Consider the following 92196-nt stretch of genomic DNA (forward strand, 5'->3'; position numbering starts at 1 on the left):
CACCCCACCCCGACCCCTCGGCAGGAACTGACCCATGCCCCATTCGATCGACGACGATCGCCCCCTGCTCACGCTCGAGAACGTCAGCAAGTCGTTCGGCCCCGTGCGGGTCATCGACGACGTCACCGTGCACGTCCGGCCCGGCCGGGTGCAGGTGCTGCTCGGTGAGAACGGCGCCGGCAAGTCCACCCTGATCAAGATGATGTCGGGCGTGTACCAGCCCGACGCCGGCCGCGTGTTGGTCGACGGCGAGGCCGTCCACCTGCCGAACACGCACGCCGCCGAGAAGCTCGGCATCGCGACGATCCACCAAGAGCTCAACCTCGTCGCGTCGCTCAGCGTCGCCGAGAACGTGATGATGGGGCGGTTCCCGACGCGGTTCGGCCTGGTCGACCGCAAGGAGCTCAAGAAGCGGGCCCGTGCGGCCCTCGACCTGATCGGGCTCGACGTCGACGTCGACCAGAAGGTCGGCGAGCTCGGCATCGCCCGTCAGCAGCTGGTCGAGATCGCGAAGGCGCTGAGCATCGACGCGCGCATCCTGATCCTCGACGAGCCGACCGCGGCGCTGACCCGGCACGAGACCGAGATCCTCTTCCGCGTCGTCGAGCAGCTGCGCGCCCGCGGCGTCGGCATGCTGTTCATCAGCCACCACCTGGACGAGATCGCCGAGATCGGCGACACCGTGGCCGTGCTGCGCGACGGTGCGTTCGTCGCCGAGGTGCCCGCGTCGACCGGCGAGGACGAACTCGTCCGCCTGATGGTCGGCCGCGACATCGAGCACCAGTACCCGCGCACGCCGGGCAGCGAGGGCGACTCCCCCGTCGTGCTCGAGGTGCGGGGTCTGACGGGGTCGGTCTTCCGCGACGTCTCGTTCGACGTGCGGGCGGGCGAGGTGCTCGGCATCGCCGGGCTCGTCGGCGCCGGTCGCACCGAGGTCGTCCGCGCGATCGCCGGGGTCGACAAGTACGACTCGGGCAGCGTGACCGTGCGCGGCAAGCGATTGAAGAAGGGCGACGTCGCCGGGGCCATCGCCGCGGGCGTCGGCCACGTTCCCGAGGACAGGAAGGCGCAGGGGCTCGTGCTGCGCGCCTCCGTCAACGACAACCTCGGCTACGCGACGCTCGCCAGCAGCGCGAAGGGCGGCCTGGTCGACTTCGCCGGCCAGCGTGCGAAGGCCGACGAGGTCGCCTCGACCCTGCGGATCCGCATGCGCGACATCGACCAGGAGATCGGCTCGCTGTCCGGCGGCAACCAGCAGAAGGCCGTGTTCGGCCGCTGGATCATCGCCGGCTCGACGGTGCTGCTGCTCGACGAGCCGACCCGCGGCGTCGACGTCGGCGCGAAGGTCGAGATCTACGAGCTGGTGAACCGCATCACCGACGCAGGAGGCGCGGTCGTGATGGTCAGCAGCGAACTGCCCGAGGTGATGGGCATGAGCGACCGCATCCTCGTGATGCGCGACGGAGTCGTCGCCGGCGAGGTCGCCGCGGCCGACGCCACCCAGGACACCTTGATGACGCTCGCGGCACGCGACGTCCCCCCGACGAACTGACCCGAGAAGCACGGACCCGAGGACGACACCCATGACCACCACCACCGTGAAGGCGCAGCGACGCTCCTTCGACATCAAGACCTTCCTGGCCGCCAACGGAGCCCTCGTCGGGCTCGTCGTGCTGTGCCTGGCCCTCTTCATCGCGACGCCGGACTTCCTGACCGGGCGCAACCTGCTCAACATCGGCATCCAGGTGTCGACCGTCGCCGTGCTGGCGTTCGGCATGACCTTCGTCATCGTCGCGGGCGGCATCGACCTCTCGGTCGGCTCGGTCGCCGCGCTGTCGGCGATGGTCTCGGGCTGGTTCTTCGCCACGGCGGGGCTGCCCGGCGGCCTGGCGCTCGCCCTCGGGCTCGGCACCGGGCTCGTGGCCGGCCTGGTCAACGGCTTCGCCAGCGCGTACGGCAAGCTGCCGTCGTTCATCGCGACGCTCGCCATGCTCAGCGTGGCGCGCGGCCTGACCCTCGTCGTGTCGGACGGTCGCCCGATCGCGACTCCCCCGGCCGTGTCGTTCCTCGGGGGCAACATCGGGCCGGTGCCCGTGCCGATCATCGTGCTCGTGCTGGCCGCGATCGTCGCGTCGTTCATCCTCAACCGCACCGTCATCGGCCGCTCGATGTACGCCGTCGGCGGCAACGCCGAGGCCGCGCGCCTCTCGGGCCTGCCGGTCAAGCGCATCGTCGTCACCGTCTTCGGCCTGGCCGGGCTGTTCGCGGCCCTCGCCGGCCTCCTGCTCGCCGGTCGCCTCGACTCGGCCCAGCCGCAGGCGGCCTCGGGCTACGAGCTCGACGCCATCGCCGCGGTCGTCATCGGCGGCGCCAGCCTGGCCGGCGGCGTCGGCCGCATCTCGGGCACCATCATCGGCGCCCTCGTGCTCGTCGTCATCCGCAACGGCCTGAACCTGCTGAACGTCACGTCGTTCTGGCAGCAGGTCGTCATCGGCCTCGTCATCGCCCTCGCCGTGGGCGTCGACGTGCTGCGGCGCAAGACGCGCAGCAGCTGAATCCCTCCACCCAACCCAACCCGAAGGACACACGATGAAGTTGACCTCGTTCCGCAAGGCCGCCACCGTCACGGCGATCGCCGCCCTGGTCGCGACCGGCACCGCCGGCTGCAACCGCACCCCCGCCGGAGAGGCGGACCGCCCCACGGTGGTCCTGTCGCTCAGCACCCTGAACAACCCGTTCTTCGTCGAGCTGCGCGACGGCGCCACCGCCGAGGCGAAGAAGCAGAACGTCGACCTCGAGATCGTCGACGCCCAGAACGACTCGGCCACCCAGGCCAACCAGCTGGCGACCGCGGCCTCGACCGCCGACGCCGTCATCCTGAACGCCGTCGACAGCGACGCCGCGGGCCCTGCCGCCAAAGCGCTCAACGAGGCCGACGTGCCCATCGTCGCCGTCGACCGCGCGGTGAACGGTGCCGACGTCGCCTCGTTCGTGGCGAGCGACAACGTCGCCGGTGGCGAGCAGGCCGCCAAGGCCCTCGCCGAGGCGATCGGCGAGAAGGGCGAGGTCATCGTGCTCCAGGGCGTCGCGGGCACCTCGGCCAGCCGCGACCGCGGTGAGGGCTTCACAAAGGGCATCGCCGCGTTCCCGAACATCACCGTCGTCGCGCAGCAGACCGCGAACTTCGACCGCGCCACCGCGCTCGACGTGACCACCAACCTGCTGCAGGCGCACCCGAACGCCGTGGGCGTCTTCGCCGAGAACGACGAGATGGGCCTCGGAGCGATCCAGGCGCTCGGCTCGCGCGCCGGCACCGACGTCCAGGTGGCAGCGTTCGACGGCACCGAGGACGGCCTCAAGGCCATCGAGGCCGGTACGCTCTCGAGCACGATCGCGCAGCAGCCCGCCGAGCTCGGCGCCCTCGCGGTCGACCAGGCCGTCAAGGCCGTCAACGGTGGCAGCGGCGACGAGGGCCCCTCGGACCAGGCCGTCGAGGTCATCACCGTCACGAAGGAGAACGTGGGTGACTTCACCGAATGAGTGGTCCTGATGTGAGCGGTCCAGGCGTCGTCGGGACTGCAGGAGGCGCGGGTGCGGTCGGCGCGGATGGTCCGGTTCCGGCCGGTTCGGCCGGCTCGGTCGTCGTGGTCGGGTCGATCAACGTCGACCAGGTCGTGACCGTCGACCGCCTGCCCCTGCCCGGCGAGACGCTGATCGGCTCGTCGATGACCCTCTCCCCCGGCGGCAAGGGCGCGAACCAGGCCGTGGCGGCCGCACGGCGCGGCGCCCGCACCGTGATGATCGGCGCGGTCGGCGACGACGGACGGGCCGACGACGCCCTGCCCCACCTCCGCTCGAGCGGTGTCGACGTCAGCGGCGTCGACACCGTCCCCGGGCCCACCGGCCTGGCGATCGTCAGCGTCGGAGGCGACAGCGAGAACACGATCGTCGTCGTCCCCGGGGCGAACGGTGCCGTCTCGGCGTCGTTCGTCGGCGGGCACGCGGGCGCGTTGGCCGAGGCCGCGGTGGTCGTCCTCCAGGGAGAGATCCCCGTGGACGGCATCGCCGCCGCCGTGCAGCACGCCGGAGGGCGCGTGGTGTTCAACCTCGCCCCGGTGATCGACGTGCCGGCGGACGTGGTGAAGGCCGCGGATCCGCTGGTCGTCAACGAGCACGAGGGTCGGCTGCTGCTGACTGCGTGGGGCGCTTCTGATTCTGCTGCGGCTTCTGAAGCCGAGGAGGCGCGGGTCGACGACGAGTCGGTCGTCGCCTCCCTGCGCGCCCAAGGAGTCACCTCGGTCGTCATGACCCGCGGTGCCGCCGGCGCGATCGTCTCCGACGCGTCGGGCACCGTGCTGGTGGCCTCGCCTCGCGTCGCGGCGGTCGACTCCTCCGGAGCCGGGGACGCCTTCGTCGGCGCCCTCGCCGCCGGGCTGGCCGCTGGTGCGTCGTTGCTCGAGTCCGCTCGGGAAGCCGTGCGCGTCGGGGCGTTCTCGGTGACGGGCGTCGGCACGCAGGCGTCGTACCCGACGCTCGAGGACGAGCTGCCTGCAGCGGCGCCTGCCGCCCAGACGGAGGGGTCGGCGGATGCCGACTCAGCGGACGGAGTGACCTCGTGAAGCGCGGAGGCCTGCTCAACGCCCAGCTGAACCACGCGGTGAGCGGACTCGGCCACGGCGACCTCGTGGTCGTCGCCGACTGCGGACTCCCCCTGCCTGCCGGAGTCCCCGTGGTCGACCTCGCCGTCGTCCACGGCCTGCCGGCCTTCGCCGACGTGCTGGACGCCCTCACCGCCGACGTGGTGTTCGAGGCCTGCACGGCCGCGGACGAGAGCCACGACTCCCCCGCCGGTGCGCAGATCACGTCCCGCTTCGACGACGTCGCCTACGTCTCGCACGACGAGCTCAAGCGGCTGTCGGGTGGGGCGCGCCTCCTCGTCCGGACGGGCGAGGCGACCCCGTACGCCAATGTCGTGCTGCGCTGCGGCGTCCCCTTCTGAGGCACCTCCTCCCCTCAAACCCCGTTTCCGAAGACGAACCCCGATCCCTGGTGGTTCTTCTTCGGAAACGGGGTTCTTCGGCTTCCGGGCCTACCCGCGCGTGGTGCGACCTCCCGGCCGCCCTCTCAGCGGCCGTGATCGAGCCGAGGAGGCGCGGTTCCGGTCCCCGATACCGTCCTGACCAGGCTCTTCGCAGGCCCCCCTTCGGGGGTTACGGGAAGCTGAACGCAGGCTGCGTCGCTATCGGTCGAATGGGCCGAAAGTCAAATCCCTTGTGCACAGGCAGAAGTCAAATCGGATGTCTCAACCCCCGGTTTAGACAATTTTCTCCACACGACTGTGGAATCGAGAAATCCCTGGTCAAAGGCAGGTAATCGAACTGAAGTATCTCGTTGTCCACAGCGTGATCCACAGTTCTCCCCAGGGTTGTCCGGCGTTGCTCACCTGTTCTCCCCAGAGTTATCCACAGGTGCATTTGCTGTGGAGAACTGGGTGTCCATAAGGTGTACCCGCGCTCGTCAGGGGTGGGTCACGGCGGTTCGGCAGGGGGATGTCGGGGGTCTGTCGTAGAACTGCCCCAAGCGTCTTCGGTGCTGCCCCGCACCCACCCGATTTCTCGCTGGAGGACCCATGTCGATCGCCCATCTCGGTCTCGCTCCCGATGCGTCGAACGCCCGCGATCGAGACCGTGGTGGCCCCGTCAACATGGACCGCGTCCCGCCTCACGACCTGCTCGCCGAGCAGAGCGCGCTCGGCGGCATGCTGCTCAGCAAGGACGCCGTGGCCGACGTCATCGAGACGGTCCGCGGCATGGACTTCTACGTGCCCAAGCACGAGGTCATCTACGACGCGATCCTGGGGCTGTACTCGCACGGCGAGCCCACCGACGTCATCACGGTCAGCGACGAGCTGATGAAGTCCGCCGACCTGTCGAGGGCCGGGGGAGCGGAGTACCTCCACACCCTCACCGGCGTCGTGCCCACTGCGGCGAACGCGGGGTACTACGCGTCGATCGTCGCCGAGAAGGCGGTGCTGCGCCGTCTGGTCGAGGCCGGCACGCGCATCGTGCAGATGGGGTACGCGAGCGAGGGCGAGGTCGTCGACCTGGTCAACAACGCGCAGGCCGAGGTCTACAACGTGGCCGGTGGCGTGCAGACCGAGGACTACGTGCCGTTGAACGAGGCGGTGACGGTCGCGATCGACGAGATCGAGGCGGCCAAGGGTCGCGACGGTCAGATGACGGGCGTGCCGACGGGGTTCGCGCAGCTCGACGCGCTGACGAACGGGTTCCACCCGGGTCAGCTGATCATCGTGGCGGCGCGACCGGCGCTGGGTAAGTCGACGTTGGCGCTCGACCTGGCGCGGGCGGCGTCGATCAAGCACGGGCAGGCGTCGGTGTTCTTCTCGCTCGAGATGGGGCGCAGCGAGATCGCCATGCGTCTCATGTCGGCCGAGTCGAGCGTGCCGCTGCAGAACATGCGCAAAGGAACGGTCGACGCGCGGGACTGGACGAACATCGCGCAGGTGCGCGGCCGGATCAACGACGCGCCGCTCTTCATCGACGACTCGCCCAACATGACGTTGGTCGAGATCCGGGCGAAGTGCCGTCGCCTTAAGCAGCAGCACAACCTCAAGCTCGTGGTGATCGACTACCTGCAGCTGATGACGTCGGGCAAGCGGGTCGAGAGCCGTCAGCAAGAGGTGTCGGAGTTCTCGCGTGCCCTGAAGTTGATGGCGAAAGAGCTGCAGGTGCCGGTGATCGCGCTGTCGCAGCTGAACCGTGGTCCCGAGCAGCGTGCCGACAAGAAGCCCGCGATCAGCGACCTGCGAGAGTCCGGTTCGCTCGAGCAGGACGCCGACATGGTCATCCTGCTGCACCGTGAGTCCGCCTACGAGAAAGACAACCCCCGCCAGGGCGAGGCCGACTTCATCGTCGCCAAGCACCGCAACGGCCCGACCGACACCATCACGGTGGCGTTCCACGGCATGTTCTCGCGGTTCGTCGACATGCCCAGCTAGCGAACCGCCTCGCGGACGTCGGGCTCGGGCACGCACATGGTCAGCTCTGCGCCAGGTTCGTCACCAGGTTCAGGGTGGTGGCGATCAGGACGGTGCCGAAGAAGTACGACAGCAGGGCGTGGGGGAGTGCGGTGCGACGGGTGCGGGTGTCGTCGGGTTCGACGTCCGGTGCCGAGTACGCCATGCCGATGGTGAAGGCCAGGTAGGCGAAGTCGCTGTAGGTGGGAGGCGCCTCCTGCTTGGCGTCGAAGCCGTCGCGGTCGTGGTCGACGTAGTAGATCCGGGCGTACTTCAACGCGTACATCGTGTTCACGAGGGCCCACGCGACCATCGTGGCGAGGATGCCCAGCACGACGGTGGCGACCGACACGGGGTCGCTGGCGTCGCGGGCCTGGACGAGCGCCAGCAGCATGGCCCCGACGCTCGCGAGGCACGCCACGACGAGGGCGTCGTCGGTGAGGCGCGAGCTGGACTCCTCGTTCGCCAGGCGCTCGGTGCCGGCCGCGTCCTGTGGCCAGCAGGCCCGCCAGACGTGCACCAGGGCGATGAGGCCGGCCGTGCACCAGGCCGCCAGGGGGCCCAGCGTCGGTGCACCGGCCAGCCCCACGCCCATGCCGACGGCGACCCCGATGGCGACGTAGAGGCCCGTCCGTCGGGGGGACAGGATGCGGTCGTCCATCGGTGCTCCTCGGTTCTCGGGCCGGTTCGGGTCCGGTCCGGGGTCGGGGTCGGGTTCGGTCGGATCAGCCGGCCGACGGCACGGCGTCGGGGTGCAGCACGACCTTCGTCCAGCCCTCGTCGCGGGCGTCGAAGTGCTCGTACGCCTGGGGCGCCTCCTCGAGGGGCAGCTCGTGGCTGACGATCCACTACGGCTTCGCCTTCCCGCCGGCGATCAGGTCGCGCAGGGCCCGGTTGTACTTCTTGACCGGGCACTGACCCGTGCCCATGGCCTGCCCACGGAACCAGAACTGGCCGTAGTCGAACGGGATGACGCCCTGCTTCGCCAGCTCGTCGGACGCACCCGGGTCCTGCGGCACGTAGACGCCGACGACGCCGAGGTCACCGGTGAACCGCACCGACTGCACGAGACGGTTCAGGGTCAGGTTGGGCTGCTCCGCGCCGTCGGGGTCGTGGGCCTGGTAGCAGACGCACTCGCAGCCGTTGTCGGCCCCGAGCCCCATCGTCAGGTCGAGGACGGCCTCGACCGGGTCGACGGACGAGTCGTCGATCGGGATCGCCCCGATCTCCTCGATCGCCGCGAGCCGGTCGGGGTGCCGGTCGACGACCATCACCTTGCTCGCCCCCTTGAGGATCGCCGAGTAGGCGGCCATCGCGCCGACCGGCCCCGCCCCGTAGACGACGGTCTGGTCGCCCGGCTTCACACGGGCCATCTCGGTCGCGTGGTACCCGGTGGGGAAGATGTCGGCGAGCATGACGTAGTCGGTCTGCCGTTCTTCGGCGTCCTCACCGAGGCGCAGGCAGTTGAAGTCGCCCCACGGCACGCGCAGCAGTTCGGCCTGCCCGCCGGGCCACGGGCCCATGTCGGCGAACCCGAAGGCGGCGCCGGCCCAGGCGAGTTCGGGCTGCGCGGTGAGGCAGTAGTTGGTCAGGCCGCGTTCGCAGTTCTTGCAGTGGCCACAGGCCACGTTGAACGGCAGCACGACCCAGTCGCCGACCTTCACCTTGTCGACGCCCGAGCCGACCTCGATCACCTGGCCCAGGTTCTCGTGGCCGAACCAGCGGCCCGTCTCGAAGTCGGTGCGGCCTTCGTACATGTGCAGGTCGGACCCGCAGATGTTGGTGCTGGTGATGCGGACGAGGACGTCGGTGGGCCGCTCGATGCGGGCGTCGGGGACGTCGCTCACCGACACCTTCCTCGGCCCTTCGTAGACGACTGCTCTCATGATCTCTTCCCTTTCTTCGGTGGTGGGGCGACGGAGGCGCGGTGTCGGGTGGTGGGGGAGGCGCGCGTCGGGTGCCGGGGAGGCGCGCCTCCTCGGGTGGGTGGGTCGCGCCTCCTCGGGGTGGCGGGCACGGTGTCAGGTGCCGGGGCGGAAGACGGCGCGGACGCAGCCGTCGTCCTTGTTCTTGAACATCTCGTAGCCCTCGGGCCCCTGCTCGAGCGGGAGGACGTGGGTGGCGAGGTGCTCGGTGTGGAGCTCGCCGGCCGCGATGCGGTCGAGGATCATCGGGATGTAGCGGTGGCCGTGCTGCTGGGCCCCGCGCAGGGTGAGGCCCTTGTTCATGAGGGCCCCGAGCGGGAACTTGTCCACGAGCCCGCCGAAGACGCCGAGGCTGAAGACGCTGCCGCCCTTGCGGCAGGCGTAGATCGCCTCGCGCAGCGCGGTGGGCCGGTCGGTCTGCAGCCGCAGCTGTTGTTTGACCTGGTCGTAGAGGTGTTGCGCGCCGGTGCCGTCGGCCTCCATGCCGACCGCCTCGATGCAGACGTCGGGGCCGCGGCCGCCGGTGCGCTCCTTGAGTTCGGCGAGGACGTCGTCCTGCGCGAAGTCGAGGATCTCGGCGCCGACGTGCTGCCGCACCTGGTCGAGCCGTTCGGGCAGCTGGTCGATGACGACGACCTGCTCGGCCCCGAGCAGCATGGCGGCGCGGGCGGCCATCTGGCCGACGCCGCCGGCACCCCAGACGGCGACGGTGTCGCCGGGCGTGATGCCGGCGAGGTCGGCGCCGGTCCAGCCGGTGGGGGCGGCGTCCGAGGCGAACAGTGCTGCTTCGTCCGAGACGCCGTCGGGGACGGGGAAGGCGCCGTGGTCGCCGTAGGGCACGCGGATGTACTCGGCGTGGCTGCCGGCGTAGCCGCCGAGGGCGTGGCTGTAGGCGAAGCATCCGCCGATGGGGGAGCCCCAGAGGGTCTCGGTGAGGGCGGGGTTGGGGTTGCCGTTGTCGCACAACGAGTACAGCTCGTGGGTGCAGTACCAGCACCGGCCGCAGGCGACGAACGAGCAGACCACGACGCGCTCGCCGACCTTGCGCTTGCGGACGGCCGACCCCACCTCGACGATCTCGCCCATGAACTCGTGGCCGAGGACGTCGCCCGACCGCATGGTGGGGATGTACCCGCCGAGCAGGTGCAGGTCGGACCCGCACGTCGTGCTGAGGTGGACCTTGACGATGACGTCCTGGTCGTTGAGGATCGTCGGGTCGTCGACGGTCTCGACCGAGGTCTCGTTGACGCCGGTCCAGGTGAGGGCCCTCACAGCAGTCCTTCCTCGTCGGCACGGTCGGTGGCTGCGTCGACGACGGCGCCGGTGGGGGTGGCCTTGCGCTCGCCGTGGGGAGTGGGGTCGACCCGCAGGACCTCGCCGGCCTCGATGACCTGCTTGGCCCGTCGGAGCGCCACGCGGATCTCCTTGGCCGCCTCGGCGGCGTCGTCCTCGGACGAGGCGGGTTCGCGGAGGCGGGCGCGCAGTTCGGTGCCCTTGTCGGCGGGGGCGGGCCGCGCCTCCACCTCGACGGTGTCCCGGAGGTCGTCGAAGAAGGGCGGGGTGTCGTCGGCACCGAGCACGTCCTGCGGCTGGGCGAGGATCGTGACGGCCTGCCATCGGGAGCGGGACTCCTGGGGGGAGCCGGCGCCCTCGTCGGGGCGGCGGCGGTGTCGTCGTCCGACGACGGCGGCTGCGGCGGTCGCCACGGCGGCGACGCCGACGCCGGCCCCGGCGCCGGCCAGGCGGCCGGCCATCAGGCGGCCCTCCTCGTCGGGGGAGCGGGGGTGTCCCGCTGCGGATCGGTGGTGTTCATCTCGACCTCCTCGGTTCGCGCGAGTGCGCAGTTCTCTGGACGGGTGAGCGGGCGACCGGTCCCTGGACCTGCCCCCCGGCCGCCCGTTCGACCCCAGTGTGCGCACCGCGCGGCCCGTGCTGCGAGAGGAATTTTTGACCCTTGACACCGCCCGGGCGTCAGTTGTTACGTGGATTGGATGGGGTCCGGGAGGAGGCGCGGGGTGGGTCGGCGGATCGGCCCGGCCAGCCGATGCTCACGAGTGCAGGAGGCGCGGTGAGGGTCGTCGTCGAGAGGTGCCGGGGTTCGCGCGCGGGCTGCGGGCGGTGGTGCCGGCGGTGTCGGTGTTGTGCATGTGGACGCACATGTGCCGGCGATCGCGCTGTCGTAGTTGAACCGTAGCCCCGAGCAGAGTGCCGACAAGAAGCCCGCTATCAGCGACCTGCGAGAGTCCGGTTCGCTCGGGTAGGACGCCGACATGGTCATCTTGCTGCACCGCGAGTCCGCCTACGAGAAAGACAACCCCCGCCAGGGCGAGGCCGACTTCATCGTCGCCAAGCACCGCAACGGCCCCACCGACACCATCACCGTGGCGTTCCACGTCACGTTCTCCCGCTTGGTCGACATGCCTAGCTAGCGAGGCCAGTACATGTATCAGTATATGAAAAGGCCTACTAACGCTTCACTGATGTATCAACGAACCAGCGTTGTACGTATCTGACTACCATAGGGGGCATGGAGAGTCCATGAATTCGTACATCAAAGACCGGCAGTCAGCATTTAGGTCACGATTCAATTGCCGCGACCAGTGGATGGCACGGAAATGTTGGAGCCCACGTCTTCTTGACACGCAGTATCTTGGCAAAATTGCCGCAGGATTGGCATAAGAACGCTGCCCATAGCTCCTGGACAATGGCGGCCCCCCCAAGAGCCTCCGCATGGGAAAGGCCGTCGCCCCAATCCGCGTGGTGTGCGCCGAGGCGGTTTCGCAGTGTCTGCGTTTCTTCTAGCCGTCCAAAGAGTGCTCGTAGATGAATGAGTTTGCAGCTCTCAAACTCATCTCGGAGTCCGGGTACAAGGTGGCTAATCTCGTATCTATCTCGCTCGCGACGGGGCACCTTGGCAGCTAGGGCTATAGACAACCAGTCAAGAATCGATTCCAGGGCTCGGCCGGCGATGCCTGCGATCGCGACATCACTTAGCCCTAAGGCGATGGCGGCATCTAGGTCCCGAAGCGGACCGGTAGAGGCCCCGACCGAAGTTGGCGTCCTCCCGAACCCCCCTCCTCGAAGTTCGACAAGCTCCGAACGAAAATGTTTCAGCTTAAATGCGCGATCGGCGAGCTCAAGCCAGAGGCGGTCGTGAAGAGTTACAACTATCTGCCAGCCAGTGAGGCGACCGGCGAGATGTTCGAGGGTGCGAATTCGTAACGCGGTATCGACTGATTGAAAGACGTCATCGAGAACGATGACTTGCGCTTGGCCGTGCTTAGCGCCAGCAATATGGATCTCGACAAGAATTAGAAGGGCTAGGAGGTCCAGGGAGGCCTCGCTGAGAACCTGCTCTGGTTCGAGTCGTTTGCCGCTATCCCTATGCAGCCATATCGAAACTTCGCCGTCTTGAGTCTCAAAGGTGATGTCGCGAATCCATTCGGCCCCGGTCGACACGAAAAACGCTTCCATGGCACCAGGAGCAGTCTCCCTGAGAAGATCTTCGAGTAACGCAGTATCACGTGGCTGCCGTTTGTTGGCCGATTCCGCTCGCGGGCGTAGCTGTTCCTCGTGCAGAAGGGCAGCGCGGAGTTGCTGGATCGCGTTATTCTCATCCCGGCTGAGTTTGCGTTCACCAAACCGCAATTCGGCGACGCCAATAGCAACAGCAGTGAGGGCTTTAGAAGCGTTGATTGAGTGGGTCGGAAAGGTGAACCGATCTGGCCAGAATTTCTTTGGAACCAACGATTCAAAGCGTCGCCTGCAAGCACGTGTAGTGGATCGGGCGGCTTTCATCTCCTCAAGGACCACTTCATCGGCGGCTGTTCGATAATCGGTGTTCGATGCGCGAATGTAATCCCAGAAGAAGTCAAGACGCTGCTCGCGAGGGATCCTCCAGAAGGATTCGACGGCATCCCGACGGATGACTATTGGGCTCAAGGCGAACTCTGGAACCGTTGCCTTTCCTGGAAGAATTTCGGCTTGTGGCCCCACATGCCACAAGGCGCTTTTTCGTCCACGCTGCAGCACCCTGCCGTCGCTTAATTTGACCTGCACACTCGGTGCAGCATCGCCGCTCAGGTTCCGAATCTCCCGCCGTTGCTTGGTTCCGCCTACAGAACGTCTACTAACGACTCCGCGGGCTGCAAACTCCAGCGCATCACAAATGGACGACTTGCCCGATCCGTTGTCTCCAAATAGATACAGGACGCTTCCGTTTTTGCCGGGTGTTGGGAGATCAACAGAGAACGGCCCTACGACACCTCGAAAATTTTGCAGCTCCACATTACTAATTGACACCTTTGCAGATTCCCCGTTCACCATGCCATCACTATACGAAGAACTGGCGGCAGCACCTTGCTGCTAGGTCATGAACGCCACCTTCGGGCATTGGAATGGCACTAGGGCGCTTCACTCGAGGCAAGAACTGCGGCTGCCGATCTTGACCTGGATCGAGCGGACCTACCACCGCCGCAGACGACATTGACGCCTCGGGCGGCCCACTCCGATCGAGCTCGAGACACTTAACTCACAAGCTGTTCACGCGGCCTCAAAACCCCAACGAGACGAGTCAACTCAATCGACACCAGTCCCTCTAGTCTGAGTCCGATCCTACGAAGTCCCCAACGGCCTTCGGTACTACCCACCCACGCTGCTCGAAGTACTTCGTGACGATTCGTAAATGCGGGAAACGATCAAGGTTACGGCGCGCCGTCCGCTCGCCCTCACCGGTGGCCAGCAGCCCGAACACCATGAGCCTGACCAGCAGTGGGTCATGACAGCTATCAATCCGTCGAAGCAACGCCATCCGGGTCGGCTGAGGCTCAGCGGCGCCTAGACGCTGAACGGCCACGGCAAGCTTCTGTACGTTCGTCGTTGATGACAACCACCCACGGAGCAGCCCCATGGCCTCGGGAGAGAGCGTCTCAGCAGAGATTGCGGTGGCGTGTTGGGCGGCAACCCAGTCGACGTGCGCCCAGCCGCTCGTGTGCTCACGGACAAACCAGCCATTGAGCTCCGCGGTTGAGATCCCGCCGGTTGTGCTTGCCTCCCGGAGAAAGCGACTGAGATGATCTGCCGCATGCGGGAGGTACCTCGTGTTTTGCATCCAAGCTTCGGCATTATTGAATTTGCCGGCCTTCCGGAGGCTCCGAAGTACAAGTCCAAGTTCAGGGCGTGACGTACCCGCGAGATTCTCGAGAGCCGCTTGTTCGGCGTCGAGGAGGTCGTCGGAGGAGATGATCATGTAGGAGGCATCTGGGTAGTCCTCATCGTCGATCTCGACCTCATGAATCTCGACGGGAATCAGACGTTGATGTTCTCGGTCAATATTGGCGGCACGGTCAGACCCAACTGCAATGAACGTCTTTGAGGCGTTAACCTCAAAACCAGCGTTCCGAGCGGCAGCCTGCACTTCCTGCAGCAGTCTGTACACCTGGGCGTAGTCACCCTCGAAACTGATGTCGTCCATCCACCGTCGAGCGGTGGAGATGCGGCCCTCGTCGAGGGCGACTCGAATGACATCATCGACGGCTTTTAGAGATACCTGCGCGAGGAGGGAAGAGGCGGTGCTCCGCTGAGGAATTCCGGACCTTAAGGCCATTCCGTCGTGCTGGGTTAATACTTTGGTCACAATGCCGAGAGGGACGCTGGAGAGCCCTAGCCGAGTGAGTTCCTCGAGAAGCCGCGACACTGTGACGCTTCCGAAGAACGAAGTTATATCGGTCTCGCCACTGAACGGCGCAAAGCGCACACGCTCGAGCGAACCTTGGTACTTAGTCCACTCGTCCGAGCTTCGGGCTGCGACTCCGTCCCTATACCGCCACCCATAGGACCAGCGCGGAACTTCTTGTTCAAGCTTGCCCGCAAAGGCACCGACCGCGGCGGAGAACACGAGACGGGACGTTGGGTCCAGCAGTACTGCCGGCCGGAGTCCAAAAAAGCTCTTCGGGATTTCAAAGAGATGAAAGCTTGGCTCGATTAACCAGCGTGGCCCACCCGGTGCGGCGCCAACGTGGACGTCGTCGAGGTCGAGCTGCTCAATCGCAGCTGGTCGAATTTCGGGCCAACCCCATGGGTCTCGGTACCAGTCGCCAAAGTTCTCTGATTCGACCATATGTGCCGCCTGGGCAAGGTCGAGGCCGTAAGCGTTCACTATTAGAGCTTATGGTCCAGCGGGCCCGTGTCGCCGTCGCCCACACCCACTCCTGCAGCGAGTGGGGCCGGCCGGTCTATGTATAGCTGGCTGGAACCGTGGCCAATTGTCTGGCCCTATGGCTGGCCGACTTCGCCCCCGAGTTTCTCGGGGCTCGGGGCTAGTCACGTATGCCTATCTAGCGGGGCGTCAATTGTCGACTTGTCGTCGGCTGGCTGCGCGTCGTTTGTCGACGCCTACCTGCGGGGCGGGGTCATGATCGTCAATTTTCAACAGGTTGGTGTGAGCCATTCCACGCTGCTGGAGGAAACAGGAAGGTCCACCAACTACGAGATTTCACATGCGGCCACTCAGGTCATAAGGAGGGTGCGCGGAGTGCACCCTCAGAGTCGGTTACGGTCACTCCCTGAACGACGAATGGCACGAGGCTTAGGCATATGGCGACCCCGTGTCACCCAGAAGTTGAGGCTGGGGTGCAGAGGGTGCCGGAGCCACCAGGTGGTCGCCAATCGCTCACTAAAGAGCTTTTCCGGAGGCCAGGTCTCCAGCGGAGGGGTGTTTGATCCGCCATGATTACGAGATGACGATCGTGCAAGGATTCAGCTTCAGGGGCTACCGCAGTGTTCCGTCCAATCAACCGGCAGTTCTACACCCCCTCGGAAAAGTGAACCTCATTGCGGGACAAAATAATGTTGGAAAATCGAACGTTCTTCGCATGATCGCATTGACGTTTGGGTCAGATCACTTGACAAAAACGCCATGGGACAGGCCGCTGTCGGATTCGGAACATAGTCTCCGGCGATTGCAGTTTTATGGGCTAGATGATTTGCTGGAATGGCCAATTATCGCGAGGCAAAGCGAGGAAAGGAAAGCGGACTTGCGTGCGTTTTTCTCGCACAGGGTCCTGAAGCCGCAAGGCGACGAAGGCGAGGGTGTGTGGTGGCCGGTCGGTGACTTGGGCGTGATCGATGCAGACGGTATGCAAGCCATGGCTTTGGCGTTCGGCAACCTAGACCTATCAAGGCAGTTGTCGCGCGATCTGACGGGTACCACGGGCGGCAGCGCTGGCGATGACGCACTTCGAGTTCTCCAGTGGATTGAACGAGCGCGCCCTAAGCCGCCGCAGGCCTTTACCGTCAGCGGTGTCAGGTCGATCTCAGAGGGCGATGAGCTGGCACCAAACTTGGACGGGCTGAGCATCAAACGGCGCCTGCAGCAGCTTCAGAACCCATCGAGCGACAGGCTCGACGACAAGAACCTATTTACTAAGGTGCAGGACTTCGTGCGGGCGGTGTTGGATGACACATCTGTATCGATCGACATTCCGCACGACCTTGCGACGATCCATGTCACGCAAGGCGGACGCACGTTGCCGATCGAAAACATGGGGACTGGCGTCCACGAAGTCGTCATAATCGCTGCCGCAGCCACGGTTACGCAAGGTCAGATCCTCTGCATCGAAGAGCCCGAAGTCCACCTGCATCCGGTTCTACAGAGAAAGCTGCTTCGTTATCTCTCCGAAAGTACTTCAAACCAATATTTTATTGCCACGCACTCCGCTCATATGCTGGACTCGGCGATTGGGAAGATATTCCATGTCGAGCGGCGAGATGGCGCATCAATTGTTAGGTTCGCCGGATCAGCTCGACAACGCGCTCAAATCTGCGCTGACTTGGGATATAGGCCGTCGGACCTCGTTCAAACCAATGCAGTTTTGTGGGTGGAAGGTCCGTCGGACCGCATCTATCTAAGGCGCTGGATTGAGCAAATCGCTCCCGCCAGATTTATCGAGGGAACTCACTACTCGGTGATGTTCTACGGCGGAGCCCTTCTTAATACGTTGTCTCCTCTCGATTCTGATGAGATCGACGAATTCATTTCACTACGCAATCTAAATCGGTTCATGGTAGTTGTAATCGACTCGGACAAAAAGACTAAAGGTGCAAGGCTTAACTCCAGTAAACAAAGGGTCATTGACGAGATTGCATCTGACCCAGAGACGGGCAAAGCGTGGGTAACGGCCGGGTACACGATCGAGAACTACATCCCCGAGCCGGTGCTTACCAAGTCCATCCAGGCTGCGCATCCGAGCATTAAGACGCGGTCCCTTGCAGCCCAAGAGCGCTGGGCGAATCCTCTCGACGCAGGAAGGCTAGGCATTAAGCAACCGAGCAAGGTGGCGATAGCCAGGAGCGCGGAGGACGTGCCGGTAAGCGAGTGGCCCATGGACCTTCGCAAGCGGGTCAAGGAGGTCGTCGCATTGATAGATGCCGCCAATAAGCACGCATAACTTGCGGCTGACCCCTTACACCAGTCCGGAGGGTGGGTCTACCGATTGCTCGAAACGTGGAGGCGTCATGCATCAACAGTGTTCCGAAAAGTAAACAGGCGGCCCCCGTCCAGCTGTTCTGCCTAGGAAGTTTGACTCATGCTGTCGCCCTGATGAAACGTAGTAACTTCAACACGTGATTTGCGGTTGCGGCAAGGCGGTGCACGACTACACGCTCGCGGGTTGAGGCGTCGAGCTTCGCGACCTCGGTCACCGATTGGGTCAGGGTGGAGGCGTCGGTCGCTCCGGCCGCGTCGGTCACGACGGAGGGCACCGATGTCGCCGTTCCCGTGAAGGCGAGCTCGGGCGTGAACGACACGGTGCCGGCGGTGCGGTCGAGCTCGTAACGTCCCTCACAGGGGACCACCACGACCGTGCCCTGGGAGTCCACCCTCGCACCGGCGGGAGCCTCGAGGCGGGTGGCCGCGGGGTCGAGCGGCACGAGCGGGTCACCCGCGGTGGCCACGACGGGCAGGATGCGTACGCCATGAGATGCGTGACATGTCGGCGTGATCTACGGTGGGCGTAGCTCGTGCTGGGCGGGCTCTGATCAGAGGAGAGATGCCGATGTTCGAGAACGAATTCCGCCGGGTCGGGTGAGCAGGCCCTGTCACGCTACGAACTGCAATGGGCGCTCGTCCTGAACTGCTCCGTCATTGCTCTCTTCGCCGGAGTCCACGCTGTCGACCCCGAGGGGTCGGTCTTCTGGGGGCTGCTCTTCGTCGGCCTCATGATCGGGCAGATCGTCCAGGCGACACGGCCAGAGCGTCCCGCGAAAGCCGCGCAGTCCGAGGTGGACGAGGCGCCGGCGAGCAGCAAGTGAGCGCTACGAGAACACAGGCCGTGCCCGCTCCCTAGGCTGAGCAACACCTGTCGCCCACATCTACCCTGGTGGGCATGACCGATCTGCCTGCCCGCACCCGTTTCGCCACCGTCGACGCCGAGCGCTCGGTCGCCTTCGCCGAGGTCGACCTCGAGGCTCCGGGGGGGTTCCAGGTCGTCGTGCGCATCCGGTACACGGGCGTGTGCGCGACCGACACCCACGGGTGGGCGTCCGGCGGGCTCATCCCCGCCGCCGTGTTCGGCCACGAGTGGACCGGCACCGTCGTCGCCGCCGGCAGCCGGGTCACGACCGTCGCCGTGGGGGACCGCGTCGTCGCCAGCGTCGGCCCGCCCTGCGGCACCTGCGCCATGTGCCGCGCCGGACACCCCGACCACTGCGACACCGCCTTCGCCGAGGCCAACGGCATCTCGCCCGACGCCCCCACCCACGGAGCCTTCGCCCAGCACGTCACCGTCCACGAACGCCGCGTCCAGCGTGCCCTCGACGGCCTCACCGACGAGCAGCTCGGCCTCGTCGAGCCCACCGCCGTCACCTTCCATGCCGTGCGCCGTGCCGGCCAGCGCCTCGGCGACGTCGTCGTGGTCCAGGGCGCCGGCCCCATCGGCCTGCTCACCGCCCAGCACGCCCGCCACGCCGGCGCCGGAGCCGTCGTCATCGTCGAGCCCATGAAGGCGCGGCGCGAGACCGCCCGCCGCCTCGGCTTCACCGACGTCCACGCTCCCGGCGAGGGTTTCACGGCGCGGGTGCTCGAGCTGACCGACGGACTCGGGGCGGACGTCCTCTACGAGTGCACTGGCGCCTCCTCGCTGTTCCAGCCGAGCGCCGAGCTGGTCCGCCGCGGCGGCACGCTCGCGCTGCTCGGCTACCCGATGACCACCTCGGAGGTCTCGTACGGCGACTGGCAGAGCCGCGAGCTGACCGTCGTCGGCAGCCTCGCCTACACGCACTCCGACTTCGTCGGCGCGATGCGCGCACTCGCCGACGGTTCGGTCGAGGCGGGGCCGCTCATCACGGGGACGGTCGGCCTCGACGAGCTGCCGGCCCTGCTCGCCGAGCTCGACAGCGGGGAGACCGAGCACGCGAAGGTGCTGGTGGCGCCGAACGGGTGAGCGGTGGCGGCTGAAGCGTCAAACCGATCGTGTCTCGAGGAGCCGACCCGCGCCTCCACAGTTCACTGCTGGTCGGGCACGCAGGCGTAGTCGTCGCCGAAGGCCTCGGTGACGCGGCGGATGGCTTCGGGGGTGCCCCACTGCTCGACGTCCTCGCAGGCGTGGTCAGCCCGGGACGCGTACATGCCGAACGCCCCGACGTCGACGTAGCCGTAGTCGTAGCGATCCGAGGGGCGTCCGCCGGCGCCGGGCTCGTCGGGCAGGTCGATGACGAAGCCGTCGGGGAAGCGCAGCTCGACCCCGTGCGGTGCACAGGCCGGGAGGGTCTCTGTCGTGAGGTCGGCCACGATCACCGGCTCGTAGGTCGTGCAGTACGGGAGGCGCGCGTCGGACCCCGACAGCACGAGCGGCACGTCCGGGTCGGCCCGCACCGCGAGCACCAGCAGCACCGACACCACGAGCAGCGCGGTCACGATGCCGGCCAGGACCTTCATGAGGTGAACCTACCGCCGGATCGACGTCGTGCGATCACGGGCGGAGCGGTGTTCCTGGGCATCACGTCAATCGACTGGCATCGACCGGCGCGAGCGTCCTAGCGTTTTCCCGACCGATCAGAACCGAGATGAAGGAGCAGTGCTTCTCATGACGAACTGGCTCCGCGCCCTCGCCCCGCTCGCCCTGACGGCGATCGCCCTGGTCGTCTTCTTCACGGCCGATCGCACCGTCGGGATGCTGGTGATCGTGGCCGCCCTCGCCTCGGCGTTCCTCGTCGGCACGGGCGCCGGCCAGCCGAACCGCGCCTCCCGCGCCTCCAGGCGTTACGCCTCGACGTCGAAGACGACGACCCGGGCGGACGCGTCGCCGAGGTAGCTCGCGACCGGCTGGTGCGAGGGGTGCGGCAGGTAGCCGTCGCGGGCCGCGGCGTCACGGAAGCGCACCACGAGCATCCAGTCGAAGCCGGCCTCGAGCTGCTCGGGGCTGACGCTCTCGCCACTCGACACCGACAGCACGCCGTCGATGCCGGTCAGGTGCTCGGTCGACAGCCGCGTCGCCTGATCGGCCACGTCGGCCGGGGCCCCCTCGGCCCACTCCACCAACACCACGTGCACGATCTCGTCCATGTCCGCCATCCGCGCATCCCCTCGTCGTCGCCGCTCGCCGCGGCAGGTCACCCGATCCTGACACGGGCGTCGCCCCGGCGGTCGGCCCGGGCGACCACCGCACCACGCGGGAACGCAGGAGGCGCGGGTCACGCGACCCGCGCCTCCTGCGTTCCCGTCGTCGCGGCCTAGCGGCGGACGGCGTCGATCTTCAGCATGCGCGCGATGACCGAGTCGAGCTGGCTGTCGTCGAAGATCTTCTTCCAGTCGTCACGGACGATCGACTCGCGGCCGTAGTCCATGGCGATGTGGCAGGCGTCGCTGAACGGGTTCGAGCCGCGCAGGCCGTTCGTCAGCGCGATCCAGGTGTGGCCGTAGAGCATGGCGCGGGCGGCCTCGTAGGGGACCCCGACACTCCCGGGTCGCGCCTCCCCCCCGAGCGGCAGCTCGCCGAACGCCTCGGCGTCGGGCGATCGACCGTCCGCGAGGCCCTGGCCGCCCTCGAGATCCTCGGCATCGTCACGGTGCGCCCGGGCTCGGGCACCTACCTGCGCGACCAGACCTCGGAGTTGCTGCCGACCACGCTCAGCTGGGGTCTCATGCTGAACGCGGCACGCACGCGCGAGCTCATCGAGGTCCGGGGCGGGCTCGAGATCCAGGCCGCCGCCTACGCCGCCGAGCGGGCCACCGACGCCGACGTCGACGCCCTGCGGGGGTACATCGAGGTGATGGCCGACTCGCTCGAGGACCTCGACGCGTTCCTCCAGGCCGACATCCGGTTCCACCTGCAGATCGCCGTCAGCGCCGACAACGTCGTGCTCAAGGACCTCCTGCAGAGCACCCGGTCGCTGCTGCGCCTCTGGGTCGAACGGGGGCTCACCGAGAAGGACCAGGCCGAGGCCGCGTACCGCGAACACCGGGCCGTCTTCCGCGCGATCGAGGCACGCGATCCCGACGCCGCGCTCGCCGCGATGCGCGACCACATGGCCACCGCCGCCGACCGGGTCCGGAGCGCCACGGTCGTCTAGGTCGTCGCCCCCGACGGGCGGGGCGTCGTCGTCGCCTCCGCTCGAGCGACGGTCGGCACCGGCGTCACCGCACGAGGACGCAGGAGGCGCGGGTCACGCGACCCGCGCCTCCTGCGTCCCCTGCCGCTCGGGTCGCCCGTCAGGCGCGACGGCGCAGGACGCGGTGGGCCAGGCCCGCCAGGGCGCCGCCGACCAGGGGCGCCACGAAGAAGACCCAGACCTGGCCCAGGGCGTCGGGGCCGCCGTAGAGGGCGGCCGCCAGCGAGCGGGCAGGGTTCACCGACGTGTTGCTCACGGGGATGCTGATCAGGTGGATCAGCGTCAGGGTCAGGCCGATCGCCAAGGGTGCCAGGGCCTTGTACTCACCCTTGGCGGTTACCGACAAGATCACGCCGACGAACACGGCCGTCAGCACGATCTCGGTGACGAGGACGGCTCCGAGGCCGAAACCGCCGGGCGACGACGCGCCGAAGCCGTTCGAGGCGAAGCCCGAGTCCCGGGCCGCGGCGAAGTAGCCGGCGGGGCCGTCGGCGGCGACGAGCGCCACGACGCTGGCTCCGGCGGCGGCCCCGACGAGCTGCGCCACGACGTAGCCGGGCACGCTCGCCCACGGGGTCCGACGGGCCAGGGCGAAGCCGACCGTCACGGCCGGGTTGAAGTGGCCACCCGAGATGTGACCGACGGCGTAGATGCCGGCCATCACGCTGAGCCCGAACGCCAGGGCCACGCCGAGGAAGCCGACTCCGAGCGCGTTGCCGTCGTCCGGGAACGACGACGCGAACACGGCCGTGCCCACGCCTCCGACGACGAGGAGGAAGGCCCCGAACGCCTCGGAGGCGTACCGCGCGAGGGGCGCGTAGGTCTCGGCGTGCTGCGTGCGCTGTTCTTTCGTGGACCGGCTGGCGGGTGTGGTGCGAGGCATGGGGGACTCCCTGGTGTCGGGTGGGGTCGGGTCCCCCGCACCGTCCCCCCACCTCCCGAAGGGAACCACCATGCGCACCTCCACCCTGCGGACAGCCGCCCTCGGCGTCGCGCTCGTCGCCGTCCTCGCCGGCTGCACCTCGAACGCCGACACGGAGGCCGAGGCCGGGACGACACCCCTCGCCGAGGTCACCCCCGAACCCGCCGTCACCGAGACCTGCATCGACGGCAACGCCGTCGTCGTCCTCGACGAGGACACGCCCGAGGTCACCTTCACCGAGCCCTGCGACAGCATCAACGTGGTGGGCAGCGACGGCACCGTCACCCTCGCCGACGTGAGCCACCTCGTGGTCGAGGGCCAGGGCGTCACCGTCACGGCCGGTGCCGTGGGCACGGTCGACTTCGCCGGCGACGGCAACGCCGTCAGCCACACCGGGGCCGCTCCGACCGTCAACGAGAACGGCACCACCGACAACACCGTCACCGCACGCTGATGGTCGGCCTCCTCCGCCGGCGCGGGCCGGCCTCCGCCGCCCTGGTCGCGACCACGATGATCCTCACGCTCGCAGCGTGCTCTTCCGCCGAGACCGACGCGACACCGAGCCCGACCGTGAGCAGCACCGCCTCCTTGGACGCCGCCCCCGTCGGCAGCTGCGACGACGGCTTCATGCTGGTCGACCTCGGGGCCACCGACGACGTCGCGCCCTCGCTCGACACGAGCAGCTGCGACCTCGTCTCGATCGTCGGCTCGACCGGGACCGTCGTGCTCGACGAAGTCAGCACGCTCGTCGTGGAGGGCTCCGACGTGACCGTCTCGGTGCAGGACGTCGGCACCGTGCAGCTCGCCGGTGACCGCAACACGGTCCACCACGCCGGCGAGGCCCCGGCCGTCGACGACCAGGGCCAGGCCAACTCCGTCTCCACCGCGGCCGAACCCGCCGCGGAGTGATCGAGAGGCGGGTCCAGCCCCTGGCTGGACCCGTCCTTTCGTGCTCTGACGCCCCCGAACCGCACCACCCACCCTCCATCCCCGCCCCGGAGCACCCCATGACGACGACCTCGACCCTGATCAGCCTCGTGACAGCTGTCGCCCTCGGCGCGGGCCTCGCCGGCTGCACGAGCGCCGCCTCGACGATCGACCCGGGCCCCTCCGCGACCACCACGTCGACGACCACCGCACCGGCACCGGGCGGCCCCTCCACCGCGGGCGGCGCCTCGACCGCGACCGATCCCGCCGACGACACGTGCGTCGACGGTTTCGCCTGGATGCAGTTCGGCGACGACGAGCCCCGCACCAAGACCTTGCCCGACGGCTGCGACACCGTCATCGTCAACGGCAGCGACGCCGAGTTGACCCTCGGTCCGACCCGGGTCGTGGTCGTCATGGGCGACCGCAACACCGTCGACGTGCCCCGCGTCGACCAGGTCGATGCGATGGGTGACGACAACACCATCCGGCTCGACGACGACCTCCAGCCCCTGCTCAACACCGACGGCACGGGCAACGTCGTCACCACTCGCTGACGCGGCGGACCGGACCGCCCCTCCCCCGCGCGCGCATCCGAGCCCGAGCCCGAGTCCGAGTCCGAGTCCGAGTCGACCCCGAGCCCGAGCAATCGGGCGCGAATCTCTGCGGGTCGGCACCCCGTCACTCCCTCCCACCTCGACGGTGCATCATGGGCCGATGCTCGATCACGCCCTCGCCCGCCGCCTGCGCGACGCCGGACTGCGCTGGCGGCCCCGCGCCGGAGACCGATTCGTCATCGAGACCCCGGGATTCGACGGCGACGTCTTCACGCTCAGCGACATGACCATCGAGGTCCACGAGTACCCCACGGGCACGGAGCTCGGCTTCAACGGCACCACCGAGTGGGCCCTCGACTCGGTCGCCGCCGATGACAGCCTGTGGCTGCCCCGCGAGGACCAGCTGCGCGAGCTGCTCGGCCCCGTGTTCCGCGGGCTCGCGCGACACGTCGACACCGGCTCCCGCCCCGACAGCGGCGGCGACAGCGACAGCACCACCAACCCAGGCGGCGACCCCGACATCAGCGGTGACGGAGACGGTGGCGGAACCGTCTACGAGGTGACCACCCGCCCGACGGGGGGCGACACGGACCTCCGGCACCGCGCCTCCGTCGCCGAGGACGCCTACGCGCACGCCCTGCTCGCCTACATCGACGCGTCGCTGCGCCTCGACGAGGTCGAGGTCGAGGTCGAGACCGAGGCCGAGGCCCGCTGACAGGACCCGACCCGGGCCCCGCCCCGGGTCAGCCCCGACGGACCGACCGCGTCACCGTGAAGCGCCGGTCACGGGCGACCTGGGTGGTCGGTCCCACGACGCGTTCGAGCACCGGCCGGTGGCCGAGGGGCGAGTTCCACACGCACCAGAGCTCACCGCCCGGGCGGAGCAGACGGGCGGCCGCCTCGAACAGCTTGTGGGCGATGGCCGTGTGCACCGTCGCCCCGACGTGGAACGGCGGGTTCAGCAGCACGACGTCGGCGGAGGCCTCGGGCAACGACGACCCGGCGTCGTCGCGCGACACGACGACCCGATCGGCCACGCCGGTCGCCGTCATGGTGGCCCGCGCCGACTCGACCGCCGCCCACGACTGGTCGGTGGCGACCACCCGGGCGTCCGGTCGGGCGAGGGCGAAGGAGGCGGCGAGCACTCCGGTGCCGCACCCCAGGTCGACGACGTCCCGGGCCTCGGGAGCCGCGCGGTCGAGGACGGCGAGCAGCGCTCGGGTGCCGACGTCGATCGAGGTGCCCGCGAACGCCGCACCGTGGGCGACGACGACCACGTCGCCGTGACGCGAGGTGCGCGGCCAGCCGAGCGCGCCTCCTGGGGTCGGGGTCGTCGCGGTCAGCACCCGGGACTTCTGGCGGGACAGCCCGGCGGTCACCTCGCCGAAGTGGCGCGCCAGGACGTCGTTCATCGCGAGGGTCATGTGCTTGACGCGTCCCCCGGCGAGGACGCGGACGTCGGGGTGGGCGTACCGGGCGATCGACCCCGCGATCTCGTCGAGCGCGTCGAGCCCTCGGGGCAGCTGCAGCAGCACCGTCCGCGCGCCCTCGAGGAGGGCCTCGTCGAGACCGTGGTGCGACCACGTCGTGGCGAGACCGAGGCGGCCGGCGTTGGCGTCGAGCGCGCGTTCGCCCGAGAGAGCGTCCTGGTGCACGCGGACGGGGGTGCCGGGCGACAGGGCCGCGACCCCGAGGCTCAGCGCGCCGTAGCGGTCGCCGATGACGGTCACGGCCTCGGGGTGGTCGGCGAGCGCCTCGTCGGCGGTGTCGAGCAGCAGCCGGTCGCTGGCGTCGTGCGCGACGAGTTCGGGGGCCTCGATGTCGGGCCACCGGCGCAGCTGCTCGAAGTCGATCACCCGCCAACGCTAGTCCGCGCGGCCGACCTGTCACGACCTGCCGCCCACCTCCCGGTGCGCGCTGCGGGTCGCGACCTCTCGGGGCCGCGCGTCAGCGCAGCGGCCGCCAGACGACGACCGAGGTCTGCCGTGACGGGCGGGTGCCGTGTCGCAGCGGCACGACGCCGCTCTCGCCCGCGGCGAAGACCCGGGCGCCGGGCCGGTTGACCATCTCGTCGGCCAGGGCCCGTTCGAGCTCGCGCACCCGGGACTGCAACGAGGTGACCTGGTTCTCGAGTTCGAGGATGCGCTTGATGCCCTCGAGCGAGATGCCCTCGCCGCCGAGTCGGGCGATCTCTCGCAACTGGACGACGTCCCGCATCGAGTAGCGCCTCGACTTGCCCGCGGTGCGCTGCGGGACGACCAGGCCGAGCCGGTCGTACTGCCGCAGGGTCTGCGCGTGCAGGCCCGAGAGCTCGGCGGCGGTCGCGATCGCGAAGAGGGGCGAGTGCTCGTCCATCGGCCACTGGGTGGGGTCCGGTCGGTCCATCTCGTCTCCTGTCTCGTCGCTCGTGGCCTGCCGCCGAGGAGGCGCGGGTCGGGTCGGTCTCGTCAGGCCCGGGCGCGGGCGATCAGGTCGTCGCGCGGGTTCTCGGCCGGCAGCGCGGCGGCCAGGGCCTCGACGGCCTCGCGCGCCTTGTCGTTGAGGTGCGCGGGCACCGCGACCTGGACGGTGGCGAGCAGGTCGCCGACGCCGTCCTTGGCGTGCACGCCGCGCCCCTTGACGCGCAGGACGCGACCCGAGGGCGTGCCCGGTGCGACGCGCAGACGCACGGGGTCGCCGCCCAGGGTGGGCACCTCGATGGTCGCACCGAGCGTCGCCTCGGCGAAGGTGACCGGTACGTCGAGACGCAGGTTCTTGCCGTCGAGCTCGAAGACGGGGTGCTTGCGAACGGCGACGGTCAGCACCATGTCGCCGGCCTCGCCGCCGTCGGGGCTCTGCTCGCCGCGACCGCGCAGCTTGATCTTCTGGCCGTCGTGCACGCCGGCCGGGATGCGGACCTTCATCGGCTTGCCGTTCGAGGCCTGCAGCGTGATGGTCTCGCCGACGATGGCGGTCTGGAAGTCGAGGGTCGTCGTGGCCGTCATGTCGCGGCCCTTCTGCGGGCCGCCGAAGCCGCGGTAGCCGCCGCTGGTCTGGCCGAATCCACCACCGCCGAACATGCCGCCGAAGATGTCGTCGAAGCCACCGCCACTGCCGCCCTGGCGGAACTGCGTGCGCTGTCCGCCCTGGTTGAACATGCCGCCGAAGACGTCCTCGAAGCCGCCGCCCGCGCCTCCGGGGCCGCCGCTGCCGGCCGCGAAGCGGGCACCGCCGCCCATGGCGCGCACCTGGTCGTACTCGCGACGCTGCTCGGGATCGGAGAGCACCGAGTGGGCCTCACTGATCTCTTTGAACTTCGCCTCGCTGGCCGCGTCGCCGGGGTTGGAGTCGGGGTGGTACTTGCGCGCGAGCTTGCGGTAGACCTTCTTGAGCTCGGCGGGCGTGACGTCTTTGGAGACACCGAGGACGGCGTAGAAGTCCTTGTCGAACCAGTCCTGACTCGCCATGCGGCACCTCCTTCCTTGACTGGAAGTCGCTGCCTGGCAGCGACCGGAAGAGAACGGGGGAGGCGGTGGGCACCTCGTCGAGGAGCCCACCGCCGATCGCGACTCGCGTCGCAGGGGGGTGGTGACGGGCAGCCCGGGGGCCGCCCGTCACCGGGGTGCTACTGGGGGGTGTGCACCGCGACCTTGGCGGCCCGGATGACCCGGTCGCCGATCGTGTAGCCCGGCTCGATCACGTCGGCCACGGTGTTGACCGTGACGTCGGCACTCGGCAGCTGGACGAGGGCGTCGTGCTTGCTGGGATCGAAGACGTCACCCTTCGCGCCGATCTGCGCCAGGCCGAACTTGTCGAGCCCCCCGCGGATCTTCTGCGCGATGACGGTCATCGGGCCCTCGGCCAGGTCGCCGTGCTGTTCGGCACGGGCCAGGTCGTCGAGCGCCGGCAGCAGCGAACGGACGACCTCGGCCACCACGGCCTCGCGGTTGGCCTCGCGGTCACGCTCGACGCGCCTCCGGAAGTTCACCAGCTCGGCCTGGGCCCGCAGCATGTCCTGTCGCATGTCGGCCACCAGGTCGGCACTGGCCGCGTCGAGGATCGCCTCGTCGTCGGCGCTCAGCGTCTCGGTGCCCTCGGGTGCCTCGGCCATCGACTCGGCGGCGGCCTTGGCCCCGGCCGGGGCCTCGGCGTCGGCCGGGGTCTCGACGTCGGGAGCCTCGGCGTCGACGAGCTCGTCGGGCTCGACCACGTCGGCCGTGCCGCCGTCTTCGGACGGGGTCGCGGGACGCGGCTCGTCGTCGGGCGTCTTGTTGTCGTCAGTCATGCCGACCGCCTCTACTTCTTGTCGTTGTCGTCGTCGTCCACGACCTCGGCGTCGACGATGTCCTCGTCGTCGCCCTGGGCCTGGCCGTCGGCGGGAGCACCCTCGGCACCGGCCGCACCGGCAGCGCCGGCCTGGTCGGCCTGGCTCTGCGAGTAGATCGCCTGGCCGAGCTTCTGCTGGCTCTCGTTGAGCTTGTCGAAGGCGGGCTTGATCGCGGACTCGTCGTCGCCGGCGAGGGCGGACTTGAGCGAGTCGACGTCGGCCTGGACCTCGGACTTGACGTCCGCGGGCAGCTTCTCGTCGTTCTCCTTGATCAGCTTCTCGATCGAGTAGACGAGCTGCTCGGCCGAGTTGCGGGTCTCGTTGGCCTCGCGACGCGCCTTGTCTTCGGCGGCGTTCTCCTCGGCCTCGCGCACCATGCGCTCGATGTCGTCCTTCGACAGCGACGAGCCGCCCGAGATGACCATCGACTGCTCCTTGCCGGTGCCCTTGTCCTTCGCGGACACGTGCACGATGCCGTTGGCGTCGATGTCGAAGGTGACCTCGATCTGCGGGACGCCGCGGGGGGCCGGGGCGATGCCGGTCAGCTCGAAGGTGCCGAGGTTCTTGTTGTCACGCGTGAACTCGCGCTCGCCCTGGAACACCTGGATCGCGACGGACGGCTGATTGTCGTCGGCCGTCGTGAAGGTCTCGCTACGCTTGGTCGGGATGGCGGTGTTGCGCTCGATGAGCTTCGTCATCGCGCCACCCTTGGTCTCGATGCCGAGGCTGAGCGGGGTGACGTCGATGAGCAGGACGTCCTTGCGCTCACCCTTCAGCACGCCGGCCTGGAGGGCGGCACCGACGGCCACGACCTCGTCGGGGTTGACGCCCTTGTTGGGCTCCTGACCACCGGTGAGCTGCTTGACGACCTCGGTGACCGCGGGCATGCGGGTCGAGCCACCGACGAGCACGACGTGGGCGATGTCGCCCACCTTCACGCCCGCCTCTTTGATGACGTCGTTGAACGGCTTCTTGGTGCGGTCGAGCAGGTCGCTCGTCCACTGCTCGAACTGCGAGCGCGAGATCGTCTCGTCGAGGTTGAGCGGGCCGTCGGCCGTCAGCGTGAGGTACGGCAGCTGGATGCTGGTCGAGGTGCTCGACGACAGCTCTTTCTTGGCCTGCTCGGCGGCCTCTTTGAGGCGCTGCTTGGCGATCTTGTCGGTCGACAGGTCGACGCCGTGGGCGTCCTTGAACTTCTTGATCAGGTGCTCGACGATCCGGTTGTCCCAGTCGTCGCCGCCGAGGCGGTTGTCACCCGAGGTGCTGCGCACCTGGATGGTGGAGAAGTCTTCGTCTTTACCGACTTCGAGCAGCGAGACGTCGAACGTTCCGCCACCGAGGTCGAAGACCAGGATGAGCTCGTCTTCCTTGCCCTTGTCGAGGCCGTAGGCGAGCGCCGCGGCGGTCGGCTCGTTGATGATGCGCAGGACGTTGAGGCCCGCGATCTCGCCGGCCTCTTTCGTGGCCTGGCGCTCGGAGTCGTTGAAGTACGCGGGGACGGTCACGACGGCGTCGGTGACCTCTTCGCCCAGGTACTGCTCGGCGTCGCGCTTGAGCTTGCCCAGGATGCGCGCGCTGATCTCTTGCGGGGTGTACTTCTTGTCGTCGATCTCGACCTTCCAGTCGGTGCCGACGTGGCGCTTGACCGACGCGATGGTGCGGTCGACGTTGGTGACGGCCTGGCGCTTCGCGGTCTCGCCGACCAGCACCTCGCCGTCCTTCGTGAAGGCGACGACCGAGGGGGTCGTGCGCAGACCCTCGGCGTTCGCGATGACGGTGGGCTCGCCACCCTCGAGGACGCTGACGACCGAGTTGGTGGTACCGAGGTCGATTCCTACTGCACGTGCCATGTGCTTTTCTCCTTCGTGGTGCGGTGTGACGAAAGCCTTGGGGGCCGGCCTTGAGTCGGCCTGGCTCAACTTTACTCACGCTGCGGCCGACGTCAAGCTGCGAACCTGAAAGTTGAGCCAGAAAGACTCAACTCTCGTGAGAGGGTCGCCGCGCCCACGCCGGACGAGGAGGCGCGACCCCCCTCGGCCACGGACGCCCACTAGGTTGACCCCCATGACCGCAGCGCAGACGCTCGCCGACGCCGACCCGATCCCCCGCCGCCGTGTGCTCTCGTGGGCCCTCTGGGACTGGGGCTCCGCCGCCTTCAACGCCGTGGTCACCTCGTTCGTCTTCAGCACCTACCTGGCGTCCGGCGCCTTCGTCGATCCGGCGATCGTGGCGGCGGCCGGCGACGACGCGCGCAACCCGGCCCTGGTGCTGGCCAAGGCCGAGAACGCGACGGTCATCTCGACCGCCCTGACGATCGCGGGGGTGCTGATCGCGCTGCTCGCGCCGGTGCTCGGCCAGCGCAGCGACGGCTCCGGGCGCCGCAAGCTCTGGCTGGCCATCAACACCGGTCTCGTGGTGCTGGCCATGGCCGCGATGGTGCTGGTCGCCCCGGCGCCCGGGTACCTCGTCTTCGGCGCGGCCCTGCTCGCCGTCGGCAACCTCTTCTTCGAGTTCGCGAGCGTCAACTACAACGCCATGCTCGTGCAGGTCTCGACACCGGGGACGATCGGCAAGGTGTCGGGGTTCGGCTGGGGCCTCGGATACGTCGGCGGCATCGTCCTGCTGCTGTTGCTGCTCGTCGCCTTCTTGCAGAGCTTCGGCGTCGAGGGACGCGGCGGCCTGTTCGGCGTCGCCACGGGAACGGAAGGAGGCGCGTGGGACGTCCGCCTGTCGATCGTCGTCGCCGCGGCGTGGTTCGCGGTCTTCGCGGTGCCGGTCCTGCTGTCGGTGCCCGAGCTGCCCGCCACCGCCGCACGGGCCCGGGTGGGCTTGTGGCGCTCGTACCGCCTCCTGGGGTCGACGATCGCCAAGCTCTGGCGCACCAACCGCCAGGTGCTGCTGTTCCTGCTGGCCAGCGCCGTCTTCCGAGACGGCCTCGCCGCCGTCTTCACCTTCGGGGCGATCATCGCCGCCCAGGTCTTCGGCTTCACGCCGAGCATGGTGATCTACTTCGCCGTCGGGGCGAACCTCGTCGCGGGCATCGGCACGTTCGTCGGGGGTTGGCTCGACGACCGGCTCGGGGCAAAGACGATCATCGTCGCGTCGTTGGTGGGGCTCGTGATCGCCGCCTTCGCGGTGCTCGCGATCGGGACCGCGACGAACCTCTTCTGGGTGTTCGGCCTCGCCCTGGCGCTCTTCGTCGGGCCGATCCAGTCGGCGAGCCGGTCGTTCCTCGCCCGGGTGACGCCGCCCGGGCGCGAGGGCGAGATCTTCGGGCTCTACGCGACGACCGGGCGAGCCGTGAGCTTCCTCGCCCCCGGGCTGTTCACCCTGTTCGTGAGCGCGACGGGCGACACCCGCTTCGGGATCGTCGGGATCGCGCTCGTCCTGCTCGCCGGACTCGTGTTGATGCTGCCGGTGAAGGGGGTGCAGCGCTCGATCGACTGAGGCGTGCTCGGAGTCGCCAAAACGAGAGGTGGAATGTAAAGTATCTCTCGGCCGCCCCGATCGGTCTTCCCTTTCCCCCATCCGGAAGAAGACATGAGCACGATCAGATCAGGCCTCACCGCCGTCGGCCTCGCGGCCCTCGCCGTGGGCACCCTCTCCCCCGCCGCAGCACACGCGGCCCCCACCATCACCGACCAGGCCTCGGCCGAGGCCCCGTCCGCGTCGACCACGGCCCCGTCCGCACCCCGAATCGCGTTCGTCCAACCGAGCGAGGGCGACAAGCTGTCCGTCGCCGGCATGGCGCCGGGCGCGCGACTCGCGGGAATCATCGTCGAGGGAGGGGGCAGCTACAGCGCCGCCGTCTGGAACGATCGCTTCGCCACGCTCGTCGACGTCGCCGACCGGGGCAAGAAGGCCACGCTGATCTCGTACACCCCGCAGGGTCGGGTCGAGGTCGACTTCGTCCTCGAGACCCAGTACGCCGAGGGCGAGGACGAGGCGCCCGGCACGCCCGTCATCCACGGGGTCAGCCAGTACGACGACGACCACCTCGTGATCGAGGGCACGGTGGCGCACCACCCCGATCTCTTCTCGAAGACCGAGGTGTGGGCCAACCGGTCGGGCATGTCGTGGGACTTCCCGTCCGAGAACGGGTCGTTCTCGCTCACCGTGCCCGCCTCGCGCGCCGGCGAGGTCATCGACGTGACGGCCTACTACCAGGGCCACGCCAGCGGGACGGCCCAGGTCGCGCTCGTCCCGACCGGGCGCAACACCGCCTCCGACGTCCACCCGCTCGACGTCGAGTCACCCACAGCGGGCGACGTGCTGGCGACTCCCGAAGCGACCTTCGCCGGAACCGGCATCCCGAACTCGCAGATCGTCGTGACGCGCGACGAGAAGACGAACCGCGCCTCCTCCACGCTCTGCGAGACCCGCGTCTCGTCGCTGGGCGACTGGAGCTGCACGTCGCCGACGCTGCCGGCCGGCAGCTACGACACCGTCGTGACCGAGACGCCCGCCTGGGCCGCGGCACCGAAACAGACCACCGGGACGGCGTTCTCCGTCGCCGACACCATGCCCGACCCCGGGACTCCGGGTCGCCCCTCGACCCCCCTCCTGTCGTCGGTGACCGAGGGCCCCGACGGCCGCCTGACCGTCCGAACGATCATCCACGGGGCCGGCCAGGCCCGCATCGACGTCGGCGACCACAGCGAGACCCGTCTCCGCGGGCAGCACGGCCGGTTCTCGTTCCTGCTCGACGGGTCGCTGGCCGGGCAGACCGCGACCATCACGGGGCTGTCCCACGACGGCGACGGCGACGGCGACTCCCTCGAGATCGACCTGACGCCGCTCGAGGCCCCGGCCGGCTCACCGCTCTCGGCCCCGTTGATGCACGGCATCTCCGAGGAGTCGAGCACCTTCTACGTCCAGGGCACCACCTCGTACTTCGCCGACGAGTACCTCGTGCCGACGGTGATCGCCCAGATCGACGGCGAGTTCGTCGCCGCGACCGAGTCCACCTGGAACGGCGCGTACATCCTCCGCATCCCGACCTCGTTCGCCGGGCAGGACGTCGACCTCTACACCGTCCGGAACGGCGAGCTGTCCGAGGCCACCACGATCACGGTCGCAGCGACCGAGAAGAACTCGGCTCCCGAGACGTTCCCCCTCGAAGTGACCTCGATCGCCGAGGGCGAGACCATCTCGACCGACATGACCTCGATCACCGGCGAGGGCATCCCCGGGTCCCGCATCGCGATCGCAACCGACCTGGCGCGTGCCGGCGAGGCCTGCGCCGCGTTCGTCGGGAGCGACGGGACCTGGACCTGCGAGCTGGAGGCGCCCCTGACGTCCGGCCCGCAGACCATGACGGTCACCGAGACGCCCTACTGGCGGACCCTCGCGCCGTTGACCTCGACGCGCTCGTTCACCGTGTCCGACGGCTCAGACGGCTCCGACGACGAGGACCTGACCGACCTCACCGTGACCAGCCACACCGACGGTGGCCGCTACACCACCGGCATCGCGACGTTCAGCGGCCGCGGCACGCCCGACGCCCGCCTGACCGCCGCCAACCAGTGGGGCACGCCCATGGGTTCGACCCGCGTGGACGAGGACGGCGACTGGAGCTTCAGCCGCAACCTCGGCCCGACCAGCGCCGGCTACGACATCACCTTCACGATGACGCCCACCACCGGTGCGCCCACACTGGTGACCCTGCACCTCGACTACGAGGCTCCCTCGCGGCCGCTGACCGTCACCAGCCACGTGGACGGCGACTCCTACCGCGAGGGCATCGCCCGCTTCACCGGCACGGGCACCGTCGGCGCCCAGCTCGTCTCGACCAACCAGTGGGGCACCCAGATGGGCAAGGCGACCATCGGCAGCGACGGCACCTGGGCGTTCTCGCGCAACCTCGGACCGACGAACCCCGGCTACGTCCTGACCTTCGTCGCGACCCACGGAACGGACGAGCAACGGGCGACCCTGACGTTGACGCACCAGAAGGACGACCTCGTCGACGTGCAGATCTCGTCCCCGGTCATCCGTGACGGCGGCATCAGCGAGGCCCACCGCACCGTGACGTTCCGGGGCACCGCCACGCCCTTCGCCACGGTCGTCGGCAAGAACCAGTGGGGCACGCCGTTCGGCAGCACCACCGCCTCGTCCACCGGCGCGTTCGCGTTCGACCGCTACGTCGGGCCCGCCGGCACGACCTACCAGCTGACCTTCGAGCAGAAGGCCACCGACGGCACGACGAAGACCACCACAGGGATCGACTTCGTCACCGGACGCTGACACCACCACCAGTACCGGCACCATCACCACCAGGGCCGGCTCCGCACCCGCGGGGCCGGCCCTCCCCCGTCCCCGACGCCGACGCGCCCGGCGGCCGCCGCTCCTCCTCGAGACCGACGACAACGTCGGCCGTCCTCCGTAGGCTGACCGGGTGAGCACCCTCGACGACGACTACGACCTCCGCACCTTCGCGGCCGCGCTCGACCCCGAGGCGAGCGACGACTCCCCGCGGGCCGACGTGGCGACCGCCGCCTGGGTCGACGCCGAGTCGATGGGCTTCCACGAACCGGCCGGCGACGACGACTCCCTCGGCCGTGCCGCGCGTCGCCTCGTCGCCGACGGGCGACGTCTCACGGGCGTCTACCGCCGCGAGGCCACCCCCGGCTCGCTCGACGCCGAGGGTCGCCCCGTCGCCACCTTCGCGTCGTTCGACAAGACCCTGCACGTCGGCGGCGGCCGTCTGATCGACGCCGACCTGGTCGCCGGCGTCACCGTGCAACCGACCCACCGCCGCAAGGGCATCCTGCGTCGGATGATCACCGACGACCTCGCCCGCGCCAAGGCGGCCGGCACCCCGGTCGCCGCCCTCACCGCGAGCGAGGCGTCGATCTACCGGCGCTTCGGCTTCGGCGTGGGCGTCCGCGAGCGCACCATCGAGGTCGACGTCCGTCGCGCGGGCGGCCTGCTCAGCGAGCCCGAGGGCAGCACCGAGCTCGTCACCACGGCCTCGCTCGCCGAGGTCGCCCCCGACGTCTTCGCCCGCTTCCACGTCCGCAGTCCCGGTTCGATCGACCGGCACGAAGGCGCCTGGAACCACGCCCTCGGCCGCGAGCGCGCCGACGGCACGCCCGACCCCGCGGTCCGGGCCGCGGTGCACCGCGACGCGACCGGCACCGTCGACGGCTACGTCACGTACCGGGTCGAGTCAGCCGGGGGCGGCCCCGGTTCCACCGGCGTGCAGACCCTCGTCGTCGTCGACCTCGTGGCCGCGACCGACGACGCCTACCTCGGCCTGTGGCAGCTGCTGCTCGCGGTCGACCTGGTCCGGGTCGTCCGGTACTCGAACGCCCCGCAGCACGACCCCTTGGCGCACGCGATCGTCGACGGTCGCGCCCTGACCATCAGCCACGACGAGGACCACGTGTGGTTCCGCGTCCTCGACCCGGTCGCGGCCCTGCAGGCTCGCCCGTGGGCGGCCGACGGCGTCGTCACGATCGCCATCGGTGACGCGCTGGGCCACGCGGCCGGCACGTACCGGGTCACGAGCGAGGCAGGCGAGGCGACGGTGAAGAAGGCGGCCGTCCGCCGGGCCGACCTCGAACTCGACGTCGCGACGCTGGGTTCGCTCTGGCTCGGCGGCTCCGACCCGGTCACGCTGGCCGCGGCCGGTCTGGTCCGCGAGCGACGCAAGGGCGCCGTCCAGAAGTTCCGCGCGATGCTGCTGCCCGAGCGACCCCTGCACGGCATCACCTACTTCTAGGCACGGCATCGGCCCCGGGGCCGAGACGCAGGAGGCGCGGGTCGGGTGACCCGCGCCTCCTGCGTCCTCGTGCGCCCCGCGCCGTACCGGTCCGGCAGGGCCGGAGGGCGCTACGCCCGCGCCAGCCCGTTCGCGCGCGCGACCTCGCCGTACCAGCGGGCGCTCGGCTTCGGCGTCCGCTCGAAGGTGTCGCGGTCCCACCCGATCAGGCCGAAGGTCGGGCGGAACCCGCTGGCCCACTCGTAGTTGTCGAGGGCGCTCCAGTGCTGGTAGCCGAGCACCTCGATGCCCTCGTCGATGGTGTCGTGGACGTGCTCGAGCGCGCCCTGCGTGTAGGCGATGCGCCGGGTGTCGTCGGCGGTCGCGATGCCGTTCTCGGTGACCATGACCGGCACGTGGCCGGACAGCTCCCACGCGCTGCGGATGCCCTCGGCGGCGGCCGGCGGGTAGAACTCCCACCCGGTCAGCGTCGTCTCGAGCCCCTCGGCGACCGGCCGCGGCCCCTCGGGCCCGACGAAGGTCTGCGTGTAGGCCTGCACGCCGACGAAGTCGTCACCCGCCGCCATCTCGCTGTACCAGTCGTCACGCACGTAGCCGTACTCGCGCGTCGCCTCGGCGGCACCCGGCTCGTCGACGGCCTTGAACGCCTGGGTGGCGACGGTCCAGCCCGACTTGATCCGAGGCAGCTGTGACAGCACCTCGCGGCTGCGCTTGTGCGAGGCGAGCAGGGCGTCGGCGACCTCGAGGTCGGGGTTCGGCAGCCCGTATGCGACGAGGTTCGACGCGTCCTCCCCGCCGGCGAGCATCGCGGCGATGTTCGGTTCGTTGATGGTGCAGACGTACTCGACGCCCTCGGCGACGACGGGCAGGGCGAGCTCGGTGTACCGGGCGAACAGGTCGGCGGCGTCGGGTGCGCGCCAGAAGCCGTCGCGCTCGAACCAGCGCGGCACGGTGAAGTGCATCAGCGTGACGATCGGCTCGATGCCGAACTCGTGGCAGGTCTCGACCATGCGGCGGTAGTGAGCGATCTGCGCCTTGCTGACGACGCCGCGCTCGGGCTCGATGCGGGCCCACTCGATGCTGAACCGGTAGCTGTTGAGCCCCAGCTCGGCGAGCAGGCGGATGTCGTCGCGGAACCGGTTGTAGCTGTCGGCCGCGTCACCGCTCGGTTCGACGATGGTCGTGCCCGGCGCGTGCTCGTGCACCCACCAGTTGCTGTTCACGTTGTTGCCCTCGATCTGGTGCGCCGCGGTCGCGGCACCCCACAGGAAGCCGTCGGGGAAGGTGAGCACAGGGGTCCTTTCGGAGGAGGTCGAGGAGTTCAGGAGGCGCGGTGCGTGCGGCGCGGGTTCGGCACCGCGTCGAGCAGCTTCACCGTGTACGGGTCGGTCGGTCGCTGCAGCACCTCGGCCGTGTGCCCCCGCTCGACCACGGCTCCCTGGTTGAGCACCATGATGTCGTCGGTGATCAGGCGGGCACTGAGCAGGTCGTGGGTGATGTAGAGCATCGAGACGCCCCACTGCTCGCGGAGGTCCTCGAGCAGGGCGAGCACCCCGGCCCGCAGCGAGACGTCGAGCATCGAGACGGGCTCGTCGGCGATGATCACCTGCGGGTCGCTCGCGAGTGCCCGGGCGATCACGACACGTTGGCGCTGGCCACCCGACAGCTGGTGCGGCAGCTTGGCCGCGAACTGCTCGACCGGCGTCAGACCGACCGTCTCGAGCAGCTCGAGCACCCGGCGCCGCGCCTCCTGACCGGTCAGGCCGGTGTAGTTCACGACGGGACGCGTGAGGGTGTACTCGACCGTGTGCAGCGGGTTCAGCGCCGCGTACGGGTCCTGGAAGACCATCTGCACGTCGCTGCGGAAGCTGCGCAGGGCGCGGCCGCGGAGCGCCGTGACGTCGGTGTCGCCGAACGTGACGCTGCCGCTCGTCGGCTTCTCGACGCCCGTGACGAGCTTGGCGATCGTGCTCTTGCCCGAGCCGCTCTGCCCGACGAGGGCGAGCGACTGGCCCGGTTCGAGCGTGAACGACACGTCGCGGACGGCCCGCACGGGGTCGTCGCCCCGACGAGGAGGCGCATAGGTCTTGGTCACGCCGCTCACGGTGATCGCGTGCTGCGCCGTGCGCTGGCCGCGCGTGGCGACGGTCGGCAGCGAGGTCGTCGTGTCGACGCGGCGGTCGCCCCGGGCCCGGCGGACCGAGCGGTCCTCGAACCCGGGCAGCGACACGACCTCGGCACGAGGGTCGGCGTAGTGCGACAGGAGCATCTTCGTGTAGTCGTCCTGCGGGTCGGCGAGCACGTCGGCCGAGCGACCGTCCTCGACGATGCGGCCCTCGTGCATCACGAGCACGCGCTGGGCCGACTCGAGCACGATCCCGAGGTCGTGGCTGATCAGGACGGCGGTGAAGCCCTCGCTCTGCTGCAGCGAGATGATCGTGTCCATCACGGCGTGCTGCACGAGCACGTCGAGCGCCGTGGTCGGCTCGTCGAAGACCATCAGCTGCGGCTCGAGCGACAGGGCGAGGGCGATCGAGACGCGCTGGCGCATGCCGCCCGACAGCTCGCCGGGGAACCGGGCGAGCACGCCCGCGTCGAGCTCGACCTTCGCGACCAGCTCGGCGGCGCGGCTGTGCCACCGGTCGCGCGGCACGTGGCCGTGGGCCTTGAACACGTCGACGAAGTGGTTGCGGATCGTGCGCACCGGGTTCAACGCGTTCATGCCCGACTGCAGCACCATCGCGAAGCCGCCCTGACGCTGCTGACGCAGGGCCTCGGTGTCGAGGTCACGGACGTCGGCGCCGTCGAACCAGATGCTGCCGCCGTTGGTACGCGCCGGCGGCTTCTGCAGCCGGGTCAGCGCGTAGCCGAGCGTCGACTTGCCCGAGCCGGACTCGCCGACCAGGCCGACGAACTCGCCCCGCTTGAGCCGGAACGACACGTGGTCGACGGCCTGCACGGGCTCGGCGCCGGCGCTCTCGTAGACGACGCTGAGGTCGCGGACGTCGAGCAGCACGTCGTCGGACGACGAGGAGGCGCGGTCGGCGGTGGTGAGGTCCGTGGCGGTCACTTGCGCGCCTCCTTCTTCTGCTTCGCGCCTTCGCGAAGTCGAGGGTTGCCGACGGCGTCGACGCCGAAGTTGATCAGGGTCAGGCTCATCGCCAGCAGGGCGATGCAGAGGCCGGGCGCGAAGAGCAGGATCCACTGGCCGGTGAGCAGGGCGTTCGAGTTCTGGGCCCAGTAGAGGATCGTGCCCCAGCTGACGATCGACGAGTCGCCGAGCCCCAGGAACTCGAGGCCGGCCTCGGCGAGGATCGCACTGGTCGCGGCGCCGAAGAAGGAGCCGGTGATCAGCGAGGTCATGTTGGGCAGGATCTCGCGGAACACGATGCGTCCCGCGCTCTCGCCCGAGAACCGTGCCGCCGTGACGAAGTCGCGCGAGCGCAGGGACTGCGTCTGGCTGCGCAGCACGCGGGCTCCCCACGCCCAGCCCGTGATGACGATCACCGCGAGGATCACGGTGATGCCGCCGTTCTGCAGGTAGGCCGCGATGACGATCATCAGGGGCAGACCGGGGATCACGAGGAACAGGTTCACGACGAAGCCGACGACGTCGCCGCCGAAGCCCTTCATGTAACCCCAGCTGAGCCCGATCGCCACGGCGACCAACGTCGACAGCACGCCCGCCACGACACCGACGAAGACGCTGATGCGGGCACCGTAGATCAGCTGGCTGAGGACGTCCTCGCCGGCCGCCGTCGTGCCCATCCAGTGGGCCCAGCTGGCGTCGGCGTTGCGCTCGAAGCCGTTCTCGCTGGCGCCGTAGGGGGCGAGCAGCGGGGCGAAGATCGCGACGAGCACGAAGACGCCGAAGATGACGACGCCGATCTTCGCCTTGGGGTTCGACCAGATGGTCGCGGCCATGCGGCCGATGGTGAGCCAGCGACTGGGCGCCTTCTGCTCGGCGGGCCCGGTGGGGGGCGCGCCTTCGGGCAGGTGGACGGACACGGTGGAGGTCATCGGCGGGTCCTTGGGTCGAGCACGCCGTACAAGATGTCGACGAGGAAGTTGGCGACGAGCACGCTGACCGTGATCATCAGGAAGAGGGCCTGCATCAGCGGGTAGTCCTGGCCGATGACGGCGTTGAACAGCAGGTAGCCGATGCCGGGGTAGCCGAACACCTGCTCGACGAGGATCGAGCCGCCGACCACGCCGCCCAGGGCGAGGCCGAAGCCGGTCAGGTTGGGCAGGATGGCGTTGCGGGCGGCGTAGCGCACGGCGACCGTGCGGCCCTTGAGCCCGTTGGCCTCGGCGAAGGTGACGTAGTCGTCGCCCAGCGTCGAGATCATCGCGTTGCGCATGCCGAGTATCCAGCCGCCGAGGCTCGTCAGCAGGATCGTGATCGCCGGGAGCACGGCGTGCTGCAGGGCGTCGCCGACGAAGGCCGGCGTGAACCCGGGCGTCGTCGTCGCGCCGTAGGCCCCCGTGGTGGGGAACCAGTGCAGCACGTAGCCCAGGAAGAACAGCAGCAGCAGAGCGGTCCAGAAGTACGGGAACGTGCTCATGAAGCTGCCCGACAGGGTGGGCAGCGAGTCGAGCCAGGTGCCGCGCTTCCAGGCCGCGGCGACCCCGATCAGGGTGCCGAGCACGAAGGCGATGATCGTGCAGACCCCGACGAGGATCAGCGTGAACGGCAGGGCCTGGCCGACCAGGTGGCCGACCGTCTCGGGGAAGAACGTGTAGCTCGTGCCGAAGTCCAGGCGCACGACCTGACCGAGGTAGCTGACGTACTGCTGGAGCACGTTGCCGCTCGGCACGCCGAGCTGGGCCTCGATGGCGGCGCGCGTCGCCGCGCTGACCGGGCCGTTCTGCGACAGCTTGGCGATCGCGGCGTCGGTCGGGCTGCCGGGCATCAACCGCGGCAGGATGAAGTTCAGCGTGACCGCGGCCCACAGGGTGAGCACGAACAGGCCGAGTTTCTGGGCTGCGTACTTCACTGGTCGCCCTCTTCCTGGTCGACGCGCTTGAGCTTCGTGAAGATCAGCAGCGGTGCCTGGTCGTAGTTCTGCGGTGCCATGTACGGGTTCTCGGCCGTGGGCCAGCCGGTGAACTTCGAGTCGTTGAACAGACCCCAGAGCCCGCCGTAGTAGAGGCCGATCACGGGCAGCTGGTCGTAGACGACGTTCTGCAACCGGTAGGCGTACTGCTTCTGCTGCTCGGGGTCGGTCGTGGCCTTCCAGTCGTCGAGCAGCTGGTCGACCGCCGGGTCGCTGAACCGCTCGAAGTTGGCCGCCGTGGTCTCGCCGACCGGGGTGGCGAACTGGCTGTTGAGCAGGTTGTTGTAGGCCTGGTAGACGTTGCCGTTGCCCATGCCGCCCATCGCCATGTCGAACTCGCCGTTCGCGATGGCCGACTGGTAGCCGGCCGGCTGGGGAGCCTGGATCTGCACGTCGATGCCGATCGCGCCCAACTGGCTCCGCACCTCCTGCACGGCCCGCAGCCAGTCGGTGTAGCCGTTGGCCGTCAGGATCGTGATCTCGAGCTGCTGGCCGTCGGGGCCGACCAGCTCGTCACCCTGCTGCGTGTAGCCCGACCGGGCGAACGCCGCGAGGGCGCCGTCGACGTCCTGCTCGAGGATGCCGGCGTTCGGGATCGACGGGTCGAGGTCGTCCTGCTGGTTGGGCAGGATGAGCCCGGTCTGACCGGCCGGCTCGAGGTAGCCCTCGGTGGCCGACTCGGCGATGGGGCCGCGGTCGAGCGCCAGGGCGATGCCACGACGCACGTTCACGTCGTCGAAGGGCGCCTTGGTGAGGTTCGGCACGAGCCCGATCACGCCGCCCGGCGGGAACCAGAACTGGTTGTCGGGGCTGGCGGCACCCCAGGTGCCCTCGACGTCGCTGATGAACGAGTACGACCAGTCATAACCGCGCGTGACGGTGTCGAGCTGGTTGTTCGTCGCGGGCAGGATCAGGTGACCGATCTCGATCTTGTCCGCCTGCCAGTAGGTCTCGTTCTTGTCCATCGAGTACTGCTGCGGCGAGTAGTTGCCGAGCGTGAACGGTCCGGTGCCCACCGGGTCGGGGTTGCGGAAGGTCGTGGGGTCGTCGACGTCCTTCCACAGGTGCTCGGGGACGATCGTCGTCTGACCGATGATCTCCATGGCCGGCACGTCGTCGGTCTGCAGGTGGAAGACCACGTGGTCGCCCTGCTGCTCGATCGTGTCGATGTGCTGCCACGCGCCCTTGAGGTCGAGCGTGGGGTTCGCCTTGATGAGGTCGAACGTGTAGACCACGTCGGCCGGGGTCATGGGCGTGCCGTCGGACCACTCGACGCCGTCGCGGATCGTCATGTCGATCGTGCGCGCGTCGGGCAGGACGGTCTCGCTCGCGAGCCAGGGCGTGATCTCGCCGTCGAGCGGGTTGATCTCGAGCAGGGGCTCGTAGATCCAGGTCGAGGCCGTGCGCTTGTTCGTGAGGAACGGGTTGAAGTTGCGCTCGAACTGCGGGTTGCCCTTGTCGGCGTTGATCAGCATCGTGTCGGCCCCGATGCTGGGGTCGGGCTGGCTGCGGATCTGGATGCTGCAGCCGGTGGCCACGAGCACGGCGGCCGTGGCCGCTGCCAGGGCCGCGAGCGTGCGGAAGCGTCGGCGTGGGTGTCGCCGAGGGGGTGTCGCGTGCGTCATCGCCACGTTCTCTCATTCGTCGTCGAGGTGAGCTGGGCCCACTGTAAGCGCATACATCGCAGGGGCGCAAGTGGTCGGCCCCGTCGAGAGGCCACGAGGAGGCGCGAGGTCGTTCGACGCCGAGCCAACCGTCAGGGGATGCCAGGGCCCGCACGCCAGAATCGGCGTCGGGTGCCGGTCACGGCACCCCGGCCGACCGGAGGGACCCGCATGGCCAGCACGACGCAGCTGCGAGCGCTCCGCGCCTCGCTGCCCGTGGTCGCCGAGCGGGCGCACGACATCGCCGACGACTTCTACCGCCGCCTGTTCGCGACGCGACCCGATCTGCTGCGGGACCAGTTCAACCGGGGGGACCTCGCCCAGGGGCGGCAGCAGCGCGAGCTCGCCCGCACGATCGTGGCGCTCGCCCAGGCCGTCCTCGACGCGGCCCCGGGGTCGACGCGTGCCGCCGGTGACGACCGGCACCGCGCCTCCTCGGGGGGTGGACCGTCCGGCGTCGACGGCGACGCCGACGCCGTCGGCCAGGCCGGGGCGCCGACCCTCGCACCGGCGACGCCCGGCGAGATCGTCTCGCGGTTGGCCCAGCGGCACGCGGCGCTCGGCGTCACCCGCGACGAGTACGACCTGTTCGAGCGGCACCTCGGCGACGCGTTCGCGGCCGCCCTCGGCCCCCGGCTCACGGCCGAGGTCGCCGACGCGTGGTCGGCCGTCTACCGGCAGGCCCGCGACGAGATGGTGACGACGGTCGAGGCGATCTACCGGCAGGCCGACCTCGAGCCGGGCGAGGAGTGGCGCGAGGCCCTCGTCACCGAACACCGCGTCGAGGCCGAGGACGTCGTCGCGCTCACCCTCGTCTCGGCCGACAGCGAGACGCTGCCGCGGTACCGTGCCGGCCAGTTCGCGTCGGTGCAGGTGCGGCTGCCCGACGGAGCCCGGCAGATCCGGCAGTACAGCCTGCGCGGCGGGCACGACGAGCAGTGGCGCATCAGCGCACGGCTGCTGGTCGGCGAACCGCCCGCCCCCGACGGCGAGGTCTCGTCGCACCTGATGCGCGAGCTGCGGGTGGGCGACGTGGTGAGCGTCTCGCCCCCGATCGGGTCGCTGACGATCGACGACCTCGACGACGCCCCGCTGCTGTTCGTCTCGGCGGGCATCGGCTGCACGCCCGTGCTCGGCATGCTCGACCACCTGGCCCGCACCGAGCCCGACCGCGTCGTGACGGTCCTGCACTTCGAGCGCACCCCCGAGCGGCACGCCCACCGCGTCGAGCTCGAGGCGCTGGTCGCGTCGATGCCGAACGCGACGCTGCGGGTCAGCTACACGCAGGGGTCGCTGTCGGCGCTCAGCGCGCTGGCCGAGGCGTCCATCGACGGGCCCGGGGTCTACCTCGACCCGATCGACCTGGCCCGGGTCGACCTCACCGCGTCGCACCGGGTGTTCCTGTGCGGGCCGGTGCCGTTCATGGCGATCGCCCGGGCGGCCCTGATCGGTCACGGCGTCGACGCCGACCGCGTGCACTACTTCGTCTTCGGGCCGGACGACGGTAGCGTCACGGGTGCCGACACCGGGCAGCGCGGACTGGGGTAGGACCGGGCGGAGGCGCCGGCCGACTCGCTGGCGGGGGCGCAGGCGGGCTCGCGGGCGGAGGCGCCGGCGGGCTCGCGAGCGGGCCACGCTCAGGGCGCGGGGCAGCTCTCGCGGAGCAGCACCTCGACCGGCAGGGTGACCCGCTGCGCGGGTGCTCCCGGGTCGGTCAGTCGCCGGACGACCGTCCGGACGGCGATGCGGCCGAGCTCGCCCATCGGCTGACGCACCGTGGTGAGCCGGGGCCGGGAGAACCGGCCGGCGTCGATGCCGTCGAACCCCGTCACGAGCACGCGACCGGGCACGTCGACGCCCTGCTCGCCGAAGACGTCGAGGACGCCGAGGGCCGACTGGTCGTTCGCGCAGAGGACGGCTCCGGGCAGGTCGCCGGCCTCGAGCAGGGCCGCCGCCGCACGACGACCGCCGGCACGGGAGAACTCGCCCGGCTCGACCCGGACCGTGACGCGCGCGCCGGACGCACGGTGCGCCTCGACGGCCCGGTCGAAACCGGCGTGACGGTCGAGTTCGTCGGGCGAGTCGGACGGTCCGGCGACGTAGGCGACGTCGCGAACCCCCCGCGACCCCAGCACGAAGTCGGTCAGGGCGTGCATGCCGGCGACGTTGTCGACGCCGACGTGGTCGAGGTCGTCGCCCGGTCGCGAGTCGGCGAGCACGACGACCGGGATGCGTCGTGCCACGTGCGCCAGCAGGTCGCCCGGCACCGTCTGGGCCAGCACCGCGAGCCCGTCGACCCGACCCGCGATGTCGTTGACCATCACCTCGCGGCTCGACCCCCGCCCGGCGGCGACCATGAGGGCGAAGCCCCGTCGCCAGGCCTCGACCTCGGCGCCGCGCAGCACCTCGTCGAAGTACAGGTTCGCCGGGTTCGACGCGTGGTCGCCCCGAGGAGGCGCGGTGAGGGTCGCCGCACCGCGGCCCGGGTCGACGACGGTCGGCGGGTCCGCCCGCTCGCGATCGTCGATCAGCGGGATGCGCGAGGCGTCCGACACCCGGGCCCAGTCGGGTTCGGGGCCGTCGATGCCGTCGTGGCCCGGCAGGAAGAGGCCGAGCACGCCCGTGCGTCGGCCGGCGAGGCCGCGGGCCGCGCCGCTCGGCACGTAGCCGAGGGCACGCACCGACTCGAGCACCCGGCTCCGGGTCTCGGGGCGCACGTCGTCGGGACGGCGCAGCACCCTCGACACCGTCGCGATCGACACGTCGGCGTGGGCGGCCACGTCGTAGACGGTCGGGGCCTTGGTCACGAGAGGTCCTCCAGGAGGGCGGCGGCGGGTCGCGGACCATCCTAGGTCGGTCGGTGCCCGGGGCCGACCCGCGCCTCCTGCCCCGGCCGGTGCGGGACGGCCGTCGGGTGCCGCCGGCGCGGACGTCGACGCGGGCGCCGTCGAGGGCGCCGTCGACGGACGTCGCGGGTGCCGTTTGTCGGAGTCGACGATGCGGGGCATACTCGGTATGCACGGGCGCCACGAGGCGACGCCGCGACTCGACCACAGGAGGCCACGTGACGGCACGACCGGACGGCGAGGCGGCCCCGTGACCGTGCGACTGGGCCTGCTGGCGATCCTCGACCAGGGCCCGGGGTACGGCTACCAGTTGCGCAGCGAGTTCGACCGACGCACCGGGTCCACCTGGCCGCTCAACGTCGGCCAGGTGTACTCCACCCTCGACCGGCTCGACCGCGACGGCCTCGTCGAGCGTGACGAGCCCTCGCCCCGCGACACGTCGCCCGAGGCCGACGGGTCGCCGGGGTCCGACGGATCGCCCGGGTCCGACGGGTCGCCCGCCGCCGAGGCCTCGGTGGCGGGCACCGGGCAGGCCGCCGGAGAACACCAGCGACTCTGGCGCATCACGGCCGCCGGACGGGCCGAGGTCGCCCACTGGCTCGGAACGGCCGTCGACACCCCCGACGCCACCCGTGACGAGCTGCCGCTCAAGTTCGCCCTCGCCGCGACCCTGCCGGGGGTGGACGTGGCGACGCTCGTGCAGACGCAGCGCCGCGCCTCCTTGGCGAAGCTGCAGCGACTCACCCGGACCAAGCACGCCGGGGGCGACCCGGAGGCGCCCGGCGAGTTCGCCTGGCGCCTCGTCGTCGACTCGATGATCTTCGCGGCCGAGGCCGAGGTGCGCTGGCTCGACCACGTCGAGTCGAGCCTGCGCCGGGCGTCGCTCGCCGAACGGCAGTGGGCGGTCGAGGCCGTGGCCCCGACGACGAGCGGGCCCGGGTCCCCTGCCCGGACGCCGGGGCCGGCGCGGGCCGCACGAGGTCGGTCGTGACCGAGCGCGCCGAGGTGCTGACCCTGCTCGCGGTGGGGCACGAACACGGAACCGGCGACCTCGCCCGCACTGCCCTCGACGGCGTGAGCCTGACCGTCCTCGAGGGCGAGCTGGTCGCCGTCATGGGCGCGTCCGGCTCGGGCAAGTCGACCTTGCTGGCGATCGCGGGCGGCCTGACGACGCCGACCGCAGGGCACGTGCAGGTCGACGGCACCTGGCTCGCCGACCTGAGCGCGGCCGAGGTCGCGCGGGTGCGACGACGGTCGGTCGGCTTCGTGTTCCAGCAGTTCAACCTCGTCTCGACGTTGACCGCGGCCGAGAACGTCGCCCTGCCGCTCGAACTCGACGGCATCGGCACCCGTGCCGCCCGGCGTGCCGCCGACGACGCGCTGGCCACCCTGGGCCTGGCCGCTCGAGGACGGGCCTTCCCTGCCGAGCTCTCGGGCGGCGAGCAGCAGCGCGTCGCGATCGCCCGCGCCCTGGTCGGCAGCCGTCGCCTGGTGCTCGCCGACGAGCCGACCGGCGCGCTCGACAGCAGCACGGGCGACGAGGTCATGGGCCTGTTGCGCGAACGGGTCGACGCGGGTGCCGCGGGCCTGCTCGTCACGCACGACGCCCGCCACGCCGCCTGGGCCGACCGGATCGTGTTCCTCCGCGACGGCCGCCTCGTCGACGAGTCCGCGCCGCGGGGGCCCGAGTCGCTGCTGACCCCGGAGGCGCGGTGACGGCCGGCGGCCTCGTCGCGCGTCGACAGGTGCTCAGGCGCCTGCGCGAGTACGTGATGGTCATGCTGCTGATCGCGCTGCCCGTGGCCGGCGCCTCGGGGGCGGCGGTGCTCGTCGCGAGCGCGATGCCCACGACCCGGCAGGAGATCACCTCGACGCTGGGCCAGACGGCCGCCCGGGTGCACTGGACCGGCTACGACACCCGGCAGTCCGTCCGGGGGCTGAACCAGTGGTCGGGCGACGAGGTGACCTACCGCGCGCCGGCCGACGTCGTGCCCGGGGTCGAGCGGACGCTCACCCTGCGCACCCTCTGGACCCGGGTCGGCACGTCCCCTGCCGGCGTCGTGATCGGACCGGTGACCGACCCGGCCTTCGAGGGCCGCTACGTGCTCGAGCGGGGGCGCGCCGCCGAGCGGGGCGATGAGGTGCTCGTCACGCCCGCCCTCGCCCGCGACGACGGGCTCGGGACGGGATCGACCACGACCGTGCACCGCGTCCCCGGCGCCGACGGCCCGCGCGACCTCGAGGTCACGGTCGTCGGCATCATGTCCGAGGTCGGCGGCGGCACGGACGACCGGCAGGTGTTCGCCCGCGACGACCTGGCGGCGGGCCTGCCCGATCCGTCGTCGACGGCCTCGGCGTCGTCGACGTCGTCCGAGCAGTACCTCGTGGGGGACGCCGTCGACTGGGGCGAGGTGCGCGAGTTGGGACGCGCGGGATTCGTCGTCTGGTCGGCGGCGGTCGTCGCCGACCCCCCGCCCGAGGGCACCCCCGGGCTCGAGAGCGAGGCGGGTTACGGCAGCACGGGCACCTACGCCGCCCTCGGCGTGGTCTTCGCCGTCTTCGCCGGCGCCGAGGTCGCCCTGCTCGCGGGGGCGGCCTTCGGGGTCGGGGCCCGTCGGCAACGCCGCACGCTGGCCGTGCTGGCCGCGGTCGGGGCCGACCAGCGCACGCTGACCCGGATCGTGACGCGGCAGGGGGTGTGGGTCGGCGTCGTCGCCGCGGTCACCGGTCTCGCCGTGGGAGTCGACCTCGGCATCGGCGTCGTGGCCCTCGCCCGTCGAGCCGGCGTCGACGTGGGCCCGTTCGCCTTCTGGGGCGTCCACGTCCCCGGCGTCGTGGTCGCGGGCATCGGACTCTTCGCCGTCGCCGTGTCGTGGATCGCGGCCGTGGTGCCCGCGCGCCGTGCCGCCCGGGTCGACGTGATGGACTCGCTGCGCGGCGGGACGGCCTCGGGGGCGGTGGACGCCGCGTCGGACCGCGGCCGCGGCCGACGATCCGCCGTGCTCGCCGGCGTCCTCGTCGTCGGCGGCGTCCTCGCCTGCTTCGGGGCGGGATGGGTCTCGTACGCCACCTCGGTCCCGGTCGGCTCACGCTGGTGGTGGGCGGCGTTCGTCGGCCTCGCGGTCTCCGCCGTGGCCGCCCTCGTCGGCGTCCTGCTGCTCGTGCCGGCACTCGTCCGTCGGCTCGGGCGCGCGTCCACGCTCGCACCCGTGCCGTTGCGGCTCGCCCTGCGCGACGCCTCCCACGGCGTCGCCCGCACGGCTCCCGCCGTGGCGGCCGTCACCACGGCGGTGTTCGTCGCGGTGTTCGGCGTCTCGATGTCGACCGCGGCCGCACGACAGTCCGAGGACTCCTTCTACCGCCCCTACCCGGCGGGCACCGTGGCGATCTCGTACGACCAGGCGTCCGACCTCCGCGTGCCGGGCGGCTCCCCCGAGGCGGCCTCGCTCGACTCCGCGGCCGTCGCCGCCGTCGCGCGCGGCCTCCCGGTGAGCGACCGTGCCGTGTGGCAGACCCCGGTCCCCAGCGGTTACGACTCGAACGGCGCCCCGGTCGCCGTCGACGCGGTCACGCCGTGGGCCGTGCTGACCGTCCCCGACCGTTGCGACTCGTCGACGGGGCGCCTCGAGGGCCTGTCGTCCCGTGAGGCGCAGCGGATCACCGATGCCGACCCGGCCTGCGACTACCCGCTCGGCTCGTTCACGTCACAGGACAACATCATCGTGACCGACGAGGACGGCCTCGCCGTGACCCTGGGGGCCGCTCCGTCCACGGCCGCCCGAGCCGCGTTCGAGTCGGGCGGCGTCATCGCCTTCGACCCGTCGCTCGTCGTCGAGGGCGAGGCCACCATCGGTCTCGCCACCCCGGCCGAGGTCGAGGACGGCTTCGACGCCTCGGCCACCCCCTCGACGTCCGTGTCGCTCCCGGCCGTCGTCCAGCGTCCGACGACGCTCAGCACCGGGGCCGTCCTGATGAGCCCCGGGACCGCCGAGCGGCTGGGCTTCGAGCTGACCCAGCGTGCCGTGGTGATGGCCACCGACCGGCAACCGACCGAGGACGAGGCCGCCGGCCTCCGGGCCGAGGTCACCACCGCCACCGACGGCCGGGCGACGGTCGAGACGAGTCCCGTCGATCGGGGCCTCGACCTGGCCCTCGTCCTGGCACTCCTCGCGACGACCCTCGTCTGCGCCGCGGCGGCAGCGGTCGCCCTGGGGCTGGCCCGCGCCGAGGGGCTGAGCGACCAGGTGACCATGCAGGCCGTCGGAGGCACGGACGCCCAGCGACGCGCCATGTCGTTCTGGCAGGGCGTGGTGGTCGTCGGCACGGGTGCCGTGCTGGGCACGATCCTGGGGCTGGTGCCGACGGGGGCCATGGTCTGGGCCTCGGACCTGCCGTTCGCCCCACCGTGGTGGGTGCTCGCCGTCGTGGCCGTCGGGCTTCCCCTCGTCGTCGCCGCCGGCAGTGCACTCACGAGCCGTCGACCGGCCTCCCTCGTGCGACGACCCGTGCTGGACTGACGAGCAGGCGGGCCGCCGCTAGCGGGTCTCGTCGACGCGACGACGCCGCCCGACGCCGACGCCGACCACGCCGACCGCGACGATCAACAGGGCGGCGAGGGCCACCGGACCCGGCTCCGAACCGGTCCACGCGAGAGCGGCCGAGGAGGCGCGGGCCGGGTCGGCGGCGAGCGGGTGCCCCGGGGCACCCGCCGGGACGACGGTCTCGCCCGGCGAGGCGCCCGGCGTGGGCGACGCCGACCCCGGACCGGCCGGTGCGGCCCCGGGCTCGGCCGGGACGCCGGCCTCGTCACCCGGCACGGGAGCCGGGACCGGGTCGACGGCGAAGAGGACGACGGGACCGGTCGCCGAGACGACGTCGTCCACGGTCCAGGTGACGGCCGAGACCTGCCAGGCACCCGCGGCGAGGCCGGCGAACGTCGCGCGGAACGTGCCGTCCTGCTCGGCACGGACCGTCGACGACTCGGCAGCGGCGGGAGCGGCCGCGGAGGCCCGGGCCGTCGCGGGCAGGTCCCCGGCGGGCAGGTCCCCGGCGGGCAGGTCTCCGGTGGGCAGATCCCCGGCGGGCGGGCTCCCGGCGGGCGGGCTCGCGGCGGGCTCGACGGTGACGGTGACGCGGGCGGAGTCGACCGAGGTGCCCTCGACGACCACGGCCTGCCCCGAGGGCAGACGGTCGCCGTCGGCCGGTGAGGTGACGACCGGGCCGGCCAGCGCCTCCTGCACCTCGACGTCGACGACCGCGCTCGAGCCCGACGACCCGACCACGGAGAACGACAGGGGCCCCGTCGGGGTGCCGGGCGAGAGCCGGACGGGCAGCTGGACGCGGCCGCGCTGATCGGCGACGGTCGACGTCGAGTCGTCGAACGCCTCGCCCCCGGCCCGGACCGTCTCACCGGGCACGAAGCCGGCGCCCCGCAGGATGGCCGCCGCGCCCGCCTGCAGCACGCCGTCGGGGGCGACGGCGACCGCCCCGCGTCCCAGGTCTTCGGTCACGGCCGCGAAGGCGTCGACCATGCCGGCCCCGAAGTATTCGGGGGGAGTCTCACCGCCGGCCTGCCGGGCGAGCAGGTCCCGCAGTTCGGCCGGGGTCGCGCCCGGGTGCACGCTTGCCAGCAGGGCCGCGACCCCGGCGACGTGCGGAGCCGCCATCGAGGTCCCGCTGAGGGCGGCGAACCCGCCACCGGGGACCGTGCTGAGCACGGCGGCCCCGGGGGCCGTCAGGTCCACGACGCCCGCACCGTAGTTCGAGAACCGGGACTTCTCGATCGAACCGCCTCCGCCCTGCTGGGCCGACGAGACGGTGACGACACCGTCGACCTCGGCGGGAAGCTGCGAGCACCCCTGCGAGACGTCGCGCCCCGGCTGCGGGGTCGAGTCGTTCGGGCTGAGCGAGTCGGCGGTCTTGTGGGCGAGGTCGACGGCGACGGCACCGACCGTGGCGTTGCCGGCGGCCGCCACGTCGAGGACGCCTTCGTGCTGGGACCAGGCGACCGCCCGCGCGACCGCGTCGAGGGCCGGGGCCTGGTCGGGGTCGGCCGAGCACCAGGCGGCCCACGGGTCGACGAAGAAGCTCGCGTTCGTCACGTCCATCTGCTGCTGCGCCGCCCACATGTAGCCGCAGATCGCGTACTCGGGGTAGATGAAGCCGTCCGCGTCGACGACCTTGACGCTGGCCAACCGCACGCCCGGGGCGACCCCGACGACACCCCGGCCGTCGTCGGCCGCGGCGATGATGCCCGCCACGTGCGTGCCGTGCTCGCGGGTGCTCGTCGCGGCGTCGGACGACGGCGCCCAGGCGGCGGGGTCGGGGTCGGCGACGCCGTCCACGCTGCAACCCACGGAGGCGGCCGGGTCGACCTGCGAGACGAGGTCGGGGTGCGTCGCGTCGACGCCGCTGTCGAGCACGCCGACCAGCACGTCGGGGCTCCCGGGCTGCACCGCACGCGCCTCGGCGGCGTGGACGGCCTGGTCGTTCCACCGCCGCTCCTCGCCGGGATCGGCGACGTCGGCGACCCGCTCGGCCAGACCGGTCGCCTGCACTCCCGTCGACGGGACGGCAGAGGACTCGGCGTCGCCACCCGCGTCGGCGTCGGGCGTCGCACGGACGGCGGCCGTCCGGGTCGGGCCGGCCGACTCGACGGACGAGGAGGCGCGGACCCGGTCGACGAAACCGGCGGCGGTCGACCGAGCGGTCACCACCCCGATCTCGTCCCACCGGGCGAGGACGGTACCGCCCGCGGCGACCACCGCGGCCGAGGCCGCCTCGGTCGTGACGGCGCCCGGCACCGCGTTGACGACGTAGTTCATCGCATCGACGGCAGCCGCGGCGGGGGCTGCGGCAGGCGTCGCGCTCGAGGCGGGCGCGGACAGCTCGGGCACGTCGGCCGCGGGGGCCGGTGACGCGGAGGCGATCGGGGCCGGTGACGAGGCGGCGGTCGCCGGGGCGTCCGCCGCGACGGCCGTGACCGGTGCGAACACGAGGACCGCGGCGAGCGCTGCCCCACCCACGCCACGGGTCGATCGACGAGCGGGACGGCGTCGAGGGCTGTGGGTCACCTGGCAACGATAGGCGGCGACCGGTCACGACGGGGTCACGATCCCGCCTCCCGTTCGAGGGACTCGCCGACCCGGCCGCACGTCGACCCGGCGGCCCGCCGGTCCGCCGGCCCGGCGGCCCGTGCTCGTCCGGGCGTCAGGCGGCCGGGCCGCCCTCGGCCTCGGCCTCGGCCTCGGCCTCGAAGACGAGTTCGCGCAGCACGGGGGCGAGCTTGGCGTCGAACGCCCCCGTGTAGTGGGTGAAGTCCCGCTTGACGGGCACGTCGTCGACGAAGGCGGGGCAGAGCCCGTCGACGCAGAGGAACCGCGACGTGTCGACGAGGGAACCGCCCAGGGCGCTCATCGTCTTCTGCGTCTCGGCGAGGTTGGCGGCGTGATCCGCCGACACGGACGAGATGCAGTCGACGGGCGAACCGCCCGGGCGGTAGCAGTCGTCGAGCGACCGGTGTGCCGGCGGGGGCGTGACGAACACGGTGCGCGTCGCCGCGCCGCCCACCGACTCGAGCTGGCGCTGCAGTGCCTCGGCGTACTCGCGCGGCGTGACGGGTGCGCCGGTGTCGGCGTGTTCGAACGGGACGAAGGAGTTCGTGACGACGAGCAGGTCGGGTGCCGTCTCCACGATCGTCCGGACGGCGTCGGCCTGGTGGGTGGTACAGCTCTCGGGATCGGAATTCTGGGCGACGGCGAGATCGACGAACGGGCAGCCGAACAGGGGCAGCGCGACCAGGCGCCACCCGCTGTCGTCCGGTTCGACGATCTCGACCACGGCGTCCAGCTCGGCGGCGGCCGTCGAGTCGCCCACGAGGACGACCGTCTTGTCGCCGGTGCCGAAGGTGCACTCGGCGCGCGGCAGGGGCAGATCGACGCGACCGCAGTCGTTGTTCGCCCCGAACGGCATGGTGTCGCCCGGGTCGGGGGTCAACGTCGGCCACGAGGTCGCCGCCAGCGCGGCCCGGACCGACTCGGCCATCGCCCCCTCGGCCGGACCGACCGGACCGGAGGAGCCGTCGCCGTCGGCACCGCCGTCGGACGCCCCGGCCTCGACGGAGGCCCCGAGGCCGGTGCCCCCTGCGACGGGCGGGAGCACGGGCGGCGCCGCCACGGGCCGGACCGAGACCACCGCGGCCACCACCATCACGACGGCCAGCATGCCGAGGCCCCCGAGGGCGGCTCGACCGGCGGACGGCGCCTGGTCGTCGGCCCAGCGACGCCACAGCCGACGACCGCCCTCGCCGCGTCGCGGGGCGAGCAGGGGCGACGAGATGAAGGGCTTCTCGACGAGGTGGTGACCCACCACGGCGAAGCCGAGCGACAGGGGGTAGGCCAGCAGCTCGCCCTCGGGCACGACCGCGCGGATCATGACGACGATCGGGAAGTGCCAGAGGTAGAGCGAGTAGCTGATCGCACCCAGGTAGTCGGTGACCCGGTTCGCCAGGGGCGCCGGTGCGACGGCCCCGGGCACGCCGCCGCCCACGACGACCGCCAGGGTGGCGACCACGGGAAGCGCTGCCCACGGGCCCGGGAACGCGGTCTGCCCGTCGACGACCACGACGCTCGCCAGGATGCCGACGAGACCGAGCCAGCCGAGCGTCGTGCCGATCGCCCGCGGCAACCGCCGGGTCAGCGGAACGGCCAGCGCCGCCAGGGCACCGAGCCCGAGTTCCCAGACCCGGGTCAGCGTCGAGAAGTAGGCGCCCGTCGGGTCGCCCGCCGTGTCGACCACGGCCCAGACGAACGACGCCGCGCAGAGGGCGGTGATCACCGCCGCGAGCACGAGCCGCCGGCCAGGCCCCGTGTCCGCCTCGCGTGAGACGGGTGCGGGCCGCCCGGGACGCCGGAGCCCGGCGCCCAGGACGACGATCACGAGGAGCGGCCAGAACGCGTAGAACTGCTCTTCGACCGAGAGGGACCAGAGGTGCTGGAACGCCGAGACGGGCCCGTCGGCGGTGAAGTAGTCGGTGCCCACGGCGGCGAAGTGCCAGTTGGCCACGAAGGCGAGGGAGTAGAGGGCGTCGACCCCGAGCCCGACCACGCGGCGGTCGGGCAGGAGGACCGTCGCGGCGAGCAGGGTCGCGGCGACGACGACGAGCGCCGCCGGCAGGAGGCGTCGGACCCGGCGACGGTAGAAGTCGGCCAGCGAGATGCGGCCCGTCCGGGCGTGCTCACGGAGCAACAACCCGGTGATCAGGAAGCCCGAGATCACGAAGAAGACGTCGACGCCCACGAAGCCGCCGTGCGGCCAGCCCGAGACGTGCTCGAGCACGACCGCGACGACGGCGACGGCGCGCAACCCCTGGACGTCGCGACGGAATCCTGCCGACCCGCCGCCCGTCGAGGAAGCACCGCCCCGACGCGACGACGAGGGAGCGGACGGAGGACGGTGGGGGGTCGAGTCGGACATGCTTCTCTCTCGGGTCGGAATCACATGACATACCAATATCTCACGTCGCATCCTGAACGACAAGAGCCGACGGTCTCAGCCGTCGCCGCCACGGTCCCCGCGCGTTACGCAGCGTTGCCCCGCGACGCCCACCACCGACGTGCCGCCCGTAGCGTGGGACGCATGGCCACCAGCGACACCATCTCGAACCTGCTCGACGAGCGACGGACCTTCGCCGCGCCTCCTGGGCTCGTCGAGGCGGCCAACGTCACCTCGGCCGAGCACGCCCGCGCGGCCGCCGACCCCGTCGCGTTCTGGGCCGAGGCGTCGCAGCGGCTCGACTGGCACACGCCGTGGACGGTCGCGCACACCTGGAAGCCCGTGACCGAGGGGCCCGACGGCACGCTCACCGTGCCCGAGGCGACCTGGTTCGCCGACGGAACGCTCAACGTCGCCGTCAACTGCGTCGACCGGCACGTCGACGCCGGCCTCGGCGACAAGGTCGCCCTGCACGTCGAGGGCGAGCCCGGCGACCGTCGTGACATCACCTACGCACAACTGCAGCGCGAGGTCGTGAAGGCCGCCAACGGCCTGCGATCGCTCGGCGTCGAGAAGGGCGACCGGGTGGTCGTCTACCTGCCGGTCATCGCCGAGACGATCGTCGTGACGCTCGCCATCGCCCGACTCGGCGCGATCCACTCGCTCGTCTTCGGCGGCTTCTCGGGCGAGGCGTTGAAGTTCCGCGTCGAGGACACACGGGCCAAGCTGCTGGTCACGACCGACGGGCAGTTCCGACGAGGGTCCGCGGTGCCGGTCAAGGCGAACGCCGACCACGCCGTCAGCGGCGACAACGAGATCGAGCACGTCCTCGTCGTGCGGCGCACCGGCGAGCAGACGCCCGACGTGCCGTGGACGGACGGCCGCGACCTCTGGTGGCACGACGTCGTCGACGCGCAACCCGACACCGACGAACCCGAGTACTTCGGCGCCGAGACGCCGCTGTTCATCATGTACACGAGCGGCACCACCGGCAAGCCCAAGGGACTCGTGCACACGAGCGGCGGCTACCTGACGCAGGCGAACTGGACCCACTGGGCCGTCTTCGACGCGAAGCCCGACGACGTGCACTGGTGCACGGCCGACCTCGCCTGGGTGACGGCGCACACCTACGAGATCTACGGCCCGCTGTCGAACGGCCTGACGCAGGTGATCTACGAGGGCACGCCCGACACCCCGCACCCCGCCCGCCACCTCGAGATCATCGAGCGCTACGGCGTCACCACCTACTACACGGCGCCGACGCTGGTGCGGACCCTGTCGTCGTGGTTCCCCGAGGGACTGCCCGACACCTACGACTTGTCGTCGCTGCGCCTGCTCGGCACGGTCGGCGAGGCCATCAACCCCGAGGCGTGGGTCTGGTTCCACGAGCAGTTCGGCCGGGGCCGGTGCCCGATCGTCGACACGTGGTGGCAGTCCGAGACGGGGGCCGCCGTCATGGCCCCGCTGCCCGGTGCCGACACCCTCAAGCCCGGCTCGTCGCTGCGGGCGCTGCCCGGGCTCTCGACCGCCGTGGTCGACGACGCCGGCGAGCGCGTGCCGAACGGCAGCGGCGGCTACCTCGTCGTGCAGCGGACCGGACCGGCGCTCGCCCGCACGGTCTGGGGCGACCCCGAGCGATACCGCGACAGCTACTGGGCGACCTACTGGCGGCAGGGCTGGTTCTTCTCGGGCGACGGCGCGAAGTACGACGCGGACGGCGACATCTGGGTGCTCGGCCGGGTCGACGACGTGATCAACGTGTCGGGGCACCGCCTGTCGACCATCGAGATCGAGTCGTCGCTCGTGTCGCACCCGGCCGTCGCCGAGGCCGCCGTCGTCGGCGTGGCCGACGACCGCACCGGCCAGGCGATCGCGGCGTTCGTGGTGCCGTCGACACGGCCGGAAGGAGGCGCGGTGCGGGACGCCGGCGACGTCGCCGAGCCGTCGGTGTGGGCTCCGCTCGCGGGGTCGCTGTCCCCCGTGCTGCGCGCCCACGTGGCCGACCAGATCGGGCCGATCGCCAAGCCCGCGACCGTGTTCGTCGTGCCCGACCTGCCCAAGACGCGCTCGGGCAAGATCATGCGGCGGCTGCTGGCCGACATCGTCGACGGCCGCCCGCTCGGCGACACGACGAGCCTGCAGGACGAGACCGTGCCCGGCCGGGTGGCGGCGATCCTCGCGGAGGCGACCCGCGCCTCCTGAGGTCGGGAATCACCGGCCCACACCGAGGGTTACCGTGGTCGGGGCCCGATGACGCGCCTCGCCTCCCCCGTCCCGTTCCGAGAAGAAAGCGTCGTCATGTCGATCTCCGAGACCACCGCCGCCCCGTCCACCCTCCGCACCGCCGAGACGAGCGTGCCGCTCGTGCCGCTGCTCGACGAGCGCTGGAGCCCCCGCTCGTTCGACCCGACCGCCGAGATCTCGGACCGTCAGCTGGACGCCCTGCTCGAGGCCGCCCGCTGGGCACCGTCGGCCGCGAACACGCAGCCGCGTCGCTTCGTCGTCGGCCGTCGCGGCACGGCCACGTTCGACACGATCGTGAAGGCGCTCATGGGCTTCAACGCCGCCTGGGCGGGCAACGCGTCGGCGCTCGTCGTCGCCGTCGCCGAGACCTCGACCGTCGAGGGCGAGGTGCGCCAGTGGGCCGAGTACGACCTCGGCCAGGCCGTCGCCCACCTCACGGTGCAGGCACACGCCGAGGGCTTCCACACGCACCAGATGGCCGGCGTCGAGTGGGACGAGATCGTCGCCGCGTTCGGCCTGACCGACAACCTCAAGCCCGTCACGGTCACGGCCGTCGGCGTCGTCGACGAGGCCGACAAGCTGATCGAGGCCCTCGCCGAGCGCGAGACCGCCCCTCGCGAGCGCCTGCCGCTCAGCGAGCTCGTCCTGCGGCGCGACTAGCAGCTCGGCGAGGCGAGCCCGGGCTGGTGCCTGCCAGCCCGGGCTGGTTGGCTGGGCGCATGTCGATCTCCAGCACGGCCGAGAAGGCCGAACTCCTCCGCTCCCTCCACGTCCCCGGCGACCCGCTGATCGTGACGAACGTCTGGGACAGCATCACCGCGCGCATCGTCGCGGGCGCACCGGGCGTGAAGGCCCTGGCCACCGCCTCCCACTCGATCAGCGAGGCGCACGGCGTCGAGGACGGCGAGGGCCTCGACGTCGACGACATGCTGGCCGCCGCCCGCATCGTGATCCGCTCGGTCGACCTGCCCGTCTCCGTCGACTTCGAGAAGGCGTACGCGACGGACGCCGCCGGCACGCTCGACAACGTCTTCCGCCTGATCGAGGAGGGCGCCGCCGGCCTCAACATCGAGGACAGCATCGGCCAGGCCAAGGCGCCCCTCTACGACATCGACACCCAGGTCTCGAAGATCGCCGCCGCCCGCCGTGCCGGCGACCGCGCCGGGGTGCCGATCGTGATCAACGCCCGGGTCGACGCCCTGGCCGGCGACCCCGACTCGTTCGACGACGCCGTCACCCGCGCCAACGCCTACCTCGACGCCGGCGCCGACTGCGCCTTCGTCCTCGGCCTGGGCACCGAAGACCTCGTGAAGGCCGCCCTCGACCGGATCGACGGCAAGGTCAGCGTCATCTCGAACCCGTCGTCCGTGCCGCTCGCCCGCCTGGCCGAGCTCGGCGTCTCGCGCGTCAGCTTCGGGCCCACCACGATGGGCCTGACGCTCTCGCATCTGCGCGACGCCGCCACCACCCTCACCGCGCGGGGCGACTACCCCGCCGAGCTCGGCTTCTCGTTCTGACCGACGGCCGGTGCGGGCGGGGCTCGCCCACCGGCTGACGAACGACGCGACCCGCGCCTCCCGAGCTCGTGAGAGCCGAGGAGGCGCGGGTCGCGTCGTCAGGGGACGTCACCTAGTCGTCGCGGTCGCCTTTCGAACGGTCGCCCTTCGAGTGCCCGTCCCCGGCGCGCTCGTCCTTCTTCCGGTCGGACTCGGACGCCTCGGAGCCGCCCTCGCCGTCCGGCTCGGGCACCTCGTCGCCGTTCCGCTCGATGGTCGCGGCGGCGGCCTGACGCAGTCGCATGCCGGCAAGTTCGTCCTTGGCGAGGGCCGCGGCCTTCTTCTCGCTCTGGGCCGTGTCACGGGGTGGCAGCAGGATGTCGCGCTCGGCCCGGAGGCCGGCCTGCAGCTCGCGACCACGTTCGAGTTCGGCGTCGAACTCGGCTCCGAAGAGCAGGGCGTTGTTCGTGATCCAGAGCCACAGCAGGAACACGATGACCGCACCGAGCGAACCGTACGTCTTGTTGTAGTTCGAGAAGTTCGCGATGTAGAACGCGAACCCCACGGACGCGACCAACCAGATGACCAGGGCCACGAGCGACCCGAGGCTCATCCACTTGAACTTGGGCTGCTTGACGTTCGGGGCCCAGTAGTAGAGCACCGCCACGATCACGACGGCGATGATCGCGAGGATCGGCAGCTTCGCGATGTCCCAGACGAACACCGCGGTGCTGCCCAGTCCCACGAGGTCGCCGACCGTCTCGGCCACGGGGCCGCTGATCACCAGGATGAGGGCGGCGACCACGATGAGCACCACCGTGAACGCCGTGACGCCGAGCATGGTCGGGCGGAGCTTCCAGATCGGACGCCCCTCGTCGATGCCGTAGACGCGGTTCATGGCCCGCCCGAAGGCGCCCACATAGCCGGAGGCCGACCAGAGGGCACCGAGCACACCGACGATAAGGGCGACACCGGCGGCCGACGACTCGGTCAGCTGCTCGACGGGACCCCGCAGGAGAGCAGCGACGTCCTCCGACCCGAACTGTGAGACCAGGTCGAGCAGCGTTTTGGCCGTCGAGTCCGCCTGCCCCACGACGCCGAGCAGCGACACGATCGCCAGCAGCGCCGGGAAGATCGCCAGAACCGCGTAGTACGTGAGTGCGGCGGCGAGGTCGGTGCACTGGTCACGGGTGAACTCGCGCAGGGTCTTGCCCAGCACGTACCCCCAGGAGGGCTTGGAGACGTCCGACAGGTCTTGCGGCTTGCGCGAGTCGTCGGCGTCGGGTGACTGCTGCTCGCGCTCGGTGCTCTTCTGCGCCATCGGTCAGCGCCTGATCGTCTTGACGATGCCGGCGACGAGCGCGACGACGCCGACGGTGCCGGCCGCTGCGGCCGCCACGACGGGCTTCGGGTCGCGGTCGAGGCGCCGTGAGACGCTCGCCTTCAGCCGACGGGCGTGGGCAGGGACGCTCAGCTTGTCCTCGATGGCGTCGAGCGTCGCCGCGAACTCTTCACGGGTACGGGCGAGGTCGAGCTCGATCTCGGGGATGCTCGCGCCGGCGCGTGGCCCGGCCGCGTTCTCGGCGTCCTTGTCGGGAGACGTGCTGCCGTGGGCGTCGTCGCGCTCTTCGGCCGCACGCGCCTCGGCGAGCTCGGCACGGGGGTCGGGCTGGTCGCCCTTCCCGTGCTTCGACCCGCCGTGCTTCTCGTGGTCTCCTGCGTCAGTGCTTCTCGGAGTCATAGCTGCCCTGCCCCTTCAACGCGCTGACGTCGGCCTTCACGCTGGCGACGGCCTTCTCGGGGGTCGGCGGCACGCCCTTCTTGAGGGCCTTGATGCCGAGCAGGACCAGGACGGCCGTGATCACGAGCAGGACGGCGGCGACGATGAGCGCCGCGAGCCAGGGGGCGACGACCGTCGCCAGCCCCAGGAGGCCGGCCGTGATGAGCACGGCGAGCAGGAAGAAGCCGAACAGTGCGGCTCCGACCAACAAGCCGACACCCACCCCGGCCTCTTTGGCCTTCGTGGCGAGCTCGGTCTTGGCCAGCGCGATCTCGCCGCGGATGAGGCGCGAGATCAACTCGGGCAGGCTGCCGATCAACGAGCCGAGCGAACGTTTGGTGCTCTGTTCGGGTGCCTTCAGGTCACTCACCGACCGTCACCCCCGGCAGCTTGTCGTCGTCGGGGCTGGTGCCCGAGGTCTGCTTCTTGACGTCGTCGGCCTTCTCGTCCACCTTGTCGGCGGCCTTGTGGGCTGCCTCGGTGGCCTTGGCGGCGACCTTGTCGGTGGCGCCCGAGCCCTTGCCCGAGACGGACTTGGCCTTGGAGCCGACCGCGTGGGCGGCGTCGTTCGCGACGTCCTGCGCCTTTTTGGCGACGACCGGAGCGTTCTCCTTCACGAAGCCCTCGGCCTGCTGGACGCCCTTCTGGACGGTCGGGTTCTCCCACAGGCTCTCGGCCTGGTCTTTGATCTTGACGTACGCGCCGCGACCTGCGCGGGCTCCGAGGACGTATCCGACAGCCGCTCCTGCGACGAAGAGGATCTTGCCTTTCATGAGTGCTCCTTGGCTCGTGGTGGCAGGTAGGCCTTCCACGCTGGCACGACCCGGCGTGGACGGCTCAGATTGACCGGGCGACCGGGGACGACGCCGCCCGGCGCCGGCCTGGGGACGAGCCGCCCCCGACACCGCGGTCAGGAGGCGCGGGCCGCCACGAGCGGGACGCCCACCTCGAGCGCGTCGCTGCGCACCGTGGCGACCGCCAGTCGCACGAGGCGCACCGCGCACCAGCAGAACAGCACCACGAGAAGGCCGTTGCGGGCACCCAGGACGAGCACGGCGACCGGGTTGAGCTCGATCAGCGGCCGGTAGAGGATCGGGAACACGAGCGTCGTGAGCCCAGAGGCCCAGGCGGTCAACACGGCGGGCGTCCGGAACGCCTCGGGACGCGAGGCGTAGCCCACGGCCACGATCGGCACGATCCAGAGCAGGTACTGCGGCGACCCCACCTTGTTGAAGACCACGAACGCGAGCGTGAGGGTGAGGGCGCCGAGCAGCACCGTGCCGAACTCGTCGCCGCGATCGCGAGCCGGGACGACGGCCGCGGTGCGCGCCGAGCCCGCCGACCCGCGCCTCCCGGGCTCGGCCCACCGGGGCAGCCCGAAGGTCGCCACGGCCAGCACGCCGGCCAGCAGCACGAGGACGGCGAGCATGACCTGCGTGCTGTCGTTGATCATCCAGGTGTCGCCCGGGCCCATGACCTCGCGCGTGGCGAGGGCGACGTTCTGGTAGACCGAGGCGCCGGGGACGCGCAGCATGGCCATCCAGAGCCAGGGCGTCGAGAGGGTCGCCTCGAGCTGCATCGCCCGTCCCGACTGCATCGTCACGAAGCTCGTGATGTCGTCGGCCCCGCGGCCGAGCAACACGCACGACACGACGACCATGGTGACGAGCACGCCCCCGCGCAGCACGACCGCCCGGTGACGCGACCCGACGACGACCGCCGCGATGACGGCGGCGGGCCAGACCTTGATCCAGGTCGCCGCGGCGAGCAGCAGCCCGGCCACCCGCGGACGCGTGGACAGCAGCATGAGGGCGGCGACGACCAGCGGCGCGCTGAACCCCTCGAGCCGGAGGAAGGCCACGGGGCTGAGCACGAGCGTCACGAGCAGCCACCACCAGGCTGCCCGGTTGTCGACCGTACGACGACCGCGGTCGGTCAGCAGCCAGAGCGCGACGGCGTTGAGGGCGGTCAGCAGGGCCAGCCAGACGAACTGGTAGTGCTGTTCGCCGAAGACGTTCGGCAACACGATCGGGACGATCGCCCCGGCCGGGTAGACCCACGAGAAGTCGAGGACCGGCCAGACGCCCTCGCTCAGGGCCCCCGTCGCCCACAAGCGGTAGAGCGGCAGGTCGCCGCTCACCCCGCCGCCGATCATCAGCGGCGTGAGCGCCAGGAACACGGCGGCGTGCACGGCGACGAAGCCGTAGAGCAGCCCGCGCGGATGCGCCTGCACGCGCGACCAGGTCCGGCGGAGGCGCGTGGGGAGGGGCGCAGGCGCGACGGCGCTCGAGGTGGTCACGCCTCGAATGTACGGCCGCGTCCTTGCCGTTGTCTTTCCGGCAGGTGAATCCATCGGAAGATCACTCTCGAGACGGAGGTCCGACCGGTGTACGGTGCCGACCATGGACCGACGACGTTCCGCAGACGCAGGCGAGGTCACCCCGCCGACCGACGACACGCACGCACCCGACGAGCTCGGAAGCGTCGACGACGACCTGGCCGTCGACCGGGGGCGCCCGATCGGCTTCTGGTTGAGGCTCGTCGACGGGCTGATCGACCGGCGCTTCGAGGAGGTCCTCGACGAACACGGGGTCACCCGCCGGCAGTGGCAGCTGCTCAACCTGCTGGAGCGCGGCCCGGCGACCCGCGCAGCACTCGACGGAGCCGTCGCGCCCTTCCTCGACCCGGCCACGGGCGAGTCCAGCTCGGACCACCTCGCCGAGCTGGTCGAGAGCGGCTGGGTGAGCCTCGCGACCGACGGGGTCGGTGACGATCGCTACGCCCTCACCGAGCGCGGGAGCCTCGCGCACCGCAAGCTCGTCGACGTGGTCGAGGGCATCCGCGACGAGACGGTCCGGGGGGCCGAGCCGGGAGCCCACGCGACCACGGTGCGCTTCCTGCGCAGGGCTGCACTCAACCTCGGCTGGCGCCCCTGAGCGCCCGGCCTGCCCGCGGGCCGAGGGCCGAGGGCCGAGGGGCTAGGGGCTAGGGGCGAGGGCCGACGACCGCAGGAGGCGCGGCGTCAGCCCCGCAGGAACACCCACCAGATCATGAGCATCGTCACGACGAACCCGCTGACGAAGTTGAGCGCCAGGAAGCGTCGCCACCCGCGGTTGACCTCTTCGGCCCGGTCGTCGGTCACGTTCCACCAGGGGGCGCAGCTGATCGCGTAGGGCAGGGTGAGCAGGGCCGCCAGCGGGCCGGGCCACTCGGTGAAGGTCAGCAGCACGCCGGCCAGCAGGTAGGCCACCACCGAGAGGCGGACGGTCGCCCGGGCGCCGATCTCGGTCGCGATCGACGAGATGCCGCCCTCGCGGTCGGCGAGAACGTCCTGCACGGCTCCGAACGCGTGGCTCGCGACGCCCCAGAGGAAGAACGCGCCGAGCAACGCCCACAGCTGGGGCGTGAACGTCGCCCCGGCCAGCACGAGACCGTAGACGGCCGGGCTGATGAAGTGCGTGCTCGAGGTGACCGAGTCGACGAAGGGGCGCTCCTTGAAGCGCAGGCCGGGAGCCGAGTAGGCGATCACGGCGAAGACGCTGACGGCGAGCACGAGCCAGCTGAGCGGGTCGCCGACCGCCACGAGGAACACCAGGAAGGGCACGTTCGTGATCACTGCGGCGCGCAACGTCGTGCGGTGCAGGCTGCGGTCGAGCAGTGCACCCTCGACGCCGCCCTTGCGCGGGTTGTGCAGGTCGCTCTCGTAGTCGAAGACGTCGTTGATGCCGTACATCGCGAGGTTGTAGGGGATCAGGAAGTACAGGGCGCCGACGATCAGCACGAGCCAGTTCACCGGGCCGAGGGCGTTCTCCGCCGCGAAGAAGAGGACGGCCTCCGTGCCGGTCGGCGTCACGTCGACCTGGGACAACGGCTGGTACGACCCCAGGTAGCCCGTCGTCACCGGTGCGAGCAACGAGGTCAGCACGTACGCCGCCGCGAACGGGAACGCCGTGTTGATCCAGCTCAGGGGCCGGGACGAGACGAACAGGGCCTTGATCGTGTTCACGAGCGCGCCTCCTCGACGGTCGTCGACCCGCCGGCCGCCGGCGCCGCGGGGGCGCGGGGCGTCTTCGGGCCGCCGAGCAGCACCCACACCGACGGCAGCAGGACGAGTGCCGCGACCGCGTAGGCGAAGTCCTCGAGCGGGGCGATGCCGACGAAGACCCCGCTGATCCGGGCGGCGTCGTAGCCGACCAGCCCGATCCCGATCATGACGTTGTCGAACACGGCGGTCATCACGAGCAGCACGCCGGTCGCCAGGCCCGCCCCCAGCAGTTGCTCGCGCCGCCGCCGCGACCTCTCGGCCGGGGACGAGGAGGCGCGCGCGGCTCGGCCACGCACGCCTGCGGTCACCAGCGCCAGCACCCCGAGCACCGCGACGATCGACAGGAACACCGCGTTGACGGCCCAGTAGGTCACGACGCCACGCCGTCCACCGGTCGACCGGCCTGCGTGGAGCTCGCGTCACGTCGGTCGAGCACAACCGCCGCAGCCATCCGGGCCGCGGCCAGCAGGTTCATCGTCAGGTAGCAGAGCAGCGTCAGGAAGAAGACCTCTTCGAGCGGCAGCTCGGTCGCCACCAGCACGCCGGTCATGAACGAGGTCTCGCCGCGGAAGAAGATGCCGAGGTCGATGCCGACGACGTCCCAGACCAGGAAGAACACGACGCCGACCAGCAGCGTCACCGCCGCCCGGGGCACGTCGCGCCAGAAGAACAGGCGGAACCTGCGGTCGAGCATCACCATGCCGAACAACGAGACGAGCAACGCCGCGAGGTAGACGAACCCCATCAGCCGACGGCGGGCTCGGGGAGCGGCTCGGTGCTGGTGTCGCCGCGCAGGTTCTTGAGCAGCACCTCGGCGCTGATCAGGCACATCGGCAGGCCGATGCCCGGACGGACCGACCCGCCGGCGTAGAACAGCGAGTCGACGTGGGTCGAGACGTTGCCGGTTCGGAACAGGGCGCTCTGGGCGAGCGTGTGCGCGGGGCCGAGCATGCTGCCGCTCCAGGCGTTGACGTCGTCGACGAAGTCGCGCGGACCACGGGTGCGCCGCACCACGATCCGCTCGGCGAGGTCGGGCACGTGCGCCCACTCGGCGATCTGGGCGATGACGCCGTCTGCGAGACGCTCGATCATCGGGTCGCCGTCACCGTCGACGTCGCCCGAACCGAGGGCCGGGTCGGCGGGCAGTGGCACCAGGACGAAGAGGTTCGTGTGCCCGGCGGGCGCGGTCGACGGGTCGACGGTGCTCGGCTTGCAGACGTACAGCGACGGGGGGTCGGGGATGCGCTTGTCGGCGCCGAAGATGCGCTCGAAGTTCTCGTGCCAGTCGCGGGCGAAGAGCAGCGTGTGGTGCTCGAGCTCGGGGATCTCGCCCTCGACGCCCAGGTAGAGCAGCAGGGCGCTCGGCCCGGGGTTCTTCTTCGCCCAGTACGACGAGTCGTAGGTGCGCAGCTCGCGGGGCAGGAGCCGTGTCTCGGTGTGGTGCAGGTCGGCCGCGCTCACGACGAGGCCGGCGTCGACGCGGTGCGTCGCTCCCTCGGCGTCGGTCCAGTCGACCCCGGTCGCCTCGGCGGTCGCCTTCGAGCCGCGCGGCAGCGCTGCGCCCTCGGCCCCGAGGGGCTGCGTCACGATCCGGGTCACGGTCGCGCCGGTCACGACGGTCACCCCGGCCTCGACGGCCACGTCGCGGATCGCCTCGATCACCGAGATGAGGCCGCCCTGCGGGTACAGCACGCCGTCGTCGAGGTCGAGCGTGCTCATGAGGTGGTACATGCTCGGCGTGTCGAACGGCGACGAGCCGAGGAAGACCGCGGGGTACCCCAGGATCTGACGGAGGCGCGGGTCGGTCACCGTGCGGGACGCGTACGAGTCGAGGCTCGTCAGCAGCAGCCGGGCCAGCTTCGGCAGGCGGACCAGCACGTCTCCGCGCAGCAGCGGCGTGAGGCTGCCGAAGCTCGTGTAGAGGAACCGCCGTTTGGCGATCTCGTAGGTGTCGCGGGCGGACCGGAGGTACCGGCGCATGCGCTCACCACTGCCGGGTTCGACGCGCTCGAACAGCTCGACGTTCTCTTCCAGGCCGCGCGGGACGTCGATCGGCGCACTCGCCGCGGGGTCGTCGGGCGTCGGCTCGAACAGCACGCGGTAGCCCGGGTCGAGTTCGACGAGGTCGAGGCGCTCGGCGGCCGACGTGCCCATCAGGCGGAAGAAGTGGTCGAAGACCTCGGGCATGAGGTACCAGCTCGGGCCGAGGTCGAAGCGGAAGCCCTCGTGGCTCCACGACCCGGCACGGCCACCGACCTCGTCGTTCTTCTCGAGCAGGGTGACCTCGTGGCCCTCGCGGGCGAGCAGCGCAGCCGAGGCCAGGCCGCTGATGCCGCCGCCGATCACGACGACGCGGCGGCCGTGGCGGGTGACGCTCAGGCCGTGCGACTCGTCGGACGCCCCGGTGCCCGCACCCGTCGCCCCGCGGTCGACCGTGTCGCGGCTCATGCGCGGGCCTCGGGCAGCCGGGTGACGCGACCGGCGGCGGCGCCCGCGGCGATGCGCACCTTGACCGGGTTCGGAACGCGCACGCGCGCCCGGACCAGCGAGGAGGCGGGGGTCGCCTCGAGACGCCGGTTCAGCTCGGCGAACAGGCCGTGGGCCAGTGCCACCGCCCGACGCGAGGACGTCGGCAGCACGGGGATGATCTCGCCGCTCACGCGGAGGTCGTCGTCGATGTCTCGCACCAGTCTCGTCTTGGTCTGCTCGTCGAACGTGGTCACGTCGACTCCGGGGAAGTAGCTGCGGCCGAGCTGCTCGAAGTCGGCCGCGAGGTCACGCAGGAAGTTGACCTTCTGGAAGGCCGCACCGAGGCGCCGGGCGCCCTCTTCGAGTTCGGCGACCGTGCTCGGGGGGAAGGGGTGCCCGTGGAGGAACGCCTTGAGGCACATCAGGCCGACGACCTCGGCCGACCCGTACACGTAGGCGTCGAACGACGCCTGGTCGTGCTCGCGGGCACTGAGGTCGGCCCGCATCGACGCGAAGAACGGTGCGGTGAGCTCGGCACCGAACCCGGTGGCGCGGGCGGTGCGGGCGAAGGCGTGCACGACCAGGTTGGGGCTGAAGCCCTCGACCAGGGCCCGCTCGGTCTCGGCCTCGAAGCCGTCGAGCAACCGGCCCGCCGCGTCGGCGCCCAGACCGGCCTCGGTCGCGGGGCCGTCGACGATCTCGTCCGCCACGCGCACGAGCGCGTACACGTTCTCAACGTGCTGCCGCACCTCGCCGCCCAGCAGGCGCGAGGCCAGTCCGAACGACGTCGAGTAACGGCGGATCACGCCTCCCGCGGTCGCGTCGGCCACGGAGTCGTACAACGACAAGCCCGTCATCGCACCCTCTCGAGGACGTCCTGGACGACCGGCGTCAACGCCTCGCGCAACGACTCGGGCACCTCGGCCCGGTCGAGCACGTCGAGCGCACGGCGGGCGTGCTGCTCGACGAGTCCCTCGGCGAAGGAGCGGGCGCCGCAGACCTCGAGGCGACCACGGACGTGTTCGGCCTCGGCCTCGCTGAGGTCGGCCTTGCCGATGAACGGCTGGATCGTGAACCACTCGTCGGTGGTCGCGGCGTGGGCGACGAGCACCGTGCGCTTGCCCTCGCGGAGGTCGCCGCGGGTGGTCTTGCCGGTGGCCTCTTCGGTGCCGAAGACCCCGAGCAGATCGTCGACCACCTGGTACGCGACCCCGACCTCGCGGCCGAAGTCGCCGACCGCCGTGACGACGGCCTCGCCCGCGCCCGCCAGCACGGCACCCGCCTGCAGCGGTGCCTCGAACGAGTAGACGGCCGTCTTGGCGCGCTCCATGTCGAGGATCTCGTCGACGGTCGGCAGTTCGGCGGCCAGGGAGAACTCGACGTCGACCATCTCTCCGCCCGCGCTGACGAAGATCGCCTCGTCGAGCAGGTCGAGCAAGCGCGTGCGGACGTGGTCCTGGCAGCCGATGCCGAGCAGCATGCGACTGGCCCCGGTCAGGGCGAGGTCGCCGGCGATGACGGCGGCCGACATGCCCCGGTGTTCGGCCGCGGGGGTCGGGATGCCCGCCGTCGTCGCGGTGTCGCGGTAGCTGCCCGAGACGTTGGGGATGCCGCGTCGCGAGAAGTCGCGGTCGATGACGTCGTCGTGGACGATCAGGGCCGTGTGCAGCAGCTCGAAGGCCGCGCCGACCCGGGCCACGGCCTCGTCGTCGGTGCCCCCGAGGGCGTCGTAGGCCGTGAAGACCATGCGGGGCCGGAAGCGCTTGCCCCCGGCGCTGTTGCGCTCGAGCACCGACCAGAGATCGACGTAACGCCAGCCCACGGACTCGGCGCGGCGCTTGGCCAACGCGAAGAAGTCGTCGAGGACGGCGTCGACACGATCGTGTCTCGCCCGCGTGCCTGCGTGCAGGTGATCACCGTCCACCAGGGCAGACTACCTCTCATGACCCGTGAGATCTCGACGCATCCCCAGCCGACGTCCGGTGACCGCCCGGGCGCGCACGACGAGCTCGTGGTGCTCCTCGACGACGAGGGCACGCCCATCGGCACGACCGCGAAGGCGACCGTGCACACCGCCACGACGCCATTGCACCTGGCGTTCAGCTGTCACGTCACCGATGACCTCGGCCGCGTCCTGGTCACCCGTCGAGCCCTGTCGAAGAAGACCTGGCCCGGCGTCTGGACCAACTCGTTCTGCGGCCACCCCGCCCCCGGCGAGACGCCCGCCGAGGCGTTGATGCGGCGCGCCCACCAAGAGCTCGGCATGGAGGTCCGCGACGTCGAGGTGATCCTGCCCGAGTTCCGGTACCTCGCCACGGACGCCTCGGGCGTGGTCGAGAACGAGATCTGCCCGGTCTTCACGGCCCGCGCCGTCGGCCTGCCCGATCCCTCGCCCGACGAGGTCGCCGAGTGGGCGTGGGTCGAGCCCGGAGAGCTGCGCGACGCGGTCGCGGCGGCACCCTTCGCCTTCTCGCCCTGGTTGGGCTGGCAGCTGGCCGCCTGGCCCACCTGAGCGAGACGGACGACGAGGGCTCCTCCGGGGACGACGAGGGCTCCTCGGGGGACGACGAAGGCGCGAGCCGGATCGCCTGACCCGGCCCGCGCCTCCTGCGGTCCTGTTGTTCGACGCCGCCTAGCGCGGACGCATCGCGTACGCCGCGGGGCAGTCGAACGGGTCGCGGGCCGAGAGGCCGACGCGGTTGAGGTACCGGATGACGATCGCGTACGACTTGCCGATCGTCGTCTCGGTGTAGGGGATGCCGTGCTCGGCGCAGTGCGCCTTCACCAGGGCGCTGGCCGCGCGCAGGTTCGGACGCGCCATGCTCGGGAACAGGTGGTGCTCGATCTGGTAGTTCAGCCCGCCCATGAAGGCCGTCGAGTGCCGACCCGTGATGTTGCGCGAGGTGAGCACCTGCTTGCTCAGGAAGTCGACCTTCGCACCCTCGGGGATGATCGGCATGCCCTTGTGGTTCGGGGCGAAGGACGACCCCATGTAGAGGCCGAAGACGGCCATCTGCACGCCGATGAAGGCGAAGGCCATGCCGAGCGGCAGGAACCAGAAGACGACGCCGAAGTAGGCGACGAGGCGCACGGCGATGAGCGTGATCTCGAGCGCGCGGCCCTCGACCTTGTCACGGCCGAGCAGCGTGCGGAACGAGGTCACATGCAGGTTGACGCCCTCGCCGAGCAGCAGGGGGAAGAAGAAGTAGCCCTGACGGCGGGTGATGAAGCCGAGCACGCCGCGCTGCTTCGCCGCGTCCTCTTCGAGGAACGAGATCGTGTCGAACGCGATGTCGGGGTCTTTGCCCTTGGTGTTCGGGTTGGCGTGGTGGCGGCTGTGCTTGGTCATCCACCACGCGTAGCTGATGCCCACGACGCCGGCCGCGAGGACGCGACCGACCTTGTCGTTGCGCGTGCCCGACTCGAACACCTGGCGGTGCGCGGCCTCGTGCGTGAGGAACGCGAACTGCGTGAGGATGACGCCGAGGGCCGCGGCGATCAACAGCTGGAACCAGCTCGAGCCCAACAGGACGAACCCGGTGGCCGCGCCGCCGAGGCACGCGACGAGGACGACGAAGACCGTCACGTAGAAGCCGGTGCGGCGTTGCAGCAGGCCCGCCTCGCGCACGGACTTGAGCAGGCTCGAGTACGTGCTGGTCGGCTTGCCGACCTGTCCGGCGACGGTGGGGCGGAACCCGGCGGGTGCCGCACCTGCCGGTGCGTGGACGATCCGCGGGTACGCGGTTCGGGGGGTCGTGGGGACGGTGGCGGTCATCGGGCTCCCGCGGCTGGTCGACTTCTCAGCCGGGTGGATGGGCCGGAGGCGGCCCGAAGATGGTGCGAACGTAACGGCGTGGGCTGGGAAGGTGTCGGGAGGTCGCCGTGCAGGAGGGTTGCAGCTTTCCGTATGTCACACGTAACCTATCGTCGATGACAGCGAGTTTCGTCGAGCGGCTCAGCGGGGTGGTGCACGACCTCGAGCAGGTGCCCTACAGGACGGGCGAACGCGACGCCCATCAGGGCCACGGCCTGCGGGACTCCGCCCTCGGGGCGGCGGCGTCGGACGCACCGGCCCACGAGATAGAGATCTCCGGGCTTGAGGTGCTCGTCGGGCTCTGGCCCGACGCGAAGGACGGCCACGGTTCATGGCTCGGGGGCGGCACCGTGGTCGGCATCGGGCCACGGCCCGCCACGGTCGTGGCGGGCTACGCCGACCTGCTCTTCGTGAGCACCGAGGGCGTCCGACGCACCTACTACCGACTGCTCACCGTCGACCATCCCGACCCCGACGTCGCGACGGTGCGCCTCCTCGAGTGCGTGAAGGAGGTCCGGCCCGGCTGGCGGTCCACGTGGGCCGACACCACCACCGCCTACACCCGGGTCAGCCGGTTGCCGACCGGCGTGCGGATCGCGATGGGGTTGGACACGGCCGAGGGGCTGGCCTCCACCCGACGTTCGCTGGACGGTGTGCTCGCGGGGTTGTCGCTCGAGGCCGAGGGGGTGCTGCGGGTGACGCCTGCCCACATGGCACGTCAGCTCGGGACGCTCAGGGGCCGCGGCTGGCCGTTGACGCTCGGCACCGTCCGCCGCCTGGCGTTCAGGAGCGCGCGGTAAACTCGGTGGGTCCCCCACCCGTGAAAGAGGTCTCGTGACGCCTGCGCACCACGACTCCGGCGCGACCGCCCCCGTGGCGTCGCCCGACCCCTCGGGCAGGGGCGTCGACCCGTCGCTCTCCGCGTACTGGCCCGTCCCCGTGCTGCGTGCCGTCCCGGCCCTCGCGGCCGCGGCGGCCATCACCTTCAACCCCGACCACTCGCCCCAGGTCGGCCTGCTGACCTTCGGGGCGGCGGCGGTCGCCGGCGGTGTCGTGCTCGCCGTCGGATCGGCCCTGCGCCTCCACGACCGCTCGAGCCGCACCATCGCCGTCCTGCAGGGCGTCGTCGGTGCCGTGATCGGCGCCCTCTGCCTCGTCTTCTCGCACGGCCAACTGCCCGTGCTGGTCGCCTTCGTCACGGCCTGGGCCGTGCTGACCGGCGGCCTCGAACTGCTCACCGGCCTGCGACGTCGTCGTCGCTCGCCGCTCGCCCGTGACTGGACGACCGTCGGCGTGCTCACCCTGGTGCTGGCCCTGGTCTTCCTGGTCGTCCCGCCGGACTACAGCCAGCAGCTCGGCGGCATCGAGCAGATCGAGGGCGAACTGACCTCCTCGACCGTGCTCGTCGGCATCCTGGGCGCCTACGGCGCCCTGGTCGGCGTGTTCCTCGTGATCGCCGGCCTCTCGCTCAAATGGCAGACCGGGCACCCGGCCCCTGCCGACACCCCTGACGACAAGGGACGAACGTCATGACCCACCCCACCTGGCGCGACCGGTTCCGCCCCGCCGAGTTCCTCGGACTGTCGGGCGTCTTCGCCGCCTTCGTCGGCCTCGTCGTCCTCATGACGACGCGCGACCTCCAGCTGGCGCTGATCTTCCTCTGCATCGGCTTCATCGTCGCGCTCGTCACGATCGCCATGCTCGCGCTCGCGGCCAAGCCCAACGACGACGAGCGACACGAGATCGACGACGCCGACAAGCCGCGGGGCCACTGACGCGACGCGGATGCACTGCCGCGGCCTTCCGGCCGCTGCCCGTCGCTGCCCGTCGGCCGCCGCTCCGCCGCGGCCCGTCGGCCGCTGCTCCGTCGCACGGCGCCCTCGGGTGCGCGGGCCGTCCTGACGGGCCGACCGGCGCCTCCTGGGGTCAGGCCAAGCGGTCGACGAGCTGCGCCGCGATGCCCGTGTAGGTCGCCGGGGTCAGGGCCACGAGGCGCTGCTTGGCCTCGTCGGACACGTCCAGGCCCTCGACGAACGCGACCAGTTCGGCCTGGCCGACGCGCTTGCCGCGGGTCAGCTCCTTGAGCATGGCGTAGGGGTCGTCGATCGAGGATCGTCCGGCGACGACCTCGGCGCGGATGACGGTCTGGATGGCCTCGGCGAGGACCTCCCAGTTGGAGTCGAGGTCGGACTCGAGGGTCACGGTGCCGACGGCGATCTCGCCGAGGCCGCGCCGCAGGTTGTCGAGCGCGAGCATCGAGTGGCCGAACGCGACCCCGATGTTGCGCTGGGCCGACGAGTCGGTGAGGTCGCGCTGCTGACGGCTGGTGACCAGGGTCGAGGCCAACGAGTCGAAGAGCGCCGACGAGATCTCGAGGTTGGCCTCGGCGTTCTCGAAGCGGATCGGGTTGATCTTGTGGGGCATGGTCGACGAGCCGGTCGCCCCCGCCTGCGGGATCTGCGTGAAGTAGCCCATCGAGATGTACGACCACACGTCGGTGGCGAGGTTGTGCAGCACCCGGTTGGCGTGGGCGACGCGCGAGTAGAGCTCGGCCTGCCAGTCGTGCGACTCGATCTGCGTCGTCAGCGGGTTGAAGGTCAGCCCCAGGGCGTCCTCGACGAAGGAGCGGGCCGTCTCGGGCCAGTCCAGCCCGGGGTCGGCGACGACGTGGGCCGAGAACGTGCCGGTCGCCCCGCTGAACTTGCCGAGGAACTCGGTGCCGACGATCTGCGAGCGCAGACGCTGCAGGCGGTGCGCGAACACGGCGAACTCCTTCCCGACCGTGGTCGGCGTCGCCGGCTGCCCGTGGGTGTGCGCGAGCATCGGCACGTCGCGGGCGTCGGTGGCCCAGGTGGTGAGGGCGGCGAGCACGGCGTCGAAGGCCGGGAGCCAGACGTCGAACAGGGCCGCCTTGACGGTGACCGCGTACGACAGGTTGTTGATGTCCTCGCTGGTGCAGGCGAAGTGGGTGAGTTCGGCGATCCCGTCCAGCCCGAGCTCGGCCAGCCGTGTCCGCACGAAGTACTCGACGGCCTTGACGTCGTGACGGGTCGTCGCCTCGAGGCCGGCGAGCTCGTCGATCGCCGCCTGGCCGAAGTCGGTGACGACGGCCCGCAGCGCCCGCTTCTGCTCGTCGTCGAGCGGCGTCGAGCCGAACGCACGGCGGTCGGTCTGGGCGATCAGCCATTCGACCTCGACGTGCACGCGGGCCCGGTTCAGCCCCGCCTCGCTGAGGTGGTCACCCAACGTGCCGACCGACGAGCGGTAGCGGCCGTCGAGCGGGCTGAGGGGCTGAGGAGGCAACGTCATGACTGTCCCTTGCGGAGTGCGGGTTCGATCTGGCGGAAGAGGGCCGAGCAGGCGCGCTCGACCATGTCGAGCACCTCGTCGAAGAGTGCTGCGTCGGAGTAGTACGGGTCGGGGACGTCGAGACCGCCACCCGCCGGCGCCGCGTCGGGAGCGAAGGTGAGTAGCAGCTGCACCTTCGAGCGGTCGGCGTCGTCGCCTGCCCAGGCCCGGAGGATGCGTTCTTGGCCGCGATCGAACGCCACCACGAGGTCGTAGCGTGCGAAGTCGTCGGCCTCGAACTGCTTCGCCCGGTGCCGGGAACCATCGTAGCCGCGGCGCTCCAGGGCCTCGACGGTGCGGGGATCGGCCCCCTCGCCGACGTGCCAGTCGCCGGTGCCCGCGCTCGTGACCTCGACCCGGTCGCCGAGGCCCGCGTCGTCGGCGAGCGAGCGCAGCACGGTCTCGGCCATGGGCGAGCGACAGATGTTGCCCGTGCAGACGAAGCAGATGCGGAACCGGTTCACCGCTTCCGGTCACCCCGCCCGACCACGGGGCGGACGACGACGCCGATGGCCCAGGCGAAGACCGCGAGCACGACGGCACCGATCACGCCCCACCAGAAACCGTCGATCGTCAACCCGAAGCCGAAGAGATCCGAGATCCACGCCACGATCAGCAGCAGCAGCCCGTTCACGATCAATGCGATCAGGCCGAGCGTCAGGATGTAGAGGGGGAAGGCCACCACCCTGATCGCCGTGCCGACCACGCCGTTGACGATGCCGAAGACCAGGGCGAGCAGCAGGAAGGTCACGATCGTCTCGAGGGTGCCCCCTGCTCCGTAGGGCGTCACCGTCACCCCCGACACGAGCAGCGTGGTGAGCCACAGGGCCACCGCGTTGATGAGCAGCCTCACGACGAATCGGGTCATCCCCCCATCATGCCGACCTCTCCTCCACGGGCGGTAGTGCCCGACCGGATCCCCCGAGGAGGCGCGGTGCCCTGCCGCGACGCGGCCCCCGCCCCATAGGCTGGCCGCGTGACCACTCCCGTCCGACTCCGTCCCGAGATCGCCGCCCTCCCGCCCTACCGCCAGGGCAAGCAGGCGTCCCCCGACGCCTTCAAACTGTCGTCGAACGAGAACCCGTTCGAGCCCCTCCCCTCGGTCGTCGAGGCCGTCCGTGGCGCCGTCTCGCTGAACCGCTACCCCGACGCCTCGGCGACGGCCCTGCGGACCGCCCTCGCCACCCGGTTCGCCGTCACCGTCGACGAGGTGCACGTCGGTGCGGGGTCGGTCTCGTTGCTGGCCCAGTTCGTGCTCGCCGCGGCCTCGGTCGGCGACGAGGTCGTCTACGCCTGGCGTTCGTTCGAGGCCTACCCGGGGCTCGTCACGGTGGCCGGTGCGACGAGCGTCCAGGTGCCGCTGCGGGCCGACGGGGGCCACGACCTCGAGGCCATGGCCGCGGCCGTCACCGACCGCACCCGCGTCGTCATCGTCTGCTCCCCCAACAACCCGACGGGCACCACGGTGTCGACGGGCGAGTTCGAGTCGTTCATGGCCGCGGTGCCCGACGACGTGCTCGTGCTGCTCGACGAGGCGTACGCCGAGTTCGTCACCGACAGCACGGCCGTCGACGGCGAGACGCTCACCGAGCTGCACCCGAACCTCGTCCTGCTGCGCACCTTCTCGAAGGCGTACGGGCTGGCCGCACTCCGCGTCGGGTACGCGATCGGTGCCTCCTACCTGCTCGACGCCGCGCGGGCCACGGCCATCCCCCTCGCCGTCACCGAGCAGGGCGCGGCCGCGGCCCTCGCCTCGCTCGACCACGCCGACGAGCTGCTCGGGCGGGTCGACCGCATCGTCCTGCTGCGCGACCAGGTGCGACGCGCCCTGATCGACCAGGGGTGGACGGTGCCCGAGGCGCAGGGCAACTTCGTCTGGCTCGCCACGGGCGAGCACACGGCGGCCGCGGCCCAGGTGTTCGCCGACCACGGGGTCGTCGTCCGGCCGTTCGCGGGCGAGGGCGTGCGCGTCACGATCGGCGAGCCGTCGTCGGTCGACAAGCTGCTGCACGCCGCCCAGCAGATCGTCGACCTCACATCCCGGTGACGGCATATGCCGCGGAATAGATTGGACGCCATGTCTTCCTCCGAAGCGACCGACGCGCCGCCGCCCGTCCAGCTCCTGTCGCCGTCGGGCGAGGTGGTCGAGTCGGCTGCGGCCGACGAGTTCCGCCCCTACGTCGACGCCCTGGGCGACGACGGACTCCGCGCCCTGCACCGCGACATGGTGCTGACGCGTCGATTCGACCGCGAGGCCGCGGCCCTGGCGCGCCAGGGGCAGCTCGCCCTCTGGGTGCCGAGCCACGGCCAAGAGGGGGCCCAGGTCGGCCTGGCCCACGCCACCCGCCCGCAGGACCACCTCTTCCCGTCCTACCGCGAGCACGCCGTCGCGCTGTCCCGCGGCATCGACCCGGTCGACATCCTGCGCCTGCTGCGCGGTCACACGCACGGCGGCTGGAACCCCGCCGAGCACCAGAACTTCCACGTCTACACGCTGGTGATCGGCTCGCAGACGCTGCACGCGACCGGCTTCGCCATGGGGCTCGGCCTCGACGGCAAGAGCGGCACGGGCGATCCCGAGGTCGACCAGGCCGTGGTCACGTTCTTCGGCGACGGGGCGACCAGCCAGGGCGACGTCAGCGAGGCCCTGGTCTTCGCCGCGAGCTTCCAGACCCCCGAGCTGTTCTTCCTCCAGAACAACCAGTGGGCGATCAGCGTGCCGGTCGCGCGTCAGTCGCGCACGCCCCTCGTCGCCCGGGCCGGCGGCTTCGGCATCCCCGGCACGCAGGTCGACGGCAACGACGTGCTCGCGAGCTACGCCGTCAGCCGCCGCGACCTCGAGGCCGCCCGCGGCGGTGGCGGGCCCCGCTTCATCGAGGCGCTCACCTACCGCGTCGGCGCGCACACCTCGTCCGACGACCCCACCAAGTACCGCACCGACGACGAGCTGCAGTCCTGGATCGCCCGCGACCCGATCACGCGCTTCGAGGCCTTCCTGCGGAACCGAGGCGAGGGGGACGCGTTCTTCGCCGACCTCGAGACCGAGGGCGACGACCTCGGAGCCGACGTCCGTCGGCGCACGGTCTCGCTGCCGAACCCCGACCGCGGCCTCATCTTCGACCACGTGTACTCCGAGCCGCACCCGCTCATGACCGAGCAGAAGCAGTGGCTGGCGACCTACGAGCAGAGCTTCGGCGGCGCGGGCGAGACCGCGACCACCGACGAGGGGGCAGCATGACCGACACCGTCGAGAACCCGACCGGCACGACCGAGTCGACCCGCGCCTCCGTGCAGCCCATGCCGCTCGGCAAGGCGATCAACGCCGGCCTCCGCAAGGCCATGGCCGACGACCCCCGCGTCCTGCTGATGGGAGAAGACATCGGCACGCTCGGCGGCGTCTTCCGCGTGACCGAAGGGCTGCAGGCCGAGTTCGGCGACAGACGCGTCATCGACACCCCCCTCGCCGAGTCCGGCATCGTCGGCACCGCCATCGGACTCGCGATGGGTGGCTTCCGCCCGGTCTGCGAGATCCAGTTCGACGGATTCATCTACCCCGGCTTCGACCAGATCACGTCGCAGCTCGCCAAGCTGACCAACCGGCACGAGGGCACCCTGACGATGCCCGTCGTGATCCGCGTGCCCTACGGCGGGCACATCGGCGCGGTCGAGCACCACCAGGAGAGCCCCGAGGCGTACTTCGCCCACACCGCGGGCCTGCGCGTCGTCAGCCCGAGCACGCCGCACGACGCCTACTGGATGATCCAGGAGGCGATCGCGTCGAACGACCCCGTCATGTTCTTCGAGCCCAAGAGCCGTTACTGGCCCAAGGGCGACGTCGACCTGAGCGACCCGCAGGCACCGCTGCACGCGAGCCGCGTCGTCCGGACGGGCACCGAGGTCACCCTGCTGGGGCACGGCGCGATGGTCAGCGTGCTGCTGCAGGCGGCCGAGATCGCGGCCGCCGAGGGCGTCTCGGCCGAGGTCGTCGACCTGCGGTCGCTCTCACCCGTCGACTACGGGCCCATCCTCGAGTCGGTCCGGAAGACCGGGCGCCTCGTCGTGGCGCAGGAGGCCCCCGGTTTCGTGTCGGTCGGCTCCGAGATCGCCGCCACCGTCGCCGAGAAGGCCTTCTACTCGCTCGAGGCACCCGTCCTGCGCGTCAGCGGCTTCGACACCCCCTTCCCTCCCGCCAAGCTCGAGACGCAGTACCTGCCCGACGCCGACCGCGTGCTCGAGGCGGTCGACCGGGCCCTGGCCTACTAGGAGTCACGACATGACCAGCGAATTCACCCTGCCCGACGTCGGCGAGGGCCTGACCGAGGCCGAGATCGTCGAATGGAAGGTCGCTCCCGGCGACAGCGTCGAGATCAACCAGGTGCTCGTCGAGATCGAGACCGCGAAGTCGCTCGTCGAGCTCCCCTCGCCCTACGCCGGCGTGGTCGAGAGCATCCTCGTCGAACCGGGTACCACGGTCGACGTCGGCACCCCGATCATCCGGGTCGGCGACTCGACGGCACCAGCGACCCCGTCGGGTCGGGCCGCCGAGTCCGAGTCCCTCGAGTCGGGCGGACTCGCCCGCACGGCGCAGGTCGTGTCGCAGAACGAACAAGCACTCTCCGCGCAGCGCGCCCGCCAGGCCGAGCCCGTGGCGTCCGCCACCCCGGTGCAGAGCTCCTCCCCCGCCGCCCCGGCCCGCTCGGCCGACGCGGTCAGCGCCGACGGCGACACCGGCTCGGTGGCGCACGCCCCCGAGGCCCCGGCCGACTCGGGGTCGGGTGCCGTGCTCGTGGGCTACGGCGCCGCGGGGGGTCACGGCTCGACCCGTCGCCGCCGACCGTCGCAGACCGAGGTCGACGCCCGGCAGCTGCGCGTCGCCGAGCAGGCCCGGCGGCGCCCGACCACGTCGGTGCCCGCCGCGCAGGCCCTGCCGATCATCGCGAAGCCGCCCATCCGCAAGCTCGCCAAAGACCTCGAGGTCGACCTCGCCGTCGTCCAGCCGACCGGCCTGGCCGGAGAGGTCACCCGCGACGACGTCATCCGTCACGCCCAGCAGGCCAGCGTCTTCCGCAACATCGAGACGCCCGAGTGGGGCGAGGAACGCGTCGAGCGCATCCCCGTCAAGGGCGTCCGCAAGGCCATCGCCGCGGCCATGACGTCGTCGGCGTTCACCGCCCCGCACGTCAGCCTGTTCGTCGACGTCGACGCCACCCGCACGATGGAGTTCGTCAAGCGGTTGAAGGCGTCGCCGCAGTTCGCCGGCGTCAAGGTCTCGCCGTTGCTGATCATGGCCAAGGCGATCATCTGGGCCGTGCGACGCAACCCGATGGTCAACTCGGCCTGGACCGACCGCGAGATCCTCGTCCGGCACTTCGTCAACCTCGGCATCGCCGCGGCCACCCCGCGTGGCCTCATCGTGCCGAACGTCAAGGAGGCCCAGTCGATGAGCCTGCTCGAGCTGGCCCAGGCCCTCGAACAGCTGACGCTGACCGCCCGAGACGGCAAGACGACGCCGGCCGACATGCGGGACGGCACGATCACGATCACCAACATCGGCGTCTTCGGCATGGACACCGGCACGCCGATCCTCAACCCGGGCGAGGTCGCGATCGTGGCCCTCGGCACGATCAAACCCAAGGCCTGGGTGGTCGACGGCGAGGTCCGCTCGCGCATGGTGACGACGATCGGGGCGAGCTTCGACCACCGCGTGGTCGACGGCGACGTCGCCAGCCGGTTCGTGGCCGACGTGGCGAGCGTCCTCGAAGAGCCCGCGCTCCTGCTCGACTGAGCCCGCGCCTCCTCGTCCGTTCCTGGGAACCCCGCGGGCAGCCGGGCCCCGACCTGGCTGGCGACGGACGGCGTGCAGTAACGTCGAGGGCAGGACGACCGGTCATGACCAGATGGGACCACCCTCGGGCGCGACGGACGAGGGGGCCCATGACCGACCGCATCACCGACGGAGCCGTGCCGAAGCACGAGCAGTTGCGCTCCATCGTGCAGCGGCTCGCGGCCGGTCAGCAGCCCGGCTCGGCGATCGCCAGCGAGCGCCAGCTCATGCTCGAGTACGGTGTCAGCCGGATCACCGTCCGCGAGGCCGTGGGGCAGCTGGTGAACGAGGGTTGGCTGACCCGCGTGCGGGGCAAGGGCACCTTCGTGGCCCACCGCGTGGTCCAGTCGACGCTGCACCTCGCCTCGTTCACCGACGAGATGACCAAGCTCGGCCACGTGCCGAGCACGGTGGTGCTGGTCAAGGCCGAGACGACTCCGCCGCCCGAGACGGCCGCGGCCCTCGGACTCGAGGACGGCGCCTCGGCGTTCCACGTCAAGCGCCTGCGCCTGGCCGACGGCGTGCCGGTCAGCATCGACGACGGCTGGTACCCCGCGGACCGACTGCCCGGGCTGCTCGACCACGACCTGAGCCGTTCGCTCTACCGGACCCTCGACGGCGACTACGCGACGCCGATCACCCGCGCGACCCAGACGGTCAGCGCCGAGGGGGCCGACGCCGACGTCGCCACGCTGCTCGGCACGAGCGAGGGCGCCCCGGTGATGTACTTCGACCGGATCTCGTTCGCCGGCGACGTCCCGCTCGAACACGCCAAGAGCTGGTACCGCTCCGACCGCTACCGCCTGCAGATGCAGGTCGAGTCGGGCACGACGCCGGACTGACTCCTGGCCGCGACCCGTCGGCCTCAGAGGTCGAAGAGGGGCTCCCCTGACTCGACGGTCGTGCCGACGGCCTGCTGCGGGACGCTGTCGGGGGCGCTGTCGAGCACGACGACCGGGATGACGGCCGAGTACCCCGCCTCGGCCACGACGGCCGGGTCGAAGCGGACGACGACGTCGCCCTCCGCGACGGTCGCCCCCTCGGGCACGACGAGCTCGAAGCCCTCGCCGCCGAGCTTGACCGTGTCGATGCCGACGTGCACGAGCAGGCCGGTGCCCGACTCGTCCACGACCACGAACGCGTGCGGGTGCAGCTTGACGATCTCGCCGGCGACCGGCGAGACGACGGAGACCACACCCCCTCCAGGAGGCGCGCTCGGCTCGACCGCGACGCCCGCGCCCACGAGCTGCCCGGCGAAGACGGCGTCGGGCACCTCGGCGAGCGCCGTCACCCGGCCGGCGACGGGCGAGAGGACCGTGGTCACGGCAGCAGGTCGTTGATGTCTTCGGCGAGCGAGTCGGCGATCGTGCCGACGATCACCTGGACGCTGCCCCCCGCGTGGACGACGGCGGTGGCTCCCGCGGCCTTGAGGGCGGCGTCGTCGACGAGCGAGATGTCCCGGACGTCGGTGCGGAGGCGCGTGATGCAGCCCTCGATCTCCTCGATGTTGTCGGCGCCGCCGAGTCCGTCGATCATGGCCTGTGCTTTCGACATGAGCTGTTCTCCTCCGTGGGTCGGTCGCTCGCGGCGACGAGGGTGTCGTCCTAGTTGACACCACCCGTCGGTCTGAGGAAACTACCACTCACTGGTCATGACCGGACAGGACCGGAGGCTCCGCGCTCGACGCGACCCGCGCCTCCGGAACCGCCCCCACCCGCACGACACCCACCCCGCACCACGGCTGCTCACCGACGAGAGGACCACCTGATGACGACGACGACCGAGTCGGCCCCGACCAAGAAGAGGGGCTCGGCCGCCTTCGCGGTGCTGCAGCGCCTCGGGCGCAGCCTCATGCTGCCGATCGCGGTGCTCCCGGCGGCGGGCATCCTGCTGCGACTCGGGCAGGCCGACCTGCTCGGCGCGATCCCCGGCTTCGAGACGGGCGCCTCGGTGATCGGCGCCGCCGGGCAGGCGGTCTTCACCTGGCTGCCGCTGATCTTCGCGGTCGGCATCGCGATCGGCTGGGCGAAGAAGTCGGACGGTTCGACGGCCCTCGCCGCGGTCGTCGGCTACATGGTGATCGACGGCGTCTTCAAGGCCATGTCGCCGGTCGTGCTCGCGGGCCGCGAGACCCCGACGGGCGACCCCGAGGTCATCAACTACGGCGTGCTGGCCGGCATCGTGATGGGCATCCTCTCGGCGATGATCTGGCAGCGCTTCTACCGCACAAAGCTGCCCGACTTCCTCGGGTTCTTCTCGGGCCGTCGCATGGTGCCGATCCTCACCGCCGTCACGGGCCTGGTCGTCGGCGTCGTCATGTCGTTCATCTACCCCCTGTTCAACAACGCCCTCACCGGCATCGGCCAGGCGGTCGCGTCGAACGACGTGGTCGGCAGCGGCATCTACGGCGTCGCCAACCGCCTGCTGATCCCCACCGGCCTGCACCACATCCTCAACTCGGTCGTGTGGTTCCTGGTCGGCGACTACACCAACGCCAGCGGGGAGATCGTCCGGGGCGACCTGAACCGCTTCTTCGCCGGCGACCCGAGCGCCGGCGTGTTCATGACCGGGTTCTTCCCGATCTTCATGTTCGCCCTGCCCGCCGCGGCCCTGGCGATCTGGCGTCACGCCCGCCCCGAGAAGAAGAAGCTGATCGGCGGCATCATGCTGTCGACCGCGCTGACGGCGTTCATCACGGGCATCACCGAGCCGCTCGAGTTCTCGTTCATGTTCGTCGCCTGGCCGCTGTACGTCATCCACGCGGCGCTGACCGGCACGTCGATGATGCTGGTCAACGCACTCGACATCCACACCGGGTTCACCTTCTCGGCGGGGTTGATCGACTACGTGCTGAACTTCAACATCTCGCAGAACTCGATCTGGCTCATCCCGATCGGGCTCGGCTACGCGGTCGTCTACTACGTCCTGTTCAGCTTCGTCATCAAGAAGTGGAACCTCAAGACGCCCGGCCGCGAGGACGACGACGCCGCCGGCGCCGAGTCCGTCGAGGCCGCCACGAAGGCCTAGGCGCGCTGCGACACCCCCTGTCCGGCATCACACCCTCGGAACAGGGGGTGTCGTGCCGAGCAGGGGGTGTCGCGCTGTCTCGGGACGCGGGAGGCGCGCTCGGCCGACCAGCGCCTCCTCGTTTTGACAATCATTATCAGTAGCAATAGCGTGGCGACCATGAAGATGCGCTCGCTGCCGACCCTGCTCGTCCTGCCCGCCGCCGCGGCCCTCGTGCTGAGCGGTTGCGCCACGGGCGCCTCGGGCTCGACCGACTCCACCGACGGAGGCGCGATCTCGGTGGTCACGTCGACCAACGTCTACGGCGACATCGCCGAGACGGTCGGCGGGGACCTCGTCGACGTGACGAGCATCATCAGCGACCCCTCGCAGGACCCGCACTCGTACGAGGCCGACGCCCGCACGCAGCTGGCCGTCTCGAAGGCCGACGTGGTCGTCGAGAACGGCGGCGGCTACGACTCGTTCGTCGACACGATGGTCGACGCGAGCGGAACCGACGCCACCGTGGTCAACGCCGTCGACGTCTCGGGGCTCGACCCCGAGGCCGGGCACGACGACCACGCCGACGAGGCCACCGACGCCGCGAGCGACGACGCCACCGCAGAGGCCGACGGGCACGACGACCACGACCACGCCGCGTTCAACGAGCACGTGTTCTACAGCCTGCCGAGCATGGCGAAGCTCGCCACGGCCCTGGCCGACGAGTTCGGCCGGGTCGACACCGCGAACGCCGACACCTTCACCGCGAACGCCGAGGCCTTCGGCACGAAGATCGCCGACCTGGAGGCGCAGGCCGCCTCGATCAAGACGGCCCACGACGGCGACCCGGTCGCCTACACCGAGCCCGTGCCCGGCTACCTCTTCGACGCGATGGGCCTGGTCAACGTGACGCCCGAGGCCTTCTCCGAGGCGATCGAGGAGGGCGACGACGTGTCGCCCGCCGTGCTCAACGACACCCTGAAGCTCTTCACCGACGGGAAGGTCGACCTGCTCGCCTACAACGAGCAGACCTCGAGTCCCGAGACCGAGCAGGTCGAGAAGGCCGCGACCGACGCCGGCGTCGCCATCGTGCCGGTCACCGAGCTGCTGCCCGAGGGGGAAGACTACGTGGCATGGCAACAGAGCAACATCGACGCGATCTCGGCGGCCCTCGGCGAGTGACCGACCCGTCCGGCGCGACCTCCGTCGCCGCCGCCACCCGCGCCTCCTCGGCCGGTGGCGGCGGCGACGCCGTGCTGCGCCTCCGCGACGCCGGGGTCTCGTTCGGCGCCCGCACGCTCTGGTCGGGTCTCGACCTCGACGTGCGGCCGGGCGAGTTCATCGCCGTGCTCGGGCCGAACGGTGCGGGCAAGACGACGATGCTGCGCACGATCCTCGGGCAGCAGCACCTGACCGCGGGCAGCATCGAGTTCCTCGGCCGGCCAGTCGGGCGCGGCCATCGCCGCATCGGGTACGTGCCGCAGCAACGACTGATGGAGTCCGGCACCCCGCTGCGTGCCCGTGACATGATCGCGCTGGGCGTCACGGGCCACCGCTGGGGGCCGCGCCGCGAGACCCCGACCGAACGGGCCCGCATCGACGCCCTGGTCGACGAGGTCGGCGCCACCTCGTTCGCGACCTCTCCGGTCGCGAGCCTCAGCGGCGGCGAGCAGCAGCGCACCCGGGTCGGCCAGGCACTGGCCGCCGAACCGGCCCTGCTGCTCTGCGACGAGCCCCTCATCTCGCTCGACCTGCGCCACCAGCGCGAGGTCACCCGCCTGATCGACGAGCAGCGGCGGGCCCGCAACGCCGCGGTCGCGTTCGTCACGCACGACGTCAACCCCATCCTCGACGTCGTCGACCGGGTGCTCTACCTCGCCGGAGGCCGGTTCCGCATCGGAACACCCGACGAGGTGCTGCGCGCCGACGTGCTGAGCGACCTCTACGGCACCCCGGTCGACGTGATCCGCACCATGGGGCGCATCGTGATCGTCGGCAGCCACGACGGGCACGACCACCACGTCGACGAACACCTCGACGACGAAGGGCTCGTCCGATGACCGACCTGTGGTCGCAGCTGTTCAGCTTCCAGGACTTCGGCGAGCTGCTCGTGCTGGTGCGCAACAGCGTCGTCGCGGGCGCCGTGCTCGGCCTGGTGGGCGGCCTGATCGGGCCCTTCGTGATCACGCGCAACATGCCCTTCGCGGTGCACGGCATCAGCGAGCTCTCGTTCGCCGGCGCCGCTGCCGCCCTGCTGCTCGGCGTGAACGTCGTCAGCGGCTCGCTCGTCGGCAGCCTGATCGCCGCCCTGCTGATCGGGCTGCTGGGCACCCGGGCGCGGGAGCGCAACTCGATCATCGCGGTGCTCATGCCGTTCGGCCTGGGCCTCGGCATCCTCTTCCTGGCGCTCTACCGAGGGCGGTCGGCCAACAAGTTCGGGCTGCTGACCGGCCAGATCGTGTCGGTCGACAACCCGCAGCTGGGCTGGCTCGTCGCCATCTCGGCCGTGGTGATCGTCACGCTGATCGTCATCTGGCGTCCGCTGACCTTCGCCAGCGTCGACCCCGACGTCGCCGCGGCGGCCGGCGTCCCCGTGCGCACGCTCGGCATCGTCTTCATGCTCGTGCTGGGCCTGTCGGTCGCGGTGTCGGTCCAGATCATCGGGGCGCTGCTCGTGCTCTCGCTGCTCGTCACGCCCGCCGCGGCCGCGCTGAGGCTGACGGTGAACCCGCGACTCGTGCCCGTGCTGAGCGTGACCTTCGCCGTCGTCTCGGTCGTCGGCGGCATCCTGCTCGCCCTGGGCGGGGGCCTGCCGATCAGTCCCTACGTCACCACGATCTCGTTCACGATCTGGCTCGTCTGCCGCCTGGTCGGCTGGCGTCGCACGGCCGCCGCCGTGAAGCCGCGCAGGGGCCCGCGGGTACCCTTGGCACCGACCGGCGTCTGAGGCAGACCGGGGTCCGACACACCTGGTCCCGGTGCACCGGGACCCGACGCACCGAGGTCCGACGCACAGAGGTCCGACACACAGAGAGGCAGGACGCCGTGGTGGTCCGACGCAACACGTGGCAACGCGAGGCCGTGCGAGAAGCACTCGGCACGAGCGAGGGGTTCGTCAGCGCCCAGGCGCTGCACGCCCACCTGCGCGAGACCGGCATCGGCCTGGCCACGGTCTACCGGGCACTCGCCGACCTCGCCGCCGACGGCTCGGCCGACTCGCTGCAGCAAGAAGGCGAGAGCCTCTACCGCGCCTGCACGCCGGGCACGCACCACCACCACCTGATCTGCCGCAACTGCGGCACCACCGTCGAGATCGAGGCCGACGAGGTCGAGACCTGGGCCCAGCACGTCGCCGCCACGCACGGGTTCACCGAGGCGCAGCACGTGGTCGACGTGTTCGGCTTGTGCCCCGCGTGCACGGCCGAGGCCCGCGCGGCCGCCGACGCCTCCTCGATCCGCTGAGCCGCGCCTCCGCGATCCGCTGAGCCGCGCCTCCTCGTCCCGGCGGCGCGGGGCGACGCGATCGCGTGGCCGCAGCCCCGGGTTCCGAGCCCCGACCCCCGACCTCGAGTCGGGGAGGCGCGGGTTGCGTGGGTCCGGGCGTGTCGCGTAAGCTCTCCCTTTGGTTGGGCGCTCTCTGCGCCCATGTGCACCGCCTCCCGGCTTCATCGCCCGATCCCTCGATCGGGCAGGGGGACCGGCGCGCCGACAAGTGACCTTGGGTGAGGGCTCCGGCCCTCACGGTATCTACGGAGGAAAACCATGGCAGCAACCTGCCAGGTGACCGGAGCCGTTCCCGGCTTCGGACACAACATCTCGCACTCGCACCGACGCACCAAGCGTCGTTTCGACCCGAACATCCAGAAGAAGACGTACTACGTGCCGTCGCTTCGTCGTAACGTGACCCTTCAGCTCAGCGCCAAGGGCATCAAGGTCATCGACGCTCGTGGCATCGAGTCGGTCGTCAAGGACCTGCTCGCTCGTGGGGAGAAGATCTAATGGCTCGTCAGCAGGACGTCCGTCCCATCATCAAGCTCCGCTCGACGGCGGGCACCGGTTTCACGTACGTGACCAAGAAGAACCGTCGTAACAACCCCGACCGTCTCGTGCTGAAGAAGTACGACCCGGTGATTCGCAAGCACGTCGAATTCCGCGAGGAGCGCTAAAAATGGCCAAGAAGAGCATGATCGCCAAGAACAACCAGCGCGCCGAGATCGTGGCCCGCTACGCCGAGAAGCGTCTCGAGCTGAAGAAGGCCCTGATCGACCCGAACGGTTCCGACGAGAGCCGCGAGGCCGCTCGCCTCGGTCTGCAGAAGCTGCCGCGCAACGCGTCGCCGGTCCGCCTCCGCAACCGCGACTCGGTCGACGGCCGCCCCCGCGGTCACCTCAAGGCCTACGGCATCAGCCGCGTGCGTTTCCGCGACATGGCCCACCGTGGCGAGTTGCCGGGCATCACGAAGTCTTCCTGGTAGGTTTCAACCGGTTCCACAGGGCCCTCGGCTCTCTGGTCTCGACCGCACAGGCATGGTGAACGCCGTGTCTCGTCACACCGAATGAAGTCCGAGGAGGACATTTACATGGCTGACAAGTCACTGAACCGTACCGAGCTCGTCGCAGCTGTCGCATCCGAGTCCGGCCAGAGCCAGGCCGCCGTCAGCGGCGTCGTCGACGCGTTCTTCTCCGTCGTCTCGAAGTCGGTCGCCGACGGCACGAAGGTCACCATCCCCGGGTGGATCGCTTTCGAGAAGACGCACCGCGCCGCTCGTACCGGCCGCAACCCGCAGACGGGTGAGGCCCTCGAGATCGCCGCCAGCGACAGCGTCAAGGTCAGCGCCGGCAGCAAGCTCAAGGCTGCAGTCAAGTAGTCCTCGCTCTCACGAGCACCCGAGAAGGGGCGTGACGACCATCGGTCGTCACGCCCCTTCTCTCGTTCCCCCTCGCCTCGTCACGCCCCGCCGACAGGCTCGTTCGTGCATGCGCCGGTCGCCCGGACGGATCACTCGACGTCGAGCGACGCCCCCCACCCGCACCCGTTCACCAGGCGATCCGACTTACCCTGGTAGACGATGCCCAGACTCGCCCGCACCACGGCGCCCGCACTGCTCGTGCTGGTGGCGTTCGCGTCCCTCCTCGCCGCTCTGAAGTTCGGCGGGGCGGCCGACGCGCCCCTCGTCGTCGACCCCGGCGAGGTCGTCCGCTACGGGCTGCCCATGGCCAAGATGCTGGGCAACGTCGGCGCCGCCCTCACCATCGGCACGCTCTTCCTGACCTGCTTCGCACTCACCCGACGCGAAGCGGAGTACGACCGCGCCATGGACGTCGCCGCCGCCGCGGCGGGGTTCTGGGCCGTCGCCTCGGCGATCACCACCTTCTTCACCTTCCTCAGCGTCGCCAACGTGCCGGTCACCTTCGACGACCAGTTCGGGCGGACGCTCGCGTTCTTCCTGACGAACACCGAGCTCGGCATCGCCTGGCTGATCACGACGCTGATCGCGGCGACCGTCACGGTGCTCTGCTTCATCGTCCGCAACATCTGGTTGATCGTCGCCGTCACGGTGCTCGCCGCCGGCGGGCTCATCCCCATCGCCGAGCAGGGCCACGCGGCCGGCACGAGTGGCCACGACGCCGCCGTCACCGACCTCGCCCTGCACTTGGTCGGGGCGTCGGTCTGGCTGGGCGGCCTGCTCGCCATCGTGCTGCTGCGCGGGCACCTCTCGAGCGGGCGGCTGGCGATCGTGCTCGCGCGCTACTCGAGCGTGGCGATCGTCTGCTTCGTGGTCGTCGCGGTGTCGGGCATCGGCAGCGCCGCCATCCGCATCGGCGACTGGTCGGCCCTGACGTCGGGCTACGGCGTGCTCGTGCTCGTCAAGACGTTCGCCCTCGTCGCGCTGGGGTTGTTCGGCGTCGTGCAACGCCGCTGGCTCGTCGGCCGCCTCACGACCCACCCCAAGGCGACGACGAAGGCCTTCTGGTGGTTCGTCACCGCCGAGCTCGCGTTCATGGGGCTCGCCTCCGGCGTCGCCGCCGCACTCGCCCGGACGGCCACCCCGGTCGAGCAGGTCGCCGCGGCCGACCTGGCCGACCCGACCCCCGCGGTCATCCTCACCGAAGAGGCGCTGCCACCCGAGTTGACGCCGCTGCGCTACCTCACCGAATGGAACGTCGACCTGCTCTGGGGGCTGCTCTGTGCCTTCGGCGTCTTCTTCTACCTGGCCGGCGTCGTCCGCCTGCACCGCCGTGGCGACCGCTGGCCGGTCGGCCGCACCGTGTCGTGGGTGGCGGGCCTGGTCGTGTTGTTCTACATCACGTGCGGCGCCCCGAACGTGTACGAGGAGTACCTCTTCAGCACGCACATGCTCGCGCACATGGCACTCGGCATGCTCGTGCCCGTGCTGCTCGTGCCGGGCGCGCCCGTGACGCTCGCGTTGCGCACCATCAAGAAGCGCAGCGACGGCACCCGTGGCGGCCGCGAGTGGATCATGATCCTCGTGCACTCCCGGTTCGCGACCTTCGTCAGCAACCCGATCATCTCGGCGGTGCTGTTCGCGGGCTCGCTGTGGGCGTTCTACTACACGCCGTTGTTCAGCTGGGCGACGACCACGCACATCGGCCACTACTGGATGATCGTGCACTTCCTGATCACCGGCTACCTCTTCGTGCAGTCGATGATCGGCATCGACCCCGTCAAGGGTCGACTGCCCTACCCCGCCCGACTCGTCGTGCTGCTCGGCACCATGGCGTTCCACGCGTTCTTCGGCCTGGGCATCATGAGCGCCACGGGGCTCTTCCTCGCCGACTGGTACGGCGCCATGGGGCGCACCTGGGGCCCGACGCCGATGCAGGACCAGTACGTCGCCGGCGGCATCGCCTGGAGCGTCGGCGAGATCCCCACGATCGTCATGGCCATCGCCGTCGCCATCATGTGGAGCCGCAGCGACGGCCGAGAAGCCGTCCGGAAGGACCGCCAGGCCGAGCGCGACGACGACGCCGAGCTCCGGGCGTACAACGAGCAGCTCGAGGCGCTGTCCCACCAGCGCGAGCGCACCCGCTGACGTGGGCCGCGGGTCGCGGGCCGTGGGCCGCGAGCCGCGAGCCGCGAGCCGCGGACCGCGAAACAGCAACGCACCGTGTTTCGTGCAGGGCACCGCGACTGGTCGGGGTGCGGTGCACGAAACGCGGTGCGCTGGGTCGGGGTCGTAGGGCACGAGCCCCGAGGAGGCGCGGGTCGCGTCAGGCGAGCATCTCGCGCACAAGCGGGACGACCTTCGTGCCGTACAGCTCGATGCTGCGCATCATGAGCTCGTGCGGCAGGCGGCCCATGCTGTACCGCATGTCGAAACGCGTCGCGCCGAGCAGGCGCATGTTCTGCGCGATCTTCGTGGCGACGGTCTCGGGCGAGCCCACGTAGAGCGCGCCGGTCGAGCTGGCGCTGGCCTCGTACTGCGCGCGGCTGTAGGGGGGCCAGCCGCGTTCGCGACCGAGCTGGTTCGTCTGCTCCTCTTGGTAGGGGAACAGCGCCTCCTTGGCTTCGGCATCGGTCTCGGCCACGAAACCGGGCGAGTGCATCGCGATCGGCTGCGAGTCGTGGCCGAACTCGCCGAGGGCGCGTCGGTAGAGGTCGGCGTACGGCGCGAACTGCGCGGGTTGGCCTCCGATGATCGCGAGGAAGAGCGGGAAGCCGTAGTGCGCGGCCCGGATGACCGACTGCGGCGATCCGCCGACGCCGACCCAGGTGCGGATCGAGCCCCCTTCGGTCTTGGGGTAGACCTCTTGCGCGTCGAGGCCGGCGCGGACGGTGCCCGACCAGGTCGTCGGGCCCTCCTTCAGCAGCTCGGCGAAGAGCTGGATCTTCTCCTCGAAGAGCACCTCGTAGTCCTGCAGGTCGAGGCCGAAGAGCGGGAACGACTCGGTGAACGAGCCGCGGCCCAGGATGACCTCGGCACGGCCGTTCGAGATCGCGTCGACCGTGGCGAAGCGCTGGAACACGCGCACGGGGTCGTCCGAGCTGAGGACGGTGACGGCCGAGCCCAGGCGGATGGTCTTCGTGCGGGCGGCGATCGCGGCGAGCACGACCTCGGGGGCCGAGACGGCGAAGTCCTTGCGGTGGTGCTCGCCGACGCCGATGAAGTCGAGACCGACCTCGTCGGCCAGGACGGCCTGGTCGACCAGGTTGCGGATGGCCTGGGCGTGCGTGACGGGGCTGCCGTCGAGGCGGTCGGTGATGTCGCCGAAGGTGTCGAGGCCGAACTCGAGGGGGTGTGCCATGCGGGTGCTCTCCTGATTCATACGTTCGCATCATTCTAACCGATGGAGCGCGATCGTGGGAGGGGGCAGGGCGTGTCGGCGCCGGGGTCAGAGGCGGTCGAGCGGGTTCGCGGCGATCCGGTCGCGCATGCCGCCCCGGATCGTGCGGGCGGCCTCGGAGCCGGGCTTCCGGTGCGCCTGCGTCGACATCAACCCGCCGAACTCGGCACCGAAGCCGTCACGGGGCAGCCGCTCGACCAGGGCGGCGACCAGCTCGGCCGGCCAGTCCCCACCGCCCACCCCCGACACGTCGAGGCTCGTCGCCCGCTCGAGCAGGTGACCCTCGACGTCGAGGTCGGCCGAGACCGCGGGCCACATGTGCCGCACGATGACGTCCGCCAGCCGCTGGGCGCGTCCGGCCGACCAGCCCGCCCCCGCGGCGAACACCCGGGCGACCTCGCCCCCCGCTCGCTCGAACGGCTCGGTGTGGCTGTCGAACGGCGACGTCAGCCCGACGTCGTGCAGGGCCGCCGCGACGAACAGCAGCTCGTGGTCGAAGGCCAGCCCCTCGCGTCGCCCGAGATCGACGGCGAGCGCCGCCGAGCGACGGCTGTGCGCGAGCAGGGCCACGCTCGACACGGCGGCGGCGGCCCCGAGGGCCCGGGTGGCGACGAGCGAAGGAGGCGCGAGCAGCTCGTCGAGGACGGCGGCGGTCGATCGCGGCTCGGGCGTCGGGCGGGGCTCGGGCGTCGGGCGGGACTCGGTGGGCATGGCAGGAACCCTACGGGTGGACAGGTCCTGCCACGAGTGGCAGTGTTGCCACCACTCGTCGACATCCCGCCACCCCGCCCTCCCGCCAC

86 protein-coding genes and 3 pseudogenes are annotated in these 92196 nt (G+C 70.7%); 46 read left to right on the plus strand and 43 right to left on the minus strand.

Annotation, left to right across the window (positions count from 1 at the left end; genetic code table 11):
* The first annotated feature begins 34 nt into the window (after positions 1–34).
* The 6 genes from ARTHRO9V_RS03105 (at position 35) to dnaB (ending at position 7018) form a co-directional block, all read left to right on the plus strand.
* The gene (locus tag ARTHRO9V_RS03105) at positions 35–1552 is read left to right on the plus strand and encodes a sugar ABC transporter ATP-binding protein (protein ID WP_159825531.1); all 1518 of its coding nucleotides are present in this window, start codon (positions 35–37) and stop codon (positions 1550–1552) included.
* Positions 1553–1583: 31 nt separating this feature from the next.
* On the plus strand, positions 1584–2555 hold the full coding sequence (locus ARTHRO9V_RS03110) for an ABC transporter permease (RefSeq protein ID WP_043595333.1): 972 nt from the start codon (positions 1584–1586) through the stop codon (positions 2553–2555).
* A 34-nt stretch (positions 2556–2589) separates the two neighbouring features.
* On the plus strand, positions 2590–3540 hold the full coding sequence (locus ARTHRO9V_RS03115; protein WP_159825533.1) for a substrate-binding domain-containing protein: 951 nt from the start codon (positions 2590–2592) through the stop codon (positions 3538–3540).
* 11 nt (positions 3541–3551) lie between these two features.
* Positions 3552–4619: a ribokinase gene (locus ARTHRO9V_RS03120; protein ID WP_370516167.1), complete on the plus strand. Its 1068-nt coding sequence runs from the start codon at positions 3552–3554 to the stop codon at positions 4617–4619.
* Entirely contained in the window at positions 4616–4999 is a 384-nt protein-coding gene (rbsD, locus tag ARTHRO9V_RS03125) for a D-ribose pyranase (RefSeq protein WP_056044255.1), read from the plus strand. The genes ARTHRO9V_RS03120 and rbsD overlap by 4 nt, the downstream gene beginning before the upstream one ends.
* Before the next feature lie 630 nt (positions 5000–5629).
* Positions 5630–7018 carry a replicative DNA helicase gene (gene dnaB / locus ARTHRO9V_RS03130; RefSeq protein ID WP_043595340.1) on the plus strand — a complete coding sequence of 463 codons (1389 nt, stop codon included), beginning with the start codon at positions 5630–5632 and terminating at the stop codon, positions 7016–7018.
* 40 nt (positions 7019–7058) lie between these two features.
* Here dnaB and ARTHRO9V_RS03135 read toward each other — a convergent pair whose 3' ends face one another.
* The 4 genes from ARTHRO9V_RS03135 to ARTHRO9V_RS03150 form a co-directional block, all read right to left on the minus strand.
* Complete coding sequence (locus tag ARTHRO9V_RS03135) at positions 7059–7697, minus strand: DUF1345 domain-containing protein (protein ID WP_159825537.1); 639 nt, start codon at positions 7695–7697, stop codon at positions 7059–7061.
* Positions 7698–7884: 187 nt separating this feature from the next.
* Positions 7885–8883, minus strand: coding sequence for a glutathione-independent formaldehyde dehydrogenase (locus tag ARTHRO9V_RS03140; protein WP_236556887.1), 999 nt, complete (start codon positions 8881–8883; stop codon positions 7885–7887).
* A 174-nt stretch (positions 8884–9057) separates the two neighbouring features.
* Positions 9058–10233: a zinc-dependent alcohol dehydrogenase gene (locus ARTHRO9V_RS03145; protein WP_159825539.1), complete on the minus strand. Its 1176-nt coding sequence runs from the start codon at positions 10231–10233 to the stop codon at positions 9058–9060.
* Entirely contained in the window at positions 10230–10715 is a 486-nt protein-coding gene (locus ARTHRO9V_RS03150) for a hypothetical protein (protein WP_159825541.1), read from the minus strand. The genes ARTHRO9V_RS03145 and ARTHRO9V_RS03150 overlap by 4 nt, the downstream gene beginning before the upstream one ends.
* A 396-nt stretch (positions 10716–11111) precedes the next feature.
* Here ARTHRO9V_RS03150 and ARTHRO9V_RS03155 point away from each other — a divergent pair.
* Positions 11112–11390 (plus strand): annotated as a pseudogene (locus ARTHRO9V_RS03155) (DnaB-like helicase C-terminal domain-containing protein); the annotation flags it as partial.
* Between the two features lie 148 nt (positions 11391–11538).
* Here ARTHRO9V_RS03155 and ARTHRO9V_RS03160 read toward each other — a convergent pair.
* A complete protein-coding gene (locus tag ARTHRO9V_RS03160) occupies positions 11539–13287 on the minus strand; it encodes an ATP-binding protein (RefSeq protein WP_159825543.1) in 1749 nt (582 codons plus the stop codon).
* A gap of 91 nt (positions 13288–13378) precedes the next feature.
* Here ARTHRO9V_RS03160 and ARTHRO9V_RS15710 point away from each other — a divergent pair.
* Positions 13379–13567 (plus strand): annotated as a pseudogene (locus tag ARTHRO9V_RS15710) (hypothetical protein); the annotation flags it as partial.
* Here the strand turns inward: ARTHRO9V_RS15710 and ARTHRO9V_RS03165 are convergent.
* A complete protein-coding gene (locus ARTHRO9V_RS03165; protein ID WP_159825545.1) occupies positions 13559–15118 on the minus strand; it encodes a reverse transcriptase domain-containing protein in 1560 nt (519 codons plus the stop codon). The pseudogene ARTHRO9V_RS15710 and the gene ARTHRO9V_RS03165 sit on opposite strands and share 9 nt — an antisense overlap.
* Before the next feature lie 580 nt (positions 15119–15698).
* Here ARTHRO9V_RS03165 and ARTHRO9V_RS03170 point away from each other — a divergent pair.
* The gene (locus tag ARTHRO9V_RS03170) at positions 15699–17408 is read left to right on the plus strand and encodes an ATP-binding protein (protein ID WP_159825547.1); all 1710 of its coding nucleotides are present in this window, start codon (positions 15699–15701) and stop codon (positions 17406–17408) included.
* A gap of 136 nt (positions 17409–17544) precedes the next feature.
* Here the strand turns inward: ARTHRO9V_RS03170 and ARTHRO9V_RS03175 are convergent, their stop codons facing one another.
* The gene (locus ARTHRO9V_RS03175) at positions 17545–17913 is read right to left on the minus strand and encodes a hypothetical protein (RefSeq protein WP_159825549.1); all 369 of its coding nucleotides are present in this window, start codon (positions 17911–17913) and stop codon (positions 17545–17547) included.
* Between the two features lie 431 nt (positions 17914–18344).
* On the opposite strand from ARTHRO9V_RS03175, the gene ARTHRO9V_RS03180 reads away from it, so the two are divergent.
* On the plus strand, positions 18345–19400 hold the full coding sequence (locus tag ARTHRO9V_RS03180; protein WP_159825551.1) for a zinc-binding dehydrogenase: 1056 nt from the start codon (positions 18345–18347) through the stop codon (positions 19398–19400).
* Between the two features lie 62 nt (positions 19401–19462).
* Here the strand turns inward: ARTHRO9V_RS03180 and ARTHRO9V_RS03185 are convergent, their stop codons facing one another.
* Positions 19463–19894, minus strand: coding sequence for a hypothetical protein (locus ARTHRO9V_RS03185; RefSeq protein WP_159825553.1), 432 nt, complete (start codon positions 19892–19894; stop codon positions 19463–19465).
* Positions 19895–20042: 148 nt separating this feature from the next.
* On the opposite strand from ARTHRO9V_RS03185, the gene ARTHRO9V_RS03190 reads away from it, so the two are divergent.
* Positions 20043–20270 carry a hypothetical protein gene (locus ARTHRO9V_RS03190; protein WP_159825555.1) on the plus strand — a complete coding sequence of 76 codons (228 nt, stop codon included), beginning with the start codon at positions 20043–20045 and terminating at the stop codon, positions 20268–20270.
* Here ARTHRO9V_RS03190 and ARTHRO9V_RS03195 read toward each other — a convergent pair.
* Positions 20219–20530, minus strand: coding sequence for a Dabb family protein (locus tag ARTHRO9V_RS03195; protein ID WP_159825557.1), 312 nt, complete (start codon positions 20528–20530; stop codon positions 20219–20221). The genes ARTHRO9V_RS03190 and ARTHRO9V_RS03195 overlap by 52 nt on opposite strands.
* A 158-nt stretch (positions 20531–20688) precedes the next feature.
* Positions 20689–20916: pseudogene (locus tag ARTHRO9V_RS03200) on the minus strand (phosphogluconate dehydrogenase C-terminal domain-containing protein); the annotation flags it as partial.
* Between ARTHRO9V_RS03200 and ARTHRO9V_RS03205 the strand changes: the two are divergent.
* On the plus strand, positions 20869–21528 hold the full coding sequence (locus tag ARTHRO9V_RS03205) for a FadR/GntR family transcriptional regulator (RefSeq protein WP_236556888.1): 660 nt from the start codon (positions 20869–20871) through the stop codon (positions 21526–21528). The pseudogene ARTHRO9V_RS03200 and the gene ARTHRO9V_RS03205 sit on opposite strands and share 48 nt — an antisense overlap.
* A gap of 139 nt (positions 21529–21667) precedes the next feature.
* Here the strand turns inward: ARTHRO9V_RS03205 and aqpZ are convergent, their stop codons facing one another.
* A complete protein-coding gene (gene aqpZ, locus ARTHRO9V_RS03210) occupies positions 21668–22450 on the minus strand; it encodes an aquaporin Z (protein ID WP_159825561.1) in 783 nt (260 codons plus the stop codon).
* Between the two features lie 70 nt (positions 22451–22520).
* On the opposite strand from aqpZ, the gene ARTHRO9V_RS03215 reads away from it, so the two are divergent.
* The 4 genes from ARTHRO9V_RS03215 (at position 22521) to ARTHRO9V_RS15965 (ending at position 24688) form a co-directional block, all read left to right on the plus strand.
* Positions 22521–22943, plus strand: a complete 423-nt coding sequence (locus tag ARTHRO9V_RS03215) for a DUF3060 domain-containing protein (RefSeq protein ID WP_056049657.1) — start codon at positions 22521–22523, stop codon at positions 22941–22943.
* Positions 22943–23398, plus strand: coding sequence for a DUF3060 domain-containing protein (locus ARTHRO9V_RS03220; protein WP_159825563.1), 456 nt, complete (start codon positions 22943–22945; stop codon positions 23396–23398). The genes ARTHRO9V_RS03215 and ARTHRO9V_RS03220 overlap by 1 nt, the downstream gene beginning before the upstream one ends.
* Positions 23399–23496: 98 nt before the next feature.
* On the plus strand, positions 23497–23973 hold the full coding sequence (locus tag ARTHRO9V_RS03225; protein WP_159825565.1) for a DUF3060 domain-containing protein: 477 nt from the start codon (positions 23497–23499) through the stop codon (positions 23971–23973).
* A 160-nt stretch (positions 23974–24133) separates the two neighbouring features.
* On the plus strand, positions 24134–24688 hold the full coding sequence (locus ARTHRO9V_RS15965) for a pilus assembly protein CpaE (protein WP_159825567.1): 555 nt from the start codon (positions 24134–24136) through the stop codon (positions 24686–24688).
* 28 nt (positions 24689–24716) lie between these two features.
* Here ARTHRO9V_RS15965 and ARTHRO9V_RS03235 read toward each other — a convergent pair whose 3' ends face one another.
* From ARTHRO9V_RS03235 to dnaK, 5 genes are all read right to left on the minus strand, one after another.
* Positions 24717–25829, minus strand: a complete 1113-nt coding sequence (locus tag ARTHRO9V_RS03235; protein ID WP_159825569.1) for a class I SAM-dependent methyltransferase — start codon at positions 25827–25829, stop codon at positions 24717–24719.
* Between the two features lie 91 nt (positions 25830–25920).
* A complete protein-coding gene (locus ARTHRO9V_RS03240; protein ID WP_056049862.1) occupies positions 25921–26328 on the minus strand; it encodes a heat shock protein transcriptional repressor HspR in 408 nt (135 codons plus the stop codon).
* A 92-nt stretch (positions 26329–26420) separates the two neighbouring features.
* Entirely contained in the window at positions 26421–27419 is a 999-nt protein-coding gene (locus ARTHRO9V_RS03245; RefSeq protein ID WP_159825571.1) for a DnaJ C-terminal domain-containing protein, read from the minus strand.
* Positions 27420–27577: 158 nt separating this feature from the next.
* Entirely contained in the window at positions 27578–28237 is a 660-nt protein-coding gene (locus ARTHRO9V_RS03250; RefSeq protein ID WP_233568413.1) for a nucleotide exchange factor GrpE, read from the minus strand.
* An 11-nt stretch (positions 28238–28248) separates the two neighbouring features.
* Positions 28249–30129, minus strand: a complete 1881-nt coding sequence (gene dnaK / locus ARTHRO9V_RS03255) for a molecular chaperone DnaK (protein ID WP_056049689.1) — start codon at positions 30127–30129, stop codon at positions 28249–28251.
* Between the two features lie 214 nt (positions 30130–30343).
* Between dnaK and ARTHRO9V_RS03260 the strand changes: the two genes are divergently transcribed.
* From ARTHRO9V_RS03260 to ARTHRO9V_RS03270, 3 genes are all read left to right on the plus strand, one after another.
* Positions 30344–31726, plus strand: coding sequence for an MFS transporter (locus ARTHRO9V_RS03260; protein WP_159825573.1), 1383 nt, complete (start codon positions 30344–30346; stop codon positions 31724–31726).
* 93 nt (positions 31727–31819) lie between these two features.
* Complete coding sequence (locus tag ARTHRO9V_RS03265; RefSeq protein ID WP_159825575.1) at positions 31820–34525, plus strand: hypothetical protein; 2706 nt, start codon at positions 31820–31822, stop codon at positions 34523–34525.
* Positions 34526–34676: 151 nt separating this feature from the next.
* Positions 34677–36005, plus strand: a complete 1329-nt coding sequence (locus tag ARTHRO9V_RS03270) for a GNAT family N-acetyltransferase (protein WP_159825577.1) — start codon at positions 34677–34679, stop codon at positions 36003–36005.
* Positions 36006–36115: 110 nt separating this feature from the next.
* Here ARTHRO9V_RS03270 and ARTHRO9V_RS03275 read toward each other — a convergent pair whose 3' ends face one another.
* From ARTHRO9V_RS03275 to ARTHRO9V_RS03295, 5 genes are read right to left on the minus strand one after another with little or no spacing between them, the layout of a single operon-like run.
* The gene (locus ARTHRO9V_RS03275; protein WP_056049700.1) at positions 36116–37297 is read right to left on the minus strand and encodes a glycoside hydrolase family 1 protein; all 1182 of its coding nucleotides are present in this window, start codon (positions 37295–37297) and stop codon (positions 36116–36118) included.
* Positions 37298–37326: 29 nt separating this feature from the next.
* Entirely contained in the window at positions 37327–39075 is a 1749-nt protein-coding gene (locus ARTHRO9V_RS03280) for an ABC transporter ATP-binding protein (protein WP_201298908.1), read from the minus strand.
* A complete protein-coding gene (locus ARTHRO9V_RS03285; protein ID WP_123570899.1) occupies positions 39072–40025 on the minus strand; it encodes an ABC transporter permease in 954 nt (317 codons plus the stop codon). Before ARTHRO9V_RS03285 ends, ARTHRO9V_RS03280 begins: the two co-directional genes overlap by 4 nt.
* Entirely contained in the window at positions 40022–41002 is a 981-nt protein-coding gene (locus ARTHRO9V_RS03290) for an ABC transporter permease (protein ID WP_056049705.1), read from the minus strand. Before ARTHRO9V_RS03290 ends, ARTHRO9V_RS03285 begins: the two co-directional genes overlap by 4 nt.
* Positions 40999–42687 (minus strand): ABC transporter substrate-binding protein, encoded by a 1689-nt coding sequence (locus tag ARTHRO9V_RS03295; protein ID WP_159825579.1) that lies wholly within the window; start codon positions 42685–42687, stop codon positions 40999–41001. Before ARTHRO9V_RS03295 ends, ARTHRO9V_RS03290 begins: the two co-directional genes overlap by 4 nt.
* A gap of 210 nt (positions 42688–42897) precedes the next feature.
* Between ARTHRO9V_RS03295 and ARTHRO9V_RS03300 the strand changes: the two genes are divergently transcribed.
* Complete coding sequence (locus ARTHRO9V_RS03300) at positions 42898–44274, plus strand: globin domain-containing protein (RefSeq protein WP_159825581.1); 1377 nt, start codon at positions 42898–42900, stop codon at positions 44272–44274.
* An 89-nt stretch (positions 44275–44363) separates the two neighbouring features.
* Here ARTHRO9V_RS03300 and ARTHRO9V_RS03305 read toward each other — a convergent pair whose 3' ends face one another.
* A complete protein-coding gene (locus ARTHRO9V_RS03305; RefSeq protein WP_056049712.1) occupies positions 44364–45533 on the minus strand; it encodes a LacI family DNA-binding transcriptional regulator in 1170 nt (389 codons plus the stop codon).
* A 289-nt stretch (positions 45534–45822) separates the two neighbouring features.
* Here ARTHRO9V_RS03305 and ARTHRO9V_RS03310 point away from each other — a divergent pair, with 289 nt between their 5' ends.
* The 3 genes from ARTHRO9V_RS03310 to ARTHRO9V_RS03320 are packed head-to-tail and all read left to right on the plus strand — an operon-like array spanning position 45823 to position 50089.
* A complete protein-coding gene (locus ARTHRO9V_RS03310) occupies positions 45823–46563 on the plus strand; it encodes a PadR family transcriptional regulator (protein ID WP_159825583.1) in 741 nt (246 codons plus the stop codon).
* Complete coding sequence (locus ARTHRO9V_RS03315) at positions 46560–47288, plus strand: ABC transporter ATP-binding protein (RefSeq protein WP_056049874.1); 729 nt, start codon at positions 46560–46562, stop codon at positions 47286–47288. Before ARTHRO9V_RS03310 ends, ARTHRO9V_RS03315 begins: the two co-directional genes overlap by 4 nt.
* Positions 47285–50089 carry an FtsX-like permease family protein gene (locus ARTHRO9V_RS03320; RefSeq protein WP_159825585.1) on the plus strand — a complete coding sequence of 935 codons (2805 nt, stop codon included), beginning with the start codon at positions 47285–47287 and terminating at the stop codon, positions 50087–50089. The genes ARTHRO9V_RS03315 and ARTHRO9V_RS03320 overlap by 4 nt, the downstream gene beginning before the upstream one ends.
* An 18-nt stretch (positions 50090–50107) precedes the next feature.
* On the opposite strand, the gene ARTHRO9V_RS03325 is transcribed toward ARTHRO9V_RS03320, so the two are convergent.
* Together ARTHRO9V_RS03325 and ARTHRO9V_RS03330 are read right to left on the minus strand one after the other, a co-directional pair.
* Positions 50108–52645: a S8 family serine peptidase gene (locus ARTHRO9V_RS03325; protein ID WP_159825587.1), complete on the minus strand. Its 2538-nt coding sequence runs from the start codon at positions 52643–52645 to the stop codon at positions 50108–50110.
* A 136-nt stretch (positions 52646–52781) separates the two neighbouring features.
* Positions 52782–55046: an acyltransferase family protein gene (locus ARTHRO9V_RS03330; protein WP_159825589.1), complete on the minus strand. Its 2265-nt coding sequence runs from the start codon at positions 55044–55046 to the stop codon at positions 52782–52784.
* A gap of 162 nt (positions 55047–55208) precedes the next feature.
* Here ARTHRO9V_RS03330 and acs point away from each other — a divergent pair, with 162 nt between their 5' ends.
* The 3 genes from acs to ARTHRO9V_RS03345 all read left to right on the plus strand — a co-directional run bounded on the left by acs (position 55209) and on the right by ARTHRO9V_RS03345 (position 58825).
* On the plus strand, positions 55209–57266 hold the full coding sequence (gene acs / locus ARTHRO9V_RS03335) for an acetate--CoA ligase (RefSeq protein WP_159825591.1): 2058 nt from the start codon (positions 55209–55211) through the stop codon (positions 57264–57266).
* Positions 57267–57362: 96 nt separating this feature from the next.
* Entirely contained in the window at positions 57363–57968 is a 606-nt protein-coding gene (locus ARTHRO9V_RS03340) for a nitroreductase family protein (protein WP_123571164.1), read from the plus strand.
* A gap of 59 nt (positions 57969–58027) precedes the next feature.
* Positions 58028–58825, plus strand: coding sequence for an isocitrate lyase/phosphoenolpyruvate mutase family protein (locus tag ARTHRO9V_RS03345; RefSeq protein WP_056049731.1), 798 nt, complete (start codon positions 58028–58030; stop codon positions 58823–58825).
* A gap of 112 nt (positions 58826–58937) precedes the next feature.
* Here the strand turns inward: ARTHRO9V_RS03345 and ARTHRO9V_RS03350 are convergent, their stop codons facing one another.
* The 5 genes from ARTHRO9V_RS03350 to ARTHRO9V_RS03370 form a co-directional block, all read right to left on the minus strand.
* Positions 58938–60125 (minus strand): YihY/virulence factor BrkB family protein, encoded by a 1188-nt coding sequence (locus tag ARTHRO9V_RS03350; protein WP_199859768.1) that lies wholly within the window; start codon positions 60123–60125, stop codon positions 58938–58940.
* 3 nt (positions 60126–60128) lie between these two features.
* Positions 60129–60545: a DUF3618 domain-containing protein gene (locus ARTHRO9V_RS03355; RefSeq protein ID WP_159825593.1), complete on the minus strand. Its 417-nt coding sequence runs from the start codon at positions 60543–60545 to the stop codon at positions 60129–60131.
* Positions 60526–60954, minus strand: a complete 429-nt coding sequence (locus tag ARTHRO9V_RS03360; protein ID WP_159825595.1) for a phage holin family protein — start codon at positions 60952–60954, stop codon at positions 60526–60528. Before ARTHRO9V_RS03360 ends, ARTHRO9V_RS03355 begins: the two co-directional genes overlap by 20 nt.
* A complete protein-coding gene (locus ARTHRO9V_RS03365; RefSeq protein WP_123570908.1) occupies positions 60947–61357 on the minus strand; it encodes a YtxH domain-containing protein in 411 nt (136 codons plus the stop codon). Before ARTHRO9V_RS03365 ends, ARTHRO9V_RS03360 begins: the two co-directional genes overlap by 8 nt.
* Before the next feature lie 137 nt (positions 61358–61494).
* Complete coding sequence (locus ARTHRO9V_RS03370; protein ID WP_159825597.1) at positions 61495–62883, minus strand: glycosyltransferase 87 family protein; 1389 nt, start codon at positions 62881–62883, stop codon at positions 61495–61497.
* 103 nt (positions 62884–62986) lie between these two features.
* Between ARTHRO9V_RS03370 and ARTHRO9V_RS03375 the strand changes: the two genes are divergently transcribed.
* The gene (locus ARTHRO9V_RS03375; protein WP_236556889.1) at positions 62987–63520 is read left to right on the plus strand and encodes a MarR family winged helix-turn-helix transcriptional regulator; all 534 of its coding nucleotides are present in this window, start codon (positions 62987–62989) and stop codon (positions 63518–63520) included.
* Positions 63521–63606: 86 nt separating this feature from the next.
* On the opposite strand, the gene ARTHRO9V_RS03380 is transcribed toward ARTHRO9V_RS03375, so the two are convergent.
* The 6 genes from ARTHRO9V_RS03380 to ARTHRO9V_RS03405 are packed head-to-tail and all read right to left on the minus strand — an operon-like array spanning position 63607 to position 69022.
* Positions 63607–64590 carry a prenyltransferase gene (locus tag ARTHRO9V_RS03380; protein WP_236556890.1) on the minus strand — a complete coding sequence of 328 codons (984 nt, stop codon included), beginning with the start codon at positions 64588–64590 and terminating at the stop codon, positions 63607–63609.
* Positions 64587–65003 carry a lycopene cyclase domain-containing protein gene (locus ARTHRO9V_RS03385; protein WP_082460645.1) on the minus strand — a complete coding sequence of 139 codons (417 nt, stop codon included), beginning with the start codon at positions 65001–65003 and terminating at the stop codon, positions 64587–64589. Before ARTHRO9V_RS03385 ends, ARTHRO9V_RS03380 begins: the two co-directional genes overlap by 4 nt.
* Positions 65000–65374, minus strand: coding sequence for a lycopene cyclase domain-containing protein (locus ARTHRO9V_RS03390; protein ID WP_159825599.1), 375 nt, complete (start codon positions 65372–65374; stop codon positions 65000–65002). The genes ARTHRO9V_RS03385 and ARTHRO9V_RS03390 overlap by 4 nt, the downstream gene beginning before the upstream one ends.
* Complete coding sequence (gene crtI / locus ARTHRO9V_RS03395) at positions 65374–67077, minus strand: phytoene desaturase family protein (RefSeq protein ID WP_201298909.1); 1704 nt, start codon at positions 67075–67077, stop codon at positions 65374–65376. Before crtI ends, ARTHRO9V_RS03390 begins: the two co-directional genes overlap by 1 nt.
* Positions 67074–67955, minus strand: coding sequence for a phytoene/squalene synthase family protein (locus ARTHRO9V_RS03400; protein WP_056049749.1), 882 nt, complete (start codon positions 67953–67955; stop codon positions 67074–67076). The genes crtI and ARTHRO9V_RS03400 overlap by 4 nt, the downstream gene beginning before the upstream one ends.
* The gene (locus tag ARTHRO9V_RS03405; protein WP_233568416.1) at positions 67952–69022 is read right to left on the minus strand and encodes a polyprenyl synthetase family protein; all 1071 of its coding nucleotides are present in this window, start codon (positions 69020–69022) and stop codon (positions 67952–67954) included. Before ARTHRO9V_RS03405 ends, ARTHRO9V_RS03400 begins: the two co-directional genes overlap by 4 nt.
* An 18-nt stretch (positions 69023–69040) precedes the next feature.
* Between ARTHRO9V_RS03405 and idi the strand changes: the two genes are divergently transcribed.
* Entirely contained in the window at positions 69041–69610 is a 570-nt protein-coding gene (gene idi / locus ARTHRO9V_RS03410) for an isopentenyl-diphosphate Delta-isomerase (protein WP_123570911.1), read from the plus strand.
* Between the two features lie 120 nt (positions 69611–69730).
* On the opposite strand, the gene ARTHRO9V_RS03415 is transcribed toward idi, so the two are convergent.
* Positions 69731–70873 (minus strand): acyl-CoA desaturase, encoded by a 1143-nt coding sequence (locus tag ARTHRO9V_RS03415; RefSeq protein ID WP_159825601.1) that lies wholly within the window; start codon positions 70871–70873, stop codon positions 69731–69733.
* A gap of 155 nt (positions 70874–71028) precedes the next feature.
* On the opposite strand from ARTHRO9V_RS03415, the gene ARTHRO9V_RS03420 reads away from it, so the two are divergent.
* The 3 genes from ARTHRO9V_RS03420 to ARTHRO9V_RS03430 are packed head-to-tail and all read left to right on the plus strand — an operon-like array spanning position 71029 to position 72687.
* Entirely contained in the window at positions 71029–71712 is a 684-nt protein-coding gene (locus ARTHRO9V_RS03420) for a hypothetical protein (RefSeq protein WP_157485561.1), read from the plus strand.
* Between the two features lie 34 nt (positions 71713–71746).
* Positions 71747–72445, plus strand: a complete 699-nt coding sequence (locus ARTHRO9V_RS03425; protein ID WP_236556892.1) for a DUF308 domain-containing protein — start codon at positions 71747–71749, stop codon at positions 72443–72445.
* A complete protein-coding gene (locus ARTHRO9V_RS03430) occupies positions 72442–72687 on the plus strand; it encodes a hypothetical protein (protein WP_043594098.1) in 246 nt (81 codons plus the stop codon). Before ARTHRO9V_RS03425 ends, ARTHRO9V_RS03430 begins: the two co-directional genes overlap by 4 nt.
* A gap of 151 nt (positions 72688–72838) precedes the next feature.
* Here the strand turns inward: ARTHRO9V_RS03430 and purB are convergent, their stop codons facing one another.
* From purB to ARTHRO9V_RS03445, 3 genes are read right to left on the minus strand one after another with little or no spacing between them, the layout of a single operon-like run.
* Positions 72839–74221 carry an adenylosuccinate lyase gene (gene purB, locus ARTHRO9V_RS03435; RefSeq protein ID WP_159825603.1) on the minus strand — a complete coding sequence of 461 codons (1383 nt, stop codon included), beginning with the start codon at positions 74219–74221 and terminating at the stop codon, positions 72839–72841.
* Positions 74218–74670, minus strand: a complete 453-nt coding sequence (locus tag ARTHRO9V_RS03440; RefSeq protein WP_199736314.1) for a low molecular weight protein-tyrosine-phosphatase — start codon at positions 74668–74670, stop codon at positions 74218–74220. The genes purB and ARTHRO9V_RS03440 overlap by 4 nt, the downstream gene beginning before the upstream one ends.
* Before the next feature lie 50 nt (positions 74671–74720).
* Complete coding sequence (locus ARTHRO9V_RS03445; RefSeq protein WP_056049758.1) at positions 74721–75128, minus strand: phage holin family protein; 408 nt, start codon at positions 75126–75128, stop codon at positions 74721–74723.
* 108 nt (positions 75129–75236) lie between these two features.
* Here ARTHRO9V_RS03445 and ARTHRO9V_RS03450 point away from each other — a divergent pair, with 108 nt between their 5' ends.
* The 5 genes from ARTHRO9V_RS03450 to ARTHRO9V_RS03470 all read left to right on the plus strand — a co-directional run bounded on the left by ARTHRO9V_RS03450 (position 75237) and on the right by ARTHRO9V_RS03470 (position 80926).
* The gene (locus tag ARTHRO9V_RS03450) at positions 75237–76307 is read left to right on the plus strand and encodes a histidinol-phosphate transaminase (protein WP_159825605.1); all 1071 of its coding nucleotides are present in this window, start codon (positions 75237–75239) and stop codon (positions 76305–76307) included.
* 30 nt (positions 76308–76337) lie between these two features.
* Positions 76338–77498, plus strand: coding sequence for a thiamine pyrophosphate-dependent dehydrogenase E1 component subunit alpha (locus ARTHRO9V_RS03455; protein WP_056049763.1), 1161 nt, complete (start codon positions 76338–76340; stop codon positions 77496–77498).
* A complete protein-coding gene (locus tag ARTHRO9V_RS03460; RefSeq protein WP_159825607.1) occupies positions 77495–78523 on the plus strand; it encodes an alpha-ketoacid dehydrogenase subunit beta in 1029 nt (342 codons plus the stop codon). Before ARTHRO9V_RS03455 ends, ARTHRO9V_RS03460 begins: the two co-directional genes overlap by 4 nt.
* 10 nt (positions 78524–78533) lie before the next feature.
* Positions 78534–80045 carry a dihydrolipoamide acetyltransferase family protein gene (locus ARTHRO9V_RS03465; protein WP_123570918.1) on the plus strand — a complete coding sequence of 504 codons (1512 nt, stop codon included), beginning with the start codon at positions 78534–78536 and terminating at the stop codon, positions 80043–80045.
* 149 nt (positions 80046–80194) lie between these two features.
* Entirely contained in the window at positions 80195–80926 is a 732-nt protein-coding gene (locus ARTHRO9V_RS03470) for a GntR family transcriptional regulator (RefSeq protein WP_123570919.1), read from the plus strand.
* A 23-nt stretch (positions 80927–80949) separates the two neighbouring features.
* Here the strand turns inward: ARTHRO9V_RS03470 and ARTHRO9V_RS03475 are convergent, their stop codons facing one another.
* Together ARTHRO9V_RS03475 and ARTHRO9V_RS03480 are read right to left on the minus strand one after the other, a co-directional pair.
* Positions 80950–81408: a PTS glucose transporter subunit IIA gene (locus tag ARTHRO9V_RS03475; RefSeq protein ID WP_159825609.1), complete on the minus strand. Its 459-nt coding sequence runs from the start codon at positions 81406–81408 to the stop codon at positions 80950–80952.
* On the minus strand, positions 81405–81638 hold the full coding sequence (locus tag ARTHRO9V_RS03480) for a glucose PTS transporter subunit EIIB (RefSeq protein ID WP_054145886.1): 234 nt from the start codon (positions 81636–81638) through the stop codon (positions 81405–81407). Before ARTHRO9V_RS03480 ends, ARTHRO9V_RS03475 begins: the two co-directional genes overlap by 4 nt.
* A 213-nt stretch (positions 81639–81851) precedes the next feature.
* Between ARTHRO9V_RS03480 and ARTHRO9V_RS03485 the strand changes: the two genes are divergently transcribed.
* The 10 genes from ARTHRO9V_RS03485 (at position 81852) to ARTHRO9V_RS03530 (ending at position 90144) form a co-directional block, all read left to right on the plus strand.
* The gene (locus ARTHRO9V_RS03485; RefSeq protein WP_159825611.1) at positions 81852–83111 is read left to right on the plus strand and encodes a PTS transporter subunit EIIC; all 1260 of its coding nucleotides are present in this window, start codon (positions 81852–81854) and stop codon (positions 83109–83111) included.
* A 159-nt stretch (positions 83112–83270) separates the two neighbouring features.
* Positions 83271–84272 (plus strand): metal ABC transporter solute-binding protein, Zn/Mn family, encoded by a 1002-nt coding sequence (locus tag ARTHRO9V_RS03490; protein ID WP_159825613.1) that lies wholly within the window; start codon positions 83271–83273, stop codon positions 84270–84272.
* Positions 84269–85150 (plus strand): metal ABC transporter ATP-binding protein, encoded by an 882-nt coding sequence (locus ARTHRO9V_RS03495; RefSeq protein WP_370516171.1) that lies wholly within the window; start codon positions 84269–84271, stop codon positions 85148–85150. The genes ARTHRO9V_RS03490 and ARTHRO9V_RS03495 overlap by 4 nt, the downstream gene beginning before the upstream one ends.
* Positions 85147–86037 (plus strand): metal ABC transporter permease, encoded by an 891-nt coding sequence (locus ARTHRO9V_RS03500; RefSeq protein WP_056049779.1) that lies wholly within the window; start codon positions 85147–85149, stop codon positions 86035–86037. The genes ARTHRO9V_RS03495 and ARTHRO9V_RS03500 overlap by 4 nt, the downstream gene beginning before the upstream one ends.
* A 101-nt stretch (positions 86038–86138) precedes the next feature.
* A complete protein-coding gene (locus ARTHRO9V_RS03505) occupies positions 86139–86552 on the plus strand; it encodes a Fur family transcriptional regulator (protein ID WP_159828413.1) in 414 nt (137 codons plus the stop codon).
* Between the two features lie 300 nt (positions 86553–86852).
* A complete protein-coding gene (gene rpmB, locus ARTHRO9V_RS03510; protein WP_043595945.1) occupies positions 86853–87089 on the plus strand; it encodes a 50S ribosomal protein L28 in 237 nt (78 codons plus the stop codon).
* On the plus strand, positions 87089–87256 hold the full coding sequence (gene rpmG, locus ARTHRO9V_RS03515) for a 50S ribosomal protein L33 (protein WP_043595944.1): 168 nt from the start codon (positions 87089–87091) through the stop codon (positions 87254–87256). Before rpmB ends, rpmG begins: the two co-directional genes overlap by 1 nt.
* A 2-nt stretch (positions 87257–87258) precedes the next feature.
* A complete protein-coding gene (gene rpsN / locus ARTHRO9V_RS03520; protein WP_043595941.1) occupies positions 87259–87564 on the plus strand; it encodes a 30S ribosomal protein S14 in 306 nt (101 codons plus the stop codon).
* A 105-nt stretch (positions 87565–87669) separates the two neighbouring features.
* Positions 87670–87957 carry an HU family DNA-binding protein gene (locus tag ARTHRO9V_RS03525; protein ID WP_043595940.1) on the plus strand — a complete coding sequence of 96 codons (288 nt, stop codon included), beginning with the start codon at positions 87670–87672 and terminating at the stop codon, positions 87955–87957.
* A gap of 201 nt (positions 87958–88158) precedes the next feature.
* Entirely contained in the window at positions 88159–90144 is a 1986-nt protein-coding gene (locus ARTHRO9V_RS03530; protein ID WP_123570921.1) for a cytochrome c oxidase assembly protein, read from the plus strand.
* A 178-nt stretch (positions 90145–90322) separates the two neighbouring features.
* Here ARTHRO9V_RS03530 and ARTHRO9V_RS03535 read toward each other — a convergent pair whose 3' ends face one another.
* On the minus strand, positions 90323–91357 hold the full coding sequence (locus ARTHRO9V_RS03535) for an LLM class flavin-dependent oxidoreductase (RefSeq protein ID WP_056049785.1): 1035 nt from the start codon (positions 91355–91357) through the stop codon (positions 90323–90325).
* Between the two features lie 87 nt (positions 91358–91444).
* Positions 91445–92107, minus strand: coding sequence for an HD domain-containing protein (locus ARTHRO9V_RS03540; protein ID WP_159825617.1), 663 nt, complete (start codon positions 92105–92107; stop codon positions 91445–91447).
* Between the last annotated feature and the right edge of the window lie 89 nt (positions 92108–92196).

The sequence above is a fragment of the Frigoribacterium sp. 9N genome (assembly GCF_902506305.1).
In the GTDB taxonomy this organism is placed as follows: domain Bacteria; phylum Actinomycetota; class Actinomycetes; order Actinomycetales; family Microbacteriaceae; genus Frigoribacterium.

What these genes read in the sequence shown, in the direction of transcription:
- ARTHRO9V_RS03105 (WP_159825531.1), top strand. Translation starts at nt 35, where the DNA reads ATGCCCCATTCGATCGACGACGATCGCCCCCTGCTCACGCTCGAGAAC.
- ARTHRO9V_RS03110 (WP_043595333.1), top strand. Translation starts at nt 1,584, where the DNA reads ATGACCACCACCACCGTGAAGGCGCAGCGACGCTCCTTCGACATCAAG.
- ARTHRO9V_RS03115 (WP_159825533.1), top strand. Translation starts at nt 2,590, where the DNA reads ATGAAGTTGACCTCGTTCCGCAAGGCCGCCACCGTCACGGCGATCGCC.
- dnaB (WP_043595340.1), top strand. Translation starts at nt 5,630, where the DNA reads ATGTCGATCGCCCATCTCGGTCTCGCTCCCGATGCGTCGAACGCCCGC.
- ARTHRO9V_RS03135 (WP_159825537.1), bottom strand. Translation starts at nt 7,697, where the DNA reads ATGGACGACCGCATCCTGTCCCCCCGACGGACGGGCCTCTACGTCGCC.
- ARTHRO9V_RS03150 (WP_159825541.1), bottom strand. Translation starts at nt 10,715, where the DNA reads ATGGCCGGCCGCCTGGCCGGCGCCGGGGCCGGCGTCGGCGTCGCCGCC.
- ARTHRO9V_RS03160 (WP_159825543.1), bottom strand. Translation starts at nt 13,287, where the DNA reads ATGGTGAACGGGGAATCTGCAAAGGTGTCAATTAGTAATGTGGAGCTG.
- ARTHRO9V_RS03170 (WP_159825547.1), top strand. Translation starts at nt 15,699, where the DNA reads ATGACGATCGTGCAAGGATTCAGCTTCAGGGGCTACCGCAGTGTTCCG.
- ARTHRO9V_RS03180 (WP_159825551.1), top strand. Translation starts at nt 18,345, where the DNA reads ATGACCGATCTGCCTGCCCGCACCCGTTTCGCCACCGTCGACGCCGAG.
- ARTHRO9V_RS03185 (WP_159825553.1), bottom strand. Translation starts at nt 19,894, where the DNA reads ATGAAGGTCCTGGCCGGCATCGTGACCGCGCTGCTCGTGGTGTCGGTG.
- ARTHRO9V_RS03190 (WP_159825555.1), top strand. Translation starts at nt 20,043, where the DNA reads ATGACGAACTGGCTCCGCGCCCTCGCCCCGCTCGCCCTGACGGCGATC.
- ARTHRO9V_RS03195 (WP_159825557.1), bottom strand. Translation starts at nt 20,530, where the DNA reads ATGGCGGACATGGACGAGATCGTGCACGTGGTGTTGGTGGAGTGGGCC.
- aqpZ (WP_159825561.1), bottom strand. Translation starts at nt 22,450, where the DNA reads ATGCCTCGCACCACACCCGCCAGCCGGTCCACGAAAGAACAGCGCACG.
- ARTHRO9V_RS03215 (WP_056049657.1), top strand. Translation starts at nt 22,521, where the DNA reads ATGCGCACCTCCACCCTGCGGACAGCCGCCCTCGGCGTCGCGCTCGTC.
- ARTHRO9V_RS03220 (WP_159825563.1), top strand. Translation starts at nt 22,943, where the DNA reads ATGGTCGGCCTCCTCCGCCGGCGCGGGCCGGCCTCCGCCGCCCTGGTC.
- ARTHRO9V_RS03225 (WP_159825565.1), top strand. Translation starts at nt 23,497, where the DNA reads ATGACGACGACCTCGACCCTGATCAGCCTCGTGACAGCTGTCGCCCTC.
- ARTHRO9V_RS15965 (WP_159825567.1), top strand. Translation starts at nt 24,134, where the DNA reads ATGCTCGATCACGCCCTCGCCCGCCGCCTGCGCGACGCCGGACTGCGC.
- ARTHRO9V_RS03240 (WP_056049862.1), bottom strand. Translation starts at nt 26,328, where the DNA reads ATGGACGAGCACTCGCCCCTCTTCGCGATCGCGACCGCCGCCGAGCTC.
- ARTHRO9V_RS03245 (WP_159825571.1), bottom strand. Translation starts at nt 27,419, where the DNA reads ATGGCGAGTCAGGACTGGTTCGACAAGGACTTCTACGCCGTCCTCGGT.
- ARTHRO9V_RS03250 (WP_233568413.1), bottom strand. Translation starts at nt 28,237, where the DNA reads ATGACTGACGACAACAAGACGCCCGACGACGAGCCGCGTCCCGCGACC.
- dnaK (WP_056049689.1), bottom strand. Translation starts at nt 30,129, where the DNA reads ATGGCACGTGCAGTAGGAATCGACCTCGGTACCACCAACTCGGTCGTC.
- ARTHRO9V_RS03260 (WP_159825573.1), top strand. Translation starts at nt 30,344, where the DNA reads ATGACCGCAGCGCAGACGCTCGCCGACGCCGACCCGATCCCCCGCCGC.
- ARTHRO9V_RS03265 (WP_159825575.1), top strand. Translation starts at nt 31,820, where the DNA reads ATGAGCACGATCAGATCAGGCCTCACCGCCGTCGGCCTCGCGGCCCTC.
- ARTHRO9V_RS03285 (WP_123570899.1), bottom strand. Translation starts at nt 40,025, where the DNA reads ATGACCTCCACCGTGTCCGTCCACCTGCCCGAAGGCGCGCCCCCCACC.
- ARTHRO9V_RS03295 (WP_159825579.1), bottom strand. Translation starts at nt 42,687, where the DNA reads ATGACGCACGCGACACCCCCTCGGCGACACCCACGCCGACGCTTCCGC.
- ARTHRO9V_RS03300 (WP_159825581.1), top strand. Translation starts at nt 42,898, where the DNA reads ATGGCCAGCACGACGCAGCTGCGAGCGCTCCGCGCCTCGCTGCCCGTG.
- ARTHRO9V_RS03330 (WP_159825589.1), bottom strand. Translation starts at nt 55,046, where the DNA reads ATGTCCGACTCGACCCCCCACCGTCCTCCGTCCGCTCCCTCGTCGTCG.
- acs (WP_159825591.1), top strand. Translation starts at nt 55,209, where the DNA reads ATGGCCACCAGCGACACCATCTCGAACCTGCTCGACGAGCGACGGACC.
- ARTHRO9V_RS03340 (WP_123571164.1), top strand. Translation starts at nt 57,363, where the DNA reads ATGTCGATCTCCGAGACCACCGCCGCCCCGTCCACCCTCCGCACCGCC.
- ARTHRO9V_RS03345 (WP_056049731.1), top strand. Translation starts at nt 58,028, where the DNA reads ATGTCGATCTCCAGCACGGCCGAGAAGGCCGAACTCCTCCGCTCCCTC.
- ARTHRO9V_RS03350 (WP_199859768.1), bottom strand. Translation starts at nt 60,125, where the DNA reads ATGGCGCAGAAGAGCACCGAGCGCGAGCAGCAGTCACCCGACGCCGAC.
- ARTHRO9V_RS03355 (WP_159825593.1), bottom strand. Translation starts at nt 60,545, where the DNA reads ATGACTCCGAGAAGCACTGACGCAGGAGACCACGAGAAGCACGGCGGG.
- ARTHRO9V_RS03365 (WP_123570908.1), bottom strand. Translation starts at nt 61,357, where the DNA reads ATGAAAGGCAAGATCCTCTTCGTCGCAGGAGCGGCTGTCGGATACGTC.
- ARTHRO9V_RS03375 (WP_236556889.1), top strand. Translation starts at nt 62,987, where the DNA reads ATGGACCGACGACGTTCCGCAGACGCAGGCGAGGTCACCCCGCCGACC.
- ARTHRO9V_RS03390 (WP_159825599.1), bottom strand. Translation starts at nt 65,374, where the DNA reads ATGGGGTTCGTCTACCTCGCGGCGTTGCTCGTCTCGTTGTTCGGCATG.
- crtI (WP_201298909.1), bottom strand. Translation starts at nt 67,077, where the DNA reads ATGAGCCGCGACACGGTCGACCGCGGGGCGACGGGTGCGGGCACCGGG.
- ARTHRO9V_RS03400 (WP_056049749.1), bottom strand. Translation starts at nt 67,955, where the DNA reads ATGACGGGCTTGTCGTTGTACGACTCCGTGGCCGACGCGACCGCGGGA.
- idi (WP_123570911.1), top strand. Translation starts at nt 69,041, where the DNA reads ATGACCCGTGAGATCTCGACGCATCCCCAGCCGACGTCCGGTGACCGC.
- ARTHRO9V_RS03415 (WP_159825601.1), bottom strand. Translation starts at nt 70,873, where the DNA reads ATGACCGCCACCGTCCCCACGACCCCCCGAACCGCGTACCCGCGGATC.
- ARTHRO9V_RS03420 (WP_157485561.1), top strand. Translation starts at nt 71,029, where the DNA reads ATGACAGCGAGTTTCGTCGAGCGGCTCAGCGGGGTGGTGCACGACCTC.
- ARTHRO9V_RS03430 (WP_043594098.1), top strand. Translation starts at nt 72,442, where the DNA reads ATGACCCACCCCACCTGGCGCGACCGGTTCCGCCCCGCCGAGTTCCTC.
- purB (WP_159825603.1), bottom strand. Translation starts at nt 74,221, where the DNA reads ATGACGTTGCCTCCTCAGCCCCTCAGCCCGCTCGACGGCCGCTACCGC.
- ARTHRO9V_RS03440 (WP_199736314.1), bottom strand. Translation starts at nt 74,670, where the DNA reads ATGGCCGAGACCGTGCTGCGCTCGCTCGCCGACGACGCGGGCCTCGGC.
- ARTHRO9V_RS03445 (WP_056049758.1), bottom strand. Translation starts at nt 75,128, where the DNA reads ATGACCCGATTCGTCGTGAGGCTGCTCATCAACGCGGTGGCCCTGTGG.
- ARTHRO9V_RS03455 (WP_056049763.1), top strand. Translation starts at nt 76,338, where the DNA reads ATGTCTTCCTCCGAAGCGACCGACGCGCCGCCGCCCGTCCAGCTCCTG.
- ARTHRO9V_RS03460 (WP_159825607.1), top strand. Translation starts at nt 77,495, where the DNA reads ATGACCGACACCGTCGAGAACCCGACCGGCACGACCGAGTCGACCCGC.
- ARTHRO9V_RS03465 (WP_123570918.1), top strand. Translation starts at nt 78,534, where the DNA reads ATGACCAGCGAATTCACCCTGCCCGACGTCGGCGAGGGCCTGACCGAG.
- ARTHRO9V_RS03470 (WP_123570919.1), top strand. Translation starts at nt 80,195, where the DNA reads ATGACCGACCGCATCACCGACGGAGCCGTGCCGAAGCACGAGCAGTTG.
- ARTHRO9V_RS03480 (WP_054145886.1), bottom strand. Translation starts at nt 81,638, where the DNA reads ATGTCGAAAGCACAGGCCATGATCGACGGACTCGGCGGCGCCGACAAC.
- ARTHRO9V_RS03485 (WP_159825611.1), top strand. Translation starts at nt 81,852, where the DNA reads ATGACGACGACGACCGAGTCGGCCCCGACCAAGAAGAGGGGCTCGGCC.
- ARTHRO9V_RS03490 (WP_159825613.1), top strand. Translation starts at nt 83,271, where the DNA reads ATGAAGATGCGCTCGCTGCCGACCCTGCTCGTCCTGCCCGCCGCCGCG.
- ARTHRO9V_RS03500 (WP_056049779.1), top strand. Translation starts at nt 85,147, where the DNA reads ATGACCGACCTGTGGTCGCAGCTGTTCAGCTTCCAGGACTTCGGCGAG.
- rpmB (WP_043595945.1), top strand. Translation starts at nt 86,853, where the DNA reads ATGGCAGCAACCTGCCAGGTGACCGGAGCCGTTCCCGGCTTCGGACAC.
- rpmG (WP_043595944.1), top strand. Translation starts at nt 87,089, where the DNA reads ATGGCTCGTCAGCAGGACGTCCGTCCCATCATCAAGCTCCGCTCGACG.
- rpsN (WP_043595941.1), top strand. Translation starts at nt 87,259, where the DNA reads ATGGCCAAGAAGAGCATGATCGCCAAGAACAACCAGCGCGCCGAGATC.
- ARTHRO9V_RS03525 (WP_043595940.1), top strand. Translation starts at nt 87,670, where the DNA reads ATGGCTGACAAGTCACTGAACCGTACCGAGCTCGTCGCAGCTGTCGCA.
- ARTHRO9V_RS03530 (WP_123570921.1), top strand. Translation starts at nt 88,159, where the DNA reads ATGCCCAGACTCGCCCGCACCACGGCGCCCGCACTGCTCGTGCTGGTG.
- ARTHRO9V_RS03535 (WP_056049785.1), bottom strand. Translation starts at nt 91,357, where the DNA reads ATGGCACACCCCCTCGAGTTCGGCCTCGACACCTTCGGCGACATCACC.
- ARTHRO9V_RS03540 (WP_159825617.1), bottom strand. Translation starts at nt 92,107, where the DNA reads ATGCCCACCGAGTCCCGCCCGACGCCCGAGCCCCGCCCGACGCCCGAG.